The 114,482-nt window shown below is 60.6% G+C and carries 103 protein-coding genes and 1 tRNA gene (2 of these 104 only partly in view); 71 read left to right on the top strand and 33 right to left on the bottom strand.

The window, feature by feature from the left end; genetic code table 11:
* From ACIROY_RS01025 to map, 3 genes are all read right to left on the bottom strand, one after another.
* Window positions 1–39: the 5' end (the start) of a pseudouridine synthase gene (locus ACIROY_RS01025; protein ID WP_402272007.1), read on the bottom strand. Its footprint begins 708 nt before the window's first position; only the first 39 of its 747 coding nucleotides appear in the window; the start codon lies at window positions 37–39; its stop codon lies off the left edge, out of view.
* A 62-nt stretch (window positions 40–101) separates the two neighbouring features.
* A complete protein-coding gene (locus ACIROY_RS01030; protein WP_402272004.1) occupies window positions 102–2,654 on the bottom strand; it encodes a [protein-PII] uridylyltransferase in 2,553 nt (850 codons plus the stop codon).
* Between the two features lie 27 nt (window positions 2,655–2,681).
* Window positions 2,682–3,506, bottom strand: a complete 825-nt coding sequence (map, locus tag ACIROY_RS01035; RefSeq protein ID WP_402272001.1) for a type I methionyl aminopeptidase — start codon at window positions 3,504–3,506, stop codon at window positions 2,682–2,684.
* A 365-nt stretch (window positions 3,507–3,871) separates the two neighbouring features.
* On the opposite strand from map, the gene rpsB reads away from it, so the two are divergent.
* The 17 genes from rpsB to ACIROY_RS01120 all read left to right on the top strand — a co-directional run bounded on the left by rpsB (window position 3,872) and on the right by ACIROY_RS01120 (window position 20,040).
* Window positions 3,872–4,621: a 30S ribosomal protein S2 gene (gene rpsB, locus ACIROY_RS01040; protein ID WP_016832597.1), complete on the top strand. Its 750-nt coding sequence runs from the start codon at window positions 3,872–3,874 to the stop codon at window positions 4,619–4,621.
* Window positions 4,622–4,776: 155 nt separating this feature from the next.
* Window positions 4,777–5,661, top strand: a complete 885-nt coding sequence (tsf, locus tag ACIROY_RS01045) for a translation elongation factor Ts (protein ID WP_402271996.1) — start codon at window positions 4,777–4,779, stop codon at window positions 5,659–5,661.
* Between the two features lie 255 nt (window positions 5,662–5,916).
* Window positions 5,917–6,633: a UMP kinase gene (pyrH, locus tag ACIROY_RS01050; RefSeq protein WP_402271993.1), complete on the top strand. Its 717-nt coding sequence runs from the start codon at window positions 5,917–5,919 to the stop codon at window positions 6,631–6,633.
* Window positions 6,634–6,683: 50 nt separating this feature from the next.
* Window positions 6,684–7,244 (top strand): ribosome recycling factor, encoded by a 561-nt coding sequence (gene frr / locus ACIROY_RS01055; RefSeq protein ID WP_402271991.1) that lies wholly within the window; start codon window positions 6,684–6,686, stop codon window positions 7,242–7,244.
* A 94-nt stretch (window positions 7,245–7,338) separates the two neighbouring features.
* The gene (gene uppS, locus ACIROY_RS01060; protein ID WP_402271989.1) at window positions 7,339–8,097 is read left to right on the top strand and encodes a polyprenyl diphosphate synthase; all 759 of its coding nucleotides are present in this window, start codon (window positions 7,339–7,341) and stop codon (window positions 8,095–8,097) included.
* Complete coding sequence (locus tag ACIROY_RS01065; protein ID WP_402338996.1) at window positions 8,097–8,912, top strand: phosphatidate cytidylyltransferase; 816 nt, start codon at window positions 8,097–8,099, stop codon at window positions 8,910–8,912. Before uppS ends, ACIROY_RS01065 begins: the two co-directional genes overlap by 1 nt.
* A 7-nt stretch (window positions 8,913–8,919) precedes the next feature.
* Entirely contained in the window at window positions 8,920–10,092 is a 1,173-nt protein-coding gene (gene ispC, locus ACIROY_RS01070) for a 1-deoxy-D-xylulose-5-phosphate reductoisomerase (RefSeq protein ID WP_402338998.1), read from the top strand.
* Window positions 10,093–10,102: 10 nt separating this feature from the next.
* Window positions 10,103–11,461 carry an RIP metalloprotease RseP gene (gene rseP / locus ACIROY_RS01075; protein WP_402339000.1) on the top strand — a complete coding sequence of 453 codons (1,359 nt, stop codon included), beginning with the start codon at window positions 10,103–10,105 and terminating at the stop codon, window positions 11,459–11,461.
* A 111-nt stretch (window positions 11,462–11,572) separates the two neighbouring features.
* Window positions 11,573–13,948 carry an outer membrane protein assembly factor BamA gene (gene bamA, locus ACIROY_RS01080; protein WP_402339002.1) on the top strand — a complete coding sequence of 792 codons (2,376 nt, stop codon included), beginning with the start codon at window positions 11,573–11,575 and terminating at the stop codon, window positions 13,946–13,948.
* Between the two features lie 81 nt (window positions 13,949–14,029).
* Window positions 14,030–14,515 (top strand): OmpH family outer membrane protein, encoded by a 486-nt coding sequence (locus ACIROY_RS01085; RefSeq protein WP_402272479.1) that lies wholly within the window; start codon window positions 14,030–14,032, stop codon window positions 14,513–14,515.
* Window positions 14,516–14,641: 126 nt separating this feature from the next.
* Entirely contained in the window at window positions 14,642–15,718 is a 1,077-nt protein-coding gene (lpxD, locus tag ACIROY_RS01090; RefSeq protein WP_402339004.1) for a UDP-3-O-(3-hydroxymyristoyl)glucosamine N-acyltransferase, read from the top strand.
* On the top strand, window positions 15,711–16,175 hold the full coding sequence (fabZ, locus tag ACIROY_RS01095) for a 3-hydroxyacyl-ACP dehydratase FabZ (RefSeq protein ID WP_402271973.1): 465 nt from the start codon (window positions 15,711–15,713) through the stop codon (window positions 16,173–16,175). The genes lpxD and fabZ overlap by 8 nt, the downstream gene beginning before the upstream one ends.
* 3 nt (window positions 16,176–16,178) lie before the next feature.
* Entirely contained in the window at window positions 16,179–16,967 is a 789-nt protein-coding gene (gene lpxA / locus ACIROY_RS01100) for an acyl-ACP--UDP-N-acetylglucosamine O-acyltransferase (protein WP_402339006.1), read from the top strand.
* Window position 16,968: 1 nt separating this feature from the next.
* On the top strand, window positions 16,969–18,132 hold the full coding sequence (gene lpxB / locus ACIROY_RS01105; protein ID WP_402339008.1) for a lipid-A-disaccharide synthase: 1,164 nt from the start codon (window positions 16,969–16,971) through the stop codon (window positions 18,130–18,132).
* 4 nt (window positions 18,133–18,136) lie between these two features.
* Complete coding sequence (gene rnhB / locus ACIROY_RS01110) at window positions 18,137–18,760, top strand: ribonuclease HII (protein ID WP_402339009.1); 624 nt, start codon at window positions 18,137–18,139, stop codon at window positions 18,758–18,760.
* Between the two features lie 11 nt (window positions 18,761–18,771).
* Window positions 18,772–19,566, top strand: a complete 795-nt coding sequence (locus ACIROY_RS01115) for a TrmH family RNA methyltransferase (RefSeq protein ID WP_402339011.1) — start codon at window positions 18,772–18,774, stop codon at window positions 19,564–19,566.
* 6 nt (window positions 19,567–19,572) lie between these two features.
* On the top strand, window positions 19,573–20,040 hold the full coding sequence (locus tag ACIROY_RS01120) for a DUF6314 family protein (RefSeq protein WP_402271960.1): 468 nt from the start codon (window positions 19,573–19,575) through the stop codon (window positions 20,038–20,040).
* Window positions 20,041–20,059: 19 nt separating this feature from the next.
* Here the strand turns inward: ACIROY_RS01120 and ACIROY_RS01125 are convergent, their stop codons facing one another.
* On the bottom strand, window positions 20,060–20,914 hold the full coding sequence (locus ACIROY_RS01125) for a pyruvate, water dikinase regulatory protein (RefSeq protein WP_116432523.1): 855 nt from the start codon (window positions 20,912–20,914) through the stop codon (window positions 20,060–20,062).
* A gap of 419 nt (window positions 20,915–21,333) precedes the next feature.
* Here ACIROY_RS01125 and ppsA point away from each other — a divergent pair, with 419 nt between their 5' ends.
* The 3 genes from ppsA (at window position 21,334) to ACIROY_RS01140 (ending at window position 25,224) form a co-directional block, all read left to right on the top strand.
* The gene (ppsA, locus tag ACIROY_RS01130) at window positions 21,334–23,700 is read left to right on the top strand and encodes a phosphoenolpyruvate synthase (RefSeq protein ID WP_402339013.1); all 2,367 of its coding nucleotides are present in this window, start codon (window positions 21,334–21,336) and stop codon (window positions 23,698–23,700) included.
* Window positions 23,701–23,852: 152 nt separating this feature from the next.
* Window positions 23,853–24,299, top strand: coding sequence for an NfeD family protein (locus tag ACIROY_RS01135; RefSeq protein WP_402339015.1), 447 nt, complete (start codon window positions 23,853–23,855; stop codon window positions 24,297–24,299).
* A 10-nt stretch (window positions 24,300–24,309) separates the two neighbouring features.
* Window positions 24,310–25,224 (top strand): SPFH domain-containing protein, encoded by a 915-nt coding sequence (locus tag ACIROY_RS01140; RefSeq protein ID WP_265213344.1) that lies wholly within the window; start codon window positions 24,310–24,312, stop codon window positions 25,222–25,224.
* A 93-nt stretch (window positions 25,225–25,317) separates the two neighbouring features.
* Here the strand turns inward: ACIROY_RS01140 and ACIROY_RS01145 are convergent, their stop codons facing one another.
* Window positions 25,318–26,607: an O-acetylhomoserine aminocarboxypropyltransferase/cysteine synthase family protein gene (locus ACIROY_RS01145; protein ID WP_402339017.1), complete on the bottom strand. Its 1,290-nt coding sequence runs from the start codon at window positions 26,605–26,607 to the stop codon at window positions 25,318–25,320.
* Between the two features lie 234 nt (window positions 26,608–26,841).
* On the opposite strand from ACIROY_RS01145, the gene ACIROY_RS01150 reads away from it, so the two are divergent.
* A complete protein-coding gene (locus ACIROY_RS01150; RefSeq protein ID WP_402339019.1) occupies window positions 26,842–28,173 on the top strand; it encodes an LLM class flavin-dependent oxidoreductase in 1,332 nt (443 codons plus the stop codon).
* 1 nt (window position 28,174) lies between these two features.
* Here the strand turns inward: ACIROY_RS01150 and ACIROY_RS01155 are convergent, their stop codons facing one another.
* The gene (locus ACIROY_RS01155) at window positions 28,175–29,674 is read right to left on the bottom strand and encodes a M81 family metallopeptidase (RefSeq protein WP_402339021.1); all 1,500 of its coding nucleotides are present in this window, start codon (window positions 29,672–29,674) and stop codon (window positions 28,175–28,177) included.
* Window positions 29,675–29,936: 262 nt separating this feature from the next.
* Here ACIROY_RS01155 and ACIROY_RS01160 point away from each other — a divergent pair, with 262 nt between their 5' ends.
* The 6 genes from ACIROY_RS01160 to ACIROY_RS01185 are packed head-to-tail and all read left to right on the top strand — an operon-like array spanning window position 29,937 to window position 37,987.
* Entirely contained in the window at window positions 29,937–32,036 is a 2,100-nt protein-coding gene (locus ACIROY_RS01160) for a hydantoinase/oxoprolinase family protein (protein ID WP_402339023.1), read from the top strand.
* Complete coding sequence (locus ACIROY_RS01165; RefSeq protein ID WP_402339025.1) at window positions 32,033–34,021, top strand: hydantoinase B/oxoprolinase family protein; 1,989 nt, start codon at window positions 32,033–32,035, stop codon at window positions 34,019–34,021. Before ACIROY_RS01160 ends, ACIROY_RS01165 begins: the two co-directional genes overlap by 4 nt.
* A 34-nt stretch (window positions 34,022–34,055) precedes the next feature.
* Entirely contained in the window at window positions 34,056–35,183 is a 1,128-nt protein-coding gene (locus ACIROY_RS01170) for an ABC transporter substrate-binding protein (protein WP_402339027.1), read from the top strand.
* The gene (locus ACIROY_RS01175) at window positions 35,180–36,280 is read left to right on the top strand and encodes an ABC transporter ATP-binding protein (RefSeq protein ID WP_402339029.1); all 1,101 of its coding nucleotides are present in this window, start codon (window positions 35,180–35,182) and stop codon (window positions 36,278–36,280) included. The genes ACIROY_RS01170 and ACIROY_RS01175 overlap by 4 nt, the downstream gene beginning before the upstream one ends.
* 2 nt (window positions 36,281–36,282) lie before the next feature.
* Window positions 36,283–37,179 carry an ABC transporter permease gene (locus ACIROY_RS01180; protein WP_402339031.1) on the top strand — a complete coding sequence of 299 codons (897 nt, stop codon included), beginning with the start codon at window positions 36,283–36,285 and terminating at the stop codon, window positions 37,177–37,179.
* Window positions 37,169–37,987, top strand: coding sequence for an ABC transporter permease (locus ACIROY_RS01185; RefSeq protein ID WP_402339033.1), 819 nt, complete (start codon window positions 37,169–37,171; stop codon window positions 37,985–37,987). Before ACIROY_RS01180 ends, ACIROY_RS01185 begins: the two co-directional genes overlap by 11 nt.
* A gap of 58 nt (window positions 37,988–38,045) precedes the next feature.
* Here ACIROY_RS01185 and ACIROY_RS01190 read toward each other — a convergent pair whose 3' ends face one another.
* Both ACIROY_RS01190 and ACIROY_RS01195 read right to left on the bottom strand, forming a co-directional pair.
* A complete protein-coding gene (locus ACIROY_RS01190; protein ID WP_402339035.1) occupies window positions 38,046–39,479 on the bottom strand; it encodes an ATP-binding protein in 1,434 nt (477 codons plus the stop codon).
* A 2-nt stretch (window positions 39,480–39,481) separates the two neighbouring features.
* Window positions 39,482–40,171: a response regulator transcription factor gene (locus tag ACIROY_RS01195; protein ID WP_402339038.1), complete on the bottom strand. Its 690-nt coding sequence runs from the start codon at window positions 40,169–40,171 to the stop codon at window positions 39,482–39,484.
* Window positions 40,172–40,571: 400 nt separating this feature from the next.
* Between ACIROY_RS01195 and ACIROY_RS01200 the strand changes: the two genes are divergently transcribed.
* The gene (locus ACIROY_RS01200; protein WP_402271930.1) at window positions 40,572–42,158 is read left to right on the top strand and encodes a tetratricopeptide repeat protein; all 1,587 of its coding nucleotides are present in this window, start codon (window positions 40,572–40,574) and stop codon (window positions 42,156–42,158) included.
* A 42-nt stretch (window positions 42,159–42,200) separates the two neighbouring features.
* On the opposite strand, the gene smpB is transcribed toward ACIROY_RS01200, so the two are convergent.
* Complete coding sequence (gene smpB / locus ACIROY_RS01205) at window positions 42,201–42,650, bottom strand: SsrA-binding protein SmpB (protein WP_016835449.1); 450 nt, start codon at window positions 42,648–42,650, stop codon at window positions 42,201–42,203.
* A gap of 68 nt (window positions 42,651–42,718) precedes the next feature.
* Here smpB and ACIROY_RS01210 point away from each other — a divergent pair, with 68 nt between their 5' ends.
* From ACIROY_RS01210 to guaA, 4 genes are all read left to right on the top strand, one after another.
* The gene (locus tag ACIROY_RS01210) at window positions 42,719–43,150 is read left to right on the top strand and encodes a type II toxin-antitoxin system RatA family toxin (RefSeq protein WP_116432539.1); all 432 of its coding nucleotides are present in this window, start codon (window positions 42,719–42,721) and stop codon (window positions 43,148–43,150) included.
* Window positions 43,143–43,433, top strand: a complete 291-nt coding sequence (locus ACIROY_RS01215) for an RnfH family protein (protein ID WP_402271927.1) — start codon at window positions 43,143–43,145, stop codon at window positions 43,431–43,433. Before ACIROY_RS01210 ends, ACIROY_RS01215 begins: the two co-directional genes overlap by 8 nt.
* Window positions 43,434–43,552: 119 nt before the next feature.
* A complete protein-coding gene (gene guaB, locus ACIROY_RS01220) occupies window positions 43,553–45,013 on the top strand; it encodes an IMP dehydrogenase (RefSeq protein ID WP_016835451.1) in 1,461 nt (486 codons plus the stop codon).
* Window positions 45,014–45,119: 106 nt separating this feature from the next.
* Window positions 45,120–46,700, top strand: coding sequence for a glutamine-hydrolyzing GMP synthase (gene guaA / locus ACIROY_RS01225; protein ID WP_402271925.1), 1,581 nt, complete (start codon window positions 45,120–45,122; stop codon window positions 46,698–46,700).
* Window positions 46,701–46,853: 153 nt separating this feature from the next.
* Here guaA and ACIROY_RS01230 read toward each other — a convergent pair whose 3' ends face one another.
* The gene (locus tag ACIROY_RS01230; protein ID WP_402340117.1) at window positions 46,854–47,855 is read right to left on the bottom strand and encodes a GlxA family transcriptional regulator; all 1,002 of its coding nucleotides are present in this window, start codon (window positions 47,853–47,855) and stop codon (window positions 46,854–46,856) included.
* 304 nt (window positions 47,856–48,159) lie between these two features.
* Here ACIROY_RS01230 and ACIROY_RS01235 point away from each other — a divergent pair, with 304 nt between their 5' ends.
* From ACIROY_RS01235 to ACIROY_RS01250, 4 genes are all read left to right on the top strand, one after another.
* Window positions 48,160–48,801 (top strand): HD domain-containing protein, encoded by a 642-nt coding sequence (locus ACIROY_RS01235; RefSeq protein ID WP_402339040.1) that lies wholly within the window; start codon window positions 48,160–48,162, stop codon window positions 48,799–48,801.
* Between the two features lie 51 nt (window positions 48,802–48,852).
* Complete coding sequence (locus tag ACIROY_RS01240; protein WP_402271921.1) at window positions 48,853–49,851, top strand: MBL fold metallo-hydrolase; 999 nt, start codon at window positions 48,853–48,855, stop codon at window positions 49,849–49,851.
* Window positions 49,852–50,133: 282 nt separating this feature from the next.
* The gene (locus ACIROY_RS01245) at window positions 50,134–52,338 is read left to right on the top strand and encodes an OsmC domain/YcaO domain-containing protein (RefSeq protein ID WP_402339042.1); all 2,205 of its coding nucleotides are present in this window, start codon (window positions 50,134–50,136) and stop codon (window positions 52,336–52,338) included.
* A gap of 11 nt (window positions 52,339–52,349) precedes the next feature.
* Window positions 52,350–52,958, top strand: coding sequence for a 2'-5' RNA ligase family protein (locus ACIROY_RS01250; RefSeq protein ID WP_402339044.1), 609 nt, complete (start codon window positions 52,350–52,352; stop codon window positions 52,956–52,958).
* Here the strand turns inward: ACIROY_RS01250 and ACIROY_RS01255 are convergent.
* Entirely contained in the window at window positions 52,948–54,165 is a 1,218-nt protein-coding gene (locus ACIROY_RS01255; protein WP_402339046.1) for an MFS transporter, read from the bottom strand. The genes ACIROY_RS01250 and ACIROY_RS01255 overlap by 11 nt on opposite strands.
* Before the next feature lie 138 nt (window positions 54,166–54,303).
* Between ACIROY_RS01255 and ACIROY_RS01260 the strand changes: the two genes are divergently transcribed.
* Window positions 54,304–55,212, top strand: coding sequence for a LysR family transcriptional regulator (locus ACIROY_RS01260; RefSeq protein ID WP_402339048.1), 909 nt, complete (start codon window positions 54,304–54,306; stop codon window positions 55,210–55,212).
* Here the strand turns inward: ACIROY_RS01260 and ACIROY_RS01265 are convergent, their stop codons facing one another.
* On the bottom strand, window positions 55,213–56,448 hold the full coding sequence (locus ACIROY_RS01265; protein ID WP_402271910.1) for a YbfB/YjiJ family MFS transporter: 1,236 nt from the start codon (window positions 56,446–56,448) through the stop codon (window positions 55,213–55,215).
* A gap of 145 nt (window positions 56,449–56,593) precedes the next feature.
* On the opposite strand from ACIROY_RS01265, the gene ACIROY_RS01270 reads away from it, so the two are divergent.
* The 5 genes from ACIROY_RS01270 (at window position 56,594) to ldcA (ending at window position 59,989) form a co-directional block, all read left to right on the top strand.
* Window positions 56,594–57,187, top strand: coding sequence for a TetR/AcrR family transcriptional regulator (locus tag ACIROY_RS01270; RefSeq protein WP_402271908.1), 594 nt, complete (start codon window positions 56,594–56,596; stop codon window positions 57,185–57,187).
* A 108-nt stretch (window positions 57,188–57,295) separates the two neighbouring features.
* The gene (gene queE / locus ACIROY_RS01275) at window positions 57,296–57,931 is read left to right on the top strand and encodes a 7-carboxy-7-deazaguanine synthase (RefSeq protein WP_402271906.1); all 636 of its coding nucleotides are present in this window, start codon (window positions 57,296–57,298) and stop codon (window positions 57,929–57,931) included.
* A gap of 115 nt (window positions 57,932–58,046) precedes the next feature.
* Complete coding sequence (gene queD / locus ACIROY_RS01280) at window positions 58,047–58,493, top strand: 6-carboxytetrahydropterin synthase QueD (protein ID WP_402271904.1); 447 nt, start codon at window positions 58,047–58,049, stop codon at window positions 58,491–58,493.
* A 13-nt stretch (window positions 58,494–58,506) separates the two neighbouring features.
* The gene (gene tadA / locus ACIROY_RS01285; protein WP_402339050.1) at window positions 58,507–59,055 is read left to right on the top strand and encodes a tRNA adenosine(34) deaminase TadA; all 549 of its coding nucleotides are present in this window, start codon (window positions 58,507–58,509) and stop codon (window positions 59,053–59,055) included.
* Entirely contained in the window at window positions 59,048–59,989 is a 942-nt protein-coding gene (gene ldcA / locus ACIROY_RS01290) for a muramoyltetrapeptide carboxypeptidase (RefSeq protein WP_402339052.1), read from the top strand. Before tadA ends, ldcA begins: the two co-directional genes overlap by 8 nt.
* 8 nt (window positions 59,990–59,997) lie before the next feature.
* Here ldcA and ACIROY_RS01295 read toward each other — a convergent pair whose 3' ends face one another.
* Window positions 59,998–60,594: a DUF1439 domain-containing protein gene (locus ACIROY_RS01295; RefSeq protein ID WP_402339054.1), complete on the bottom strand. Its 597-nt coding sequence runs from the start codon at window positions 60,592–60,594 to the stop codon at window positions 59,998–60,000.
* A 232-nt stretch (window positions 60,595–60,826) separates the two neighbouring features.
* Here ACIROY_RS01295 and ACIROY_RS01300 point away from each other — a divergent pair, with 232 nt between their 5' ends.
* From ACIROY_RS01300 to ACIROY_RS01320, 5 genes are all read left to right on the top strand, one after another.
* Window positions 60,827–62,425 carry an ABC-F family ATPase gene (locus ACIROY_RS01300; protein ID WP_402271894.1) on the top strand — a complete coding sequence of 533 codons (1,599 nt, stop codon included), beginning with the start codon at window positions 60,827–60,829 and terminating at the stop codon, window positions 62,423–62,425.
* A gap of 48 nt (window positions 62,426–62,473) precedes the next feature.
* A complete protein-coding gene (gene nadA / locus ACIROY_RS01305; RefSeq protein ID WP_402271892.1) occupies window positions 62,474–63,613 on the top strand; it encodes a quinolinate synthase NadA in 1,140 nt (379 codons plus the stop codon).
* The gene (nadC, locus tag ACIROY_RS01310) at window positions 63,610–64,497 is read left to right on the top strand and encodes a carboxylating nicotinate-nucleotide diphosphorylase (protein ID WP_402271889.1); all 888 of its coding nucleotides are present in this window, start codon (window positions 63,610–63,612) and stop codon (window positions 64,495–64,497) included. Before nadA ends, nadC begins: the two co-directional genes overlap by 4 nt.
* A gap of 222 nt (window positions 64,498–64,719) precedes the next feature.
* Window positions 64,720–66,015, top strand: a complete 1,296-nt coding sequence (locus ACIROY_RS01315; RefSeq protein WP_402271888.1) for an MASE1 domain-containing protein — start codon at window positions 64,720–64,722, stop codon at window positions 66,013–66,015.
* On the top strand, window positions 66,012–66,821 hold the full coding sequence (locus ACIROY_RS01320; RefSeq protein ID WP_402271887.1) for an alpha/beta hydrolase: 810 nt from the start codon (window positions 66,012–66,014) through the stop codon (window positions 66,819–66,821). The genes ACIROY_RS01315 and ACIROY_RS01320 overlap by 4 nt, the downstream gene beginning before the upstream one ends.
* Window positions 66,822–66,827: 6 nt before the next feature.
* On the opposite strand, the gene ACIROY_RS01325 is transcribed toward ACIROY_RS01320, so the two are convergent.
* The 4 genes from ACIROY_RS01325 to purT form a co-directional block, all read right to left on the bottom strand.
* Entirely contained in the window at window positions 66,828–69,071 is a 2,244-nt protein-coding gene (locus tag ACIROY_RS01325) for a patatin-like phospholipase family protein (protein ID WP_402272473.1), read from the bottom strand.
* 175 nt (window positions 69,072–69,246) lie between these two features.
* On the bottom strand, window positions 69,247–69,525 hold the full coding sequence (locus ACIROY_RS01330) for a putative quinol monooxygenase (RefSeq protein ID WP_402339055.1): 279 nt from the start codon (window positions 69,523–69,525) through the stop codon (window positions 69,247–69,249).
* Window positions 69,526–69,655: 130 nt separating this feature from the next.
* On the bottom strand, window positions 69,656–71,257 hold the full coding sequence (nadB, locus tag ACIROY_RS01335) for an L-aspartate oxidase (RefSeq protein ID WP_402339057.1): 1,602 nt from the start codon (window positions 71,255–71,257) through the stop codon (window positions 69,656–69,658).
* A gap of 162 nt (window positions 71,258–71,419) precedes the next feature.
* Window positions 71,420–72,631, bottom strand: a complete 1,212-nt coding sequence (gene purT, locus ACIROY_RS01340) for a formate-dependent phosphoribosylglycinamide formyltransferase (RefSeq protein WP_402271881.1) — start codon at window positions 72,629–72,631, stop codon at window positions 71,420–71,422.
* 582 nt (window positions 72,632–73,213) lie between these two features.
* On the opposite strand from purT, the gene ACIROY_RS01345 reads away from it, so the two are divergent.
* The 4 genes from ACIROY_RS01345 (at window position 73,214) to ACIROY_RS01360 (ending at window position 75,951) form a co-directional block, all read left to right on the top strand.
* Window positions 73,214–73,471, top strand: coding sequence for a hypothetical protein (locus ACIROY_RS01345; protein ID WP_402339059.1), 258 nt, complete (start codon window positions 73,214–73,216; stop codon window positions 73,469–73,471).
* 1 nt (window position 73,472) lies between these two features.
* Window positions 73,473–73,730 carry a hypothetical protein gene (locus ACIROY_RS01350; RefSeq protein ID WP_402339061.1) on the top strand — a complete coding sequence of 86 codons (258 nt, stop codon included), beginning with the start codon at window positions 73,473–73,475 and terminating at the stop codon, window positions 73,728–73,730.
* A 62-nt stretch (window positions 73,731–73,792) separates the two neighbouring features.
* Window positions 73,793–75,310 carry a S41 family peptidase gene (locus tag ACIROY_RS01355; RefSeq protein ID WP_402339063.1) on the top strand — a complete coding sequence of 506 codons (1,518 nt, stop codon included), beginning with the start codon at window positions 73,793–73,795 and terminating at the stop codon, window positions 75,308–75,310.
* Window positions 75,311–75,366: 56 nt separating this feature from the next.
* Window positions 75,367–75,951, top strand: a complete 585-nt coding sequence (locus ACIROY_RS01360; RefSeq protein WP_402339064.1) for a DUF6176 family protein — start codon at window positions 75,367–75,369, stop codon at window positions 75,949–75,951.
* Window positions 75,952–75,973: 22 nt separating this feature from the next.
* On the opposite strand, the gene ACIROY_RS01365 is transcribed toward ACIROY_RS01360, so the two are convergent.
* The 3 genes from ACIROY_RS01365 to ACIROY_RS01375 are packed head-to-tail and all read right to left on the bottom strand — an operon-like array spanning window position 75,974 to window position 78,938.
* A complete protein-coding gene (locus tag ACIROY_RS01365) occupies window positions 75,974–76,285 on the bottom strand; it encodes a hypothetical protein (protein ID WP_402339066.1) in 312 nt (103 codons plus the stop codon).
* Window position 76,286: 1 nt separating this feature from the next.
* Entirely contained in the window at window positions 76,287–77,627 is a 1,341-nt protein-coding gene (locus ACIROY_RS01370; protein WP_402339068.1) for an acyclic terpene utilization AtuA family protein, read from the bottom strand.
* A 9-nt stretch (window positions 77,628–77,636) separates the two neighbouring features.
* Window positions 77,637–78,938 (bottom strand): CitMHS family transporter, encoded by a 1,302-nt coding sequence (locus ACIROY_RS01375; RefSeq protein WP_402271873.1) that lies wholly within the window; start codon window positions 78,936–78,938, stop codon window positions 77,637–77,639.
* 142 nt (window positions 78,939–79,080) lie between these two features.
* Between ACIROY_RS01375 and ACIROY_RS01380 the strand changes: the two genes are divergently transcribed.
* Window positions 79,081–79,986 carry a LysR substrate-binding domain-containing protein gene (locus ACIROY_RS01380; RefSeq protein WP_402271871.1) on the top strand — a complete coding sequence of 302 codons (906 nt, stop codon included), beginning with the start codon at window positions 79,081–79,083 and terminating at the stop codon, window positions 79,984–79,986.
* 80 nt (window positions 79,987–80,066) lie between these two features.
* On the opposite strand, the gene ACIROY_RS01385 is transcribed toward ACIROY_RS01380, so the two are convergent.
* Together ACIROY_RS01385 and ACIROY_RS01390 are read right to left on the bottom strand one after the other, a co-directional pair.
* The gene (locus tag ACIROY_RS01385; RefSeq protein WP_402271869.1) at window positions 80,067–81,728 is read right to left on the bottom strand and encodes an MFS transporter; all 1,662 of its coding nucleotides are present in this window, start codon (window positions 81,726–81,728) and stop codon (window positions 80,067–80,069) included.
* 183 nt (window positions 81,729–81,911) lie between these two features.
* Window positions 81,912–82,529: a PolC-type DNA polymerase III gene (locus ACIROY_RS01390; protein WP_402339070.1), complete on the bottom strand. Its 618-nt coding sequence runs from the start codon at window positions 82,527–82,529 to the stop codon at window positions 81,912–81,914.
* A 134-nt stretch (window positions 82,530–82,663) separates the two neighbouring features.
* Here ACIROY_RS01390 and ACIROY_RS01395 point away from each other — a divergent pair, with 134 nt between their 5' ends.
* The 4 genes from ACIROY_RS01395 (at window position 82,664) to ACIROY_RS01410 (ending at window position 85,500) form a co-directional block, all read left to right on the top strand.
* Window positions 82,664–82,966 (top strand): Dabb family protein, encoded by a 303-nt coding sequence (locus ACIROY_RS01395; RefSeq protein WP_402339072.1) that lies wholly within the window; start codon window positions 82,664–82,666, stop codon window positions 82,964–82,966.
* Between the two features lie 35 nt (window positions 82,967–83,001).
* Window positions 83,002–83,439 carry a PaaI family thioesterase gene (locus tag ACIROY_RS01400; protein ID WP_402339074.1) on the top strand — a complete coding sequence of 146 codons (438 nt, stop codon included), beginning with the start codon at window positions 83,002–83,004 and terminating at the stop codon, window positions 83,437–83,439.
* Window positions 83,440–83,478: 39 nt separating this feature from the next.
* Window positions 83,479–83,904, top strand: a complete 426-nt coding sequence (locus tag ACIROY_RS01405) for a GNAT family N-acetyltransferase (RefSeq protein WP_402339076.1) — start codon at window positions 83,479–83,481, stop codon at window positions 83,902–83,904.
* A 273-nt stretch (window positions 83,905–84,177) separates the two neighbouring features.
* A complete protein-coding gene (locus ACIROY_RS01410; RefSeq protein ID WP_402339078.1) occupies window positions 84,178–85,500 on the top strand; it encodes a dicarboxylate/amino acid:cation symporter in 1,323 nt (440 codons plus the stop codon).
* Window positions 85,501–85,961: 461 nt separating this feature from the next.
* Here ACIROY_RS01410 and ACIROY_RS01415 read toward each other — a convergent pair whose 3' ends face one another.
* From ACIROY_RS01415 to ACIROY_RS01425, 3 genes are read right to left on the bottom strand one after another with little or no spacing between them, the layout of a single operon-like run.
* Window positions 85,962–86,792, bottom strand: coding sequence for an NRDE family protein (locus ACIROY_RS01415; protein WP_402339080.1), 831 nt, complete (start codon window positions 86,790–86,792; stop codon window positions 85,962–85,964).
* Window positions 86,783–87,070 (bottom strand): DUF4936 family protein, encoded by a 288-nt coding sequence (locus ACIROY_RS01420; protein WP_402339082.1) that lies wholly within the window; start codon window positions 87,068–87,070, stop codon window positions 86,783–86,785. The genes ACIROY_RS01415 and ACIROY_RS01420 overlap by 10 nt, the downstream gene beginning before the upstream one ends.
* A gap of 36 nt (window positions 87,071–87,106) precedes the next feature.
* A complete protein-coding gene (locus tag ACIROY_RS01425) occupies window positions 87,107–88,141 on the bottom strand; it encodes a YgfZ/GcvT domain-containing protein (RefSeq protein WP_402339083.1) in 1,035 nt (344 codons plus the stop codon).
* A gap of 96 nt (window positions 88,142–88,237) precedes the next feature.
* On the opposite strand from ACIROY_RS01425, the gene mltG reads away from it, so the two are divergent.
* From mltG to ACIROY_RS01445, 4 genes are all read left to right on the top strand, one after another.
* Window positions 88,238–89,218 carry an endolytic transglycosylase MltG gene (mltG, locus tag ACIROY_RS01430; RefSeq protein WP_402339085.1) on the top strand — a complete coding sequence of 327 codons (981 nt, stop codon included), beginning with the start codon at window positions 88,238–88,240 and terminating at the stop codon, window positions 89,216–89,218.
* A 36-nt stretch (window positions 89,219–89,254) separates the two neighbouring features.
* Window positions 89,255–89,863, top strand: coding sequence for a dTMP kinase (gene tmk / locus ACIROY_RS01435; RefSeq protein WP_402339086.1), 609 nt, complete (start codon window positions 89,255–89,257; stop codon window positions 89,861–89,863).
* A gap of 25 nt (window positions 89,864–89,888) precedes the next feature.
* Window positions 89,889–90,917, top strand: a complete 1,029-nt coding sequence (locus tag ACIROY_RS01440) for a DNA polymerase III subunit delta' (RefSeq protein WP_402339088.1) — start codon at window positions 89,889–89,891, stop codon at window positions 90,915–90,917.
* A 73-nt stretch (window positions 90,918–90,990) separates the two neighbouring features.
* The gene (locus ACIROY_RS01445) at window positions 90,991–91,494 is read left to right on the top strand and encodes a GNAT family N-acetyltransferase (protein ID WP_116432579.1); all 504 of its coding nucleotides are present in this window, start codon (window positions 90,991–90,993) and stop codon (window positions 91,492–91,494) included.
* Window positions 91,495–91,588: 94 nt separating this feature from the next.
* On the opposite strand, the gene ACIROY_RS01450 is transcribed toward ACIROY_RS01445, so the two are convergent.
* Complete coding sequence (locus ACIROY_RS01450) at window positions 91,589–93,808, bottom strand: TonB-dependent receptor (protein WP_402339090.1); 2,220 nt, start codon at window positions 93,806–93,808, stop codon at window positions 91,589–91,591.
* 327 nt (window positions 93,809–94,135) lie between these two features.
* Here ACIROY_RS01450 and ACIROY_RS01455 point away from each other — a divergent pair, with 327 nt between their 5' ends.
* The 6 genes from ACIROY_RS01455 (at window position 94,136) to ACIROY_RS01480 (ending at window position 101,350) form a co-directional block, all read left to right on the top strand.
* Entirely contained in the window at window positions 94,136–95,482 is a 1,347-nt protein-coding gene (locus ACIROY_RS01455; protein WP_402271849.1) for an ATP-binding protein, read from the top strand.
* Entirely contained in the window at window positions 95,479–96,021 is a 543-nt protein-coding gene (locus tag ACIROY_RS01460; RefSeq protein WP_402271846.1) for a response regulator transcription factor, read from the top strand. The genes ACIROY_RS01455 and ACIROY_RS01460 overlap by 4 nt, the downstream gene beginning before the upstream one ends.
* 120 nt (window positions 96,022–96,141) lie before the next feature.
* The gene (locus ACIROY_RS01465) at window positions 96,142–98,340 is read left to right on the top strand and encodes a TonB-dependent receptor (RefSeq protein ID WP_402339092.1); all 2,199 of its coding nucleotides are present in this window, start codon (window positions 96,142–96,144) and stop codon (window positions 98,338–98,340) included.
* A 2-nt stretch (window positions 98,341–98,342) separates the two neighbouring features.
* Window positions 98,343–99,815: a PepSY domain-containing protein gene (locus ACIROY_RS01470; RefSeq protein WP_402339094.1), complete on the top strand. Its 1,473-nt coding sequence runs from the start codon at window positions 98,343–98,345 to the stop codon at window positions 99,813–99,815.
* Window positions 99,816–99,878: 63 nt separating this feature from the next.
* Entirely contained in the window at window positions 99,879–100,658 is a 780-nt protein-coding gene (locus ACIROY_RS01475) for a TatD family hydrolase (protein ID WP_402339096.1), read from the top strand.
* Between the two features lie 11 nt (window positions 100,659–100,669).
* Window positions 100,670–101,350: an ankyrin repeat domain-containing protein gene (locus tag ACIROY_RS01480; RefSeq protein WP_402271838.1), complete on the top strand. Its 681-nt coding sequence runs from the start codon at window positions 100,670–100,672 to the stop codon at window positions 101,348–101,350.
* Between the two features lie 90 nt (window positions 101,351–101,440).
* Here ACIROY_RS01480 and ACIROY_RS01485 read toward each other — a convergent pair whose 3' ends face one another.
* The 4 genes from ACIROY_RS01485 to hpnD form a co-directional block, all read right to left on the bottom strand.
* Entirely contained in the window at window positions 101,441–102,580 is a 1,140-nt protein-coding gene (locus tag ACIROY_RS01485) for an L-lactate dehydrogenase (protein WP_402339097.1), read from the bottom strand.
* 134 nt (window positions 102,581–102,714) lie between these two features.
* On the bottom strand, window positions 102,715–104,058 hold the full coding sequence (hpnE, locus tag ACIROY_RS01490; RefSeq protein ID WP_402271836.1) for a hydroxysqualene dehydroxylase HpnE: 1,344 nt from the start codon (window positions 104,056–104,058) through the stop codon (window positions 102,715–102,717).
* The gene (locus tag ACIROY_RS01495; RefSeq protein ID WP_402339099.1) at window positions 104,042–104,401 is read right to left on the bottom strand and encodes a YxeA family protein; all 360 of its coding nucleotides are present in this window, start codon (window positions 104,399–104,401) and stop codon (window positions 104,042–104,044) included. Before ACIROY_RS01495 ends, hpnE begins: the two co-directional genes overlap by 17 nt.
* Window positions 104,402–104,454: 53 nt before the next feature.
* Entirely contained in the window at window positions 104,455–105,288 is an 834-nt protein-coding gene (gene hpnD, locus ACIROY_RS01500; RefSeq protein WP_016832581.1) for a presqualene diphosphate synthase HpnD, read from the bottom strand.
* A gap of 315 nt (window positions 105,289–105,603) precedes the next feature.
* On the opposite strand from hpnD, the gene ACIROY_RS01505 reads away from it, so the two are divergent.
* The gene (locus tag ACIROY_RS01505) at window positions 105,604–106,440 is read left to right on the top strand and encodes an HDOD domain-containing protein (protein ID WP_402271833.1); all 837 of its coding nucleotides are present in this window, start codon (window positions 105,604–105,606) and stop codon (window positions 106,438–106,440) included.
* 92 nt (window positions 106,441–106,532) lie between these two features.
* On the opposite strand, the gene dbpA is transcribed toward ACIROY_RS01505, so the two are convergent.
* Both dbpA and ACIROY_RS01515 read right to left on the bottom strand, forming a co-directional pair.
* On the bottom strand, window positions 106,533–107,921 hold the full coding sequence (dbpA, locus tag ACIROY_RS01510) for an ATP-dependent RNA helicase DbpA (protein WP_402339101.1): 1,389 nt from the start codon (window positions 107,919–107,921) through the stop codon (window positions 106,533–106,535).
* A gap of 155 nt (window positions 107,922–108,076) precedes the next feature.
* Window positions 108,077–108,153 (bottom strand) — tRNA-Met (locus ACIROY_RS01515).
* Between the two features lie 153 nt (window positions 108,154–108,306).
* On the opposite strand from ACIROY_RS01515, the gene ACIROY_RS01520 reads away from it, so the two are divergent.
* Entirely contained in the window at window positions 108,307–108,522 is a 216-nt protein-coding gene (locus ACIROY_RS01520; protein WP_402339103.1) for a hypothetical protein, read from the top strand.
* Window positions 108,523–108,719: 197 nt separating this feature from the next.
* Entirely contained in the window at window positions 108,720–109,055 is a 336-nt protein-coding gene (locus tag ACIROY_RS01525; RefSeq protein WP_402271829.1) for a hypothetical protein, read from the top strand.
* A 119-nt stretch (window positions 109,056–109,174) separates the two neighbouring features.
* Here the strand turns inward: ACIROY_RS01525 and hpnC are convergent, their stop codons facing one another.
* Window positions 109,175–109,984, bottom strand: a complete 810-nt coding sequence (gene hpnC / locus ACIROY_RS01530) for a squalene synthase HpnC (protein ID WP_402339104.1) — start codon at window positions 109,982–109,984, stop codon at window positions 109,175–109,177.
* A 264-nt stretch (window positions 109,985–110,248) separates the two neighbouring features.
* On the opposite strand from hpnC, the gene ACIROY_RS01535 reads away from it, so the two are divergent.
* Together ACIROY_RS01535 and ACIROY_RS01540 are read left to right on the top strand one after the other, a co-directional pair.
* Window positions 110,249–111,394: an efflux RND transporter periplasmic adaptor subunit gene (locus ACIROY_RS01535; RefSeq protein WP_402340120.1), complete on the top strand. Its 1,146-nt coding sequence runs from the start codon at window positions 110,249–110,251 to the stop codon at window positions 111,392–111,394.
* Window positions 111,391–114,482, top strand: the 5' portion of a protein-coding gene (locus ACIROY_RS01540) for an efflux RND transporter permease subunit (RefSeq protein WP_402271824.1). 49 nt of this gene lie beyond the right edge of the window; 3,092 of the gene's 3,141 nt are visible here — the first part of the coding sequence; it begins with the start codon at window positions 111,391–111,393; the stop codon falls past the right edge of the window. The genes ACIROY_RS01535 and ACIROY_RS01540 overlap by 4 nt, the downstream gene beginning before the upstream one ends.

Below are 114,482 nucleotides of genomic sequence, written 5' to 3' on the forward strand. Positions count from 1 at the left end.
TTCGGACATGCGTTTGGACAGGCGTACTGGTTCAGTCATGATGAATAAGCTAGGTGAAAATCGGGTTAAATAAAAGCGGAGGAAGCGGCGGTCGATGCGCGCTAAATGCGCAGCGCCTTGAGCAAATCGGTTTCCAGCATGATCTGGTTGCGCGGATGATTGAGCGCCGCACCATCGACCAGGAATACGTCTTCGACCCGTTCGCCGAGCGTCATCACCTTTGCCGTGTGCAGGTTGATCTTGTACTTGGCGAGGATGTTGGAGATCGTGTAGAGCAGGCCGTTGCGATCATTGGCCGACACCGATAGCAGGTAGTACTGGCCACGCTCATCCGGACGCAGATCAACCGACGGATTGATCGGGAAAGTGCGCGACAGGCGCGACAAGCGTCCCTTCGCAGGCGTCGGCAGCGGGCCGTCGGATTGCAGCAGGTGCGCCAGTTCATGCTCGATCAGATTGATGATGTCGCGGTAATTCTTGGCGAACACCGGCGCGCTGATCAGGAAGGCATCGAGCGCGTAATTGGTCTTGGTGGTGTGGATCTTGGCGTCGAGAATGCTGAAATTCTTTTCGTCGAAATAGCTGCAGATGCGCGCGAACAGATCGGGCTGGTCGGGCGTATACACCGCGACTTGCACGCCTTCGCCGATCGGCGCCAGACGGCATTTGACCAGCGGTACCTTGCTGTCCATCTTGTCGTAGAACGAGCGCGTCTGCCAGGCGATATCGGAGGCATCGAGGCGCAGGAAATAGGCGACGTCGAGCTGGCGCCAGAAATTTTCATGGGCGTCGGCAGGCAGGCCGTACAGGCGCAGCGTCTTGATCGCTTCCTGCTGGGTGTTCTTGAGCTCGCGGTCGGCCGACGGCGCTTCACCGCCGAGCACGCGCAAGGTCATGCGGTACAGGTCTTCCAGCAACTTGCCTTTCCAGGCATTCCAGACCTTCGGGCTGGTGCCGCGGATATCAGCGACGGTGAGCAGGTACAGCGCCGTCAGGTGGCGCTCGTCCTTGACCGAATCGGCGAATTGCTGGATCACGTCGGGGTCTGACAAGTCCTGCTTTTGCGCCACTTGCGACATGGTCAGATGGTGTTCGACCAGGAACACCACGAGTTCGGTGTTCGCTTCCGAGATGCCGTGCTGCACGCAGAACTGGCGCGCATCGGCCATGCCCAGCTTGGAATGATCACCGCCGCGGCCCTTGGCGATATCGTGGAACAGCGCCGCCACATACAGGATCCATGGCTGCGCGAAGTTGGCCATGAGCTGGCTGCAGAACGGATATTCGTGCGCGTGTTCGCTCATCGTGAAGCGGCGCACGTTGCGCACCACCATCAGGATGTGCTGGTCGACGGTGTAGACGTGGAACAGGTCGTGCTGCATCTGGCCGACGATGCGGCGGAAGTTGGGCAGGTAGCGACCCAGCACGCTGGTCTGGTTCATCCGGCGCAGCGCATGCATGATGCCGCGCTTGCCTTGCAGGATCTGCATGAACAGCGCATGGTTGCCCGGATCGGCGCGGAAGGCGTTGTCGATCTTGAAGCGCGCATGCCACAGCGCGCGCATGGTGCGCGCTGACATGTCCTTGAGTTCCTGATGCTGGGCCAGCACCAGGAAGACTTCCAGCATGGCCGACGGCGTGTCTTCGAAGACGTTGTCGTGGGCGATGTCGAGGAAGCCGTTGAGTTCGTTGAAGCGCTCGTTGATCTTTTGCGGGATGACATCCTGCGGGAACAGCTGCGCTTCGATATTCTGCAGCAGGATGGTGTTGAGCTGGGTGACCGCCTTGGCCGCCCAGTAATAGCGCTGCATCAGGTACTCGCTGGCGCGGCGCGTGTCGGTGCTCTTGAAGCCGAAACTCTCGGCAATCGGCGTCTGGATGTCGAACACCAGCCGGTCTTCGCGGCGGTTGGTGTAAATGTGCAGGCGGATGCGGATGTCCTTGAAGGCGCGTTCCTTTTGCGTCAGCTGGCGCGCTTCGGTCGCAGTCAACAAGCCGCGCTGGGCCAGCTTGCTCCAGGAGTCACCCAGTCCGGCCGCCTTGGCCACCCACAGGATCACCTGCAGATCGCGCAGGCCGCCCGGGCTTTCCTTGCAGTTCGGTTCCAGGCTGTAGGGCGTGTCTTCATATTTGACATGGCGCTGGCGCAGTTCCAGGGTCTTGGCGAGGAAGAAAGCGCGCGGATCCATGGCCGCCTGGCACTTCACCTGCAGCAACTGGAACAGCGTCTTGTTGCCGGTCACCAGGCGCGCTTCCAGCAGGCTGGTCTGTACCGTGATGTCGGCGGCCGATTCACTCATGCATTCGTCGATGGTGCGGATGCTGTGGCCGATTTCGAGGCCGATGTCCCAGAACAGCTGCACCAGAGATTCCAGCTTTTCCTGCATGGCCTTGCCGGGCGATTCGTCGAGCAGGATCAGCACATCGACGTCGGAATGCGGAAACAGCTCGCCGCGACCGTAGCCACCGACCGCGACCAGCGCGATGTCGCGCGGGAGGTCGCATTTGTTCCAGGCTTCGGTGAGCGCAGCATCGACGTTACGGCGCAGTTGCGTCAGCAGATGGTCGGTCTTGCCGTCAGCCTGGAAAGCCTCAATGGCCTCCTGGCGCGATGCTTTGAGTTGTTTTTTGAGGGTGACGGCAAGGGAGGGCATAGAAATCCGGTCGATGGATCAGGCAGTTCAGGCGAGAGCCGGGGCCGCTTGCTGGATGAAGGCCGGCGGCGCGGGCATGCCGGGCGACACCGTCAGCACTTCGAATCCGGTTTCGGTCACCAGCACGGTGTGTTCCCACTGCGCCGACAGGCTGCGATCCTTGGTCTTGATGGTCCAGCCGTCGCCCATTTCACGGATTTCGCGGCGTCCGGCGTTGATCATCGGCTCAACCGTGAAGATCATGCCGGCTTCGAGTTTTTCCAATGTGCCGGGACGGCCGTAGTGCAGCACTTGCGGCTCTTCGTGGAAAACGGTGCCGATGCCGTGGCCGCAGAACTCGCGCACCACGCTGTAGCCGGCTTTTTCCGCGTGCTGCTGGATCACATGGCCGATGTCGCCCAGATGCGCACCCGGCTTGATTTTGGAAATGCCGAGCCACATGCATTCATAAGTGATTTCGGTCAGGCGGCGCGCCAGGATGGACGGCTCGCCGATGAAGAACATGCGGCTGGTGTCGCCGTGGTAGCCGTTCTTGATCACGGTGATGTCGATGTTCAGAACGTCGCCGTTCTTCATGACCTTGTCGCCCGGGATACCGTGGCAGATGATGTCGTTGAGCGAGGTGCAAATCGCCTTCGGATAAGGGGTGTAGCCCGGTGGACAGTAATTCAGCGGGGCCGGGATGGTGCCTTGCACATTGGTCATGTACTCGTGGCACAGGCGGTCCAGTTCGCCGGTGGTAGTGCCGGCCTTGACGAAGGGGGCAATGTAATCGAGCACTTCGGCGGCCAGTTTGCCGGCCACGCGCATACCTTCGATATCTTCGGCGGTTTTGATGGAGATGGAGCCCATAAAGTTTGTCGCAATTCGCTAAAAATCGTTAAGTAGAGATTATAGACGAGGGCAGGCGGTTCTGTCGGCGCGGATTGGCGTTACGGAGTGGGCAAAAGCTAATGAAAACAATGCTTTCGGCGCTTGAATGGATTCTCCGGATGAGGTAGAATGCTCGGCTAACTTGAGTCACTCAGGTTGGAAGGCGAGTTTTGCCGCTGCAGATTGCCAGTTTGGGGTCGGTGGATGCAAATATTGCTTTAATGAAAGAAGTGAGTTGTTGTTAATTTTGAATCGCGAATCCGTTCGCAAAGGGTGTCCGGGCAGCAGTTGATCTGCCTTTCCGGATGGCCGAATGGATTCCAGACCTAACCCTGGAGAAATTTATGTCCGTAACTATGCGCGAAATGCTGGAAGCCGGTGTCCACTTTGGTCACCAAACACGCTTCTGGAACCCAAAGATGGCCCCGTTTATCTTCGGTCATCGCAACAAGATTCATATCGTCAACCTGGAAAAGACCCTGGGCATGTATCAGGAAGCGCTGAAGTACGTGCGCCAACTGTCGTCCAACCGCGGCACCATCCTGTTTGTCGGCACCAAGCGTCAGGCACGCGACACCATCGCCGCTGAAGCGCAACGTGCAGGCGTTCCTTACGTCGACCAACGTTGGTTGGGCGGCATGCTGACCAACTTCAAGACCATCAAGACATCGATCAAGCGTCTGAAGGACATGGAAGCATCCATCGCTGACGGTTCCAACGAAAAGCTGAGCAAGAAAGAAGCACTGCTGTTCAGCCGCGAACAAGAAAAGCTGCAAAAGGCAATCGGCGGTATCAAGGATATGGGCGGCATTCCTGACGCCATCTTCGTGATCGACGTCGGCTACCACAAGGGCGCCATCACTGAAGCCGCCAAGCTGGGTATCCCGGTCATCGGCGTGGTTGACACCAACCACTCGCCAGAAGGCGTGACTTACATCATTCCGGGTAACGACGATTCCGCCAAGGCAATCGCTCTGTACGCTCGTGGTGTTGCTGACGCGATTCTGGAAGGCCGTGAAAATGCGGTGAACGAAGTTGTCGAAGCCGTCAAGAACGGTGGCGACGAGTTCGTCGAAGTGAACGAACAGGCTTAATTTGCCTGCAGCGCCCGTGGAGTCTTATCCACGGGCGACAAGAAAAGGGGTAACAGCGAGAGTTAGCGCAGTTCGCCCCTTTTTTTTGAGTAAATTGATCGAATTCCCGATGTGGCGCCCCAATGGCGGCATGTCAACTTAGTTAGGAGAAACATATGGCGGCAATTACCGCAGCACTGGTAGGCGAACTGCGCGCGAAGACCGACGCGCCGATGATGGAATGCAAGAAGGCACTGACCGAAGCCGAAGGCGACATGGTCCGTGCTGAAGAAATCCTGCGCGTGAAACTGGGCAGCAAGGCATCCAAGGCTTCGTCCCGCATCACTTCGGAAGGCGTTGTCGCAACGTACATCGCCGGCGGCATCGGCTCCCTGGTGGAAATTAACTGTGAAACAGACTTCGTCACCAAGAACGATGAATTCATCGCTCTGGCAAACGCTGTCGCCAAAGTGATCGCAGAAAAGAATCCTGCTGATCTGGCCGCATTGGCTGCACTGCCGCTGGGCGACAAGACAGTGGAAGAAACACGTACCGAACTGATCGGTCGCATCGGCGAAAACATGTCGATCCGTCGCTTCCAACGCTTCGAAACAACCGGCAAGCTGGTGTCCTACCTGCACGGCACGCGCATCGGCGTGGTCGTCGAGTTCGACGGGGCTGACGAACAAGTCGGCAAGGACGTCGCCATGCACATCGCTGCGATGAAGCCGGTGGCGCTGTCGTCGGATCAAGTGCCTGCCGATCTGATCGAAAAAGAGCGTTCGGTCGCTTCGCTGAAGGCTGCCGAATCCGGCAAGCCGGCTGATATCGTCGCCAAGATGGTTGACGGTTCGGTGCAGAAGTACCTGAAGGAAGTGTCGCTGTTCAATCAGTCGTTCGTGAAGAACGACAAGCAAACCGTTGAACAAATGCTCAAGGCGGCGAATACCTCCGTCAAGTCGTTCAGCATGTTTGTGGTTGGTGAAGGCATCGAGAAGAAACAGGATGACTTCGCAGCCGAGGTGGCAGCCCAGGTCGCTGCCGCCAAGCAAGCGCAGTAAGCAACAAGGAAGCGGGCCGAGAGGCCCGTTTTTTTAAGCCTGTCGGAACTTTCGACCGGTTTCAGGGACTTTGGATAAGATCCGCCAGGCTCCGGCCAGGCATGTCAACATGTAACCAAATCCCGGCAGCAGAGTTCGGCAGCATACAATGGCGTCCTTGCCGCAACGCCGCCCCAGGCTACGCCTCAGGCGGCGCGATGCAATGCAGGACGCACGGAATTACAAGTCAATCGGATAGCAAACGGAGCCCAGCACATGACGACACCAGCTTACAAGCGCGTACTCCTCAAACTTTCCGGCGAAGCCCTCATGGGCGACGATGCCTACGGCATCAATCGCGCCACCATCGAGCGCATGGTCGCCGACGTGGCGGAAGTAACCCAACTGGGTGTCGAACTGGCGATCGTGATCGGCGGCGGCAACATCTTCCGCGGCGTCGCACCGGGAGCGCAGGGCATGGACCGCGCCACGGCCGACTACATGGGCATGCTGGCAACGGTCATGAACTCGCTTGCACTGGCCGACGCCATGCGCCAGGCCGGCCTTACCGCACGCGTCATGTCGGCCATCGCCATCGAACAGGTGGTCGAGCCCTACGTTCGCCCCAAGGCGCTGCAATACCTCGAAGAAGGCAAGATCGTGGTATTCGCCGCCGGCACCGGCAACCCTTTCTTCACCACCGATACCGCAGCGGCATTGCGTGGGTCGGAAATCGGCGCCCAGATCGTCCTGAAGGCCACCAAGGTCGACGGCGTCTATACCGCCGATCCGAAGAAGGATCCCGCTGCCACACGCTACAGCACCATCACCTTCGACGAAGCCATTTCCAAGCACCTGCAAGTCATGGACGCCACCGCATTCGCGCTGTGCCGCGACCAGAAACTGCCGATCAAGGTGTTTTCCATCGTCAAGCCGGGCGCCCTCAAGCGCGTGGTCATGGGCGAGGATGAAGGCACATTGGTGCACGTATAAATTTCACGTTTTCGAACACCGTTTTATTTGGTTTTAGATAGGAGAGCAGCATGACCATCGCTGACGTCAAGAAAAGTACCGAGCAAAAAATGAGCAAGTCGATCGAATCGCTGCGCGCCGATCTGGCCAAGGTGCGCACCGGTCGTGCCCACACTGGCATCCTGGACCATGTCCAGGTGGACTATTACGGTTCGCCGACACAGCTGTCGCAAGTCGCCAACCTGACGCTGATCGACGCCCGCACCATCGGCGTCCAGCCGTTTGAAAAGAAGATGCTGGCCGTCATCGAGAAGGCCATCCGTGAAGCCGACCTCGGCCTCAATCCTGCGACCCAGGGCGAACTGATCCGCGTGCCCACGCCGGCGCTGACCGAAGAACGCCGCAAGGAAATGGTCAAGTTGGTCAAGGGTGAAGCTGAAGACACCAAGATCTCGATCCGCAACATCCGTCGCGATGCGAATGAAGGCTTGAAGAAGCTGGTCAAGGACAAGGTTTGCTCCGAAGATGACGAGCGCCGCGGCCAGGAAGACATCCAGAAGCTGACCGACAAGTTCGTCGCCGAAGTCGACAAGCTAGTTGTCGAAAAAGAAAAAGAAGTGTTGACGGTGTAAGCGCGTTATCGCTGTTGTTTATGCGATGATGGAGGGATCGGCTGCGGTTTCGGGCCGATATCGACATCGTCGCGCATCTGGATTTTTACACTGTATGACTCATAAAAGCTCAACCCAGGCGGTGCCCCAGGTTTCATCGGTGCCGCGTCACGTCGCCATCATCATGGATGGCAATGGACGTTGGGCGACCAAACGCTTCCTGCCGCGCGTGGCAGGGCATGTCAAAGGCGTGGACGCCGTGCGCGATATCGTCGAGGCGTGTTCGCAGCGCGGCATCGAATACCTGACGCTGTTCGCCTTCAGTTCCGAAAATTGGCGTCGTCCGGCCGATGAAGTCTCTCTGCTGATGCGCCTGTTCATGACGGCGCTGGAGCGCGAAGTCAGCAAGATGCACGCCAACGACATCCGCCTGCGTGTGGTCGGCGACCTCAGTCGCTTCGACGCCAAGCTGCAGGACATGGTGACCAAGGCCGAAGCGCAAACCGCCGGCAACAAGCGCCTGACGCTGACCATTTGCGCCAATTACGGTGGTCGCTGGGACATCATGCAGGCCGTCGGCAAGATGATCAAAGAACAACCCGGCGCGACCGATTTTTCCGAAGAGCAGTTGACTCCCCATCTGGCGATGGCTTACGCCCCCGAGCCGGACCTGTTTGTCCGCACCGGCGGCGAAGAGCGCATTTCCAATTTTCTACTTTGGCAACTGGCCTATAGCGAGCTGTATTTCACCGAAACCTATTGGCCCGATTTCGATGGGGCCGAGCTGGACAAGGCGATCGAATCGTATCGCCAGCGCGAGCGGCGCTTCGGTCGGACCAGCGAGCAATTGGTCGAGCAAAAAAAGGCTTCCTGATGCTGAAAACGCGTGTCATCACGGCGTTGGTTCTCCTGGCAATATTATTGCCCGTACTTTTCTTGAATAACTTTTTTGCTTTTGCGGCGGTCACCGTGGCGTTCTTCGCTGCCGGCGCCTGGGAAAGCTTGCGACTGTTCCGCTACTCGCGCGCCGAACTGTGGGCCGGGTTCTGGACGGTCGGTTACACCGTCGTCGTCTTCGTCAGCGGGCTGCCGAGCGTGCGCAGTCTGTTCGCCATATGCGTGCTGCTGTGGGTAATCCGCTTCGTTCCTGCGTTGAAGCTGGGCTTGCCGCCTCTGAAAACGCCTGCCAATCGCCTGCTCAGCATTACCTATACGCTGGCGCTGCTGGGTTGCTTCATTGCGATCGTTTCCCTGTTTCAACATTCGCCGCTGTACTTGCTGTCGGTCATGGCGATCGTGTGGATTGCCGACATCGGCGCGTACTTTGCCGGCAAAGGCTTTGGCCGTCACAAGCTGGCGCCCTCTATTTCTCCGGGCAAATCCTGGGAAGGCGCAATCGGTGGCTGGCTGGCGGTGCTGGTTGCCGCTGCTGCGACGGTCATGTACCTCGATGGCGATACTTTTTCCGGACGCCTGTATGAGCGTTTCGGCTGGCCCGGCTTCATCGTCGTGATGAGCTTGCTGGTGGCCGCCAGCGTTGTCGGCGACCTGTTTGAGTCGCAACTCAAGCGTCGCGCCGGCTTCAAGGACAGCAGCAACCTGCTGCCTGGGCATGGCGGCGTGCTGGACCGGATTGATGCACTGATTCCGGTCCTGCCGCTGGCGGCCTTGATCGATCTCTGGTTGTAGGAGTTTCATGCAGGCAATTTCCGTTCTAGGCTCCACCGGTTCCATCGGCGTTTCGACGCTGGATGTGGTGGGGCGCCATCCGGAGCGTTACCGGGTGTATGCATTGACTGCGTATTCACGCGTTGACGAACTCGTGGCGCAATGCGCGCGTTTTCATCCTGAGGTCGCCGTGGTCGGGACTGCCGAAGCAGCGGGCGAACTGCAGCAAAAACTGCGTGCGCAGGGGTTGCGTACCACAGTCGCTTACGGCTCGCAGGCGCTCTGCGACGTTGCCAGTGCAACTGAGTGCGATATGGTCATGGCGGCAATCGTCGGCGCCGCCGGCCTGGCGTCGACGCTGGCGGCCGCACGCGCCGGCAAAAAAATTCTTCTCGCCAACAAGGAAGCGCTGGTCATGTCCGGCCAGTTGCTGATCGACGCCGTGGCTGAACACAAGGCCACGCTGCTGCCGATCGATAGTGAGCACAATGCGATTTTCCAATGCCTGCCGCACGATTTCCGTCGCTCGCTGGACGACGGCGGCATTGCCAAGATCCTGTTGACGGCATCCGGCGGACCTTTCCTCAAGCGTGCCGTCGAAACGCTCGACAGCGTCACGCCGGACGAGGCGGTGGCGCATCCGAAGTGGGTCATGGGCCGCAAGATTTCGGTCGACTCCGCGACCATGATGAACAAGGGCCTGGAAGTCATCGAAGCGCACTGGCTGTTCGGCGCGCCGGCGGACCGGATCGAAGTCATGATTCATCCCCAGAGCGTGATCCATTCGATGGTGTCCTACATCGACGGCTCGGTGCTGGCGCAACTGGGCAATCCCGACATGCGCACACCCATCGCCAACGCCATGGCCTACCCCGAACGCATCGCCTCCGGCGTGGCTCAGCTGGATCTGGCGCAGATCGGTCAATTATTTTTCGAGCGTCCCGACCTGGCGCGTTTTCCATGTCTCAAACTGGCGTATGATGCACTGCACGCCGGTGGCAGCTCGGCGGCGATCCTCAATGCCGCCAACGAAGTTGCCGTGGAGGCATTCCTGAATCAAGAAATCGGATTCCGCATGATCGATCAAGTGATCGCTCGCGTCATGGACAAGCTGCCCCACGGTCCGGTCACCGATATCGATGCGCTGATCGAGCAGGACAAGATAGCGCGTTCCGTGGCGCAATCCTGCCTGACCCTATGATTTCTCCTTCATGAACCTGTTGCACACATTGCTGGCTTTCGTCGTTGCGCTCGGCACACTGGTGGTGGTCCATGAGCTTGGGCATTACTGGGTGGCGCGGCTGTGCGGCGTCAAGGTCTTGCGTTTTTCGGTCGGTATGGGACGTATCTTGTGGTCAAGACGTTTTGGTCCGGACCAGACCGAGTGGGCCCTGTCCATCCTGCCGCTGGGCGGCTACGTCAAGATGCTTGACGCGCGTGAGCAGGACGTCAGCGAGATGGCGCCGGAAGATCTTCAGCGCGAATTCACACGGCAATCCGTCTGGCGCCGCATCGCCATTGTTGCGGCCGGTCCGGTGGCCAATTTCATCCTCGCCATCCTGTTGTTCGCCGGGCTGTTCATGCACGGCATTCCGGAACCCATTCCCAAATTACGCGCCATGGCGGAGCAGAGTGCTGCTTACCAGGCGGGCTTGCGCGGCGGCGAAACCATTACCGCCATCAACGGCGACCCGGTGCATGCGTGGACAGAGGTCCGCTGGCAACTGATGCAGCATGTGCTCGAAAAAAAGCCGGCGCGTCTGGATGTCGAAAGCGCCGCTCCCAACGGCGGCAAGCTCATCAATACCGTCAAATTGTCGCTCGACGGTGTTTTCACCGCGGATCTGGAGGGTGACTTCCTGGCCAAGCTGGGCTTGTCGCTGGCGCGTCCCCAGGCAATCCTGGGCAAGATCATGGACGGTCCGGCCATGCAGGCCGGCCTGCAAAAGGGCGACCTGATCCTGGCCGTGAACGGTGCGCCGATCAAAGATGGCCTGGCCTTGGTCGAACTGGTGCGCGCCTCCCCGGGCAAGCCGCTGACGCTGCATGGCCTGCGTGGCCAGAGCGAGTTCCACATTGCGGTGACGCCGGATACCCTGACCGACAACGGCCAGACCATTGGCCGCATCAAGGTCGAAGTGCCGCTGGCTCCCGAAATGATCGTGGTCAGCGATCCCCCCTGGACGGCCATTGCCAAGGGTGCGGAAAAGACCTGGGACACCAGCGCCATGACGCTCAAGATGATCGGAAAAATGATCGTCGGGCAAGTTTCATGGAAAAATATCACCGGCCCGATTACCATAGCGGATTATGCCGGCCAGACCGCCAAAGTCGGCCTGGTCAGTTACCTGAGCTTCCTCGCGTTCATCAGCATCAGTCTGGGAGTGATGAACCTGCTGCCCATCCCGGTTTTAGATGGCGGGCATTTGCTGTATTATTCGCTGGAGATTTTGACCGGCCGTCCTGTTTCTGAGCGCTTTGGGGAAATTGCTCAACGCGCCGGTATGGGTATTCTGATGATGCTGATGCTCGTGGCCGCATTCAACGACATTGTGCGTCTGATGTTTTAAGGATTCGTCCCACGCCGTCCGGTCGCCGGATGGCTTGGGACTTTACATATGTTCGGTCATTTCAGCGCTTCATGAAGCGACCGGCAAAAAACATAGTTCATAAGATAGCTAATGAAATTACATTCCGCGCATTTCCCTGCACCGATCTTTTCCCGCAGCCTGATCGCCGCCGCAGCGTTGACCCTTTGTACAGGCCAGGCATTCGCTGTCGAGCCGTTCGTGGTCAAAGACATTCGTGTCGAAGGCATTCAGCGTACCGAAGCCGGCACTGTCTTCAGCTACTTGCCGGTGCGCGTGGGCGATACGTTCACGGATGAAAAGGGTACCGCCGCGATCAAGGCGCTGTATGCCACCGGATTCTTCAAGGATGTCCGCGTTGAAGCCGAAGGCGACGTGCTGGTGGTGCAGGTTGAAGAACGTCCGGCCATCGCCAGCGTCGACTTTACCGGCATCAAGGAATTCGACAAGGAACAATTGACCAAGGCGCTCAAGGAAATCGGCGTCGCTGAATCGCGTATTTTCGACAAGTCGCAAGTCGACCGCGCCGAACAGGAGCTGAAGCGTCAATATTTGTCGCGCGGTCTGTACGGAGCCAAGGTCACGACCACCATCACGCCGGTCGAGCGCAATCGCGTCGCCGTCACGTTTGGTGTGGACGAGGGTGACGTTTCCCGCATCAAGCAGATCAACGTCGTCGGCAACAAGGCGTTCTCGGACGGCACGCTGCGCGATCAGCTCAAGCTGACCACGCCGGGCTGGTTTACCTGGTACACCAAGGCCGATCAGTATTCCAAGCAGAAGCTCGCCGGCGATATCGAATCGCTGCGTTCCTATTACCTGGACCGCGGCTATCTTGAAATGCAGATCGAATCGACCCAGGTCTCGATCACGCCCGACAAGAAAGACATCTACATCACCATCAACATCAACGAAGGCGACAAGTACACCGTCTCCGACATCAAGCTTGATGGCGAGATGTTCGGTATGGAGAGCGATCTCGCCGCGCTGGTGCAATTGAAGAAGGGTGAAATCTACTCCGGCTCCAAGCTGACCGACAGCACCAAGAAGATCAGCGAACGCCTCGGCAACTTCGGTTATGCGTTCGCCAACGTCAACGCGAATCCGAACGTCGATCGCGAAAAGAAGGAAGTCGCCTTCACGATCATGGTCGACCCCGGCAAGCGCGTCTACGTGCGTCATATCAACATCGCCGGCAACACCAAGACCCGTGACGAAGTCATCCGCCGCGAATTCCGCCAGTTTGAAGACTCGTGGTACGACGGTGAAAAGATCAAGCTGTCGCGCGACCGCGTCGACCGTCTCGGCTACTTCAAGGAAGTCAACATCGAGACGCCTGAAGTACCGAACAGCAACGACCAGATCGACGTCAACATGAAGGTCGAAGAAAAACCGACCGGCAACATCATGATCGGCGCCGGTTTCTCGCAGACCGACAAGCTCAGCCTGACAGGTTCGATTTCCCAGGAAAACGCCTTCGGTAGCGGCAACACCGTCGGTATTGAAGTCAACACCAGCTCGCGCTATCGCACGATCGCCGTGTCGCAGACCAATCCTTACTTCACCGACGATGGCGTGAGCCGCACGTACGAAGTGTTCCTGCGCACGATTCGTCCGTCCGCTTACACGACCGGTGACTATCGCGTGAAGACCATCGGCGGTAGCGTCAAGTTCGGTGTGCCGTTCTCCGAGTTGGATCGTATTTTCTTCGGTATCGGTATTGAAAATACCAAAGTCGATACCGATACCACCAGCCCGAGCTTGTACCGCCAATACGTGCGCGACTTCGGCGCCGGTAGCGGCGCACCGGGTTGTGATGTCGTCAACGACCCTGCTTGCGGCGTCGGAACCGCGTCGACCACCAGCTTCCCGCTGACAGCAGCCTGGCAGCGCGACAGCCGCGACAGTGCATTGGTGCCGACCAAAGGTCGTTTCCAGCGGGCCAATCTGGAGTTGTCCGCCGTCGGGACCCTGAAGTATTATCGTGCGACATATCAGCATCAGTACTTCCAACCATTCTGGGCGAATGCCGCGACGATCGCATTCAATGGTGAAATCGACTACGGCAAGGGCATCGGTGGCAAGCCGTATCCTATCTTCAAGAATTACTATGCGGGCGGTATCGGCACCGTTCGAGGTTACGAGGCATCGTCGCTAGGTAGCCTGAAAGATCAGTACGGTGATTCGATGGGTGGTGCGTCGCGACTCATCGGTAGCGTAGAATTGCAATTCCCGTTCCCGGGTTCGGGACAGGATCGCAGTTTGCGCTGGTTCACTTTCCTTGATGGCGGTAACGTTTTTGCCGACCGCGAGCGCATCAAGATCAATGACTTGCGCTATTCAACTGGTCTCGGCATCAGCTGGATTTCGCCAATCGGCCCATTGAAGTTGAGCTACGGCAAACCTTTGAACTTGAAGCAAGGCGATAAGTCGCAGAACTTCCAGTTCCAGCTCGGCACTGGTTTCTGATCGCAAGATCAGCCAATGGCATAATTGAAATCTGTATTACGGAGAATGACCTTGAAGTTTATTACTAAATCATTATTGTCAATGCAGGCTGCAACGCTGGCAGTCGGCATCCTGTCGTTTGCCAACGTGCAAGCTCAGGAATCAAGAATCGCGTTTGTCAGCACCGAGCGTATTTTCCGCGAAGCGGTGCCGGCCAAGGCTGCACAAACCAAGCTGGAAGCCGAATTTGCCAAGCGCGAAAAAGATATCGCCGACATGGCGGCACGCCTGAAGGCGCAATCCGACAAGCTCGACAAGGATGCCGCCGTGCTGTCCGATTCGGACCGTGCAAAACGTCAGCGCGATCTGGGCGACCTCGACAAGGAATTCCAGCGCAAGCAACGTGAATTCCGCGAAGATCTGAACCAGCGCCGCAACGAAGAGCTGTCGGTGGTTCTGGAGCGCACGAACAAGGTGATCCGTCAGATCGCTGAAGCAGAAAAATATGACATCGTGTTCCAGGAAGCTGTCTATGCCAGCAAGCGCATCGACATCACCGACAAGGTTCTGAAAGAACTGTCGAAGTAATCCTGTGGCAAGAAACGCAATAATGCAATTCATCACATGTTCACCCCAGGCGCGCAGATTGTTCCGAGAAGAAATGTTCAATCTGTGTTGCCTGAGCAGGTAACGGAATAATCTACGAAGGCCAGCATGAGTATTCGGCTAGAACAGTTGGTCGAACGCTTGGGTGGCCAGCTTAAAGGCAATGCGCAGATAGAGGTCGACGGCATTGCCCCCCTGGACGCCGCGACATCGTCGCACATGACGTTCCTCTCCAATCCCAAGTTTCGTTCGCAGGCAGAGCAGACGCAAGCAGCGGTCCTGATCTTGTCGGAAGCGGATGATGAAGCCGTGGTCGCTTACCAAGGCGCGCGCATCATCACCAAAAATCCTTACGCCTATTTTGCCAAGGCTGCGCAGCTGTTCGCGGCACAGGCTGCTATTCCGGTTGTGCCGGGCATCCACGCCAGTGCCTGCGTTGACGCAAGCGCCTTGGTGGCGGCAAGTGCAACCATCGGTCCGCAGGTCGTGATTGAGGCCGGCGCGGTCATCGGCGAACGCGCCGTCATCGATGCAGGCAGCTATGTTGGGCGCAATGCTCGGATCGGTGCGGACACGCATTTCTATGCGCGGGTGACGTTTCACGCGGGTTGCGAGATCGGTGAGCGCGGCATCGTCCATTCCGGCGTAGTCATTGGCGCGGATGGTTTCGGCTTTGCCAACGAGAGCGGCGTCTGGATCAAGATTCCGCAGGTCGGCAGGGTAGTGATCGGCAGCGACGTCGAAATCGGCGCCAACACCACCATCGACCGCGGCGCCTTGTCCGACACGGTGCTGGAAGACGGCGTCAAGCTGGACAACCAGATCCAGATCGCACACAACTGCCATATCGGCGCGCACACCGCGATTGCCGCCTGTGCGGGGATCGCCGGCAGCGCCAAAATCGGCAAATATTGCTCGATCGGAGGCGCCGCCATGATCCACGGCCATATCACCATCGCCGACAGGGTACATGTGTCGGCGGGTACGCTGGCGTTGCGTTCCATTCTGGAGCCGGGCCAATATACCGGCTTCTATCCCATCGCCAAGCACGGAGAATGGGAAAAATCAGCAGCATTGGTGCGCAATCTGGGCACAATGCGTGAGAAAATCCGTGCGTTGGAAAAAACGATCAAATCGCTTACAGAGCAGCTTACTGCGCAAAATACTGAGCAAAAAAATGACTAGTCTCGACATCAATCAAATCAAAGAATACCTCCCGCACCGTTATCCGATGTTGCTGGTGGACCGCGTCCTCGAATGGGAAAGCGGCAAGGACATCACCGCCATCAAGAACGTGACCGTGAACGAAGAGTTCTTCAACGGCCATTTTCCGCACAAGCCGGTGATGCCGGGCGTACTGATGATCGAAGCGCTGGCGCAGACCGCCGCGCTGCTGTCGTTCCTGACTGAAGGCCGCAAGCCGGACGCCAGCACCGTGGTGTATTTCGTCGGTATCGACAATGCGCGCTTCAAGCGTCCGGTAGAGCCGGGCGACCAGCTCAAGATGCATGTGGAAATCACCCGTCGCGCCCGCGGCATCTGGAAATACAAGGCGGTTGCGACTGTCGACGGCCAGGTAGCGGTTGAAGGCGACCTGATGTGCACGATGCGCAGCGCCAGCGACGCCAGCCAGGCAGGCTGATCCATGTCGCGCATTCATCCTACCGCTGTGATCGAGGCGGGCGCGCAGCTCGACGCGTCGGTTGAGGTTGGTGCCTATTCAGTCATCGGCCCCAACGTGCGCATCGGCGCTGGCACCAAAATTGGCCCGCATGTTGTGATCGAAGGCCATACGACGATCGGTCGCGACAACCAGATCTTCCAGTTTGGCTCCCTCGGCGCCGCGCCGCAAGACAAGAAGTACGCCGGCGAACCGACCCGCCTGGAAATCGGCGACCGCAACACCATCCGTGAATTCGTCACCTTCAACCTGGGCACCACCCAGGATGCGGGAGTCACGCGCCTCGGCGACGACAACTGGATCATGGCATACGTGCACATTGCGCACGATTGCCAACTGGGCAACAACATCATCCTGGCCAACAATGCCACGCTGGCAGGGCACGTCCATTTGGGTGACTGGGTGTTCTTGGGCGGCTTCACGTCGGTGCACCAATTCTGCAAGATCGGCGCGCATGCCATGACGGCGTTTACTGCGGCCGTGAGCCAGGATATTCCACCGTTCGTGACGGCGGCGGGCAACCGCGCAGTGCCGGCAGGCATCAACAGCGAAGGCCTGAAGCGCCGTGGTTTCACGCCCGAGCAAATCGCCGCGATCAAGCGCGCCTATAAAGCGATCTATCGTTCCAGCCTGCCGCTCGAAGAGGCCAAGCAAGCGTTGCAGCAGCAAGAAGACAATTCCCCCGAGTCCGCCGCTCATATCCGCCTGATGCGCGAATTCATTGCCTCGTCCTCTCGTGGCATCATCCGATAACATGTCCATCGCCATGGTCGCCGGCGAAAGCTCGGGCGATCTGCTGGCGAGCCGTTTGCTGTCCGGCTTGCGTCCGCGCCTGCCGGATGCGCGCATGCATGGCATCGGCGGACCGCACATGGCGGAACATGGCTTCGTGAGCGACTGGCCGATGGACAAGCTGACGGTGCGCGGGCTGTTCGAAGTGATACCGCGCTACCGCGAACTCAAAGGCATACAGAACACGCTGCGTGACCAGTTGCTGGCCGAGCGGCCGTCGGTATTCATCGGCATCGACTATCCCGGTTTCAATCTCGGCCTCGAGCAGCAACTGCGCGATGCAGGTATTCCGACCATGCATTTCATCGGCCCGCAAATCTGGGCGTGGCGCGGCGGTCGCATCAAGAAAATCGCCCGTGCGGTGTCGCACATGCTGGTGATTTTTCCGTTCGAGGAAGAGATCTACCGCAAGGCCGGCGTTCCGGTCACCTATGTTGGTCATCCGCTGGCGGAAATCATCCCGATGGAGCCCGATCAGACCGGCGCACGCACTGCGCTCGGCTTGCAGCATGACCATCGTGTGGTGGCGATCCTGCCGGGCAGCCGCATGTCCGAACTCAAGTACAACACCGCCAGCTTCCTTGGCGCTGCCAGACTGTTGCGCCAGCGCGAGCCGCAATTGCAGTTCGTGGCGCCAATGGCCGGCGACAAGCAGCGCGCGTATTTCGAGCAATTGATTGTGGAGACTGGCAGCGCCGATCTTGGCATCCACGTCATCAGCGGCCAGTCGCATGTGGCAATGGAAGCGGCTGATGCCGTTCTGGTGGCTTCCGGCACGGCGTCGCTGGAAGTGGCCTTGTACAAGAAGCCGATGGTCATCGCCTACAAGATGATGCGCGCGTCCTACGCCGTCATGCGCCACATGAACTACCAGCCCTGGGTCGGGCTGCCGAATATCCTGGCGCGCGAGTTTCTCGTGCCGGAGTTTCTGCAGGACGCCGCCACGCCGCAAGCACTGGCCGATGCGTTGTGGAAGCAACTGGATGATCAGGAACATTGCAGGAACCTGCGCCAGCGGTTTACCGATATGCACCACAGCTTGTTGCGCGATACCGCCAGCGCCAGCGCGCAGGCGGTCTGCGCCTTGCTGGACCGACAGCGTGCGCGATTTGCACCAGGAAACTGACACCATGGCGAAGAAACAAGATCTGAATCTGTCCTTGTTTGCGTTCGACAACTACGCCGGGGAGACCATTTGCGGTGTTGATGAAGCAGGACGCGGGCCTTTGGCGGGACCGGTATTTGCTGCCGCCGTGATTCTCGATCCGGTGCGTCCGATCGTCGGCTTGCGGGATTCGAAAAAACTCTCGGAATCCAGCCGCGATGCGCTTGCGCTTGAAATCAAGGACCGCGCCATCGCCTGGGCGATTGCGGAGTGTTCGGAAGATGAAATCGACCAGCTCAATATTCTCCACGCCAGCATGCTGGCCATGCGCCGCGCTGTCGAAACGCTCAAGACCATCCCCACGCTGGCGCTGATCGACGGCAATCGCTGTCCGGTCATGACGATACGCTCGGAAGCCATTGTCAAGGGCGACGACAAGGTGCCGGCGATCTCGGCCGCCTCCATCCTCGCCAAAACCGCACGCGACGCCGCCTTGCTGGTGCTGCACGCGCAATATCCGAACTATGCCTTCGATCAGCACAAGGGCTACCCGACCGCACTGCATCTGGAACGTCTGCGCCTGCATGGCGTCTCGCCCGTGCATCGCAAGTCGTACGCGCCGGTGCGTGCTTTGTTGAACGTGGGTTGAAAGGAGTGACCGTGAAAACGATCTCCTCGCGCGACAACACGCTGTACAAGGAGCTCAAGCAGCTGGCCACCAGCGCGCAGGCGCGACGCAAGGCCGGTCGCAGCCTGCTCGATGGCGTGCATCTGGCGCAAGCCTATCTGCAAGCCAGCGGAGAGCCTGAGTTTTGCATCGTCGCCGAAAGTGCTCTGCATCATGCGGAAGTGGCGCCGCTGTTGGCGCAATGCGAAGCGGAAGGAGTTCAATGCATTTGCTTGCCCGACGTGCTGTATCAGGCAGCAAGCCAGGTCGAAAACGGTGTTGGTCTGTTGCTGGTGATTGCGACGCCGCAGCCGTCCGTGCCGTCGGTGTTGACGACGTCTGCCGTGTTGCTCGACGGCTTGCAGGATCCCGGCAACCTGGGCTCCATCCTGCGCAGCGCTGCAGCGGCAGGTATCGGCCAGGTGTTTTGTTCTGCAGGCACCGCTGCCGCGTGGTCGCCCAAGGTCTTGCGCGCCGGCATGGGGGCGCATTTTCAACTGGAGATATTCGAGAACGCCGATTTGCTGAGCCTGTGCAAGGGCGGCAGTATCCCGGTGCTGGCGACCAGTTCCTACGCACAAAAAACCATCTATCAAACTGATCTGGTGCAACCCGTCGCTTGGCTGTTCGGACACGAAGGGCAGGGCGTCGCCGACGATCTGCTCGATGCCGCCAGCGACAAGGTCGTGATTCCGCATCTCGGCGAGATGGAGTCGCTCAATGTCGCTGCCGCCGCAGCGGTTTGCTTCTTCGAGCAGGTCCGGCAAAAGCAGGGCAGCGCCTCCTGAGTGGCGATGAACTTCCTGTCGCCGGATCTCCATGCCTATTTCAGCGGACGCTGGAATTTTTCCCGCACCATGCTGGGCGCCGAGGATGTATTGATCGGTGAAGCTGATGGTACGGCCGAATTCCTGCGGGTCTCCGACACGCCTCTATTGCATTACAAGGAATCGGGGCAGCTGCGGCTGACGGCCGACCGGCGTGTGGTCGCTTTTTCGCGCCGCTTTGACTACGAGATTGCGGGCGACCTTGTGCACGTGGCGTTTGCCGACGGCATGCAGGCCGGGCAGGCCTACCAGAGCTATCGCTATGACGCGGTGAAACAGGCTTTGCTGCCGGTCGAGGCGCATCTCTGCATACTCGACCGTTACGACGGCAGCTATCAGTTGATTGACACTGACCAGTTCGAATTGCGCACGCGCATTGACGGTCCGCAAAAGGACTATCTGGTGCACACGCATTTCACCAGAGCGCCTGGCTAGTTGGCGTGCGCAGCGGATATCAACGGGTTTCCGGCTTGATTTCCTGCAGGATGGTGGCGGCGATTTCTTCGATCGACTTGGCTGTCGACGACATCCAGCGGATGCCTTCGCGGCGCATCATCTTTTCCGCCTCATTGATTTCATAGCGGCAGTTTTCGATGGCGGCGTATTTGCTGCCGGGGCGGCGTTCATTGCGCACTTCCGACAGGCGTTCGGCTGCGATCGTCAGGCCGAAAATCTTCTTCTTGAAATTCACCAATCCGCTCGGCAGCTTGTCGCGTTCAAAGTCTTCCGGAATAAGCGGGTAATTGGCCGCCTTGATGCCGTATTGCATCGCCAGGTACAGGCTGGTTGGGGTCTTGCCCGAGCGTGACACGCCGACCAGAATGACGTCGGCGCTGGCCAGGTTCTTGTTTGACTGGCCGTCATCATGCGCCAGCGAAAAATTGATCGCCTCGATGCGGTTTTTGTACTCTTCCGAATCGGCGGTGTTGTGGCTGCGGCCAATGGTATGGGTCGACTTGACGCCGAGCTCCTGCTCCAGCGGTTCGACGAAGGTCTGGAACAAGTCCATGTGCATTGCCCGCGACTGGCGGATGACCGCCGACAGGTCGGCTTTCACCAGTGTCGAAAACACGATCGGCGCCTTGCCGTCGACTTCGGCCACTTCATTGATGCGGCGCGTGGCGTCATAGGCCTTGTCCAGCGTATCGACAAACGGCAGCCGCACTTGCTTGAAACGCAGCTCGAATTGGCTGAGCACGGAATGGCCGAGCGTTTCCGCCGTAATACCGGTACCGTCTGAAACGAAGAACACCGTGCGGTTGGCGGGCGGCAACGGGACCGGATGTGAAGGCGGGGCGAGATCGAGCATAGTGTTGTTAAAAAGAAAACAATAAAAATAAGAGGGGGAGTGAAAAAAAGTCGGCTACCCATGTAAAATGCCATGCAACAGATTGAGAAGCTAGCTCAAAATGACCCTGAACGTGCTGCGCAAGTTGACCGAAACCATCTGGATGTTTGCCGTCGCAAACACCTTCGGAACTGCCGCGCGCCGTTTGCATCAAGTCACGCACCTCCTGAGCCGTGCCGCGCTACCTGCAGTTGATCTGGCAGTTGCATCCGCATTTGCACCAATTATGTCGCCTTCGTCCCAAAATAACAAAGAACAAATGACGATCGCCGGCGCCGCGAAGATTTCCCATCATCAAACTAGAGGTTGTTATGTCCAACGCAGTAAACATGGGTTCTGCCCAGGGGGCCGCATACGTAGTCTCCTTTGAAAATCTTCGCATGACGGATGTCGAGTCCGTCGGCGGCAAGAACGCGTCGCTGGGTGAAATGATCAGCCAGCTGGCCGGTGCCGGAGTCCGGGTGCCAGGTGGCTTTGCCACGACCGCACAGGCTTTCCGCGACTTTCTGGAACACAGTGCAAATGGTGGCGCAACGCTGGCCCAACGCATTGCAGATCGTCTCGTCACGCTGGACATCGAAGATGTGCGTGCATTGGCGCAAGCCGGTGCGGAGATTCGTCAATGGATTATCGACACGCCTTTCCAGCCCGCGCTGGAACAGCAGATCAAATCCTTCTACGACAAACTGGTTGCCGACTCCACCGCGGAGATGTCTTTCGCAGTGCGTTCGTCCGCGACCGCAGAAGACTTGCCTGACGCGTCCTTCGCCGGTCAGCAGGAAACCTTCCTCAACGTGGTGGGCATCGACAACGTGCTCGAAGCGATGAAGCACGTGTTCGCGTCGCTGTACAACGACCGTGCGATCTCGTATCGCGTCCACAAGGGCTTCACTCACGCTGAAGTCGCACTGTCGGCAGGCGTACAACGCATGGTGCGCTCCGACGTCGGCGCCGCCGGCGTGATGTTCACCATCGACACCGAATCGGGCTTCAAGGATGTGGTCTTCATCACTTCCAGCTACGGCCTGGGCGAAACGGTGGTGCAGGGCGCGGTCAATCCGGACGAGTTCTACGTCCACAAGCCGATGCTCGAACAAGGCAAGCTGCCGATCATCCGCCGCAACATCGGCTCCAAGCTGATCAAGATGGAATTCACCGGCGAAGCCAAGGCCGGCCGCTCGGTCAAGACCGTCGACGTGCCGGTCGAAATGCGCAACCGCTATTCGCTCAACGACGCCGAAATCGTCGAGCTGGCCAAATACGCCACCATCATCGAGAAGCACTACGAGCGTCCGATGGACATCGAATGGGGCAAGGATGGCCGCGACGGCAAGCTGTACATCCTGCAGGCGCGTCCGGAAACCGTGAAGTCGCAACAAAAGGCGACCGATGCGCAGCAACGTTTCAAACTCAAGGGTTCCAGCGCGGTACTGGCAACCGGTCGCGCGATCGGCCAGAAGATCGGCGCCGGTCCGGTGCGCGTGATTCGCGATGCCGCCGAGATGGAACGCGTCCAGCCGGGCGACGTGCTGGTTGCCGACATGACCGACCCAAACTGGGAACCGGTCATGAAGCGCGCCGCGGCGATTGTCACCAACCGCGGCGGCCGCACCTGTCACGCAGCGATCATCGCGCGTGAACTGGGCGTGCCGGCAGTGGTCGGTTGCGGCGACGCCACTGACGTGCTCAAGGACGGCACGCTGGTCACCGTTTCCTGCGCCGAAGGCGACGAAGGCAAGATCTACGACGGTCTGCTGGAAACCGAAATCACCGAAGTCGCACGCGGCGAACTGCCGTCGATTCCGTTGAAGATCATGATGAACGTCGGCAACCCGCAACTGGCCTTCGACTTCCAGTCGATCCCGAACGGCGGCGTCGGTCTGGCGCGTCTCGAGTTCATCATCAACAACAATATCGGCGTACATCCACGCGCAATCCTGGAATACCCGAACATCGACGCCGACCTCAAGAAGGCAGTCGAGTCGGTCGCCCGCGGCCACGCTTCGCCGAAGGCCTTCTACGTCGACAAGCTGGCCGAAGGCATCGCCACCATCGCGGCGGCATTCTGGCCCAAGCCGGTCATTGTGCGCCTGTCCGACTTCAAGTCGAACGAGTACAAGAAACTGATCGGCGGTTCGCGTTACGAGCCGGACGAAGAAAATCCAATGCTGGGCTTCCGTGGCGCGGCGCGTTACCTGGCTGCCGATTTCGCCGAAGCGTTCGAAATGGAATGCCTGGCGATGAAGCGCGTGCGCAACGACATGGGTCTGACCAACGTCGAGATCATGGTGCCGTTCGTCCGTACGCTGGGCCAGGCGGAAAAGGTCATCGGCCTGCTCGGCAAGAACGGCCTCAAGCGCGGCGAAAACGGTCTGCGCGTCATCATGATGTGCGAAGTGCCTTCCAACGCGATTCTGGCGGAGGAATTCCTCGAACACTTCGATGGCTTCTCGATCGGTTCCAACGATCTGACGCAGCTGACATTGGGCCTGGACCGCGACTCCGGCATGGAATTGCTGGCAGCCGATTTCGATGAACGCGATCCGGCCTTGCAAGCCTTGCTGACCAAGGTCATCTCGACTTGCCTCGCCAAGGGCAAGTATGTCGGCATCTGCGGCCAGGGTCCTTCGGACCATCCGGACTTTGCGGAATGGCTGATGAAGCAGGGTATCGAATCGATTTCGCTCAATCCTGATTCGGTGGTCGACACCTGGCAAAAACTGGCGGCCAGCCACGCAGGAAAGTAAGGAAGCAGGCTTCGTTATTTCAGCTTATTTGCTTCAATAAAAACGCGGGCTTAGTGCCCGCGTTTTTGCTTTTTGCGAATAGGCTGGTACAGTCTTGCCGGTAAGCAGGTCTGCAGCAGTTTTTCGCACCATCTCTGAAAAGGAACAAGGACATGATGGACTGGGCGATATGGTTCGTATTGGCCGGCGTGGCCGTCGGCGTGGAACTCTTCACCGGCACGTTCTATCTGCTGATGATTGCGATCGGTCTCGGGGCCGGCGGCGTCGCCGCGCTGCTGGGCGGCAAACTGGAGTGGCAGTTGCTGCTGGCGGCGGCGATCGGCTTTGCCGCCATCGGCGCATTGCGGCGCAGCCGCTTTGGCCGCAGGCATAAAAATGACGCCGGGCGGGACCCCAACGTGAACCTCGACATCGGCCAAAGCGTGAGCGTCGATCACTGGAACGATCTCGATGGCACCCACACCGCGCGTATCCGCTATCGCGGCGCCGAGTGGGACGTCGAACTCGCCGCAGGCAGCCCTGTGCAGGCAGGACAATTCATTATCCGGGAAGTACGGGGCAGCCGCCTGATCGTCTCCCATCAAGCCTCACACCACTAGGAGAATATTCATGTTCGGAAGCGTGACGCTGGTCATTTTTTTCATCGCCATCATCTTCGTCATCAAGACGGTAAAAGTCGTGCCTCAACAGCACGCCTGGGTGGTCGAGCGCCTCGGCAAATACCACGCAACGCTGGGGCCGGGCCTGAACATCGTGGTGCCTTTCATCGATCGTGTCGCCTACAAGCACGTGCTCAAGGAAATCCCGCTCGACGTGCCGCCGCAGGTCTGCATTACGCGCGACAACACGCAATTGCAAGTCGACGGCATCCTGTACTTCCAGATCACCGATCCGATGCGCGCATCCTATGGTTCGTCAAACTACATTGCGGCGATCACCCAGCTGGCGCAAACCACCTTGCGCTCCGTGATCGGCAAGATGGAACTCGACAAGACCTTTGAAGAACGCGACCACATCAACACCGCCATCGTCAGCGCCATCGACGAGTCGGCCGCGAACTGGGGCGTGAAGGTGTTGCGTTACGAAATCAAGGACCTCACACCACCGAAGGAAATCCTTCACGCCATGCAGGCGCAGATCACCGCCGAGCGTGAAAAACGCGCGCTGATCGCTGCTTCCGAAGGCCGCAAGCAGGAGCAGATCAACATCGCCACCGGCGAACGCGAAGCCTCCATCGCCAAGTCGGAAGGTGAAAAGCAGGCGTCGATCAACCGTGCCGAAGGTCAGGCCGCCGCCATCATCGCCATCGCCAACGCCAGCGCCGAAGCGCTGCGCAAGACGGCGGCGGCGATCCAGTCGCCGGGCGGTGAAGAAGCGGTCAACCTGAAAGTCGCGGAACAGTATGTCGCAGCATTTTCGCAACTGGCCAAGACGAATAATTCGATCATCGTGCCGGCCAACCTGAGCGACATGAGCACGCTCATTGCCAGCGCGCTGCAAGTCGTGAAGGCGCAGGGGAAATAAGCCAGGACAGCGTCGACGTCGAATCAGAAAAAGCCTGAAGAGAAATCTTCAGGCTTTTTTTACGAGCGTTGCAAGCGAATCAGCGCAAGGCAATCAGACCGTAGCAAGCGCCTGATCCAGATCCGCAAGCAGATCGTCGATATGCTCGATGCCGATCGACAGGCGTACGGTGTCTTCGGTGACGCCGGCTTTCACCAGTTCGGCTGGCGAGAGCTGGCGATGCGTGGTCGAGGCCGGATGCGTGGCCAGCGACTTGGCGTCGCCGATATTGACCAAGCGCGTGAACAGTTGCAGCGCATCCTGGAATTTCGCACCGCCGACGAGGCCGCCCTTGACGCCGAAAGTCAGAATGCCCGACGGCTTGCCCTTGAAGTATTTTTGCGCCAGGGCGTGATCGGGATGATCTTCCAGCCCGGCGTAGTTGACCCAGTTCACCTTCGGGTGTTTCTTCAGATGCTGCGCCACCGTCAGTGCGTTGGCGGTGATGCGGTCGAGCCGCAAGGCCAGCGTTTCGATGCCTTGCAGGATCTGGAAACTGTTGAACGGCGACAGCGCCGCACCGGTATTGCGCAATGGCACCACGCGCGCGCGACCGATGTAGGCGGCTTCGCCCAGCGCTTCGGTATAGACCACGCCGTGGTAGCTGACGTCGGGCTCGTTGAGGCGCTTGAAGCGTTCCTTGTGCTTGGCCCACGGGAACTTGCCAGAGTCGACAATCGCGCCGCCCAGGCTGGTGCCGTGGCCGCCCAGATACTTCGTCAGCGAGTGCACGACGATGTCGGCGCCATGTTCGATCGGCCTGAGCAGATAGGGCGTGGCGACGGTGTTGTCGACGATCAGCGGCACGCCGTGGCGATGGGCGATCTCGGCGATGGCGGCAATGTCGGTGATGTTGCCGAGCGGATTGCCGATGGACTCGATGAACACCGCCTTGGTGCGCGCATCGATATGTTGCTCGAACGAGGCGGGGATGCGCGGATCGGCGAAGCGCGTCTCGATGCCGAACTGCGGCAGCGTATGCGCGAACAGGTTGTAGGTGCCGCCGTACAGCGTGGAGGCCGAGACGATATTGTCGCCGGCTTCGGCGATGGTCTGGATGGCATAAGTGACTGCGGCCTGGCCTGACGCCACCGCCAGCGCCGCGATGCCGCCTTCCAGCGCGGCGACGCGTTTTTCCAGTACGTCCTGGGTCGGATTCATGATGCGCGAGTAGATATTGCCTTGCACCTTCAGGTCGAACAGATCCGCGCCATGCTGCGTGTCGTCGAAAGCAAACGCCACCGTCTGGTAGATCGGCACCGCGACCGCCTTGGTGGTCGGGTCAGGCGTATAACCGGCATGCACGGAGAGCGTTTCGAATTTCCATTGGGGTGCTTGTGTCATAGGATCTTCCTGCAGGTCAAGAATAAGGTGAGAGGGAAAAATGACTCTAACCAGCCGCCGATGTGCAGCGAACGAATCATTTTGCATATCCATATGCGGTGCGAAATTGAAATGGAAATTGAAGTGCCATCGCTGCGGTTATATCCATATTGGGTAAACATCGTTAGCCGCGAAGAGGGAGGTCTATATAATTTTTGCAGCAAGTCCTTTCGCATTTTTTCAGGCACGGCAGCCATGACCACTCGACGTCAACTCAAGCTCGGCGCTTTCATGCGGCCGGTCAGCATCCACACCGGTGCATGGCGCTATCCGGGCGCGCTGCCCGACGCCAATTTCAACCTCGATCATCTGAAGCGCTTCATCCGCAAACTCGAGGCGGCGCGTTTCGACGCCTTCTTCATGGCGGATCATCTGGCGGTGCTCAACATGCCGCTGGAAGCGCTCAAGCGCAGTCATACGGTGACCTCGTTCGAACCGTTCACGCTGCTCTCGGCGCTGAGTCAGGTCACCGAACATATCGGCCTGGTCGCGACGGCGTCGACCAGCTTCGACGAGCCGTACCACGTGGCGCGGCGCTTTGCCTCGCTCGATCACCTGAGCGCCGGACGCGCCGGCTGGAACATCGTGACCACCTCGAATCCGGAAGCGGCGCGCAACTTCGGTCTCGACGAACACCTGCGGCACGAGGTGCGTTACGAACGGGCGCGCGAGTTCTACGATGTCGTGACCGGCCTGTGGGACAGCTGGAGCGACGACGCCTTCGTGCGCGATGTCGAGGCCGGCGTGTATTTCGATCCTGAACGCCTGCATGTGTTGAATCATCGCGGCCCGCATTTGTCGGTCAAGGGACCGCTGAACATCGCGCGTCCGGTGCAGGGATGGCCGGTGGTGGTGCAGGCGGGCGCATCTGATGCCGGTCGCCAGCTCGCGGCGGAAACCGCAGAGGTCGTCTTCACGGCGCAATCGACGCTGGAAGATGGCCGTCGTTTTTACGCCGACGTCAAAGGCCGCATGGATGCACTGGGCAGGAACCGCGATCATCTCAAGATCTTGCCGGGCGCGCTGGTGGTGGTCGGCGACACGCTGGAAGAGGCCCGGGCGATCCGCGCCCGTCTCGACGGCCTGGTGCACTACGAAAGCGCGATTGCTTCGCTGTCGATTGCATTGGGCCACGATGCGTCGCAATTCGATCCCGACGCCGCCTTGCCCGACATCCCCGATTCCAACGCCAGCAAGAGCGCGCGCGAACGCGTGATCGCACTGGCACGCAGAGAAAACCCGACGGTGCGCCAACTGGCGCACCGCCTCGGTGGATATTCCGGACTGGCGCTGGTCGGCACGCCGGCATCGATTGCCGACGAGATGGAAGAGTGGCTCGACAGCGGCGGCTCGGACGGTTTCAACGTCATGTTTCCATGGCTGCCGGGCGGGCTTGATGAGTTCGTCGACAAGGTGGTGCCGGAGCTGCAGAGGCGCGGAATTTTCCGTCGCGAATACGAGGGCAAGACCCTGCGTGAAAATCTCGGTTTGCCGCGGCCGGCGAACAGGTTCTTCCCCGGAACTTGATTTACCGCGCTGCCGGCATTTTGCGCATCCAGCCCGGCAGCCTGCTCCATGCAAGCTGACGGGGATCGAGCGGGAAGGCGCCCGGCGCAGCGCAGATCAGAATGTTGCTCGCGATGGGCGCAAAGTCGGCGCGGAAATGCACCGTGCTCTTGACTGCGATGATCGTTTGCTCCAATGGCTCGACACCGATGAAACGCAGCAGCGCCAGGTCGAGCAGTTGAATCGGTTTCGATACGACAATCACACGCACGCCGCCGACCGCCAGCAGGGCGCTGGGACCGAGCGTCAGCCGGTAGCCGCTGAAGACGCTGCCGGTGGCGGTGACGTCGCCGCCGTGCAAGCGCTCCACCAGGAATTCCGCCTCCAGCGGCGAGTCTCCTGCGATCCCTGATTTTCCTCCCAGCGACAAACTCAGGCGCGCGCCTGCGCCGGCTGCATGTGCAAGTTGCGCCGCTTGCGGATCGACCAGTAAACCGAGCACGGCGTTGTCCGCGCGCGCGGCGATCAGGGCCTTGAGCAGCGCGGTGGTGTCGGCGCTGCCGCCGGCGCCGGGATTGTCCTGCGCGTCGGCGATGACCACCGGGCCGCTGTTGTCGCGCCCAATCGCCACGGCATGGGCGACGACATCCTGGGCGGAGAATATCTCACCGTTGAATTGGCCTTCTGCTGCATTAACGGCGTCGAGCAAGCCTTGCGCTGCATCCTGCGCCGATTGTGCCGACGTGCCGTAAGCCCAGACCGCGGGGCCGCATTTTTCGACATCGGCGGCAGGAAAGCCCATCGTGAACGAAGCGCTGTCATCTCCTGCGGCATCGACGTGGTCGAGCAAGGCGTACAAGTCGCGTGCCGGTGCATCGTCGGTGCATTGCCAGCACATCGGGATCAGATAGGGCGCCCGCAACCAGGCCGCATGCGGTCGCGGCGCACCGGCCAGCCTGCGCGCGATCCAGTTGAAGGCGCGCGCGCCGGTGGCCGCCATGTCCACGTGGGGGTAAGTGCGATAGGCGACCAGCACGTCGGCGTGGTCGATCATTTTTTGCGAGACGTTGGCATGCAGGTCGAGGCTGGCGACGATCGGTACGTCTGCACCGACCAGCGTGCGCACGCGCTGCAGGATCTCGCCATCGGCGTCGTCGATGTGTTCAGCCGCCATGGCGCCGTGCAGGTCCAGGTAGACCGCCTCCGCTCGATCTTTGGCGATGCCGTCGGTCAGCATGCCGACGATCCGTTCGAAGGCGTCGCGCGTCACGCGACCCGATGGGCCGGCCGCGCACCAGACGGTCGGAATCAGCGTGTGCGACGTTTGCCCGGCGGCAGCGACGAATCCTGCCATCGGGATATTGGACGGCGCTGAACCCGGTACAGAGAGCATCCCGGCCAGCAGTGCCTCACCCTCCAGCAGACCGGGCCAGGTGTCGGCAGCGGCAAAGTCGCTCCAGGTCGTAGGCGTGCGGGAGAAGGTATTGGTTTCGTGCTGGAAACCGCCGATGGCGATGCGCATTCGATGCTTTCCTGATAATAAAAACGAGGGGAACGAAGATTAAAACGATGACTACGCCATTGACGCTATCAGACCAAGGAACAAAACTACAAAGTCGTATGTCGCATAAGCTAACTCGGAAAAATTATTTTCGCTGAGCAGTACGACATCCTACAATCGAAGTCTTTGCCTGCAAATCTTGCGGTTGGCCATCGGTGAGCGCATCGGTTCATTCTCTTGTCACCATGCAAACGCAGCAGGCAGTTTTCCTGGAGCATCCGTAGTGAATTCCGTCTCTTCGGCCGGCGCACGCATAGGTATCGACGTCGGAGGCACCTTCACCGACTTCGTCCTATACGACACCCAACGCCGGCAACTCGCCTACCACAAAGAACCCAGCACTCCCGCCGATCCGGCCCTCGCGGTCCAAAACGGCCTGGCTGCGCTGATCGCACAAAACGGTTTGGCGCCGTCCGATATCGGCGTGCTGCTGCACGGCACCACCATCGGTCTCAACGCCATCATCCAGCGTCGCGGCGCGCGTGTCGGCCTGGTCGTCACGGAGGGTTTTCGCGACGTGCTGGAGATCGGCCGCGCACGCATGCCGTCCTCATTCGATTTCCACGCAACCCGCGAGGAGCCGTTCCTGCCGCGCGAACGCGTGCTGGAGATCGGCGCGCGTTTCAATCGCGACGGCGAGGTGACACGCTGGCCCGATGCCGAACAGATTGCATCGACGGCACAGCAAATGGCAGCGCTCGACGTTGACGCCGTGGTGGTCATGCTGATCAACGGCTACCTGCAACCGGAACGCGAAGCCGAACTGGCCGCCGCCCTTCAGCAGGCGCTGCCAACGACGACGCAAATAGCTGTCTTGTCCGCTGCACAGAGCTGGCCAGAAATCCGCGAATATGAACGCACCGTCGTCGCCTCGCTGAACGCCTACATACAACCGCTGATGCGCCGTTACTTCGAGCGCCTCGCGCAGCTGGCGGCCGAACTGGGCGTCACTGCACCGATCCTGGTCACGGCGTCCAATGGCGGCTCGCTGTCGCTCAACGCTGCGCTCGGGCGTCCCATCGACACCGTCCTGTCCGGTCCCGCGTCAGGCGTGGTCGCGGCTGCACGGCTGGCGGTCGAGTCGGACACGCCGCGCATCGTCACCTTCGACATGGGCGGCACCAGCAGCGACATCGCGGTCTCGCAGCACGGTCAGGCAGAGATGGTCACGCGCACTGAAATCGGCGGCCTGCCGCTGGTGTTGCCGGTGGTCGGCGTGTCCGCCATCGGTGCCGGCGGTGGCTCCAAGATCCGCGTCGATGAACACGGCGTGCTGAAAGTCGGCCCGGAAAGCGCCGGCGCCGATCCCGGTCCTGCGGCCTATGGACGCGGCGGCAGCAGCGCCACCGTCACCGATTGCTATCTCGCCACCGGCGTGCTTGATGCAGACGCCTTCGTCGGCGGCGCCATGAAGCTCTACCCTGAGCGCGCACAAGCCGCATTGAACCTGGTCGCCGCCGCGCTGGGCGACACTGCGCCCGACGCAGCGGTACGCGCCGCTTCCGGCGCACTCGCCATCGCCACCGCGCAGATGGCTTCCGAATTGCGCAAGAGCCTGGCGCAACGCGGCCTCGATCCGGCAGAGTTTGCGTTGGTGCCGTTCGGCGGCGCCGGTCCGACACACGCCAACTGGCTGGCCGAAGAAGCGGGCCTTGCGCATGTCGTGATTCCGCTCAAGCCCGGTACATTCTGTGCACTGGGTGCGGCAACCGCCGACCTGCGCCGCGATTTTGTACGCAGCCTGCGTGTGACCCTCGACGATCGTGCGGCCGGCGATGTCGCCGCTATCTGGAATGAACTAGAAACCAGCGCGCACGCATGGTTGCAGCAGCAGGGCGTGGGCGGCACCGACCAGCCGTCGCTGCGTCCCGCACTGGACATGCGTTACGCCGGGCAGGCGTATGAACTCAACGTCGCCTTGCCGCATCCCTTGCCGTCGCCGCTGCAGGCGGATTATCTGATCGAAGCCTTCCATCGCGAGCATGAGCGCTTGTACGGTTTCCGCGACGAGCACGCGCCGGTCGACATCTCCACCATTCGCCTGGCCATCGTCGGCCATCTGGTAACGGCCGCCGGCGCCCCGCGCTTTGCCGGGACCGGCACGGCAGTTGCGTACAGCCGGCGCAAGGTATTCCTGCGCGGCGGCTGGCATGAGGCGCAGATCTACAAGCGCGACGCGCTGGGTGCTGGCGATGTGCTCGACGGGCCCGCGGTGATTGAACAGCAAGACACCACCGTCCTGATATTGCCCGGATGGCGAGGACGCACCGATGCGCTCGGCAACCTGCATCTCAATGCCGTAGACCAAGGAGGCCAATCATGAAACTCGATCCGATCAGCCTTGAAATCCTCGGCAACAAACTGACCTCGATCGCCGAAGAAATGTGCCTCACGCTGCAGCGCACCGGCCGCACCTTGTACGTCAAGGAAACCGCCGATTTCTGCTGCGCGCTGGCGGATCTGGACGGGAAGTTCTTCGCCTATCCGCGCGCGCTCGGCGTCTCCGGTTTTGTCGGTCTCGACTGTTCGGTCGCCATCGCCGCCGTCGGCGAGCTGGCGCCGGGCGACGTGATTCTGACCAACGATCCGTATCGGTCGGGTGGCCTGGCGACGCACTTGCCGGACTTGCAGGTGATCGAACCCTATTTCCACGACGGCAAGATTGTCGCCTACGGCTGGGGCTTCTTGCATGCGTCCGACGTCGGCGGCAAAGTGCCGAGCAGCATCTCGCCGACTAATCATGAAATCTTTCAGGAAGGCTTGCAGATTCCCCCGGTGAAGATCATGCGGGCAGGGCAGTTGAACGAAGACGTGGCCTTGCTGTTCCGCGCCAACAGCCGTACGCCTGACGCCAACATGGGCGACCTCAAGGCCATGCTGGGCGCGCTCGCCACCGGCCGCGAACGCATGGCGCAGACCTTGCTGCAGCACGGCGCGCAAGCCTTGCTGGATGCCCAGCTGGATCTGGTCGAATACGCGGCATTGCGTGCGCGTGCGGTGCTGAGGAAGGTGCCGGCCGGCACTTATCGTTTCACCGATTATCTTGACGACGAAGCCGGCTCCGGTTTGCCGGTACGCATCGCGCTGGCGGTCACGGTCGGCGATGGCGCCATCCTGCTCGATTTCACCGGCAGCGATCCGCAGGTGGCTGCGGCCATCAACATTCCCAGCCACGGCTTGCCGCATGCCTGGCTGACGCTGCGCATCCTGGCGCTGGTGGCAACGCTCGACAAGGGCGTGCCGATCAATGCCGGCCTGCTGGCGCCGGTGTCGGTCATCGCGCCCAAGGGCAGCGTGGTCAATCCGCTGCCGGGTGCTGCGGTGGGTGTACGCCATGCCGCCGCCGTGCGCGTCAACGACGCGCTCAACGGCGTGCTCGGCCAGGCCTTGCCCGACACCATGCCGGCTGCCAGCGGCGGCACCATCATTCCGGTGGTGGTGGCAGAGCCGGCGCGCCACGGTTTCGGCCAGAACGTGCAGGTGGTCGAGCCGATGGTGGGCGGCACCGGCGGCCGGCGCGGCTACGACGGCGCGGATGGTCGCGACAGCAGCATTTCCAATCTCTCCAACAATCCGGTCGAGACGGTGGAAGCCGAGACCGGCGTGGAGATCGTCCACTACGGCCTGCGCCGCGATTCCGCCGGCGCCGGTCAATGGCGCGGCGGCAATGGCCAGGAAATCCGTTTCCGCATTTTGCAGGACGACAGCTTCGTGCTTGCGCGCGGGATGGAACGCTTGCGCTTTCGTCCCTGGGGCGCACACGGCGGCGGTCCGGGCGCGCCTGCCAGACTGATCTTGCAGCGCGCCGGCGAAGCGCCGCATGAGCTCGGCAAGATCGATCTGCTGCCGGTGGCCGCGGGCGATGAAATCTCGATCCAGACACCGGGTGGCGGCGGTTGGGGCGACCCGTTCCAACGCGATCCTGCCGCAGTGCTGACCGACGTGTTGCGCGGCCTGCTGTCGACCGATGCAGCGCATGACGATTACGGCGTGGCGCTGACATCGGCGAACGGGACGCTGAGTGTCGATGCGGTCGCGACTTCAGCTTTGCGTGCCGGCAGTCAGGTCGTCAGCCGCTTCGGTCCCGAGCGTGAAGCCTGGGATCGCGTCTTCCCCGAAGCCTTGCTGGATCGCCTGAGCACCGCCTTGTTCGCCATGCCCGCCGCTGCGCGCTCCCGACATCGCCGGCAGGCCTTCGCGGCGGCGCTCGCTGATCTGCCCGAAGGATTTCCGCAGACGGCGGCGAGCGACCAGGCGATTGCCGCGGCCGCCGCCCGATTTGCCAATGTCATACCTGCAGCAACCTGATCGCATTCCGATGAAAAGCATACTGGAGAAAAAAATGAAATCGATACGTAGCATCCGCGCCATCCGCATCCTCCCGACCCTTGCCGTGACGCTGGCCGCAGCAGCCATCCTGGCCGCCTGCGGCGACAAGAAGCCTGAGGCGCCTGCAGCTGCAGCCGCACCTGCCGCCACCGACAAAGTCGTCATCGGCGTCTACGGCGGCGACTGGGAAAAGAACATCCGCGCCGCCGGCCTTGAGCAATACGCCAAGGACAACAAGCTGAACGTCGAAATCGTGCCCGGCGCCGATGCCGAGTGGCTGGCCAAACTGCGCGCCGCCAACGGCAACAATCCGGCCTACGACATCGTCGTGTTCCAGCCGGACTCGGTGCAGCGCGCCGCCGCGGCAGGATTGCTGGAACCGCTGGACGCGAAGAACATCCCGAACCTGGCCAAGCTGTATCCGACCGTGCAGGAAAAATTCACCAAGGACGGCAAGACCTATGCCGCTGCCTTCAGCCTCGGCCAACTCGGCTTGGCCTATCGCACCGACCTCGTGAAGACGCCGCCCAAGAGCTGGCTCGATTTGTGGAACCCTGAGTACAAGGGCCATGTCGCCATCTCGTCGCCGAGCTATGCGGCCGGGCTGCAGTTCTTCGCCGGCCTGACGCATGCGCTGGGCGGCGAGCTCAAGAACGACGCCGACGTCGAACGCACTTTCGCCAAGCTGGCTGAACTCAAGGGCAATGCGGTGGCGTTCCCGGACAGCCCGGGCGCCATTCAGACCTTGCTTGAGCGCGGTGACGCGTGGGTGGTGCCGTACTGGGACGGCCGCGTGTTCGCCTTGCAGAAGAGCGGCCTGAAGGTCGGCTTCGCGTATCCGACCGACGGTCCGGTCGTGGGCGCCGCCAACTGGGTGATCGCCAAGGGTGCGCCGAATATGGCCAATGCCTACAAGCTGCTGGATTTCCTCTCCAGCGACAAGGTTCAGAAAGCGTTTTCCGATGGCTCGCTGTACGGCATGACGAATCAGGACGTGCAGTACAACGACGAACTCAAGACCAAGGTGCAGGTCGGCGAAGAAGCGTACAAGAAACTGATCTGGATCGACTACGAAACCGCCACGCCGAAAGTCACGGACTGGACCAACCGCTGGTCGCAAGCGCTGGGCAACGGTAAATGAGTGCGATCGACATCCACGGCGTAGCACATCGCTTCGGTGATCTGCAGGCGCTCGCTGGCGTCGATCTGTCCATCGCGCAGGGAGAATTCTTTTCCCTGCTGGGGCCGAGCGGCTGCGGCAAGACGACCCTGCTCAACATCATCGCCGGTTTCCTGGCGCCGAGCGCGGGCACGGTGGTGGTGGGCGGGCGTGACGTCACCAGCCTGCCGCCGCATCGGCGCGACATCGGCATGGTGTTCCAGAGCTACGCCTTGTTCCCGCACCTGAACGTGTTCGACAATGTTGCCTACGGCCTGCACGTGCGCAAGGCCAAGGGCGAAGACGTCCGCGCCCGTGTCGCCGAGATGCTGGAGCTGGTGCGTTTGTCTGAGTTGGCGCAGCGCATGCCGCACCAGTTGTCGGGCGGTCAGCAACAACGCGTGGCGATTGCGCGCGCGCTGGCGATCCGGCCGCAGGTGTTGTTGCTGGACGAGCCGCTGTCGAATCTGGACGCCAAGCTGCGCAAGGAAATGCAGACCGAATTGCGCCGCCTGCTCGGCAACGTCGGTGTGACCACGGTCATGGTGACGCACGATCAGGAAGAGGCGCTGGGTTTGTCGGACCGCATCGGCATCCTCGGTGCGGGGCGCCTGCAACAGGTCGGTACGCCGCTGGAGTTGTACCGGCGTCCGGTCAATCGCTTCGTCGGTGAATTTGTCGGGCATGCGAATCTGATTCAGGCGCGCGCCAATGGCGTTGGCACGTTTGAGGCGACCGTACATTTCTCGCGCCCGGGTGTGCCGCTGCAACTGGCGAGTTCGCATGCCGGCGGCGGCGGTGCCTTGTTCCTGCTGCGTCCGGAGCGGATTCGTTTGTCGGCATCGTCGAACGATGCGCAACAAGCCGATGCAGCCAACAGCGTTGCGGGCGTGGTGCGTGACGCCAGCTATACCGGCGCCGCACTTCACGTGACCGTTACGCTGCCGGGCGGCGGCGAGCTGGTGGTGGAAGCGCCCGAAGCCGACTTCGCGGCAGTCCCGCAAGCCGGCGCGCCCGTACAACTTGCCTGGAATGCCGACGATCTGGCGGTGCTGCCCGCTGAGAGCAAGGGCGCCTGAACATGAATATCAGCCTACCCATGCGCCGCGTTTCCACTTCTGGCAATTCTCTATTCTCGTGGCTTCTGCTGGCGCCGGGCATGTTGTTTCTCGCCGCCTTCCTCGTCGTGCCGGGCATCTTGCTGATAGTACTCAGCCTGCACGATGTCGACGGCATGCTCATGGTGCTGCCGACCTACAGTTTTTCTCACTACATCGAGGCCTTCACTTCGGCCGGATATATCCGTGCCCTCGGCACCACGCTTTGGGTGGCGGCGCTGACGGCGGTGCTGTGCGTGCTGCTGGCGTATCCTGCGGCATGGCTACTGGTGAGCACCCGCAGCCGCGCCTGGCGCACCGTGCTGTACGTGATCCTGATCTCACCGTTGCTGACCAGCGTGGTCATCCGCACGTTTGCGTGGATCGTGCTGTTGGCGCAAAACGGTCTGATCAACGATGTGCTGCGTCGTCTCGGTCTGATCGACGCACCGCTGGCGTTGCTGTGGAACATGAAGGCGGTCATCGTTGCCTACGTGCAGGTGATGCTGCCGTTCGCGGTGTTGCCGCTGGCGACGTCGCTGGGCGAGATTCCCGCCGCCTTGCCGCGCGCATCGCAAAGCCTGGGCGCGGGCGCGCGTCACACCTTCCTGCACGTGGTGTTGCCGCTGACGATTCCCGGCATGATGAGCGGCGCCATCATCGTGTTCGCGCTGGCGGCCGGCAGCTACGTGACGCCCTTGCTGATCGGCGGACGTTTGCAGCCGCTGCTGCCGATCGGGATTTACCAGCAAGCCTTGCAGATCGCCAACCTGCCGCTGGCGGCGGCGTTGTCGCTCACGCTGTTGGTGGTGACGGCGGCGATTGCAGGGCTGATGAGCTACGTTCAAAAACGTTGGGAGCGGCGCGTCTATGGCCACTGATCGCGATTTCACGGCGCCGGCTTCTTCCATCGGATGGCGTTGGCTCGGCAGGGCGGCGGGCGGGCTGGTGTACCTGTTCCTGATCCTGCCGGTGCTGGTGATTTTCCTGTCGGCTTTCAGTCCCGGTGCGTATCCGCAGTTTCCACCGGACTCGGTGTCGCTGCGCTGGTTCCAGGCCTTCTTCGACAATCGCGCCTGGCTCAAGGCCTTGCAGGTGAGCGCCTGGCTGTTGCTGGTGGTGACGCCGCTGACGACCTTGCTCGGCACCACGGCGGCTTATGCGCTGGCGCGGCTGCAGTTCCGCGGACGCGACGTGCTGCAGGCGTTCGTGCTGTCGCCGCTGATCATTCCGCAGGTGGTGCTGGGCATCGCCTTGCTGTACGTGCTGACCGGGATGGGCTTGTCGGGTTCGCTGACGGGACTGGCGATCGGCCACATCCTGGTGGCGCTGCCGTACGCCGTGCGCACAGTGAGCGTGAGCCTGGCCAGCATGGACCGCCGGCTGGAGACGGCGTCAATGAGTCTTGGTGCGACGCCGGCCTACACCTTCCGACATGTGACCTTGCCGCTGATCAAGCCGGGCATCGTGGCCGGCGCGGTGTTTGCGGCAGTGACTTCGTTCGGCGAAGTGTCGGTCAGCCTGTTCCTGACGGCACCGGGCACCGTCACGATGCCGGTGCGCATCTTCACCTACATCGACCAGACTTTTGATCCGGTGGTCAATGCGGTATCGGCGATCTTCATCGTGCTGGCGGTGCTGGCGCTGGTGCTGATCGAACGGACCATCGGGCTGACCAAGGCGATGTGACAAGCAGGTAAGATGCCGTCAAAAAAAAGCGCCTGAGGAAATCCTTCAGGCGCTTTTTTCATGCCGATCCGCCACAGCCCGGTTGCAGTTGTGTGGCGTCTCCGCTCTCGATGGCGTCATAGGGAAGGATGATATCCACGCACAGTCCGCCGTCGACGCGGTTGAAGGCGCAGATGCGGCCGCCGTGCGCCTCGATGATGCGGCGCGCGATGGTCAGGCCGAGGCCGTAGCCGTTGCTGTTTTTCTGCGTGCGGCTGCTGCGGAAGAAGGGCTCGAAGATCAGCTGCAATTCTTCTTCCGGCACACCGGGGCCATGGTCGATGACCGACACCAGCAGTGACTGCCTGTCCTTGTCGACCTGGGTATTGATGGCGACCGTGGTGTCGACGGCGGTTTGCTTGATGGCGTTGCGAACGACGTTTTCGATCGCGCGGTAGAGCAGCTCGGCGCCGCCCTTGATCACGACGTCGCAGCGGACTACGCCTTCGATGTGGCGGTCGACCGCTTCCGCCTCGAAGCGGGCGTCGTCAATGATTTCCGTCAACAGGTCTTCCATGCGGATGTGGTCTTCCATGGCGCCGGTGACGCCTGCTTCCAGTCGCGACAAGGTCAGCAGTTCACCCACCAGCTTGTCCATGCGCACGCCTTCACGCTCGATGCGTTCCAGCGTGGCGGCGGTTTTTTCCGGCTGCAGGCGCGCCAGTCCGATGGAAGCCTGCAAGCGCGCAATCGGCGAACGCAGTTCGTGCGAAACGTCATGCAGCAAGCGGCGCTGGCTGTCCATCAAGGCGCGCAGCTTGTCGGTCATGCCGTCAAAGTCGCGGCCGAGGTCGGACAGTTCGTCGTTGCGCTTGCCCATCTGCGGCGCCAGGCGGTCGTTCAGGTTGCCGGACGAGGCGCGCGCGAAGGCTGATTTGAGCAGACGGATCGGTTGCGAAAAATACCAGGCCAGCAGCATCGCGAAAAACAGGCTGGCAACGGTCGCCACCAGCATCGGCATCATCGGGAAAAAGAACGGCGGCGGCGGTTGCATGCGGCGCGGTCCGCGTTCTTCGTGCGGCAGCGGTCCGCCGAATTCCGGATTGACGGGCGAGGGCAGGAACAGCAGGTAGGTGTGGCCGTCAGCGGCTTTGACTTCCTCGACCACGCGGCGACGCGTTTCGTGATTTTCGGTGCCGAGCAGGGTGCGCGCTTCTTCGATCAGGCGCGGATGAACTTCGCGGCCGAGCAGTTCGCGTTGTTGTTCATCGACGGCGTAGACGTGATGGCGTTCGGCGTTGAGCACCAGTTTGCGCAATGCTTCGGTGCCGCCGTATTGCAGCGTGGCGGCGGCGGAACGGATCATGAAGGCCGCCGGAGGGCTCTGGTCGAGGTCGCTGGTGCGTCGGTCGCGCTCGCGGTTCTCCAGAGAAAACATGATGCCGACGCCGATCGTCGCCGTCAGCTGCGCCACCATGATGAAGAAGAAGAACTTCCAGAACAGCCGTCCCACCGCTATTCCTTGATGAACTGATATCCCAGGCGGTAAACAGTCTGGATGCAGGATTTGTCGCTACCGAGCGTGGCAATTTTCTGGCGGATGCTGCTCAGGTGGACGTCGATGTTGCGATCGAAGCGCGCCAGCGGACGGCCCAGGCCTTGTTCCGAAAGATGCTGCTTGCTGACCGGTTTGCCGGCATTGCGGGCCAGCACTTCAAGCAGGTTGAATTCGCTGCTGGTCAGTTCCAGGGGACGGCCGGACCAGGTGGCGCGGCGTTGCTCGGGCCACATCGACAGCGCGCCCACGGCCAGCGGCGAGTAGGGGCTGTGATCGGGGTTGTCGATCACGGTGCGGCGCAAAATGGCGCGCACGCGCGCCGTCAGTTCGCGCGGCGTGCACGGCTTGGGAACGTAATCGTCGGCGCCCAGTTCGAGGCCGATGATGCGGTCGGTGTCGTCACCCTTGGCGGTCAGCATGAGCACCGGCAGATTGCTTTTGGCGCGGATGCGGCGCAGAGTTTCCAGGCCGTTCAGGCGTGGCATCATGACGTCGAGGACGACAATGGCGTACTGGCCGGAGAGGGCTTCGAGGACGCCGCTTTCGCCGTCGTAGGCGACGCGTACTTCGAATTTTTCCTGCTCGAGGTATTCCTTGAGCATGTCAACGAGTTCAATGTCGTCGTCTATCAGCAATACTTTGGACATCGTCGCTTGTTTCACTTTCTTTGATTTGCGGTGCTTCGGATTGCGCAATCATATGCGCAAAAGACCGCCGCACGGTACTGCGGTAACGATTGGTGTCGGCATCTTTACAATCTTTTACCCTGCATTTGCCGGACGTAAATACTGGATGAGCGGGAGAAATTGCCCTTTTGAAAATGCATGGCCGGTCGGCGCCTTGCAGGAACACGGTGGAGCTGAAATTTACCCGGTTTTACACGGGGACGTAGGCCTTTGCGTGGGGCTATGGCCGATACTGCGGCCTTGTTGATACATGCCGCCAACACCTTCACGCTTTTTGTTGCCGGGTGCAAATGACGGTAAAGAACAGGCCGCGTCGCCTGGAGAGATAATGTGCGCGACATCGATGAGACGGACTTGAACCATGTTGCATGAAAAGCTTTTGCAAGACCCGGGCCACCTGCAGGAACTGATGACCTTGTTGACGCAGAGCATCACCGCCGACCTCGAGGGGCGGCCGGATGATGCGCTCAACCTGATCGGACAGGCCATCACGCTCGATCCTGCTTTCGTGCCGGCGCTGATGCGCCGCGCCGATCTGTTGATGGCGCAGGAGCGTTATGGCGAAGCGATTGCAGCCTATGATGATTGCCTGCAGCGCTTTCCGACTCTGGAGGAGGCGTCGCAATCGCGCCATCGCGCCATGATCCTGGCGCTGGATCTCTGCCAGATCATGCTGGAGGAGCGGCCGCAGGAGGCCGCTCTGCTGTGCGAGCAGGCGGCCCTATTGGAGCGGCTTGGACGGTTCGATGAAGCGCTGGCCAGCCTGGACCGGGCATTGGAGTACGCGCCCACGCACCAGCAGGCGCTGAATCAGTGCGGCAATGTGCTGTTGCATCTGAACCGCCACGAAGAAGCTGTGCTGTGTTACGACCGCATCCTGGCGCAATCGGCGGTCGACGCCGCGGCGATTTTCAATCGCGGCAACGTGCTGCAAAAAATGAATTGCATCAACCAGGCGCTGTGGTGCTACGAGCAGGCGCTCACCTTGCAGCCGAATTTCCCCGAAGCGGAGATGGCGCAGAGTCATTGCCTGCTGTTGCAGGGCGACTTCGCCGGCGGCTGGCAGCATCACGAAGCGCGCTGGCGGACGTCGCAGCTGCGCGACCAGGGCCTGTTCCCGCATGAGCCGGCCTGGCTGGGTGAGCAATCGCTGGCGGGGCGCAGCATCCTGTTGTGGGCCGAGCAGGGACTGGGCGACACGATCCAGTTCGCGCGCTACATCCCCTTGGTCGCGGACATGGCGGCGCAGGTGACGGTGTGCGTGCCGGAGACCTTGCGCCGGCTGCTGGCCTCACTGACCTCCTTGCCCAATGTCACGCTGGTCAGCAACGACAAGGCGCTGACGCCGCACGATTTCCATTGCCCGTTGATGAGCTTGCCGCTGGCGCTGAGCTGGACGCTGGCGACGATTCCGGCAGCGGTGCCATATCTGCATGCCGACGTCGAACTCAAACAGCAGTGGTCGGCCGTGCTCGGGTCGGCATCGCCGCGGCTGCGCGTCGGCCTGGCCTGGGCCGGACGGCAGCACGGCGAACTCAATTACACGCGCGATATCCCCTTGAGTCATCTGCGCCCGTTGACGGAGATCGACGTGGAACTGGTGAGTTTGCAGCAGCAGATTCCCGCCGGCGATCTCGCTGAGCTGGCGCAGTGGGGGCGCATGCACCGGCTGGAGGCGGCCATGACGGACATGGCCGAGACGGCGGCGCTGATCGATAATCTGGATCTGGTGATCAGCGCGGATACGGCGGTGATCCATCTGGCGGGTGCGCTGGGCAAGCCGTCCTGGCTGCTGCTGCGTTATGAAAGCGAATGGCGCTGGGGCTGGCAGACCGGCAGCTCGCGCTGGTATCCGACGGTGAAAGTATTCCGCCAGCAACATCGCGGCGACTGGTCGGGCGTGGTGGAAGAGGTGACGGAGTGTCTGCGGCTGGCGGCGGACAGGTAAGGAATCGCCGCGCAGGGATCCTTGCGCGGCTGCAGGGTTTTTTTAACGGCGGTGGGTTTTCATGGCAGCCTGGATTTCACGCTGGCTGTCGCGTTGCTTCTCGGTCTCGCGCTTGTCGTGCTGCTTCTTGCCCTTGGCCAGGCCGATTTCGCATTTGATGCGGCCTTTACTGAAATGCAGGTTCAGGGGCATCAACGTATAACCGGAGCGTTCCACCTTGCCGATCAGCTTGTCAATTTCGGATGCATTGAGCAGCAGCTTGCGGGTGCGGGTGGTTTCAGGATGGACGTGCGTGGAGGTGCTGGTCAGGGCGCTGATGTGCGCGCCGAACAAAAAGATCTCGCCGTTGCGGATCGTCACGTAGGCTTCCTTGATCTGCGCCTTGCCGGCGCGGATAGCCTTGACTTCCCAGCCTTCCAGGACGATTCCGGCTTCGAAGCGCTCCTCGACGAAGTAATCGAAAAATGCTTTTTTATTATCAACAATACTCATCTGGTCGGAAAATCCGTGGTCTCGGTTAAAATTTCAACTTTGCGATTTTATCAAACGGACCACCTTTCATGGCAGTCGTACATAAAACAGTCCTGATCAATTACAGCGCCGAGCAGATGTTCAAGCTGGTCGACCGTGTCGAAGACTATCCTGAATTCCTGCCGTGGTGCGGCGGCGTTGACGTTGAAGAACGCCAGGGCGACAAGCTCAAGGCCAAGCTCAAGATCAACTATCACGGCCTCAAGCAATCCTTCACCACTGAAAACACCAACACGCCGCCGAGCAGCATGACCATGCATCTGGTGGAAGGTCCGTTCAAGCATTTCGAAGCGCGCTGGAACTTCAAGGCGCTGCGCGAGGATGCCTGCAAGATCGAATTCGACATGCAGTACGAATTCTCGAGCCGCATCCTGGAATCGGTGATCGGGCCGGTGTTCAGCATGATCGCCAACAGTTTCGTCGATTCTTTCTGCAAGCGTGCAGAACAGATATATGGCTGAAACGGCGCAATTGCAAGTCGAGATCTGCTATGCCGCGCCGGACTTGCAGGTCCGCAAGCCGGTGCGTGTCGACGCCGGCGCCACCGTGCAGCAGGCCATCATGCAAAGCGGGGTAATGCGCGAGTGTACAGCAATCGACCTGACGGTTTGCCGCGTGGGCATCTACGGCAAGCTCAAAACGCTTGAGACGGTGCTGCGCGACCAGGACCGGATTGAGATCTACCGTCCGCTGATCGCCGACCCCATGGATTCACGCCGCCGCCGGGTGGCGAAGAAGGGCTGAGACATCGTTGCGGCAAGGCATGCAGCAAATAAGCTGCACATTTCACGGAAAAATCAAGGTCGGCGAGACGCGTGCAAAAGTTTTCTGTATAATTCGCTTTTGCGCCTATAGGAAATGCTATGCGTCTTCTCCAAAAAGCACTCACATTCGATGACGTGCTCCTCGTCCCGGCTTATTCGGACATCCTCCCCAAAGATACTTCCCTTGCCACGCGTCTGACACGCAACATTCGCCTGAACATTCCGCTTATCTCCGCGGCAATGGACACCGTGACTGAAGCGCGCCTGGCGATCGCCATCGCGCAAGAGGGCGGCATCGGTATTGTCCACAAGAACCTCACGCCAAAGGAGCAGGCGCGCGAAGTTTCCAAGGTCAAGCGTTTTGAATCCGGCGTGGTGCGCGATCCGATCACGATCCCGCCCACCATGAAGATCCGCGAAGTCATCGCGCTGTCGGAATTGCACGGCATCAGCGGTTTCCCGGTTGTCGAGGGCAGCGCCCTGGTCGGTGTGATCACCAACCGCGACCTGCGTTTTGAAGAAGACCTCGACGCCGAAGTGCGCGCCAAGATGACGCCGCGCGACAAGCTGGTCTACGTCAAGGACGGCGCCGGCCTGGAAGAAGCCAAGCGCCTGATGAACAAGCACCGCCTCGAGCGCGTGATGGTGATCAACGACAACTTCGAGCTGCGCGGCCTGATTACCGTCAAAGACATTCAGAAATCCACAGCTCACCCGTTCGCCAGCAAGGACGACCAAGGCAAGCTGCGCGTCGGTGCAGCCGTCGGCGTCGGTCCTGACAATGACGAACGCATTGAATTGCTGGTTGCCGCAGGCGTTGACGTGCTGGTGGTCGATACCGCCCACGGCCACTCCGCGGGCGTGCTGAACCGTGTCAAATGGGTCAAGACCCGTTACCCGCACGTTGATGTGATCGGCGGCAACATCGCTACCGGCGCAGCAGCCAAGGCGCTGGTCGAACACGGCGCGGATGCGGTCAAGGTCGGCATCGGCCCAGGCTCGATCTGCACCACCCGTATCGTTGCGGGCGTCGGCGTGCCGCAAATCTCGGCCATCGCCAACGTCGCGAAGGCACTCGAAGGCACAGGCGTGCCGGTCATCGCCGACGGCGGCATCCGCTTCTCGGGTGATGTTTCCAAGGCATTGGCGGCAGGCGCCTCCACGGTCATGATGGGCAGCATGTTCGCCGGCACGGAAGAAGCGCCGGGCGAAGTGATCCTGTTCCAGGGCCGCAGCTACAAGTCGTATCGCGGCATGGGCAGCGTCGGCGCCATGACCGACGGTTCGGCTGACCGCTATTTCCAGGACGGCGAAAACAACGCGGAAAAACTGGTGCCGGAAGGTATCGAAGGCCGCGTCGCCTACAAGGGCAGCGTGCTGGCGATTCTGTATCAACTGGTCGGCGGCGTGCGTTCCTCGATGGGTTATTGCGGTTGCGCCACCATCGATGAATTCCGCGAAAAAGCCGAGTTCGTCGAGATCACCTCGGCGGGTATGCGCGAGTCGCATGTCCACGATGTGCAGATCACCAAGGAAGCTCCTAACTACCGCGCCGACTAAGCAAGGTGACGATAGTGACAAAAGGCCGCGCCACTTAGTTTTGGCCGCGGCCTTTTGACTTATTTTTGCCGCTGAAATAATTTCAAACTTGCCTACCATCACAGCCATGCACTCAAAAATTCTGATCATCGATTTCGGTTCCCAGGTCACTCAGCTGATCGCTCGCCGCGTGCGCGAAGCCGGCGTGTTTTCCGAAGTTTTTCCCCACGACGTGAGCGACGAATTCGTCCGGAACTACGGCGCCTCCGGCGTGATCCTGTCGGGCGGCCCGAACAGCGTGACCGAAGGCGATACGCCGCGCGCGCCGTTCGCGGTGTTTGAGTTGGGTGTGCCGGTGCTTGGCATCTGCTACGGCATGCAAACCATGGCCGAGCAGCTCGGCGGCAAGGTGGAAAACGGCACGCTGCGCGAATTCGGTTACGCCGAAGTGCGCGCGCATGGCCACACCGCGCTGTTGAAAGACATCGCCGACTTCACCACGGCCGACGGCCACGGCATGCTGAAGGTCTGGATGAGCCACGGCGACAAGGTCAACGAAATGCCGCACGGCTTCAAGCTGATGGCCTCGACCGGCAACTGTCCGGTGGCCGGCATGGCCGACGAAGACCGCCGCTTCTATGCCGTGCAATTCCATCCGGAAGTCACGCACACGCTGCAAGGCAAGGCTTTGCTGGGCCGTTTCGTGCATGACATCTGCGGCTGCAAATCGGACTGGAACATGCCCGACTACATCGCTGAAGCGGTCGCATCGATCCGCCAGCAAGTCGGTACCGACGAAGTCATCCTGGGCCTGTCCGGCGGCGTCGACAGCAGCGTTGCCGCTGCGCTGATCCACCGCGCCATCGGCGACCAGCTGACCTGTGTGTTCGTCGACCACGGCCTGCTGCGCCTCGACGAAGGCAAGATGGTCATGGAGATGTTCGGCAAGAACCTGGGCGTCAAAGTCATCCACGTCGACGCGACGGATCAGTTCATGGGCCACCTGGCCGGCGTGACCGATCCGGAAGCCAAGCGCAAGATCATCGGCCGCGAATTCGTCGAAGTGTTCCAGGCCGAATCCGGCAAGCTGAAGAACGCCAAATGGCTGGCGCAAGGTACGATCTATCCGGACGTCATTGAAAGCGCCGGCAAGGGCAAGAAGGGCGCGCACACCATCAAGAGCCACCACAACGTCGGCGGCCTGCCGGAGACGCTGAACCTGAAGCTGCTGGAGCCGCTGCGCGAACTGTTCAAGGACGAAGTCCGTGAACTGGGCGTGGCCCTCGGCCTGCCGCACGAGATGGTATATCGTCATCCATTCCCAGGACCGGGCCTGGGCGTGCGCATCCTCGGCGAAGTGAAGAAGGAATTCGCCGACCTGCTGCGCCGCGCCGATGCGATCTTCATCGAAGAACTGCGCAACACCAAGGATGCCGACGGCCAGAGCTGGTACGAAAAGACCAGCCAGGCCTTCGCCGTGTTCCTGCCGGTGAAATCGGTGGGCGTGATGGGCGACGGCCGCACCTACGAATACGTGGTGGCGCTGCGCGCCGTGCAGACTCAGGACTTCATGACTGCACACTGGGCGCATCTGCCGCACGAGTTGCTGGGCCATGTGTCCAATCGCATCATCAACGAAGTGCGCGGCATCAACCGCGTGGTCTACGACATCTCGGGCAAGCCGCCTGCGACGATTGAGTGGGAGTGATCGGCTTCCTGACGCGTTGATTCTACTGTGCTAAATGAATGCCATTGATGGTCGTGACCACATCATCAATGGCATTTTTCATGGCATGTTGCCTTCGTCGAGGTGACTCGAAGATCACCGGGCTACACCGTGAGCATGCAGAACATTTGATGACTAGTCCGGCGCGACACGCGGCTTGGAATTCGAGCGGAATTGCTTGCGGTAGGCCGAGGGTGAAAGGCGAAAGGATGACTGGAAGTGCTGCCGCATGGACAGCCCGGTCCCAAACCCAGCCTGCTGGGCAACGACTTCAATCGATGCCGCGCTGCTTTCAAGCAGATGCTGGGCATGTACCAACCGCTGGCTCAATATCCATTGCTTAAACGACGTGCCGGTCGCATCGCGAAAATGGCGTGTGAAGTTGCGCCGGCTCATCGCTGCGCGCTTCGCGAGCGATTCAATGGTGTGGACTTGCTCCATATGTGCCGTCACCCATTCGAGAACCTGGGAAAGGCGGCCGTCGCTGCTCGTCACCGGCAAGGGACGTTCGATAAACTGCGCTTGCCCTCCCTGCCGATGCGGAGCGACCAGTAGTCTTTTGGCGCGACGATTTGCGGCATCTGGACCAGAAATCTGGCGTAACAGATGCAAGCAGCAATCGATGCCTGCGGCGACGCCTGCCGAGGTAAGGACATCGCCTTCGTCGACATACAGCACATCCGGATCCACTTTTACCTTGGGATATCGTTTGGCCATTGTGTCGACACACTCCCAGTGGGTCGTGGCGGTTTTGCCGTCCAGAAGACCAGCCTGGGCCAGCGGAAACGCCCCAACGCACAAACCCACGACTCTGGCGCCTCGGCGATGCGCCCGCTGAAGCGCTTCCAGCAAAGCAGGCGGCGCCTCGCGACAGTCGTCATGCCAGGAAGGCATGATCACCAGGTCGGCCGAGTCCAGAGCGGCAAGGTCGAACGGCGCGTCGATCATAAAGCCGGCCGTGGTGCGTAGCGGCGTCTTGTCAGTTGTACAAACCACCACTTCAAACGCCGACACCACAGGGTCGCGCGCATTGCCGCCAAAAACCAGGCATGGCACCGATAAGTGAAATGGAATGATGCCGTCGAAAGCAATGATGGCAATTTTCAAGCGATCGGATAAAAAAGCTTTTTTTCGCATGGCCCAATTATATCGAACATTGGCTTTCAGGCCGCTAGTCCTGACCGCGGGATGGATCGACAATGGCTGTGGTGGGGAAGCAAACTCAGCCAGCATCCCGGCCTGCACGCCGATCAATACAAAAAAGGATACCTATGCACACCTCAAGCCGCTTGCACATCTTGCCGGCCGTCGCCTGCACTGTGCTGCTGGCCGCTAACGCAAACGCCGTCGTCACTTTCAACGAAAAAAACCTGAATCTCCAACGCGTGTTGGTGCCGGAGGACGGTGAGATCTGCAGCTTTTGGCTGGCTAAGGGGACAGGATGAACAATGCCGAGATTTCCGGCGTGAAGATACCGGACAGTCGAATCGCCCGGGAAATAACCCAACACGTTCGCGACACCGAAACCGATCTGCTGTTCCAGCATTCCAGGCGCGTTTATTTTTGGGGCGCCTTGCTGGGGCAGCGCAAGGATTTGAAATTCGATCCGGAACTACTTTACGCCGCCGCCATGTTCCACGACATCGGCATCACGCCCCATTACCACGGGAGCCAGCTCCGTTTCGAGGTCGATGGCGCGAACGCGGCGCGCGAATTTCTGCAAGGCCATGGAATTGCCGAAAGCGACATCGAGAAAGTCTGGCTTGCGATCGCGCTGCATACGACGCCTGGCATTCCCGAACATATGCACCCCGAAATCTGCCTGGTGCAGGCTGGCGCCGGAATGGATATGACGGGCCGTCACCAGGCAGACTTCTCGGATGAAGAGCGCGGTGCAGTGATTACCGCCTGCCCCCGCGGTCACGATTTCGGGCATCAAGTCATCGAAACTTTTTATCAAGGTCTGAAGCATCGGCCCGGTAGCACCTTCGGCACGTTCAATGACGATTTTCTCGCATTCAATGATCCTGAGTTTCAGCGGGCGGACCTGTGCAGCATCATCCTCGCCAGTTGGCGGGGTTAGAACGGCGTGCACATTGCCACGGTTCTTCTTCTCTCATTAAAGGAAAGCAAAATGAATACATTCATCAAATTTGGCAAAGGCGCCAAAAAATCTCACTTACGGTCAATTTCGATTGCATCGGCAATGCTGCTGGCCTCCACGATGGTCTTTGCTGCTCCCGAGAGCGAGCTCGCTCAAACGACGCCGGATGACTATTTTCACACCGGCGCAGGCGCCAGATATCTGAAGCGCGCCGATTCGGATCTGGTCGTGGAATCCTTGCGAGGAAACATCAGCGTAATACAGGGTTCCGGCGGCAATATCACCGTCCTCTCGGGAAAAGACGGCAAGTTCCTGGTTGACGCGGGTATTAGCAAATCGCAGGAAAAACTACAGGCTGCCCTCAATAACCTCAGTCCCGCGCCAGTAAAGTTTGTGGTCAACACGCACTGGCATTGGGACCATACGGATGGCAATGCATGGATGCATGCGGCTGGCGCCACCATAATTGCTCACAAAAATACCTCGAAGCATTTGACCGAAACCACACACGTGAATGCCTGGAACTGGACCTTCGATCCGGTGCCGACATCGGCGCGTCCAACACTGCTGGTCGACAAGAAGAAAACATTTACCTTCGCTGGAAGCCAAGTTGAAGTTGAAAATTTCGGCGACGGCCACACCGATGGCGATCTGTGGGTCTATTTCAAGAACGCAGATGTACTAGCGTTGGGAGACACTTTCTGGAACGGCAACTATCCCTATATCGACAATGAAGACGGCGGCAGCATCGATGGAGCGATCAAGTGGGCCAACCAGGCCGTCGCACGCACGACGGACCACACCATCGTTATTCCTGGCCACGGCGCAGTAGGCACTCGCAAACAGCTGATCGAGTTCAGCGACATGCTGGTCACGGTACGCAACAACGTAGCGGCGTTGAAACAACAAGGAAAATCGCTCGATGAAATAATTGCCGCCAAGCCGACCGCTGCCTTCGACGCGAAATGGGGAAATTTCGTATTCAACGGCGATCAATTTACCAGGATGGTCTACGCCGGCCTGCGATGAAAAATTGAAGACGAGCCGGGAGAGCGCCGTAACAATGCCTGCTGACTTGAAACGGTAAAGATGGCGCCCTTGTTTCATTTGGTCAGCTGAAAAGAGCGTACAGAATAAGGTACCTGATACTGCAGCTGTCTTATGCTGCGAAGCTTGGGCTCGATAGCCGGCCTGAGCCGGGGAAGCCCCCGCGGACTTATTTCCCTCGCAGATGCGTCCTCGGCACCGGGGTGGTCAAGGATGACGGATAATAGCGGCCACATCTTTTCAGCACCATTTTGGAATTCCCCCATGGAAATTAAAGTCAACTTCCTCGACAAGCTGCGTCTCGAAGCCAAGTTTGATGACTTCACGGTCATCGCCGACCAGCCCATCCGCTACAAGGGCGACGGCTCGGCGCCCGGACCCTTCGATTACTTCCTGGCGTCGTCAGCTTTGTGCGCCGCTTACTTCGTGAAGTTGTACTGCAACACGCGCAACATCTCCACCGAGAATATCCGCCTGTCGCAAAACAATATTGTCGATCCGGAAAACCGGTACAAGCAGATCTTCAAGATCCAGGTGGAGTTGCCGGCGGATATCGAGGAAACCGATCGCCGCGGCATCCTGCGTTCCATCGAGCGCTGTACGGTGAAGAAGGTGGTGCAGGAAGGCCCCGACTTCATCATCGAAGAGGTGGAAAGCCTGGACGCCGACGCGCAATCCTTGCTGACCCTGAAGCCGGCTGCCGATGCCAGTACCTTTATCCTGGGCAAGGATCTGCCGCTGGAGCAGACCATCGCCAACATGTCCGGCATCCTGGCGGACCTGGGCATCAAGATTGAAATCGCTTCGTGGCGCAATATCATCCCAAACGTCTGGTCGCTGCACATTCGCGATGCGCATTCGCCGATGTGTTTCACCAACGGCAAGGGCGCGACCAAGGAAAGCGCGCTGGCGTCGGCCCTGGGTGAATACATCGAGCGGCTCAACAACAACCATTTTTACGCAGGTTCATTCTGGGGTGAAGACATCGCCGAGGCGGAATTTGTCCACTATCCGAACGAGCGCTGGTTCAAGCCCGGCCGCAAGGATGCGCTGCCGAAAGAAATCCTGGATGCGTACTCTCTGGAAATCTACAACCCCGATGGCGAGCTGCGTGGTTCGCATCTGATCGACACCAACTCCGGCAACGTAAAGCGCGGCATCTGTTCGCTGCCCTATGTGCGGCAGTCGGACGGCGAGACGGTGTATTTCCCGTCCAACCTGATCGAAAACCTGTTCGTCAGCAACGGCATGAGCGCCGGCAATACGCTGGCCGAAGCACAGGTGCAATGTCTGTCCGAAATTTTCGAACGCGCTGTCAAGCGCGAGATCCTGGAAGGCGAAATCACGTTGCCTGACGTGCCTCAGGAAGTGCTGGCGAAATATCCCGGCATCCTGGCGGGCATCAAGGGTCTGGAAGAGCAGGGCTTTCCGGTGCTGGTGAAGGATGCGTCGCTGGGCGGGACCTATCCGGTGATGTGCGTCACGCTGATGAATCCGCGCACGGGCGGCGTCTTCGCCTCCTTCGGTGCGCATCCGAGCTTTGAAGTCGCGTTGGAACGCAGCCTGACGGAGTTGCTGCAAGGTCGCAGCTTTGAAGGCCTGAACGATTTGCCGCCGCCGACCTTCGAGAGCAACGCGGTGACCGAGCCGAACAACTTTGTCGAACACTTCATCGATTCCAGCGGCATCGTGTCGTGGCGCTTTTTCAGTGCCAAAGCGAATTATGAATTTGTCGAATGGGACTTTACCGGCAAGGGTGAAAATTCCAACGCCGAGGAAGCCGCGACCTTGTTCGGCATTCTCAAAGACATGGGCAAAGAGTCTTACGTAGCGGTGTACGACCAACTGGGCGCCATCGCCTGCCGGATTCTGGTGCCGGGCTATTCGGAGGTCTATCCGGTAGAGGACCTGATCTGGGACAACACCAACAAGGCGTTGTTGTTCCGCGCCGACGTGCTGAACCTGCATCGCCTCGACGATCCCGCCCTGGAAGCGCTGCTTGATCGTCTGGAAAACAGCGAGCTCGATGAATACTCCGATATCGCCACCTTGATCGGCATCGAATTCGACGAGAACACGGTCTGGGGGCAACTGACGGTGCTCGAACTGAAGCTGCTGATCCAACTCGCCTTGCAGCAATTCGAGGACGCGCAGGATCTGGTCGGCGCTTTCTTGCAGTACAACGACAACACGGTCGAGCGGGGCTTGTTTTATCAGGCGCTGAAGGTGGTGCTGGAGGTCATGCTGGATGACGATCTGGAACTGGACGACTACGTGGTCAACTTCAGGCGCATGTTTGGCGACGCTCGCATGGATGCCGTCCTGGGCTCGGTGGACGGCAGTGTGCGCTTCTTCGGCTTGACGCCGACCAGCATGAAACTCGAAGGCCTCGACCGGCATCATCGCCTGATCGACAGCTACAAGAAACTGCATAAGGCGCGCGCCAACGCGGCGGCTGCAAATAGCTAGGAGTGCGAGCCATGGCTGAACAGGATCTGTTTGGAGAGGTACCGGCACCTGTCGCGCGTCCGCGTCAATCCCGTCCGCGCCCGTCAGCCTCGGCGCCCCAGCACACCTGGTTCTTCGCTTTGCGTCCGGCCCTCACGGATGCAGCCCGTCTTGATGCGTTTGCTGAAAAATTAATGACGTCTCATGGCGTCACCGGCAAACGTGTCGGGGCGGAGCGGCTGCACATCACGCTCGAACTGGTCGGGCACGACAGCGACGAGCGCGTGGTGGAGGCGGCGTGCCGCGCAGCCGATGCAGTTCGTTTTCCTGCCATTGATGCGCGTTTCGACGCCGCCGTGACTTTCTCTGCACCCAGCGGGCCGTTCGTGCTGCTCGGAAGCGACGGGCTCGACGCCGTGCGCGAGCTGCGCACGGCGCTTGGTTGTGCGATGGCCGAGCATGGCTTTACGCCGCAACGCTCCTATGAACCGCACATGACCCTCGGCTATGATCCGCGCAACCGTGTGGAACGTGCTGCCATCGATCCCATCGGATTCCGGATTGCCGAGTTCGCACTCGTCAAAAGCCATATCGGAATGTCGCGGCACGAAGTGTTGCGCGTGTGGCCGCTCAACGGCTGAGCTCCTCCGCCCGGCGCGATCCGCCGCTCCAGTGCACCAGCCCTGCGATCAATCCCAGCACGATACCGAAGACCACGATGCCGCTCCAGCCGTAGCGCGCCATCAGCCAGCCGCTGATCATCACGCCGAGGGCGCCGCCTGAGAAGGTGGCGGTCATGTACAGGCTATTGATGCGACCTTGCGCTTTCGGATCGACGGCGAAGGCGCGGGTCTGGTTGGACACCAGGCCCGACTGCACGCCAATATCGAGCACGATGACCCCGATCACCAGCAACACCAGCGAGGTCTCAGCGCCGGCCAGCAGCAGGAAGGCCGCCGTCACGATGCCGATGCTGGCGGCAACCACGCTGCGCGGTCCAAGCCTGTCGGTGGCGCGTCCGCCGAGCGAGGCGGCCAGCGCGCCGGCTGCGCCGATGATGCCGAAGCCGCCGGCCCAGGCGCTGCCCATGTGCCACGGACCGTTCGCCAGTAGCGCCGCCAGATTGACCCAGAAAGCATTGAAGCAAGCCCACAGCAAGGCCTGCACCATCATCGATTCGCGAATCGGACGATGGTCGCGCGCCAGCGGCCACAGCGATGCCAGCAGGCGTCCATAAGACAGATTGGTGCTCGGCACGCCGCGCGGCAACAGCATCGCAGCGGCGACCCACACGGGAATCATGAACGCGGCTTCCACGCCATACACCGCACGCCAGCCATAGGCTGATCCGACCACGCCGCTGATGGTGCGGCCCAGCAGGATGCCGACCATGATGCCGCTGACTACTGTCCCGACTGCGCGTCCGCGATCCTTCGGCAGTGACATGACGGCGGCGAAAGGCACCAGTTGCTGGGGTACGCAACTGACGATGCCCAGTCCGAACGAGGCTGCGATCAGCGCCCAGATGCCGGGCGCCAATGCCGCTGCACTGGCGAAAATGAACGCGCCGATGATCTGGCCCAGTACCAACTTGCGGCGGTCGAAGCGGTCACCCAGCGGCAGCAGCAAAGCCAGTCCGACGGCGAAACCGAGCAGCGTCGAGCCGGCCACGAGATCGACTGTTGCCACGTCGACGTGCATGTCGGAGGCAATCAAGGGCAGGATGGGCTGGGTGCAATAGATGTTGGTGATCACCGCGCCAGCGATGATCGCCATCATGAGGATCTTGCCGCGCGATGCAGTGGTGGGCAATGGGGGATTGATGGATGTGGTTGGCTGATCGTTCACGGCGTTCTCCTTCGACAGGCCTGTGGAGGGCGGCGGAATGCCACGTTCCGCAGGCTGATGCCGTAGCTTACTTGTTTGCATTTATAAAGATAATTACCTAAGATTGGGAATCATCCTTCCAGAATTTGGTAATTGCACATGAACCGTCTCGATTCCATGGCCATCCTGATCGCCGTCGTTGATGCGGGCAGCTTGTCGGCTGCCGCGCGTGTCCTCGACATGCCGCTGGCCACGGTCAGCCGCAAGCTGGCGGAACTGGAGACGCATCTGAAGACGCGCTTGCTCCATCGCTCGACGCGGCAGCTCTCGCTGACGGAGGCTGGCATCTCCTATGTGGCCGCCTGCCGACGCATCCTGGAAGAAATCGGCGAGGCCGAGCGCGCCGCGACGGGCGAGTACGCTTCGCCCAAAGGCGAGCTGCTGGTCACGGCGCCGGTGGCGTTCGGACGCTTGCATGTGGTCCCGGTAGTGGCGGAATTTCTGGCGCAGTATCCGGAGATCAGCGTCAACCTGATGCTCACCGATCGTGTCGTGCATTTGATGGATGAACATGCCGACGCGGCGATACGGATCGGCGAGCTGCCCGACAGCATGCTCATGGCCACGCGTGTCGGGACCGTGCGACGCGTGATCTGCGCCAGCCCGGCTTATCTGGCGGCACATGGCGTGCCGGCCCGGCCGCAGGATCTTGCCGGGCATGCCTGTGTCACATTTGAAGTCCTTGCGTCCATGCGCGCCTGGGTATTCGGAAGCGGCAAATCCGAGTTGTCGGTACCGGTGCAATCGCGGTTCACGGTGAACACGGCAGAGGCGGCCATCGCGGCTGCAACGGTGGGCGTCGGGCTGATCCGCGTGTTGTCCTATCAGGTCGCGGACGCGGTGCGTGAGCAGGCGCTGCGCGTGGTGCTGGAGGCGTTCGAATCGGCGCCGTTGCCTGTCAGCCTGGTGCATACGGGACAGGCGCCGCTGCCGTTGAAGCTGCGGGCCTTTCTGGATTTCGTGACGCCGCGTTTGCGCGTGCGCACTGAACGACTCCTTGCTGAATAATCAGGTGCGCCGGCGTTGCAGCAACGGCAGGCCGAGATCGGCCGCGAGTGCAATGGCGATCGCAATGCCGCCGATCATGAAAAGCAGGCGATGGCTACCGCCGCTGGCATTGAAGATGGCCGAATAGCTGTAGCCGGCAACCGCCTGGAACGCCGCAAAGATCGTTGTGGCGCGTCCCCAGACGACGTTTTGCCGCTCTGCGTGGGCATGGCCGGTGACGACTTCCCGTACGCGCGCCAGCATCAGCGGCACGATGCCGGGCGGGAAGGCGCCTATCAGCAAGGTCAGCAGGGCGAGATAGAGATGGTTGTCGGTGCTGCACAGGCCCGCGACCGCCAGCAACTGGACCAGCAATACGTAGCGCATGGTCAGCCGCGCACCGATGCGGTCGGCCAGCAAGCCATAGACCGGCGGACCAAAGATCGCTCCCACGCCGTACAGAATCCAGAACAGCGATCCCTGATGCGCGCCGGCGCCGAGGCCGCGCGCAATGAAGTCGACGAAGAACACCATGGCCGGCACCAGGCCGACGGCCATCAGCGCATATTGTGCATACAACAGGCCAACGCCGGATGACGATGGCGGCGCGGCTGATGCCGCCGTCTCCGCATGTGCGGTGACGGCGGCCGCGATCGGTGCGTTTGCCGGCGGCCAGGCAAACCAGCTGGCCGCTGTCAGCACAGCCGAGACGACGCCAAGTCCGAACCAGGTTTGCCAGAGTCCGAGATTGAGCAGCAGCGGCACCAGTGTTCCTGAACCGGCGATACCCAATCCCAGCCCCAGAAAGATCGCGCCGCTGGCCGACCCGCGGCGCTCCGGCGGCACGTGCGGCAGGATGGTCGCGGCCACCAGCACCATGATGGCGCCGCCGGCAATGCCCGATACCAGCCGCCAGCCGAAAAACCATGCCACCGACAGCGGCACGGCGCAGGCCAGAAACGACAGCGTCACCAGCACCATCATCAGCCGCAGCGTGGCGACGTTCGACAGCTTGCGCGCGATCGGCCGACCCAGCAGCGCACCGAGCAGGTAGCCCGCCAGGTTGGCGGCGCCGAGATAGACGATGTCCGCAGCGGAAAACCAGTGCGCCTGGATCAGCGGTGGAATCAGCGGCGTGTAAGAAAAGCGCGCCAGCCCGATGCTGACGAGACTGGCGCACAGGCCGGCAAGAATGTGACGCCATACGGCTGAACGGCTGGCGACTGCGGTGGCTGGGGCGGTGACGTCGGTGGACATGCGCGATGTTCCTTCAAGGCAAGCAGAATATTGTGCGAAATTATGTTTGACACGTATGTCAATAATGCGCATCGTAATCATCATTGACAGTTGTGTCAATGATGATCTACTCTCGTGCATCATCTACCGATTAATGGAGAAGAGCATGGCCGGAGTCCGGCAGTTCGATGAAGAAGCAGTACTGGACAAGGCCCTGGGCCTGTTCTGGCAAAGGGGCTACGCCGAAACCACCATGCAGGAGCTGGCCGCGGTAACCGGCGTGCAGCGCGGCTCGTTGTACAACGCCTATCAGGGCAAAGACGCCTTGTTCCTGAAAGTGTTCGACCTGTACATGGACAGGTTCATCGAGGGCGTTGTCCAGACCCTGGATCGGCAGGACATGGCCGAGGCCCTGAGTGGATTTTTTGCCTTTGTCATCGATTCCATGACGGCCGGAGCGCCGACGCGCGGCTGCCTGAGCAGCAAGACGGCATTGAGCGGCGAAGTGATCGAGGAGCCGATACGGCTGGTGCTGAAAAAACTGGTCGACAAATTGGAGGAGGTGTTGCTGGAACGCTTCCGGCGTCCGGGCGATGCAGCCAGGCTGATGACCACGCCGGAGGAGGCCGCGCGCCTGATCGCCACCTTTACGCGCGGACTGGTGGTCATGGAGCGGGTGTATCGCGACAAGGCGCGTTTGCTGGAGACGGCGGAAATGCTGGTGAGCTTGTTGCTGGGCTCCGCCGCCCGCGACAGGTAGCAACGCCAGACAAGCTATAATGCCGACTTACGGACAACGCGAGGCGCAAGCCTGCACGCACGGCTCCGAAACCCGCGGCGCACACGCCGCCGCCAGCTTCCTATCATCGTGACTTACAGCATCAAAGAAATTTTCTATACCTTGCAAGGCGAGGGCACGCACGCCGGTCGTCCGGCGGTGTTTTGCCGTTTCAGCGGCTGCAACCTGTGGACCGGCCGCGAAGAAGACCGCAGCAAGGCGATTTGCCAGTTTTGCGATACCGATTTTGTCGGCACCGACGGCGAGGGCGGCGGCAAGTTCAAGACCAGCGATGCGCTGGCGCAGACCATCAACGATCTCTGGCCGGAGACTTACGCTGCCAGCAAGTACGTCGTGTTCACCGGTGGCGAACCGCTGCTGCAACTCGACGAAGCGCTGATCGCCAGCATGCATGCGGTCGGCTTCGAGATCGCCATCGAAACCAACGGCACGATTCCGGTGCCGCCGGGCGTCGACTGGATTTGCGTCAGCCCCAAGATGGGCTCCGAGCTGAAGGTATTCAAAGGCAGTGAGCTGAAGGTCGTGATTCCGCAGCAGGCGCAGGTTCTGGCCGACTATGAGAAGCTGGATTTCGCGCATTTCCTGCTGCAGCCGATGGACGGACCCGACGCCGCGCGCAATACCAAAATGGCGATCGAGCTGGTCAAGAATAATCCAAAGTGGAAGCTGAGCATTCAGACGCATAAGCTGCTGCAGATACCGTAAGCAACTGCGATATATCGGTTATCGGCTTGCGCCCCTATTGCCGGGCGCGCGTTTGTTTACAATCCATTTCTATTTTCAATCCGTATTTAATCCGTATCCAATCCGTAAGGCGTTCATGCTGACCATTACCCGTAAACTCGAATTCGATGCAGGTCATCGCATCCCCGACCACAAGAGCCAGTGCCGCAACCTGCACGGCCATCGCTATACGCTGGAGATCACCTTGGTCGGCAAAGTCATCGAAGTCGAGGGCAGCTCCGACAACGGCATGATCATGGACTTCTCCGACATCAAGACGCTGGCCAAGCAGCATCTGGTCGACGTCTGGGACCACGCCTTCCTGGTCTATGAAAAAGACATGCCGGTGCGCGACTTCCTGGCCAGCCTGCCGGACCACAAGACGGTCGTGATCGACCGCATCCCGACCGTGGAAAACCTGGCGCGCACCGCCTTCGACATCCTCAACGCGGCCTACAAGGACGCCTACGGCACCGGCCTGCATCTGCAGAAACTGGTGCTGCACGAAACGCCCAATTGCTGGGCCGAAATCACCGCCGACTGAGGCGCAAGCGATCATGACCGACACGTTCACGGCCTCACCTGAGCACATGCAGCTTGCGCTCGTGCAGGCGCAGCACGCCTGGGACCTCGGCGAAGTGCCGGTCGGCGCGGTGGTGGTCAAGGACGGCGAAGTCATCGCCACCGGCTATAACCAGCCCATCGGCAAGCATGACCCGACTGCGCATGCCGAGATCATGGCCTTGCGCGCGGCGGCCGAGATTCTCGGCAATTACCGTTTGCCCGGATGCGAACTGTATGTCACGCTGGAACCTTGCGTGATGTGCGCCGGCGCCATGATGCATGCACGCCTGGCGCGCGTGGTCTACGGTGCAACCGATCCCAAGACCGGCGCCTGCGGTTCGGTGGTCAACCTGTTTGCGCAGGAGCAACTGAACCACCATACTGAACTGGTCGGCGGCGTGATGGCGGAGGCCTGCGGACAGATGCTGAAGAGTTTTTTTTCGGAACGACGCGAACAGCTGAAACAGGAAAGACTGCAGCGCCAGGCAATCGCCCACGCGCATGCCAATGCCCAATCAATCGACGAAGAAGCCAATGACTGAGACCTTGCTCGCTCCCGAGATCCACGTGCCGGCCGGCACCTGCGTCGCCATCGTCGCCCCCGGCGGCTATGCGCCCGACGAGGCTGCGGTCGGACGCGGCATCGCCTTGCTGGAAGCGCAAGGCTGCAAGGTCAAGAGCTACTACGATCACGCGGCGCGGCACCAGCGTTTCGGCGCCACCGATGCCGGCCGTGCGGCCCACATCCAGCAGGCGGCGGCCGATCCCGAGGTGCAGGTGGTCATTGCATTGCGCGGCTCCTACGGCATGTCGCGCATCCTGCCGGTGCTGAACTATGAAGCGCTGGCCGCCAGCGGCAAGTTGTTCGTCGGCTACAGCGACATCACCGCCTTGCATCTGGCCTTGCTGGCGCAGACCGGCGCCGGCGGCATTGCCGGGCCGATGCTGTGCAGCGATTTCGGCGCCGAGACTCCGAGCACGATGACGATGAACAGTTTCTGGCGCACCCTCACGCAGCCGACACAGACCATCGCGGTGGAAGAGGCGGGCAATCCTGCGCTGAAGGTAGCGGGCAAGCTATGGGGCGGCAATCTGGCGATGGTCGTACATTTGCTCGGCACGCCGTATTTTCCGCAGATCGACGGCGGCATCCTGTTCGTGGAAGACGTCAACGAACATCCGTATCGCGTCGAGCGCATGCTGCTGCAGCTGGAGCACGCCGGTGTACTGGCGCGCCAGAAGGCGGTGCTGCTGGGGGATTTCTCAAATTACCGCTTGTCCGACTACGACAATGGCTACAATTTCGAGCAGATGCTGGGCTATGCGCGCCAGCACCTGTCGGCGCCGCTGCTGACCGGATTGCCATTTGGCCATATCGCCGACCGCGTGAGCTTGCCGGTCGGCGCCCATGCCGAGTTGGAGTCCGACGCGCGCGGCTTCTCGCTGCGTCTCAGCGGCTATCCGATCCTGTCCTGAGGCAGAGCCTACAAAGGCTTGATCTCGACCTTGACGCCATCGCTGAGCACCGTGATGGCACCCGGTTCGAAACGCTTGCCGTTCATTTCCAGTTGTTCCGGCTTGAAGGTGTAGAGCGGGTAATCCTTGAGCACCTGTTCCGCCGCGGCGTTGCCGATGGCGTTGAGCTGCGGTGCGTATTGCGCCGGCACGCCGGCGATGTCGACTTTTTCCACCGTAGGCGAATCCAGCCGGACCGTACGCGAAGCAGCGTCGTACTTGAGCGCGCTGCTCATCGCCAGCGTGCCGTTGACGGGTTTGTTCATCAGCAGTTTGTTGTCGATCTGGGCGTCGACCACGGTGGTGAGTCGATTGCTGTCGGGATTGAGCGCCAGGCGCGGATTGCTGAGGTTGACGTCGAACATGTCCATGTAGCGCAGCTTGCGCGGGAACTGCGTGGCGATGGCCGATTGCAGGTCTTTCTTCGGCACGGTGTATTCGTTGGTCCAGATGTTGTACGCCGCCTGGCTGGCGCCGGCCGCCGCCAATGCGCCGCAGGCCAGCAGCGCCGCGCCTGCCAGAGTGCGCCAGCGCTTGTTGAATACGGATGTTGTCGTTTTGATCATCTGTCTTTCCTGTCATCGGGCAAAGCGGTTGGAACCGTTGCCGGGCAAATAATTCAAAGCGATTGGCCTCCGAATTTCCCCCGCCTCGGGGAGCAGTCACGCCGGACTTGGCCTGCAATGGTAAAATCACGTGTTTACACCTGACCTCATTCGACTTCCCGGGTTAGTTTGTTTTCCGGCAACTTGTCGGGCAACTCCTCAGCATTATCTAAATACGTAAGGGCTTTTTTCAGTGTTATCCACGGCAAACATCACGATGCAGTTCGGCCCCAAGCCGCTGTTTGAAAACATTTCGGTCAAATTCGGCGACGGCAACCGCTACGGTCTGATCGGCGCCAACGGCTGCGGCAAGTCGACGTTCATGAAAATCCTCGGTGGCGATCTCGAGCCGTCGGCCGGCAACGTCAGCCTGGACACCAACGAACGCCTCGGTAAATTGCGCCAGGATCAGTTCGCCTACGAAGAAATGCGCGTGCTGGACGTGGTCATGATGGGCCACACCGAAATGTGGGCGGCGATGGCCGAGCGCGACGCGATTTACGCCAATCCGGACGCCACCGACGACGACTACATGAAGGCCGCCGACCTGGAAGCCAAGTTCGCCGAGTACGACGGCTACACTGCCGAAGCGCGCGCCGGTGAGCTGCTGTTGGGCGTGGGCGTGGCGATCGAACAGCACCAGGGTCCGATGAGCAACGTCGCGCCGGGCTGGAAGCTGCGTGTCTTGCTGGCGCAGGCGCTGTTCTCGAATCCGGACATCCTGCTGCTCGACGAACCGACCAATAACCTCGACATCAACACCATCCGCTGGCTGGAAGACATGCTCAACGAGCGCAATTCCACCATGATCATCATTTCCCATGATCGCCACTTCCTGAACCAGGTCTGTACGCACATGGCCGACATGGACTACGGCACGCTGAAGGTCTATCCGGGCAACTACGACGAATACATGCTGGCGTCCTCGCAAGCGCGTGCGCAGCAACTGTCGGTCAATGCCAAGGCCAAGGAAAAGGTCGCGGAATTGCAAGACTTCGTGCGCCGTTTCTCGGCCAACAAATCCAAGGCGCGCCAGGCGACGTCGCGCGCCAAGCAGATCGACAAAATCAAGGTCGAAGACATCAAGCCGTCCAGTCGCGCCAATCCTTTCGTGCGTTTCGACGGCGAGAAGAAGCTGCATCGCCTGGCGGTGGAAACGCAAAGCATCAGCAAGACCTACGATCGTCCGATTTTCAAGAACTTCAACATCATGGTTGAAGCCGGCGAAAAGATCGCCATCATCGGCGCCAACGGCGTCGGCAAGACCACGCTGTTGCGCTGTATCGGCGGCGATGTCGCCGGCCTGCAACCCGACAGCGGCTTGGTCAAGTGGGCGGAAAACGCCAACGTCGGCTACATGCCGCAGGATCCGACCGAAGAATTCGCCAAGGGTGAAATCCTGACCGACTGGATGGGTCAATGGACCCAGGAAGGCGACGACGACCAGGCAGTGCGCTCGATCCTCGGCCGCCTGCTGTTCTCCGGCGACGACGTCAAGAAGTCGGTGCAGGTGCTGTCCGGCGGCGAGAAGGGCCGCATGATGTACGGCAAGCTGATGCTCGGTCGCCACAACGTCCTGCTGATGGATGAACCGACCAATCACATGGATATGGAGTCGATCGAATCGCTCAATATCGCACTTGAAAAGTATGCCGGCACGCTGATCTTCGTGTCGCACGACCGTGAATTTGTTTCGTCGCTGGCCACGCGCATTCTGGAAGTGAAGGAGAACGAAATCGTCGACTTCCGTGGCAGCTACGAAGACTATCTGTCCAGCCAGGGCATCGAATAACTTTTTTCAGGCGATCGATTTTTCGATCGCCTTTTTATCGTCCAAGCCATGCAAGCAACCGCAATGAAGGTCGTCGAGTTTGAACGACCACAGATGGAGACAGGCAGCAGCTGCACAGCCAACGCGTGGGCCAAGGTCCCGGCCACGCCGACGGCCGATGAACGCCAGGTATTGAAGGCGCGCATCAAACAGCTGCTGAAGGAAAAACAGGCCGTGCTCGTCGCGCACTATTACGTCGACGGCGACCTCCAAGACCTCGCCGAGGAAACCGGCGGCTGCGTCTCCGACTCACTCGAGATGGCGCGCTTCGGCCGTGACCATGCCGCACAGACGCTGGTCGTCGCCGGCGTGCGCTTCATGGGCGAAACCGCCAAGATCCTGAGCCCGGAGAAGCGCATCCTGATGCCCGATCTGGACGCCACCTGTTCGCTCGACCTCGGCTGTCCGAGCGACGAATTCAACGCCTTCTGCGACGCCCATCCGGACCGCACCGTAGTCGTGTACGCCAATACCAGCGCCGCCGTCAAGGCGCGCGCCGACTGGATGGTGACCTCGTCGATCGGCCTCGACATCGTCAAGCACCTGCATGCGCAAGGCAAAAAAATCCTGTGGGCGCCCGACAAGCATCTGGGCGGCTATATTCAAAAGCAGACCGGCGCCGACATGCTGCTGTGGCAGGGTTCCTGCCTGGTGCACGACGAGTTCAAGGGCGTCGAACTGGAACTGTTGCGCAAGGAACATCCCGAGGCCCTGATCCTGGTGCATCCGGAGTCGCCCGAAGGCGTGGTCGCGCAGGCCGATGTGATCGGCTCGACCTCGCAACTGATCGCCGCAGTGCAATCGTCGGACGCCAAGGAATTCATCGTCGCCACCGACAACGGCATCCTGCACAAGATGCGCGCCGCCGCGCCCGGCAAGATCTTCATCGACGCGCCGACCGCCGGCAACAGCGCCACCTGCAAGAGCTGCGCACATTGCCCGTGGATGGCCATGAACGGTTTGCAGAATCTGCTGCACGTGCTGGAAACCGGCAGCAACGAAATCCACGTCGATCCTGCCATCGGCAGGAAGGCCGTGGTCTGCATCGACCGCATGCTGGATTTCGCGGCGCAGAAAAAAGCCAATGTGCGCCCGACCGGCGCATTGGAAAACGAACAAACACTGTTTGCAGGAATCGGCCCAGCATGAGTCTCACCGTCAGCAGCACCAGCAATCTGCGCAACCCGTTTGCACCTTTCGATCCGGCCTTGTCGGCCGCCTTCGACGCCAATGTCAACCTGGCGATTGCCGAAGACGTCGGCAACGGCGACCACACCGGCAAACTGGTGCCGGAGAACGAACACGTCAAGGCGCGCGTCATTGTGCGCGAACAAGCCGTGCTGTGCGGTGCGCCGTGGTTTGAAGCCGTCATGGCGCGGCTCGATCCGCGCCTGCGCGTGGACTGGAAGTTCGGCGAAGGCGACCTGATGCAGACCGATGCCGAAGTCTGCCGCATCGAAGGTCCGGCGCGGGCCTTGCTGACGGCGGAACGCGGTGCCTTGAATTTCCTGCAATTGCTGTCCGGCGTGGCGACCGCCACCCATCGCTACGTTGACCTGATCCGTGATACCCGCGCGCGCATTCTCGACACCCGCAAGACCTTGCCGGGCCTGCGTCTGGCGCAGAAGTACGCGGTCCGCGTCGGCGGCGGCATGAACCAGCGCCTGGCGCTGTATGACGGCATCCTCATCAAGGAAAACCATATCGCCGCAGCCGGCGGCATCACTGCTGCCGTGACGGCGGCGATCAAGCTCAATGCCGGCGTCAGCATTCAGGTCGAAGTCGAAAGCATTGATGAGCTCGGGGAAGCATTGGCCGCAGGCGCCACCTCGATCCTGCTTGACAACTTCACGCTGGACATGATGCGCGAAGGCGTCATGATCAATGCGCGTCGCGCTGTACTGGAAGCATCCGGCGGCATCAACATGGATACGGTCCGCGCCATTGCCGAGACCGGCGTGGACCGCATTTCGGTGGGCAGCCTCACCAAGGATCTGCAGGCGATCGACTATTCGCTGCGGATCATCGGCTGAGGTTGGCTGAGGTTGGCTGAGGTTGGCTGAGGTCGGCTGAACCGGCTTTCTTCTTTCTTTCGACACAACCCGCATGACTTTCATGGCATGCGGGTTGTGTCGTTTTGCGGCTGCGCTTGCTGCGGGCGCTGATAAAATGCGCCATTGCACCGGGCGTGAGAAAAGGCAATTGAACCGCCGCACATCTGCCCGCACCGGCAGGCCATCTTCAGGGGATCCAACGTGAAATCAAACAATCTCGTCGCACCGTTGCTATGGGCCGCACTGTATTTCGTGTTCGGCTTCGTCTCGCACGCGTTGAACGGCTCCTTCGTCGCCACCGGCTACATCTGGCTACCGGCCGGGATCACCGTCAGTGCCTTGTTGTTGACACCGACCGCGCGCTGGTTTCCATTGCTGGTGTTGTTGTTCGCCGCGCAGATTCTTCTGGGTTGGCTGGAGCATCGCGAACTCTGGCGCATGGCTTTGTTCTGCCTGGATGAAATCGGCGTCGCAGCGGTGGCGGTGTGGTTGGTCAGGCGCGCGCCTTTCCCGATGGAAGGACTCTTTTTCGTTCGCGGCCTGCTGATGGTCGGGGTCGGTGCCAGCGTCGTCAGCGGCCTGTTTGGGGCGGCCTGGTTCGCTGCGACGCAGGGTACGCCATTCTGGCCAACGTTGCGCGTGTGGGCGCTGTCCGACCTGGTCGGCATCCTGATCATGACGCCGGTGCTGGCGAGCTGGTCGCAGTTCCGGGCCACGCGTTCGGGCGGGATTGCGCGCACCGAATTCCTGCTGGGCCTGGCGTCCTTCATCGCCGTCATTGCGACCGCTTATCTTGCGTTCGACAGCGAGCTTGACCGCATCGTTTTCGACATCGATTTTTCAACGACGTATCTGCCGCTGTTTTTCATCGCGCTGGTCGCCCTGTTGTGGGGCGGTCGCGGCGGCGCCTTGTCGGTCGCGGTCTTGTCCCTGATGGCGTTCGTCTACAATTCGCTGGGACGCGGACCGTTCGTCGAACTGGTCCGGCTGAACTCCAGCAATGCTCTGCTTGAGTTGCAGATCTATCTGGCGGTGGCGTCGCTGCTGTCGTTGCTGATCAGCGCATTGAAGACCACGCGCGAGCAACTGCATGACGACGTCGCGCGCTGGAAGAGCAATGTCGAGCTGGCGCTGACCGTGAGTCGGCAACTCGTGTACAGCATCGATCCCGACAAGAAGACCCTCGCCTGGAGCGGCGACGTACAAAGTTTGCTTGGTCTTTCGCCGAACAAACTTGCAACCCTGGATCAGGTATTGAAGCTGGTGCACCCCCTGGATCAGCATCGCTTGCGTCAGCGTTGGCTGGAAGAAGAGGGCGGCGACAGCGAAGAAGTGCGCGAGGACATGCCGTTCCGCTTGCTGCTGGCTGACGGAAAAATCATCGGCGCGATCGACATGAGCCGCAGTTTGCGCGATCCCGACGGTAGCCTCGTGATGGTCGCCGGCACCTGGCATTTCAACGGTGCAGATCTCGCCCAGGGCCGGGGCGAAAAATGACAGCCCGCGTTGGCGTCATCATGATTCACGGCTTGGGCGGCACGCAATACGATTTGGGCTCGATGCACAAAATCCTGCAAAAAGCCGGCGCCGATACTCATGCCGTTACCTTGCCCGGACATGGGACCAGGCCGGAGGATCTGATTCCGATCCGGGCCGAGCAATGGATAGACCTGCTCGTCGCGCAGTATCGCGAATTGCAGCCGCAGTACGAGCAATTGCATGTCATGGGCATGTGCATGGGGTCATTGCTGGCGCTGATTCTGTGCGAGCGGGTCGGGCATACGGCGAAACAGGGCAAGCTCGTCACGCTGGCGCCGCCGATCTACATCGATGGCTGGTCGACGCCCTGGTATGCCAATTTGCGCAGACTGTTCTATCTGATCCCGGGCGTCGCCTCGCGCATGAAGGTGGAAGAGGGCGAGCCTTACGGTATCAAAAACACGCTGGTGCGTGCCGTCGTCAAGGCCAAATTCGAGCGCGGCGACAATTTCCACTATCGCTGGGTGCCGATGGCGTGCATCCGCCAGGTCGATCGCCTGCGCAGCTGGGCCACTGCCGGCGCGAAGAACATCAAGGCGCCGACGCTGATCGTCCATGCGCGGGAGGATGAGCTCACCAGTTTGCGTTCGGCGGAATACCTGCAGGCCGCGATTCCAGATGCGCGCACCGTGGTGCTGGAGAACAGCTACCACATGATCTGCGTCGACAACGACCGCGACCAGGTGGCCAACAGCGTACTGGAATTCTTCGGCTTCCCGCCGCTGCCGGAGCGCGTACGCCGGCAGCGTGGCACGGCCGCCTGAGACATATCAGAACACGCGTCCGAGCTGCAGGTAGACGTTCCACACGCCCTGGTCGCCCAGCGCGGCGCCGAAGTACAGCGGCCCGACCGGACTGCTGCCGCCGAGGAACAGGCTGATGCTCTTTTTGTACGGACCGTCGCCCATGGCGCTGCGCGACTGCCAGACGTTGCCGGCTTCCAGGCTGGTGCCGAGCACCGGATTGCGCAAGCCCGGTACGGCGAATTCATTGAGATCGCGCAAGTAGGTCAGCCTGCTGTAGAGCAGATAATTCCCATAGAACTGGTCGGCTGCATACGCCGACAAGCGCTGGAATCCACCCAGGAAAAAGCCCGGTCCCGCGCTGTTGGACGACAGGTTGCTGGCCGCTTCCAGCGCCACGTTGACGGTGTTGCGATCGTGGCTGAAGGCCCACAGGCTCTTGACCTGGGCGTCGCTGTAGCGATCGTCGTCCTTGCCGAAGCCGCGATGTGCTTCGGCGAACAGGTAGTAGCCCTTGCGCGGGAACAGCGGATCGTCGAGCTGATCGATGGTCAATCGTGCGCGCGCCACCGGCTGGTTGCTTTGCGCGGTGCCGTATAACGAACCGAAAGCCGGATCTGACAGGTTGTAGGACGGCGTGTATTTGTTGTGCTGATAGTTGACGCCCAGCCGCACTTCGCCCAGCCGCGCCAGCGGCATGCCAAGGTCGACGCCGGCGGTGTAGGTATCGATGCGGTATTGCGTCAACGGCGAAGCCTTGCCGTCGCTGCCGTCGGGGTAGATGTCCACGTAGCGGCGGTTCAAGTCGACATACGGCGACAGGTACATGCCAGTGGTGCCGAACACCGGCTGGCGCAGTTCGCTGTGCAGGCTGGCGCGGTTGTTGCCGAGCACCAGGTCGTTGCGCCATTCGAGGCCGCTCTGGTTGATCCAGGGATAGCGATGGCCGATCTGCAGGTTGACGCCGCCGCGACCGTTGAAGTTGTTTGACAGGCCAAGTCCGAACAGCAGGTATTGCGGTCCCCAGGATTTTTCCTCGGCGTCGATCAGCAGCACATTGCGACCGTCTTTCTCGACGATCTCCTGCGTCAGCGCGTTGAAGTCGCCGTTGGTCGCCAGTTGCGACAATTGCTGGTTGATCTTGTCGGCGTCGTAGACATCGCCTTCCTTCACGCTGAGCCGGCTGCGCACGTACGCGGCAGGAATTCGTCCCGTGGTCTTGATTTCGATTGCATCGACGCGGGTGTCCCGCGCCAGCGCCGGACCGCTTTGGCGCGCAGCCAGATAAGCCTGCCACGCGGCCGGCGGCAGCGACAGTTCGGTGAGGCGGGCGCTCTGCGTCTGCGCCGCATTCCAGCCCGCGTTGACCCCGTCCTTGCCGCGCGCAAAGTCGGTGAAGGACATGCCGGTCAGTTCCGGTTCGATCAGCACGTCGCTCTTGCCGAGCAAGGCCTTCTGCGCCTTGACGTTTTGCTGGATCAGGATGCCCACCATCTGCTGCGCGACGGCGGTGGGTGATTGCAGATTGGCGGGGTCCTGCAAGGGGGTGGCGATGTTGACCGCGATGATGACGTCGGCGCCCATGTCGCGCGCTTCCTGCACCGGCAGGTTGCTGACCAGGCCGCCGTCGACCAGCGTGCGGCCGTCGATCGCATAGGGCGCGAACAGACCCGGCACGGCCATGCTGGCGCGCATGGCGCGCGGCAACGAGCCATGCTCAAGGATGACTTCGGTGCCCTTGCCAAGATCGGTGGCGACGGCGCGAAACGGAATCGGCAGATGGTCAAAGGAAATGTTGGCCGGCAACTGCGCCGTCCAGTTCTGCAACAAGGTCAGCAGATTGTTTCCCTGCACCAGGCCGGGCGCCAGCTTGAGCTTGCCGTCGTCGTAACCGGCGGCAATCGAGATCGGATACTGGAAGTCGTCTTCACGCTGCGATTGCGGCAGCTTGGCGCGTTCATTGCGGTCAAAGGCGATGTCGCTGAGGTTGGTCTGCGACAGCCGGTTTTCCAGGTCTTCGGCCGAAATCCCGGTGGCGTACAGGCCGCCGACCAGCGCGCCCATGCTGGTCGCGGCGATGTAGTCGACCGGCACGTGCAGCTTCTCCAGATATTGCAGTACGCCCAGATGCGCATAACCGCGCGCGCCGCCGCCGGACAGGACCAGGCCGATGCGCGGGCGCGGCTTGGCGGCGATTCCAGGATCGGTATCTGCCGCCGACGCAGATGCGGTAGTGGTGAGGAAGGCAACTCCCGCCAGCAGGCAGAGCACGCGAAGGGGGAGAAGGTCGGCGGGGCGTGTCACGATGTAGGGGCGAAGATTGGCGAAGGCTCTAGTGTAAATCGGGCCGTACCGGACAAGCAACGCAACGCAGCGCAGCGCAGCGCCTTCAGACAGCCTTCATTCTCGAAGGATGCACCGGTGAAGCAACACCACCAGCGAGTTTTTACTGGTAATAGCCACCGACCGGTGGTGAGGCCAGCATGGTTTTCACTTCATCAATGCTTTCGCGTGGCACATGCTGAAGCGACTGATGATGGGCGTCGATGCTGTCCCAGACTTCGATGATCACCATGCGTGCCGGGATGGTCTGGTCCTGCAGCAACTGGCAGGACTGGCAACCGGACGAGGCGCGGATGGTCGGCAACAGGGCGGTCAGGAATTTCTTCAGCGCGTCGACCTTGTCGGCGAGCGCGCGGAATGTGTTGATACGTGTAATGCTCATCGTTTCCTCCCAGGGCAGGTTGCATTCAATGACGCAGCGATCTTGTTGTTGCTTGTTGTTGCTTGTTGTTGCTTGTCTTTGCTTGTCATGGCGGTTCCTGCGGCCATTATGAACCGAATCGCTCAACTTCTCATTTTTGCGGCGACAGCACCGTCGGCAAGGCTTTCGCCAGGGTGTCCGGATAGTCGAGGCTGTAATGCAGGCCGCGGCTTTCCTTGCGCGCCAATGCGCTATTGACGATCAGCGAGGCGACTTCGACCAGGTTGCGCAGCTCCAGCAGGTCGCGCGTGATGCGGAAGTTGGCATAGTACTCGTCGATCTCTTCACGCAGCAAACGGATACGGTGCTGCGCGCGCTCGAGACGCTTGTTGGTGCGCACGATGCTGACGTAATTCCACATGAAGCGGCGCAGCTCGTCCCAGTTGTGCGAGATCACGACTTCTTCATCGGCGTTGGTAACGCGGCTCTCGTCCCAGGCCGGCAAGGCGATCTCGGGCGCTGTGGCCTGCTGTTCAATGAATTGTGCGGCGGCGCGGCCGAGCACCAGGCATTCCAGCAACGAGTTGCTGGCCAGGCGGTTGGCGCCGTGCAGGCCGGTGTAGGCGGTTTCGCCGACGGCATACAGCCCAGGCAGGTCGGTACGGCCGGCCATGTCCGTGACCACGCCGCCGCAAGTGTAATGCGCCGCCGGCACGACCGGAATCGGTTGTTTGGTGATGTCGATGCCGAACTCCAGGCAGCGCGCCTGGATGGTCGGGAAATGTTCCTTGATGAACTCCGGCGGCTGGTGGCTGATGTCGAGGTCGACATGGTCTAGGCCGCGCTTCTTCATTTCAAAGTCGATGCTGCGCGCCACGATGTCGCGCGGCGCCAGTTCGGCGCGCGCGTCGTGTTCCGGCATGAAGCGCGTGCCGGCAGCGACGCCTGCCGAGGCAGGCAGCTTGAGCAGAGCGCCTTCCCCGCGCAGGGCCTCGCTGATCAGGAAAGACTTGGCGTACGGGTGGTACAGGCAAGTCGGATGGAACTGGATGAACTCCATGTTGGCCACGCGGCAGCCGGCGCGTGACGCCATCGCGATGCCGTCGCCGGTGGCGGAGTCCGGGTTCGATGTGTACAGGTAGACCTTGCCGGCGCCGCCGGTGGCCAGCACGGTATGGTCGGCGGCGATGGTGACGACCTTGCCTTGCTTGATGTCCTGCACGTAGACGCCGACGCAGCGTGGCGTGCCTTTGGCGGAGGGATCGAGCTTCTTCGTGGTGATGACGTCAATGGCGCAGTGATGTTCCAGCAAAGTGATGTTTGGATGTGAGCGCACACGTTGTTCCAGCGTTACCTGCACGGCATGGCCGGTGGCGTCGGCGGCGTGGATGATGCGGCGCTGGCTGTGGCCGCCTTCGCGGGTCAGGTGATAGCCCAGTTCGGCGCTGGCGTCGCGCGTGAAGGGCACGCCCTGTTCGATCAGCCATTCGATCGCTTCGCGGCCGTGCTCGACGATGAAGCGCGTGGACGCTTCGTCGCACAGGCCGGCGCCGGCGATCAGCGTGTCGTCGATATGCTGGTCATGGCTGTCGCCCGAGTCGAGCACCGCAGCGATGCCGCCCTGCGCCCAGTTGCTGGCGCCGTCGAGCAGTTCGCCCTTGGAAACTACGACCACGTTTTTCTTTTCGGCAAGGTGCAGGGCGACGGACAAACCGGCAAGTCCGCTGCCGATGATGGCGACATCGAATTTCATGAGGGCTGACGAAGATGTTGAAGGGAATGCACGATTATATCCGGCAATCGTGTGAGGCCAGGTCAGCGGGGAATACGAGGGGGAGAGGGTAAAACGAGTGTAACGAGGGAAGGCATGCATCGCTGCGCGGATAAGGCAGCGATGCGGTGCAGCTGAAACAGATCAGGAGGTCTTGACCGGCTTGACCTTGGCGGCGGCTTGCTTGGCGCGGATGCGGGCGTCGCTGACGTTGTCGGCGGCGGCCAGGGCCACGCCCATGCGGCGGCGTTCAAACGATTCCGGCTTGCCGAACAGGCGGATGTCGGCGCCCGGGATGCGCAGTGCGTCGGCCACGCCTTCGAAGGCGATCGCCTTGGCGTCATGCTGGCCGTAGATCACGGCGGACGCGCCCGGCGTGCGCAGCGCGACGTTGACCGGCAGGCCGAGGATGGCCTTGGCGTGCAATTCGAATTCGCTCTGGACTTGGGTGACCATGGTGACCATGCCGGTGTCATGCGGTCGCGGGCTGACTTCCGAGAACCAGACCATCTCGCCCTTGACGAACAGTTCGACGCCGAACAAGCCCAGGCCGCCGAGGTTTTCAGTGACCTTGCGGGCGATGTCGCGCGCCTTGTCGAGTGCGGCCGGATGCATGGGATGCGGTTGCCAGGATTCGACGTAATCACCCTTGACCTGCACGTGGCCGATCGGATCGCAGAAGCTGGTGACGGTGTCGCCGTTTTCGTTGAGCGAGCGCACGGTCAGCAGGGTGATTTCGTAGTCGAAATCGATGAAGCCTTCCACGATCACGCGACCGGAGTCGACGCGGCCGCCGGCAGCAGCGTAGTTCCAGGCTGCTTCCACTTCAGCGGCGCTGTCGATCTTCGACTGACCCTTGCCCGAAGACGACATGACCGGCTTGATCACGCACGGGAAACCGATTTGTTCGGTGGCGGCCTTCAGCTCTTCCAGGCTGTCGGCGAAACGGTAAGGCGAAGTCGCCAGGCCCAGCGTTTCACCGGCCAGGCGGCGGATGCCTTCGCGGTTCATGGTCAGCCAGGCGGCGCGGGCGGTCGGGATGACGCGCGCCTTGCCGGCTTTTTCCAGCTCGACCAGGGTCTCGGTGGCGATGGCTTCGATTTCAGGCACGACCAGGTCGGGTTGTTCCTGAGCGATCAGCGCGGCCAGCGCGGCGCCGTCGGTCATGTTGATGACATGTGAGCGGTGCGCGACCTGATGGCCTGGCGCATCGGCGTAACGGTCCACGGCAATCACTTCCACGCCCAGGCGCTGCAGGGCGATGATCACTTCTTTGCCGAGTTCGCCGGAACCGAGCAGCATGACTTTGGTGGCGGAAGGAGAAAGCGGGGTGCCGAGGCGAACGGGAGTCTTCATTGGATAAATGCAGAAAAGAAAGGATGGGAAAGTCGGGGAATCGCGCGACGATACCAAATCTTGGGGTTTTTGGACAGCCAAAGTTGGCGATTGAGAGGGCGATGTCGAATAGTCTGATATTGCATGTGTTTCCAATTTGTCAATTTTTTACGTTGATGCTTGATTGAGGTCGCTGCAGAAGAAATCTGAAAAATGACAGGTATCGCTTGCGGTCACGGCTAATGGGCGTTTGTTTCTGGTTCAATCGATGGCCTTGTCAGATGGATAAACGTTCTCCCTCAACAATGCATCTGATACGACGCGCATCGGCCAGCCAATCGTCACGCCTGATTTTTCAATTCCAGCTCTGAAAAACTTTACTAAATGGAAGGAATAAATACGGTGACTGAACTACAGCTGTATCTCGTTCTGGTCGGAATAATTTCGATTGCTTTTTCTATCGTTATTTCGAGAACAAAGTACATCCGATCCCAACCTCCGCACACAGCTGGACAAGAACTATTTCCCTGTGCATAGCCATAGGTTTGGGATGTTCTACGGCTTTACTGCGCTGGCTAAAAATCATTTGAGAGACAACCTGATATGAATCTCCGCGATAAAAATCAATGGTACGTAGCTGGTCTGACTATTCTGCCGATGTTGCTGGTCAATCCGCTGTTTGAATGGGGAGGGCTTCCCGGTCCGTTCTTCGGTCCGGCCGAGGGAAGTGGCTTCGGCAGAATTTTCATATTTATTACCTCAAGTTGGGGAATCCGAGATGCTCTGAACGGCATGCTTGAAATCAGCGTTGGAAAGCTGTTTCCCGCTTTGATTTATAAATCGCCACCCGTTGAGATGTGACATGAGTATGAACACCCTGCCAAAGAAAAAAGAACTTCTGGAAAGCCAGCGTTGGTTCCAGCTCATCGTTGCGCTGGCCGGCTATAGCGTGGCTGCCGCAATGGGTTATCTGGTGTCCCGGCATCTTGATTCATCTACAGAACCAATCGGGGTCATGCTCGTGCTGCTGTCGACATGGGCTGGTTTGGGATTGTGTCGCTTGTTGACGATGTTCGTTCCGTTGTTGCTGGTGAAGCTGTGGCCTTGGCTGGATGAATGACGGATCGTAAGCGATATTGATAAATTCTTGGGAGTTGAAAGTATGAATACAGGACTTGTAGCATGACAGGGCGTGAAGCCGGCGCAGTGGGTTGCAGTGTGAAACGTTTATCTAAAATATTTTTTATGGGAATCGTCTTGAGCATCCAAGGAATGGTAGGTGCAGCAGCGGAGGACGAGTGGCGAGTGACAAGCCAGGCAGATCTGCAGTTCATGCATGAAACCATAGCGATTGCGCACCCCGGTGTCTTAGACAAGCAGGACGTTACTTTTCAGAACTGGTTTCGCGATGGATATGAAGAGGCGCGACTTCTGCTTTCCCAAGCCAGGACGAAGAGGCAAGCGGAAGCGGCATTGCAGTATTACGCAGCGGGTTACGAGGATGGCCATCCGGGTGTATGGCGGTCTCATAAAGAAAAAACGAAGAAAAGCGACTGGGCCGGCTGGATCATGCAAAAGAGAGGCGCGGACTTTGTTGTGACAGAGCGATCGGAAAACTGGCCAGCTGCTGTGCCTTTTGTTGGCACGAAAGTCATTAGTTGCGACGGTGTACCCGTCGAGGACTACATCAGGAAGACCATCGCTCCTTTTACTGATCGTCGTGATCTCGATGCGTCGTGGCAGCGTAATGCGATCAAGGTAACGTTGGATTCATCGGCCGAATCTCCCGTTTGGAGCGAGACGAGAGCGCGTGAATGCTTGATTGAACTCGACAATGGCCGTCGTCGCTCTTTTCCTCTTTATTGGCAACCATATGATGAAAGCAAGATCCAGACTGAGCGACGATATACGCGCAGATATTATTCTCAAGAAATGCATTCACTAGGTGACGACATCTATTGGATTCAGGCATCTGATTTTCAATTGAACGAAGCGAGCAACCGCCTGCTGGAAGAGATGTTGTCACATATTCGTCAGCTCCATCATGCGAAGCTGGTTGTGTTGGATACACGTGGTAACAATGGCGGCAGCAGTTTTGTGGGTTATCGCATACTTAAAGCGTTGTTGAAGCACGGCATGCCGGAGGACAACAATAACGCTCACGCGGATTTTCGGGTTTCCGATTTGGCGATTGATTATTTCGGTAAGGTGTTGGCCGAAATTCCCAAGAGTCACGGTGAATCGCGTGCCGAATATATTTTTGTAAAAGAGCAGCGTGACGGCCTAGTATCGGCAAGAAAAATGGGGAAGGAATGGTTTCGCCAAACAGAATTCAATGAGGCGGAAATTTCTGAGGAAGGGCCAGCATTCGGAGGCAGATTGGTGCTTTTGACAGATAACGGGTGCGGTAGCGCATGCCTGGACTTTGCCGATATGGTGTTTCAGGTTCCCGGAGTAATGCATATGGGGCTACCTACGAGCGGCGATACGAATTATATGGAAGTCATGCCGTTGCGAACACCGAGCGGGCTGAACATGTGGTTGCCTCTCAAAGTTTGGCGCAATCGCCCTCGCGGTAGCAATCAGTTTTATGCACCTCAATATCTCTTTGACGGCGATATTCACGATACGCCTGCCGTTCAGGAGTGGGTTCTGAAAACTATAGGGGGGGATGAATCGAGGTCGACAAATGGAAAATGAAAAGATCAAGCAAGGTGGCGGGAAGCTCGGCGAAAGAATGAAATGGAAAAATTGACATGTCAGATAACGGCCTGCCTCGCGCATATATTGCTAGCCTCGGGAGAAGAGAAAACCCGCAATTTTCAACATTGGAAAAGCGTACCGGAAAAAACAACCCCGTTCGGCCGGATCAATTCGTCCGCATCTTTGAAGCCTGTGTTGACGGCGCTGTTTATTCTCTGACATACGTACCGCCGGGTTCTGACTATTCTTCTTCTCAGGAAAACGAATGCCAGTTACAAGTGAACGTACGATCTGATGCGTTTCCGGGTAATGGCTCAGAAGTGATGAGTGGCGATCCGGTTGCTGCAGTAATCAAACTCAAGGATGGATGTCTACCGCAATTGGAACATTGGGCTGAGCAGCTTGCCCTGATGACTCTGGAAGCCAAAGAATCGATTCGGCGTGAGCGCGTGATATGTGAGACTTGGTTTTCTTTTACGCTTGGAACATCAATCTATCTGTTTGCGTATATGCAGCCTTGTCATTTTCTTCCCGAGCCGGAAAACGGATCGCTCCCGCTTGAGATCGACGCGATCCACGGAAAATTTAAACAGACCTGGGACAAGACCATCAAGATCCCGGTGCGTCTGCTAGCGTAAGCCCGTCTATCTTGCATTCCGCTCAAGACCAGTTCGAAATTTCCATCCTCAACATCCCCCCACTCAAACTCTTCCCATGCGCATCCAGCGCCAGCGAGCGTGTCACGCCGCCGCCCAGTGCGTGCTGCATGACGAAGTTGAGTGCGCCCAGGTGCGGCAGCGTGTAACGGACCACCTCGCCTTGCACGACGCCGGCGAAATGTGCCTTGACGCGTTCCGGGGTCAGGTGTTTTTCCAGCAGCGCGTAGTCCTTGAGGTCGTAGGCGATGACGGAGATGTTGGATATGTCGCCCTTGTCGCCGGCGCGCGAATGCGCGATGTCTCGCAGCAGCATCTCAGTTCTCCTCGAAATGGATAGCCGGCGCGACCAGTTCGCGCGGCAGCAGCATCGACAACACGGCGATGACTTCGCGCGCCGATTTGGTGGCGCCGCCCCCGCCGGCCGGGCCGCAGGTATAGAGCGTTTCGACTTCATTGCCGATGCGTACGGCTTCGCGCAGGCTGGCGGTTCTGCCGGTGACGCGGGCGCGCACTTCGTAGGGTTCGTTGGCGGCGGAAGAGAGTTGCGCGCCGTGGATGGCGTTGACGCCTATGAGGTCGTAGCGCACTTCATCGATTTGCACGCCGGTGATGGCGAATCGCTCTCGGACAATGTCCAGCGCCAGCTGGCCGCGTGCTTGGGCGCCGGGGCCGGCGTAGGAGATCTGGCCTTCGCCGACGTAGCTGTCGAGGTAGCCGAGCGTGGTCTTTAGCGTGGCGGGACGTGCGCGGCCGTTGCCGCCGCTGATGGCGACGCGGTCGGGGCCGGTTTCGGTGATGATGACTTGCGAGAAATCGGCGATCACGTCGGGCGTGAAGTAGCTGCGCGGATCGTGGATTTCGTACAGCAGTTGTTCCTTGCAGGTGGCGGCGGTGACCTGTCCGCCGGAGCCTGCGACCTTGGTGATGACGGCGCTGCCGTCGGCGGCAACTTCGGCGATGGGGAAACCGAGACGTGCGAGATCCTTGACGTCCTTCTTGCCGGGATCGGCGAAGTAACCGCCGGTAACCTGGCCCGCGCATTCTAGCAGATGGCCGACCAGCGTGCCCTGGCCGAGTGTTTTCCAGTCGTCGGCAGCCCAGCCGAATTCATGGATCAGCGGGCCCAGCACCAAGGCCGGATCGGCGATACGCCCGGTGATGACGACATCGGCGCCGGCCTTGAGTGCGTCGACAATCGGCTGCGCGCCGAGGTAGGCGTTGGCGGAGATCAGCTTGTCGCCCAGGGATTTGACGGGCAGGCCGTTGTCTTCGATGCGGTAGTCGCCGTCGAGCAACACATCCAGCACGTCGTCGCCGGTGATGGCGGCGATCTTCAGGTGGGGCAGGCCGAGTGCGAGGGCGATTTCGCGCGTCTTCTTCGCTGCCGCGAGCGGATTGGCGGCGCCCATGTTGGTGACGATCTTGACGCCTTTGTCGGCGCACAGTTTCAGCACGGCCTGCATGCGCTCGGCCAGCAGCGGGTCGTAGCCTTTTTGCGGATCGGCACGGCGCGCTTGTTGGCCGATGGCGATGGTGCGTTCGGCCAGGCATTCGAAGATCAGATAATCGAGTTCGCCTTTTTCGGCGAGTTCGACGGCAGGTTCGATGCGGTCGCCGGAATAGCCGGCGCCTGCGCCTATGCGGATAGTTTTCATATCAGGCCTTTACAGCAGCGGGAACAATCCGAGCAGCACGCAAGCGATCGTCATGACCACCGAGGCGCCGAACAGGAAAGGAATCGTGTACTTCTGATGATCAGCCAGCTCGATGCCGGCCAGGCCGCACACCAGGAAGGTCGCCGGCGTCAGCGGACTGACCGGGAAGCCGGTGGTCATCTGACCCAGCAGCGCGGCCTGCGCCACCTGGATCGACGGCACGCCCAGCAGATGGCTGACTTCAGCGATTACCGGCAGCACGCCGAAGTAGAACGAGTCGGGATCGAACAGCAGGCTCAGCGGCATCGACAGCAGGCCGAGCACGACCGGGATGTGCGACGCCATGGATGGCGGCACGAAGCCGACCGCCATCTTGGCCATGGCCGTGAGCATGCCGGACTTGGTCATGATGCCGGTGAACACGCCGGCGGCGAACAGGATACTGGCCATCAGCAGCGCCGCCTTGGCGTGGGCATCGATGCGGGCGCGTTGCATGGCGACGTCGGGATAGTTGACCATCAGCGCCAGCACCACGCCGATCATGAACATCACGACCGGATCGACTTTGCCGCTGATCATCACGCCCAGCACGAAGACGGTCAGCACGATGTTGATCCAGAAATTGCGCGGGCGGCGGATCTTCTTTTCTTCTTCGGTCAGCACGTGCTGCTGCACCACGCCGGCGGCGGCGCCGCTGCTCAGGCCGAGTCGTTTTTCTTCTTTCAGGCCGAGCAGGTAGGAGGCGATGAAGACGAACGCCAGCCCGACCAGCTGTACCGGGATCAGCGGGGTGAAGATATCGCTCACGGGAATGTGCAGTGCAGCGGAGGCGCGGATCATCGGGCCGGTCCACGGCAGGAAGTTGACGCCGGCCGCCATCGAGGCCACGCAGGCCAGGATGCGTTTGTCGATGCCCAGGCGCGTGTACAGCGGCAGCATGGCCGGGATGGTGATCAGGAAGGTCACCGCACCCGAGCCGTCCAGATGGATCAGCAGCGCCAGCAGGGCGGTGCCGGGCACGATGCGGCTGGGGCGGCTGCCGACGGTGCGCAGGATGCGGGTGATGATGGGGTCGAGCATGCCGGCGTCGGTGACGATGCCGAAGAACAGGATGGCGAACACGAACATGCCGGCCACCGGCGCAATCGAGGTGACTCCGGAGACGATGAACTTCGACGTCTGCATGCCGAAGCCGCCGATCAGTGCGGCGGCGATCGGGATGGCGATCAGCGCCACCAGCGGCGACATCTTCTTGGTGAGGATGGCCGTGAAGAGCAAAACGATCGTGATAAAGCCGAGCAGGGCAAGCATGCGTGTCTCCGGTGTTTTTGTTGGAGGAATACCGTCGCCGGTTTCCATTGATTCTTGTTGGTGGGGCGAGTGTAGGCGGCGGGCAATTTTGTTGTAAAGTTCATTTTTCCGATTGATTAATCGGTTTCATGAATGAATCGATATGCAAACGAATATCTCCACCAGGCTGCTGCAGGGCTTCCTTGCGCTCAACGACTGCCGGCACTTCGGCCACGCGGCAGAGCGCTGCCACGTGTCGCAGTCGGCGTTCAGCGTGATGATCCAGAAACTCGAAGCCGCTGCCGGCGCGAAGTTGTTCGAACGCGATACGCGCAACGTCACGCTGACGCCGGAGGGCGAATTGTTCGTCGAAGTGGCGCGCCAGCTGATGGCCGATATCGATGCAGCGTTCTCCAACATGAGCGACTACGTTGCGCGCCGCAAGGGCAAGGTCTCCATCGCCGCCTTGCCGTCGCTGGCGGCGGGCTGGCTGCCGCCGGTGATCGCGGCGTACCGCATCCAATATCCGGGGGTGACGGTGGAGCTGTTCGACGCGCTTTCAGATCATTGCCTGAATTACCTGCGCCAGGGCAAGGCTGATATTGCGCTGACCGCCCCGGGACCGAACCTGATGGAGTTCGATACCCAACCGCTGTGCGAGGATCCGTTTTACCTGGTGTGCCGGCGTGACCACAAGCTGGCGAAAAAGCGCGTGATCCGGATTCCGCAACTGGCAGGCTGTGAATTGATCCATCTGGCGCGCTCGACCAGCGTGCGCCAGCACCTCGATGCGCTGCTGCAGCCGGTCGGCGTGGTCAATACGGGACTGGAGGTGGAGCATCTGGCGACGGTCGCCGGACTGATCGAAAGCGGGCTGGGCGTGAGCCTGGTGCCGGAGCTGACGCTGTTCCAGTTCCGTCATCCGAACCTGGTGGCGATTCCCTTGAATGCGCCCGATCTGGTGCGGCCGCTGCTGATCGTCAAGGCCAAGGAACGCAGCCTGTCGATTGCCGCGCAAGGCTTGCTGGAACTGATACAAGAAAAAAGCCGGTCAGGATTTGCACCCTGACCGGCTCGACGTACTCTCTCACTTGTATTTCCAGACTTCTGCAAGCGAGGGAGCCGTCCGGCTTCCCCCTCTTGATGCTTTTAGTACTCTTCGGCGTTGATGTTGTTGTCTTTCGACTCTTTGACGAAGAGCAGACCGATGACGAAAGTCGCCAGCGCGATCACGATCGGATACCACAGACCGTAGTAGATGTCGCCCTTGTACGCCACCAGCGCGAAGGCCGTGGTAGGCAGCAGGCCGCCGAACCAGCCGTTACCGATGTGGTAAGGCATGGACATCGAGGTGTAGCGGATGCGGGTCGGGAACATTTCCACCAGTGCGGCAGCGACCGGACCGTAGACCATGGTCACGTAGAGCACCAGGATGAACAGCAGCAGCAGAACCATCGGCTTGTTCATCTGATCAGGATCGGCCTTGGTCGGGTAACCGGCTGCCTTGATGTCGTCAGCCAGTTCCTTGGAGAATGCCTTGTCCTTCGCTGCAGCATCTTCCTTGGACAGACCTGAGGCGTCATACGAAGTGAGGACCTTGTCGCCGATCTTGATGGTAGCGACGGAGCCCGGGGCGCCAACCACGTTTTCGTAGTTCACCGAAGCGGCGGACAGCTTGGCCTTGGCGATGTCGCAAGACGAAGTGAACTTCTTGGTGCCGGTCGGGTTGAACTGGAATTGGCAGGTTGCAGGATCGGCTGTGACGATCACAGGCGCTTTTTTCAGGGCTGCTTCCAGCGCTGGATTGGCGTAGTGGGTCAGGCCTTGGAAGATCGGGAAGTAGGTCAGTGCAGCGATCAGGCAGCCGCCGAGGATGATGGGTTTGCGGCCGATCTTGTCGGACAGCGAACCGAACACCAGGAAGAACGGTGTTGCCAGCAGCAGCGCCAGCGCGATCAGGATGTTGGCCAGGGGACCGTCGACCTTCAGCGTTTGCGTCAGGAAGAACAGCGAGTAGAACTGACCTGCGTACCAGACCACGGCTTGGCCGGCTGTCATACCGATCAGCGCCAGGATGACCAGCTTCAGGTTCTTCCACTTGCCGAATGCTTCGGTCAGCGGGGCCTTCGACAGCTTGCCTTCGGATTTCATCTTCAGGAAGGCCGGCGACTCATTCATCGACAGGCGGATCCAGACGGAAATGCCCAGCAGGATGATCGAGACCAGGAACGGAATGCGCCATCCCCAATCGGCAAATGCAGCTTCGCCGACGGCGGTGCGCACGCCCAGGATCACCAGCAGCGACAGGAACAGACCCAGCGTCGCTGTGGTTTGAATCCATGCAGTGAACGAACCGCGTTTGCCTTCCGGCGCGTGCTCGGCGACATAAGTCGCTGCGCCGCCGTACTCGCCACCCAATGCCAGACCTTGCAGAATGCGCAGGATGATCAGGATGATCGGCGCAGCAATGCCGATGGAGTTGTAATTCGGCAGGATGCCGACGATGAAGGTGGATGCACCCATGATCAGGATGGTCACCAAGAAGGTGTATTTGCGTCCGACCAGGTCGCCCAGGCGGCCGAACACCAGCGCGCCGAACGGACGCACGATGAAGCCCGCCGCAAATGCCAGCAGCGCGAAAATGAAAGCGGTGTTTGGATCCGTACCGGCGAAGAATTGCTTGGCGATGATCGCCGCCAGCGAGCCGTACAGATAGAAGTCGTACCATTCGAACACGGTGCCCAGCGAAGAGGCAAAAATAACTTTGCGCTCTTCGGGCGTAATGGTATGCGCAGTGGAAGCTGTCGCCATGCTTGTCTCCTAGATTTATTGATGTAATTGGATGTACAAACGGGCGACCGGGACGACGCAAACTGCGCAGGCGCCATTTGTGCACGGATGGAGTGTGCGACGCGAACCTTACGCAGGACTTGCTTGAAACTTACATAAGCTTACAGAGAATTTTCCGCATTGCAGCGTAGACGGCAATGACGATCAGGCTGCCTGCTGTTGCAGGAAAACCGGTACTTTGGCGGCAGGCAGGCGGTTGATCGCCGCCAGCAGGGTGGGGTCGACGCGTACGCATTTGTGGTGGCCGCGCAGGCGCTCGCTCAGGTGCAGCAGCAATTCGGCGGAGACCTCGGCGTCGGCTTCCGCTCTGTGGGCGTTGCCGCTGAAGCGGATGCCGAGGCTGTCGGCCAGGCTCGACAGGCGGTAGCTGGACAAGCCAGGCAGCAGCCGGCGCGACAGCAGCAGCGAGCAGACCAGCTCGGAATAACCGGCCTGCAAATCAAGGCGTTCTGCCTCGGCCGTGAGGAATTTGGCGTCGAAACTGGCGTTGTGCGCTGCAAGAGCGTCGCTGCCGATGAAACGCAACAATTCCGGCAATACGCGTTCCACCGACGGCGCGGAGTCGACCATGTCTTGCGTGATGCCGGTCAGTACGGTGATTTCGTAAGGCACCTCGGCGCCGCAATTGATGAGCGACACGAAACGCTCGACCACGCGGCCGTCGACGATACGCAGCGCGGCGACTTCAGTGATGCGGGCGCCTTGCGCAGGGCTCAGGCCGGTGGTTTCGAAGTCCAGCATCACGACAGGTTGATTGATCACGGCAACGGCAATTCAAAAAGGAACGAAGGACGAATTTTAATACGGCACGGGATTTACCTCTGAAATCACCGGCAGCATCACGGGCGACCTTCGCTTATCATTACGGCTTTGCTTATTTTGCCGGGAGACTCGCCATGCTGAAACACATCGTCATGTGGAAACTGAAAGACCAGGCCGAAGGCGGCGACAAGGCGACCAACGCGCGCAAGATGAAAGAGCTGCTGGACGGCTGCAAGGATCTGGTGCCGGGCATGCTGAAGTTCGAGGCGGCGCTGGCGCAACCGGGGCTGGAAGCGACTTATGACGTGGTGCTGTATTCCGAATTCGAATCGAAAGCGGTACTGGACGCCTACCAGGATCATCCCGATCACATCGCCATCAAGCCTTTCCTCGGCGCGATTCGCGAAAGCCGCCAGTGCATGGATTACGAAGTCTGAGCGCGCACAAGACCGTTACCAATTCCGATACCGACATGAGTCATTCATTATCCGAAGTATTCACCAACGGCAATCCTTACCTGGAAAGCCTGGGCGTCGAAGTGCTGCAGTACGGCGACGGCAAGGCCAGCATGGCGTTGCTGCTGCGCCCTGAATTCATGAACAGCTGGCTGGTCGCGCAAGGCGGTATCTCGATGACGCTGATGGACGTCGCGATGGGGCTGGCGGCGCGTACAGCGATTCCGGACGCCAAGTCGTCCGCCACGGTCGACATGAGCACCAGCTTCCTGCTGCCGGCGGGAAAGGCAGGCGAAACCATCGTCGCCAAGGGCGTCGCCTACCATCGCTCGACCACCATGTGCTTTTGCGAAGCCGAGCTGTGGAACGGCGACAAGCTGGTCGCCAAGGCCATGGGCACCTTCAAGGCGATCAAGCGTCTCGACATCGCCAAGAAGCTGACGGACGAGTCGTGACCCGATATTGACATCACACCAAAAACAGAGATTCCGAACATGAGCTACAACATCAAGATCGCCGCATGGGACGTGCTGCGCGAAGACGCCGCAGTGATTCGCAATGAAGTCTTCGTCGTTGAACAAAACGTGCCGGCCGAGCTGGAAATGGACGAGATGGACGCCGTGTGCGTGCACGCCGTCGCCTATGATGCCGCCGGCGTGCCGGTGGCGACCGGCCGCCTGCTGCCGGACGGCCACATCGGCCGCATGGCGGTGCGCAAGAGCGGCCGCGGCAAAGGCATTGGCGGCAGCGTGCTGCAGGCGCTGATGGCGGCGGCGCGTGCGCGCGGCGACCGCGAGGTGGTGCTGAATGCGCAAACCCATGCAGCTTCCTTCTACGGCAGCCACGGTTTCGCCCAGGAGGGCGCCGAATTCATGGAAGCCGGTATCCCCCACATCCACATGCGCGCTGCATTGAGCTGATTCCGCCGTCGGGCAGAGCAGGGTGGGGGCGGTTCTCGTCCTCACCGTATTCCTTTCACTCCGTTTGCTTTTGTATCCGACAGGGCTGTTGCGCCGGACAATGGTGCAACGTTGTCAAAAAGGAATAAATTGTATTTTGTTGTGGTTTCCCACAATATCTAGAGGTATGCCGGTCGGGCATACTTGCGCCCGCAGCGACTCATGCCGTGTTACGCACCTTGCAATGTCGACTGCAGACAGTTTCCTAGATTTCATAATAAACGGAGAACCGCAATGGCCGCCAAAACGCCGCTTTACAGATCCCTCTACTTCCAGGTGTTGGTGGCAATCGCCATCGGCGTGCTGCTGGGCCACTTCTATCCTCAGTCGGGCGAGGCGATGAAGCCGTTCGGTGACGGTTTCATCAAGCTGATCAAGATGATCATCGCGCCGGTGATTTTCTGTACCGTCGTGCTCGGCATCGCCGGGATGGAAGACATGAAGAAGGTCGGCAAGACCGGCGGCCTGGCGCTGCTGTACTTTGAAGTGGTCAGCACTCTGGCGCTGATCGTCGGTCTGATCCTGGTCAACGTGCTGCAACCCGGCGCGGGCATGAACATCGATGCGAGCACGATCGACACCAAGAGCATCGCCGCCTACACTGCTCCGGGCAAGATGACCAGCACGACAGACTTCGTGATGAACATCATCCCGACCAGCATGTTCGATGCGTTCGCCAAGGGCGACGTGTTGCAGGTGCTGCTGATTTCGGTGCTGTTCGGTTTCGCGCTGCATAAGTTCGGCGGCCGCGGCACGCTGGTGTTCGATTTCATCGAAAAAATCTCGCACGTCCTGTTCTCGGTCGTCGGCACCATCATGAAGGCAGCTCCGATCGGCGCGTTCGGCGCAATGGCGTTCACCATCGGCAAGTACGGCGTCGGTTCGCTGCTGTCGCTGGGCAAGCTGATGGGCACGTTCTACCTGACCTGCCTGTTCTTCATCTTCGTCATTCTCGGCATCATTACGCGACTGCACGGCTTCAGCGTGTGGAAGTTTGTCAAGTACATCAAGGAAGAACTGCTGATCGTGCTGGGCACCTCGTCGTCCGAATCGGTCTTGCCGCGCATGCTGGCCAAGATGGAAAACCTGGGCGCCAAGAAGACCGTGGTCGGCCTGGTGATTCCAACCGGTTATTCGTTCAACCTGGACGGCACTGCGATTTACCTGACCATGGCGGCCGTGTTCATCGCCCAGGCGACCAATACGCCGATGACGCTGACGCAGGAACTGACCTTGCTGGCGGTGCTGCTGCTGACTTCCAAGGGCGCGGCGGGTATTACTGGCAGCGGCTTCATCGTGCTGGCGGCGACGCTGTCGGCGGTCGGCCATGTGCCGGTCGCAGGCCTGGCGCTGATCCTCGGCATCGACCGCTTCATGTCGGAAGCACGTGCACTGACCAACACCATCGGTAACGGCGTGGCGACCATCGTCGTGGCGAAATGGAGCAACGAACTCGATGAGAAGCGCCTGCATGCGCAGCTCAACAACGAGACGTCGGAAGAGGCCAACGAGCCGGAAGCGGTCCTGGATCGCACCGAAGCCAAGATCCATCATTGATGTTGTTGTCGCCCGCTGATGCGGGCGGTGCAAAAAAAGGCGGCGAGACTGGATGGTCTCGCCGCCTTTTTTATTGCCACCGGCCGCACAAAAGAAAAGACCCATAACGAATGGGGGCACGTTACGGGTCCGGGTCTCCTCGCAGCCTCTTGAGGACTGGATTTATTTATACCTATTGTGTTCCGTTTGACGTGATTAGTCATTCTGCAGTGCAGCATGGTTTTTAGGGGAGGAAGCGATGGAATGCGGGTTTGCGCGCAGCTGGACTAAAACGGCAAACAGAAAAAGCGAAAAAAAAGCCCGCGACCTGACGGTGCGGGCTTAAATCCAATTCTTTAAGGAGGAAATTGGAGGAGACAGGTGTAACTTTAATGCTCCGCACAAAAACCATCTACTTTATTTCTCAAATATCAGATATGCGTTTTGGTGATAATGCCTGCTTATTTTAACCGGAGTCCGCCTCAGCTGGGACTTTCAGGACGCTCGATTTCCGGTTTCAGCCTGAGTTTGCACGGTGATTTTTTCTGTTGCGGCTCGGTTGCGGGCGGCGACTGGCAGGACGTGACCGGATCCGAGACGTGTTCACTCAGGACCGGTTCGCCGACGATGGGCACGCGCACGACCGTGGAGGCGCGGGTGCCGTAGTCGGGCGAGCAGATGAAGATGGACGAGAGAATGCGTTCCCATTCCTGGCTCACGCCGGTGTTCGGCAGCCGGCAGTCATTGGCGCGCGTGCTGTCGCTGAGCAGTTCGAAAAAGGTTTCTTCCGGCGCGCCCTGACACAGCAGGCTGGCGAATTGCGCCTTGGCACGCGTGAGCTTGGGCCAGGGCGTGTCGAGCATGGCGTTGGACAGGCCGTAGACGCCATAGCCGAGCGGTTTGCCGTTGCGCGGGTCTTCGTCGCCCTTGTTGGAGTACCACAGCAGGGTTTCGCGATCGCCGACGACCAGGTTGAAACCGTTGTATTGGCCGGCATCGGCGCGGATATGCTCGATGTATTGTTCCGGAGTGAGCGCACCCGACAGGTAATCGGACACCAGTTTGCCGCGCGAGGGCGCATCCGGACGTTTCTCAGTCGGCGCGCGTACGTTGGTCAGTGCGGCAAAGCGGCCATGGCGCGTCACGCCAAGCCAGGTGCCGCCGGCTTGCAGGTCGCGGCCGGCGTAGATGTCGGGATGGTCTTCCCACCAGCCGGCGGCGCTGGCCGGGCGATTGTAGAACTCGTCGCGGTTGGCAGCCGCAATCAGCGGCATGCCGGGGATGACTTTCCACGCAAAAATGATCAGGCACATGGTGAAAAATCCAGGAAATATTCGGTATGACGCGGCCCGTCGATCAGTGCCGGCAAGCCGGAGCTGTTGATCGCTTCCTCGACGATGGTTTCAAAGCCGTCCGGGGTATCGAGGTAGACCTCCATCCAGGTATGCAAACCGTCCTTGTCCTGCGGCCGGCGCTTCAGTTCGGTGGCGACGTGGTGCTGCTGAGACAGGCGCGCCTGCAGCGCCACCGCCTGTTGTTCAAGCTGGTCCGATTTGCCGACAGGCACGCGGTAATAAATATAAAGATCCATCGACGGGGCTCCGGTCGCTAGTGTCGCTGGGCGCGCTTACTGCGGGTCCGTCAACTCGTACGGCAGCGTCTGCAACTGCAACGCAGGACCGTCGACGCTGCCCAGATGGATGCTGCCCGATTCAGCGGCAGCCAGCTTGATTTCCACCAGGCATGCCGAATTGCCGTTGCCGGCCGGCTCGGCGTTGACCACCATGCCGCAAGGCTGGCCCGGATCTTCGCTGGAGAACACTTCGGCGCCGGCGGCGACTTGCCCGGCGGCGACCAGCGCGAGCACGCTGCGGCGTTTCAGTTTGCCGAGGTATTGGCTGCGCGCGACGATTTCCTGTCCGGGATAGCAGCCTTTCTTGAAATTGACGCCGCCGATCAGCTCAAAATTGATCATCTGCGGCACGAACTGCTCCTGCGTCGGTTGAGTAATCGTCGGGACGCCCGCGTAGATGTCGCTCAGGCGCCAGGCTTGGGCACCGGCCGCCGTGAGTTTTTGGGTCAGCACCGGCCAGGCGGCGAGTGCCTGTTCTTCAGACGTGATCCACTGAAAACGCGGCGCACCGCGGCTGTCGGCTACGCGCAGCAGGGTGCCGTGTTCGTTGTCGGTTTTACCATAAGCTTGCGCCGGCAATTGTGGAAACCATTGCAGCAGGGCGGTCGCGGCAGCATTCCCCGCCAGACCCAGCGCCACACGCTGTTCGCTGATGTCAGCCAGCTTGGCCTTGGCCCGAAGCACGAACATCTGCAGGCGCTTCTGGATCGCCGGCTGCAGCGTGCGCGGCAGTTGCAGCACGATCTGGTTTGCATCTTTCCACATCAGGAAGGTCGCCAGCAGGCGGCCCTTGGGCGTGCAGTAGCCGGCCAGGCGGACGCTGGCGAGGTCGAGCTTTTCGACGTCGTTGGTGATCTGGTTATGCAGGAAGGATGCGGCATCGTCGCCGGTCAGCGAGATCAGGCCGAGATCGGCGAGCGGGGCGACGAAATTGTCCGGCAGCGCGGTGTCGCCGTCCGCATGGAGATGCGAGCCTTGTTGTTCCAGGAAGGTAGTCCACGCGGAGCGTGCCGGAGTCGGATCGGTCATAAATTAGGTTACTGGGCTAACAGCGATTATCATTGATGCCTCGATTATAGTGGCGCTGGAAAAAGCGCGTCGGATTGCGCCGATTTTGCCTCGACAATGAAAAAAATATTCAATACCCTCGTCCTGCTGTGTGTCCTGGCTGCCTGCGGAGCCGCCTATTGGCTGAGCCAGCCGATCATCGAAGAAGGCCAGAAACCGGTCGAATTCACCATCACCCCGGGCGCCGGCATCAACGGCGCCGCCCAGCAGATCGCCGATGCCGGCGCACCGGTCAATCCGGTGCTGTTCGCCTTGCTGGCGCGCGGCAGCGGCAAAGGCAACCGCATCAAGGCCGGCAGTTACGAGCTGAAACCGGGCGCCACGCCACTGCGACTGCTTGAGCAACTGGTGCGCGGCGAGTTCGCGCAAGAGTCGCTGACCATCATCGAGGGCTGGAATTTCCGCCAGATGCGCCAGGCCATCGCCGACCACAAGGGACTTAAGCACGACACTGCGGCGCTGTCCAATGCCGAATTGCTGGCCAGGCTGACCACTGAATTCGCTGTGCCGGAAGGCTTGTTCTTCCCCGACACCTACCTGTTCGCCAAAGGCGCCAGCGACATGCAGATTTATCGCCAGGCGTTCACGCTGATGAGCAAGCGCCTCAACGAAGCCTGGAGCAAACGCGACCTTTCCTTGCCGTACAAGACGCCTTACGACGCCCTGATCATGGCCTCCATCGTCGAGAAGGAAACCGGCCAGAAGTCGGAGCGCGGCATGGTTGCCGGGGTTTTCGTCAACCGCCTCAAGACCGGCATGCTGCTGCAGACCGACCCGACCGTGATTTACGGCATGGGCGAGCGCTACCAGGGCGTGATCCGCAAAAGCGACCTGCTGACCGACACGCCGTACAATACCTATACCCGCAAAGGCATGCCGCCGACGCCGATTGCGCTGCCCGGCGCGGCATCGTTGGCGGCCGCCATGAATCCGGACAAGACCGAAGCCTTGTACTTCGTGGCGCGCGGCGACGGCACCAGTCATTTTTCCAGCAACCTGAGCGAACATAACCAGGCGGTCAACAAGTATCAGCGTTGACCGTCCATCACGATCATCACCACCATCACGACCTCCATGGCATCTGGCAAATTCATTACTTTCGAAGGCATCGACGGCGCCGGCAAGTCGACCCACATCGCCGTTGTCGCCGACTTGCTGCGCTCACGCGGCCTGACGGTGGTGACCACACGCGAACCGGGCGGCACCGAACTGGGCGAGAGCCTTCGCGCGATGGTGCTGCATCAGAAGATGCACCTGGAAACCGAGGCGCTGCTGATGTTCGCGGGTCGTCGTGAACATCTGGCACAGGTTATCGAACCGGCGCTGGCGCGCGGCGACTGGGTGATTTCCGATCGCTTCACCGACGCCACTTTCGCCTACCAGGGTGGCGGCCGCCACCTGTCGCTCGACAAGCTCAATGCGCTTGAGCAATGGGTGCATCCGCATCTGCAGCCGGACCTCACACTGTTGTTCGACGTGCCGCTGGAAGTGGCGCGCGCGCGCCTCGATGCCGAACGCACGCTGGACAAGTTCGAGCAGGAGAAGGCCGATTTCTTCGCCGCCACGCGCGCCGAATACCTGCGCCGCGCGGCGCAATTCCCACAGCGTTTCCGCGTCATCGATTCGACCCGCGCCATCGCCGATATCCAGCAGGAAATCGCGCAGCTGCTGGACGCGGTCTGATACTCCTACCCATGACTGAACACGCATGAGCAACACCGTTTTTCCCTGGCTTGAAGACAGCTGGCTGCAACTGCAGCAGCTGCGCGCGCGCCTGCCGCACGCGATCCTGTTCTACGGACCCGAAGGCATAGGCAAGACCGATTTCGTCGAATCGTTTGCCCAATCGCTGCTGTGCGAAGACGTGCAGCCCGATGGCCACGCCTGCGGCGCCTGCGCCTCGTGCGGCTGGTTCTCGCAATACAACCATCCCGACTACCGTCGTGTGCGTCCGGAAGTCCTCGACGGCGAAGATGGCGGCGATGAGGGCGACGGCGAAGAAAAGAAAACCGCCAAGGCCAGCAAGACGCCGTCAAAAGAAATCAAGATCGACCAGATCCGCGCGCTGGCCGACTTCATGAACGTCTCCACGCATCGCTCCGGCATGCGCGTGGTGGTGCTGTATCCGGCGGAAGCGCTGAACACGCCCGCCGCCAACTCGTTGCTGAAAACGCTGGAAGAGCCGCCGCCGAACACCATGTTCCTGCTGGTGTCGAACCGGCTCGATCGCTTGCTGCCGACCATCCTGTCGCGTTGCCGTAAATTCGCACTGGCCTTGCCGTCGCACGACGCCGGTCTGGCCTGGCTCAAGCAGCAGAATGTGAAAGACGCCGATGTCTGGCTGTCGGAGCAGGGTGGGGCCCCGCTGGCGGCATTGAACGCTTCACAGGGCGACGGTCGCGAGGTCATGGATGAATTCCTGCGCTCGTTGTGCCATCCCGGCATTGATGTCGCGCTGAAGACCGCCGAACGCCTGCAAAAAACGCCGGTGGCCGAGCTGGTCGGCTGGCAGCAGCGCTGGCTGTACGATCTGTTCGCGCTGAAGTCGGGCGGACCGATTCGCTACTATCCGCGCTACAGCAAGGAGCTCGGCGCATTGAGCGGGCGCATCGACGCCGTCACCATCGCCACCGCGCTCAAGGCCGCCAACGACCGCCGCGCGATTGCAGATCATCCTTTGTCGGCGCGGCTGTTTATCGAAGAAATGCTGATCGAGTATTCTTCGCTGTTTACCTGAACCGGGCGGAGGCGCTCCGCGCGGACGCCTCCGCCACCTCCACCATACCAGTTACCATCAGTTGAAATCTGTCATGAGCACTGCATACACCCACCGCCTGGCGCGTCCGCAAGACCTGGACGCCATCGTCGCCATCTACAACAGCACCGTTGCGTCGCGCCAGGTTACCGCCGACACCGAACCAGTTTCGGTCGCCTCGCGCCAGGCATGGTTCGACGAGCACACCGCCGACAAACGCCCGCTGTGGGTTGCCGAGCGCGACGGCGAGATCATCGGCTGGCTGTCGTATTCCAATTTCTACGGCCGTCCGGCCTATGCCGGCACCGCCGAACTGTCTGTCTACCTGCACGAAAAGGCGCGCGGCCAGGGGCTTGGCCGTTACTTCCTCGAGCAGGCGATTGCCTTTGCGCCGTCAATCAAGGTGCATACGCTGCTGGGTTTCGTGTTCGGCCATAACGAGCCGAGCCTGAAGCTGTTCGAGGCATTCGCCTTCGAGCGCTGGGCCAACATGCCGCGCGTGGCGACGCTCGATGGTGTGGAGCGGGATTTGGTGATTCTGGGGAAGCGGGTCGCTTGATTCATCTGCGTTGAGATCGCCGGAAGTTGTTTTGGTCCGGGAATGGAAAAGGGAAGCCGAGGCTTCCCTTTTTGTTTGACACCGATTGTTGCAATCAGAAATCGATCGAGGCCGAGGTGATGAAGGTGCGGGGTGCGTTTTGCACCAGATAGCCGAGAGCAGAAGATCCGCCCGCTGATTCCCAGTAGCTGCGGTTTGCCAGGTTCTGGATGCCGCCACGAAGGGTTACAGCCTTGCCGCCGATGTCGGTCACGTAGCGTGCACCCACATCCAGGCGGGTCCATGCAGGAATCCCTTGGGTGTTGGCTGAATCGACATATTGTTTGGACGTGTAGATCACGCGACCGCTGACCGCCAGACCTTGTACGCCCGGGATATCCCAGTCGGCACCGACGTTAGCCATAGTTTTTGCAGAGCCGATGGCATTCTTGCCGTCATAGGTGCCATTTTGGGTACGCTTTTGCTTGGCATCCAGCAGGGTCAGGCCGGCGAGCAAATGCAAACCGCGAACTGGTTCACCGAAGGCGCCGATTTCCACGCCTTGGTTTTCCTGTTTGCCGCTGGTGGTGTAGGTCGGGTTGGCGGTAGGACCAACCGTGATGACGTTTGGCTTCTCGATACTGAATAACGCCACAGTCAGACCGATCTTTCCTGCATCATATTTGACGCCAACTTCTTTTTGCTTCGATTTGTACGGTGCCAGCAGGGCGCCAAAGTTGGTGGCGGTTGTATCCGACACCTTCGTGCCCGGTTGCAGACCTTCAATGTAATTGCCGTACAACGACACTTCCTTGGTCAATTTGAAGACAATGCCGGCAACCGGTGTGACGGTACCGTTATTGTAATAATTGTTTTGCAGATGGGTGTTGTAGTCGTAACCGATCGTTTTGAGGCGCTGATAGCGTCCTCCCAGCGTCAGTTGCAGACGCTCGTCCAGGACCGACAGCGTATCAGCCAACGCGATGCTGGACAGTTGCGTCTTGGTCGTGGTTTCCGGGCTGGCGAGACTACCTCCGAAGAAGTTGAGTGCCGGTTGTGCCGAGCTGCTTGGCGAATACAGATTGCCGGTGGTCGCTACGTTCGTCGACATCGCATAGGCATTGCGCGAATCCTGCCAATAGCTGGAGGCGGATGCGCTTACCGAGTGTTTTACGCCGCCGGTGGCAAACTTGCCGCGGATACCGACTTCGCCGGTCCAGACATAGTCTTCACGCGAATTGTCGAAGCGGTTGGAGGTAAAGTTGCCATTGGTGGCGTTGACGTTCGGCGTGGCCAGACTGTTGTTCTCCGTGCCCTGGCGCATTCCCAGCGCGAACCACGACGTTACATCTTGCGCCAGATCCCATTCGCCGCGCACGGTGCCGAACAGATCTCGTTCGTTCGAGTAAAACCATTTCTGACCATAGTTCGAGGAAGCGCTTGGCACCGACGGCACATAACCGGCCGGGGCGGTCGCAATGCGCACGCTGGGACGGGTAGCGGTCAGGTTGTACTCCTGCAAACCGAGATCGGCCGACAGGCGGAAGCTGTTGTCCCGGTAATCGACGCCGATGGTCGCCATGTTCAGTTCGCGGTTTTCATTGTCGATGGCGGTGCCGCCGGCGCGGCGCACAGCATTGAGGCGCAGACCCAGACGGTCGTCCGGACCAAAGCGGCGACCAATGTCGGCGGCGACATAAGTCTGGCCACCCGATTCGACGCCTGCGGTAACTTGTGTGGTCGGCTCGGACGACGCCCGCTTGGGCAACAGGTTGATCGTGCCGCCAATGGCGTTGCCGCCAGGCGTGGCGCCATTGAGGAAGGCGCTGGCGCCACGGAACACTTCCACGCGCTCGAGCATTTCAGCCGCTACATATTGGCGCGGCAGCAGGCCGTACAAACCGTTATAAGCCAGATCGTCCGAGTTGGTGATGAACCCCCGGATCATGTACGACTCCTGATAGTTGCCGTAGCCGCGCGTGACGCGGATGGTCGGATCATTGAGTAGCACGTCGCCGACGCCTTTGGCTTGCTGGTCTTTGATCAGTTGTTCGGTATAGGCGATGCTGTTGAAAGGGGTTTCCAGAAAATCCTTGTTGCCCAAAAAACCCACGCGCCCGCCGCGCGCCACCTGGCCTCCGGCATAAGCTTCCGGCAGGCCGCTTGCCGATGCGTCGGCGGAGGCGTTGACCGTAATCGACGGCAGCGCCTGGTCCGGTTTGGCGGCATCGGTTTGCGCCGGTGCAGTTTGTGCGCCGGCCGGCAGCGAACAGGTCAGCGGAGCGATGAAGGCGAGCGCTAGTGCGGCGGCGACAGGGGTGCGGCGATATTGCATGGGTTCCTCTGGATGACGGTCACCTACCGGTCAAGCTACTGAGCGGTATTGACTTGGGCAAATAAATGGGTGGCGAGCAAGGGATTGTATAATTATAGATGTTAATCGTTATCGTTTGCATTCTCATTTTAATGTCATCGCATAATTGTTGTAATTTTTTATCTACTATCTCCGCATCCGCGGGTAAGTTCAGGCTTGCCGGACATGTATCTTGAAGACCTTCCATGATGGAAGATGCGTTTCCACCCCCAGCGAGCGCCTTGTCGTGGGCGTGAGTGCGCGTCGCGTCGCATGAACTGGAGGCGCGGAGCGGCATATAATCGCGCCATGCCGATACTTTCCCTTTCCCGCCCCTTGTCGCAGCATCAACTGCTGCTGCGCCTGTTCTGGATGCGCTGCGTGACGACGCTGGCGCAGGCTTTGCTCGTGGCCAGTGCGATCTACGGCATGGAGCTGAGCCTGCCGCTGACGCCGCTGTGTACCGTGCTCGGGCTGATGCTGGTGTTCAACGGCCTGACATGGTTGCGCATGCGCCTGCCGCAGCCGGTGCGCGAGCCGGAATTGTTCTTCCAGCTCTGCATCGACGTCAGCGCCTTGTCGGCCTTACTGTATTTCACGGGTGGCGCGACCAATCCCTTCGTGTCCTTTTACCTCCCGGCCCTGGCCGTGGCCGCGGCAGTCCTGCCGTCGCCATATGCGTTCGGCCTGGCGTTGTATTCCCTCGCGTGCTATTCGGCGCTGACGTATCTGTATCAGCCGCTGCACATCCATGATCACGACCAGGCCACGGCATATCACCTGGCCGGGATGTGGGTGAACTTCGTGATGTCGGCGGCCTTGATCACGTGGTTCGTAACCCGCATGTCGGCCACGGTGAGGTCGCGCGACGCCCAACTGGCGCAGGCGCGTGAGCAACAGTTGCAGGATGAACGCATCGTTGCGCTCGGCACGCAGGCCGCCAGCGCCGCGCATGAAATGAGCACGCCGCTGGCGACCGTCGCGGTGATCGCGGGCGAGCTGCGCATCGAGGCCGGACGGAACAATGCGCTGACCATATACCGCGACGATCTGGCCGTGGTGGAAGAGCAGATCGCAGTCTGCAAGACGGCGCTCGATCGTATGGGCATGGATGTGCAGGTGCGGCAAGCCGATACGGCTGCGCCGGTCAGCCTGAGCGACTGGCTGCGACATTTCGTCGATAGCTGGCGCCTGCGCCATCCGGCAGTGTCGATTCGCCTGACCTTGCCGCAAGGCGTGCCGGATCTGCTTGATACGGCGCCGGCGCAGGACCGGCAACTGATCGGACAGGTTGTGCAGACCCTGCTTGACAATGCCGCCCAGGCGGTCTCTGAAAACGGCAAAGTCGACGTAGTGCTGAGTCTGCAAAAAGACGCCGTTGCAAGTTCGACGATGAATTCAGCTATCATTCGCGTCGCCGACGATGGTCCCGGCATCGCGCCGGAATTGCTGAAACGTCTCGGTTACGAGCCTGTACGCAGCAGCACCGGCGGCAAGGGGATCGGCCTGATGCTGGCCTTTGCCACGGCGCGCCAAATGGGCGGGAAGCTGACGCTTGCCGCCGCGACCGGAACGGCAGGGCGGGGCGCCTGCGCGACGCTGGCCTTGCCGCTGATCTCTCCCAACCGTCTCCTCCTCAACCAGAAGAAAACATGAGCGCAGCCTTCCTGATCCTCGACGACAATGACGTGTTCGCCTCCACGCTGGCGCGTTCACTGTCGCGCCGGGGATTCTCTGCGACTGTCGCGCACAGCGGCGAAGATGCGCTGAAGGCCGCCGCTGAAACCGATTTCGCCTACGCTACCATTGACCTGCAATTGCAGCAGGATTCGGGTTTGCAGTGGATCGCGCCGCTGCGCGAAAAACTTCCGCACGCGCGGCTGCTGGTGTTGACCGGTTATGCCAGCATCGCCACCACGGTGCAGGCAATCAAGGCCGGCGCCGACAACTATCTGGCCAAGCCGGCCAACCTCGATTCCATCCTGTCTGCGCTGGAGCACAGCGCCAACGATGCTTCCACCGACCTCGACAACACCGACACCGCCGCACCGCTGTCGGTAGAACGCCTCGAGTGGGAGCACATCCAGCGCGTGCTGGTGGAAAATCAGGGCAATATTTCTTCCACGGCGCGCGCGCTGAACATGCATCGCCGCACCTTGCAGCGCAAGCTGGCGAAACGCCCCGTCGCCAAGTAAGTTCGGTGCGTGCGATAGCGCGCAAGCTGCCGCTATCGCACGCTGCGACAATCTGTCGCATTCCCAAGCCGCACCTGAGCCTCTAGCATGGCCCCCTTTATTCCATGGGGGGAAACCATAGTGAAGAAGTTTTTCCGGCAGGTGCTGTCATTGCCGCGGCGACGCGCGATCGCCGTTGCGGTGCTCGGTTTGTGCAGCGGCGCGAGCTTCGCGGCAAGCGACGTGCTCGAGACGATCGAAGTGCGCGACACGCGCGACGAACCCAACGAAAAACTTCAGCTCGACCAGCACGCTTCCACCGCCAGCCGTCTCGGCCTGAGCGTGCGCGATACCCCCGGCAGCATCAGCATCATCGACCGCGCCGCCATCGAGGCGCGCGGCGCGAGCGACACGCAGCAGATCCTGCGCGGCATTCCCGGCGTGACTGCTTCGGCGCCGCCGGGGCAGGCCGGGTTCGTCTCCTATCGCGGCTTTTCTGCATCGCAGATCACGCAACTGTTCAACGGCATCACCGTGCAATACGACTCGATCTCGGCGCGGCCGATCGACAGCTGGATCTACGATCGCGTCGAAGCGGTCGGAGGCGCCTCCGGCTTCGTGCATGGCGCGGGCGCGGTCGGCGGAGCGATCAACTACATTACCAAACAAGCCAATCGCGACGGCGACCTGGCCCAGCTGTACGGCAGCTACGGCTCGAACAATTCATCCGTCGTGGCGGCAGGGCTCAATCGCAAACTCAGCGCCGGAGACGGACAGGGCGTCACCAACTATTTGCGCATCGACCTGAGCCGCAGCGGCAGCGACGGCTATGTCGACGGCGAGAGGCGCCGCGCCTTGACCGGCGCCTTGTCGCTGCTGACCGACATTACGCCCCAGCTCTCGCACACGCTCGCCTACGAATACCAGCAAGAGCATGTCGATCGTCCCTACTGGGGCACGCCGCTGCTGAACCCGACCACCGGAACCGGTCGCATCGACCCGGCCACGCGCTTCAAGAACTACAACGCCAATGACGGCGTGTATGAGCAAACCGTGGAGTGGTTCCGCTCGATCGTGGATTACCGCCTGTCCGACAAGACGTCGTTCAAAAATACTTTTTATCACTATGACGCGCTGCGCGATTACCGCAACGTCGAGGTCTATCGCTACAACGCAAGCAACACGCAGGTGGTGCGCTCATCGGCCTTCCTGCAGCGTCACGATCAGGAACTGACTGGCAATCGATTTGAATGGCAGCATCGCGGCCAGCTCGGCTCGCTGGAATCGGAATGGGCCGGCGGCGTCGACTACAGCGTCAACCGCATGACGCGTTTCCCGCGCACGGTGGCCGGACCGATCAGCAGTGTCCATCCGCTCAATTTCAGCACGGAGACTTTCTTTTCGATTCCCGGCATGAGCTCCGACTTTGTGCCGGACCGCAGCAATCGTGTCACCACGATTGCCGCTTTCCTCGAAAACCGCACGCGGCTGTTGCCGTCGCTGGCGCTGGTGACCGGCTTGCGTCATGACCGCATTGAGCTCGAGGTGGAAAACCAGCGCACCGTCAGCGTCACCGATCCGGCCTATTTCAAGAACACCTATCGCCCTACCACCGCACGCGCCGGGCTGGTGTGGGATATCACGCCGACAGCCAATCTGTTCGTGCAATACAGCACGGCCGCCGATCCGCCGGCCGGCGTGCTGACCACCGCCAACTTCAGCCAGGTCAGGAATTTCGATTTGACTACGGGCGACCAGGTCGAGGCCGGCAGCAAGTTCGACTTCTGGGACGGCCGCGGCAACGCGACGATTTCCGCGTATGCCATCACGCGCAAGAACCTGGCCGTGACCGACTCGACCAATCCCAACCTTACGGTGCCGGTCGGTCAGCAGTCCTCACGCGGGGTGGAGCTGGCGTTCGGCGTACGTCCGGTGAAGCGTCTGCGCGTCCAGGGCAATCTGTCGCTGGTGCGCGCACAGTACGATAATTTCACTGAAAGCGTCGGCGGCGTCGCGGTCTCTCGCGCCGGCAATCGTCCGACCAATACACCGGCGCGGGTCGCCAATCTGTGGCTGGATTACGCCTTCCTGCCCGACTGGAACGCCGGCTTCGATGCACGCGCGGTGTCGTCGGTGTACGGCAATACCGCCAATACGGTGAGCGCGCCGGGGTATGCGATCTTTGGCGCCAGCCTCAGCCGCAAGCTGAACAAGGCGACCATCACCGCCCGTGTCAAGAACCTGACCGACAAGGTCTACGCCGACAACATCACCAGCACGCCGATGTTTTATCTTGGCGCGCCGCGTACGTTTGAAGTCGCCTTGCTGGCGAATTTCTGAGCATGCAGCGCGCCAAACGCTGGCTGTTCCTGATCCATCGCTGGCTCGGGATCGTCGCCTGCCTGTTCATGCTGCTGTGGTTCGTCAGCGGCGTGGTGATGATGTACGTCGGCTATCCCAAGCTGACCCAGTCGGAGCGGCTGGCGCGTCTGCCGGATCTCGATGGTGCTCGCTGTTGCATCTCGGTCGGCGAGGCGGCACGCGCATTGCCTGCCGACGCGCGGCCGTCGTCCATCGTGCTGACCAGTGCGGCGGGAGGACCGCAATATCAGTTCGGCGTCGGCAAAAAAGTCATCGCAGTTGACGCGCTCAGCGGCGCGGCCGTCACCGATATCGGCGCCAAGGATGCTGTGGCGGCGGCCCACGTTTTCATGCCCGACGCTACGCCGCGCTACGTGGATCGGGTGGATGAAGACACCTGGACGCACACCCGTGGACTCGACCTGCACCGGCCGCTGCATCGCGTACAGATGGGCGATCCCGAGCAGACCTTGCTCTACGTCTCCAGCACCACCGGCGAGGTCGTGCGCAAGGCGACGCACACCGAACGCGTGTGGAATTACGCCGGCGCCTGGCTGCATTGGCTATACGCGTTTCGCGGTGGTCCGCTCGACGGCGCATGGAGCCACATCGTCATCTACCTGTCGCTGGCGGGCGTGCTGGTCGCCGTCAGCGGCAGCGTGATCGGCATCTGGCGCTGGCGTTTTCGAGGGCGTTTCCGTTCCGGCGCGAAGACGCCGTACCGTGAACCGGTGATGCGCTGGCATCATCTGATCGGACTGGCGTTCGCCGGCATCACGCTGACATGGGTGTTCAGCGGCTTGATGTCGATGAATCCATGGGGACTGTTCAAAGGCGGCGGTGTGGAACTGAACCGGCGCGCTTATGCCGGCGCCGTGCTTGATCCGGCAAGCTGGCCGCTCGGCAGCAGCGATGCACTGAGGTTGTTGCCGCCGTCGTGGCAAGCGCGTGAATTGCGCTGGCACATGCTGGACGGCAAGCCTTACCTGATCGCGATCAACGGCGCTGGTCGCACGCGCATGATCGACGCGTCGGAACACCATGTCGACGATGCTGTTCCACAAGAACAAGTCATGCGCGCGGCGGCGAAGCTGATCGATGCGCCGCTGGCCGGCAGCGAACTGCTGCAACGCGAAGACGCGTATTACTACAGCCGCGAAGCGCACACCATGATGGGCGGCATGCGCCATCCCTTGCCGGTGTTGCGCCTGCGCTATGCCGATGCGGCGCAGACTTGGGTGCACATCGATCCTGCCACCGGCGTGGTGCTCGGCAAACTGGATGGCACGCAACGCGTCAAGCGCTGGCTGTTCGCCTTCCTGCACAGCTGGGATTTGCCGGTGTTGCTGTCGAGCCGGCCGTTGTGGGACATTGCGCTGATTCTCCTGAGCCTGGGCGGACTGGCGCTGAGCCTGACCGGCGTGGTGATCGGGGTGCGCCGCCTGCGGCATTGACGTTCGTGCGAGCGGTGCCTGGAAAGGCCGGCAGCGGGGCGATGGCGTAAAATAGCGCCCATCATGTATATCGACTCCCATTGCCATATCAATTTCCCCGAACTCGTCGCGCGCCTGCCGGATATCCTCGGCAAGATGGACGAGAACCGCGTCAGCCATGCCTTGTGCGTCTCGGTGAATCTTCCCGAGTTTCCGCAGGTGCTGGCGCTGGCGGAGCAATATCCGCATATCTACGCCTCGGTCGGCGTGCATCCCGACTATGAAGACACGCCGGAGCCGAGCGTCGAGCAACTGGTCGAACTGGCGGACAATCCGCGTATCGTCGCCATCGGCGAAACCGGGCTCGACTATTTCCGCCTGCAGGGTGATCTCGAATGGCAGCGCGAACGTTTCCGTACGCACATCCGCGCCTCGCGCATCACCGGCAAGCCGCTGATCATCCACACGCGTTCGGCCTCGGAAGACACCATCCGCATCATGCGCGAAGAGGGCGCCAATCCGGAAGCCGGCGGCGCCGCCGGCGTCATGCATTGCTTCACCGAGTCGCAGGAAGTGGCGGATGCGGCGATTGAACTTGGCTTCTATATTTCCTTCTCCGGCATCGTCACGTTCAAGAGCGCCAAGGCCTTGCAGGAAGTGGCGCGCACGATTCCGCTGGAACGCATGCTGATCGAAACCGATTCGCCTTACCTGGCGCCGGTGCCGCATCGCGGCAAAACCAACGAGCCGGGCCTGGTGCGGCACGTGGCGGAGTTCATCGCCGATTTGCGCGGCATCCCGGTGGAAGAGGTGGCGCGCCACACGACCGAGAATTTCTTCACGCTGTTCAAGATGGTCAAATGAGGGTAGCCCGCATGCCGAATCGCCGTTTCTTTTCCATTCATGCCGCAGTGTTGGCGCTGAGCGCGTTGTCCCTGCTTGCCCCAGCACATGCCGGTACCTACGAAGACTATTTCATCGCAGTCAAGATGGATGCGCCGCGGGAGCTGCAAGACCTGATCAAGCGCGGTCTCGGACCGAACATGGTCGAACCGCAGCGCGGCTATTCGGCGCTCATGCTGGCTATCCGCGAAGATTCGATGAAGGCCTTCAATGTCTTGTTCAATACGCCTGGCATCGATCTTGAAGCGAAGGCCAAGAACGGCGACACGGCATTGATGGTTGCTGCGTTCTACGGCAAGACCGATGTCGTCAAGCTGCTGCTGGACAAGGAAGTCGAAGTCAATCGTCCCGGCTGGACCGCACTGCATTATGCCGCCATCAACGGCCGGCCCGAGACCATCAAGCTGCTGCTGGATGCCTCGGCTTATATCGACGCCGAATCGCCCGACGACAAGATGACGCCGCTGATGCTGGCGGCCGTGCGCGGCCGTACGATGGCGGTGCGTTTGCTGAAGGAAGAGGGCGCCGACGTGACGCTGAAGAACGCCGACGGCATGACCGCGCTGGACCTGGCGCGTCGTTTCGACCAGAAGGAAACCGTTGAAGAACTGACCGGCAAGCACACGCCGTGGTCGCAGCAAAAGCCGGAGTAAATTCCCTTCACTTCAATCGTTCTGCAAAATAAAAAATCCCGGCGATGCTTGCGCAAGCCGGGATTTTTATTTGCTGCCTTGAATGAGATATCAGCGGCGGATCAGGATTTGCGGACCGACGTCCTTGATGTCCTTGGTGCCGGTCAGGGCCATGCTGACGTCGAGTTCCTTGTGCAGGATTTGCAGCATCTTCGTCACGCCTTCGCCACCCATGGCGCCCAGACTATACAGGAAGGCGCGGCCGATCATGGTGCCCTTGGCGCCCAGCGCGGTGGCCTTGAGGATGTCCTGACCGCTGCGGATGCCGCCGTCGAACCAGACTTCGATCTGGTCGCCGACTGCTTCGGCAATCGCCGGCAGCGCTTCGATGGACGACATCGCGCCATCCAGCTGGCGGCCGCCGTGGTTGCTGACGACCAGCGCATCGGCGCCGGTTTGCGCCGCCAGCTTGGCGTCTTCGACGTCGAGGATACCCTTGAGGATCAGCTTGCCGCCCCATTGTTCCTTGATCCAGGCGACGTCGTCCCAGTTCAGGGTCGGATCGAACTGGCTGGCGGTCCATTGGCTCAGGGTCTGGATGCCGCTACCGCCGCCGGTGATGTGTCCGGCCAGGTTGCCGAAGGTCTTGCGGCCGGTCAGCGCGCGCAGCGCCCAGCCCGGCTTGCTGGCCAGGTCCATCAGCGTGTCGAGCGTCAGTTTCGGCGGCACCGACATGCCGTTCTTTAGGTCCTTGTGGCGCTGGCCGAGGATCTGCAGGTCGAGCGTGAGCACCAGTGCCGAGCACTTGGCCGCCTTGGCGCGATCGATCATCGACTTGACGAAGCCGCGGTCGCGCATCACGTACAGCTGGAACCAGAATGGTTTGGTCGTCACGCTGGCGACGTCTTCGATCGAACAGATGCTCATGGTGGACAGCGTGAAGGGGATGCCGAATTTTTCCGCCGCAATCGCGCCCAGCATTTCGCCGTTGGCCCATTGCATGCCGGTCAGGCCGGTCGGGGCGATCGCCACCGGCATGGCGACGTCGTGGCCGATCATGGTGGTGCGGGTGGAGCGCTGGTCAACGTTGATCGCCACGCGCTGGCGCAGCTTCAATGCAGCCAGGTCGCCGGTGTTGGCGCGATAGGTGCTCTCAGTGTACGAGCCGCTGTCCGCGTAGTCGTAAAAAGCCTTGGGAACCCGTTTCTTTGCGAGCACGCGCAAGTCTTCAACACAGGTGATCACGGGCATGTTTCTTCTCCAAAATAGGTTAAATCTATGAAATTTGACCGTATCGTAGATCAAACCGGCGCGTCATGGGGTGAATCCCTTTGACAGAAAGATGAAAAGTTTCGCTGAATAAAATTCGTGCAGGCGCAGACCGCTTACGAGAACAGCGCTGCTGCAGCAACCCCGCTGCGCACGGCGGCTTCCAGCGTTGCCGGATAGTCGCCGGCAACGTAGTCGCCGGCCAGCGCCAGGCCGGCGGGCATGCCGGTATTGTCCGGCCGCAGCAGTCCGGGTGTGCAGGAAAAGGTCGCGCGTTTTTCCGAGATGACTTTGCTCCACAGTGGCGTCTGCAGCAGAGGATTGCCCAGCTGGCGCGCCAGTTGTGTGGCAATGCCGTCGGTCATGGCAGCGTGACCCTCTGCAATGGCGTCGCCGGCGGCGCTGACCACGACCGCCAGCAAGCCGGCATCGGCGGCAACGCCGTTGAGCTGGCCGCGATCAAACACGAATTGCCCCCAGGCGGCAAGCCCGGCATCGTCGGTCAATGCGAAGAAGGGTTGTTCCAGTCTGACCACCGCCGGGTATTGCAGATAGCAGGTGGTGATCGGTTCGTAGGCGAACGCGCGCAGCGTGGTCGTGTCGCACAGGCCGTCGAGCAGATTGGCGGCGGCTTCCGGCGCGGTGGCAATGACCACGCCGTCGAATGATTGCGCGTCGGCATCTTGTTTGAAAGCGACGTTCCATCGTCCCGGCGTCGATGCCGAGATGGAGGCAACGGCCTGGCCGCAGGTCACGCTGCCGCCGCGGCTTTCCACAAAAGCGGCCGCCTGCTGTGGAAACAACGCGGTCAAATCGGTGCGCGGAATCAGCATGTCGGAGGCGGCGCGGCGTGCGCCCAGGCTGTCGCGCAGCACGTTCAGGAATATCTGCGCCGAAGCGCGCTGCGGCGGCGTGTTGAGCGCGGCGATGCACAGCGGCGTCCACATCAGGCGATTGAGCCGGTCGGTCTGGTCGAAACGGTCCAGCAATTCAGCGACGGAACAATCCTCGTGCAACTGCCAGCCCATCCAGCGCGCCGTGGTCGAGAAGCGCGCCAGCGCCAGCTTGTCCTCGCGCGCCAGTCCGGTGGCGCGGAACAAGGCGAGCAGCATGTGCCACGGCGCCGGCAGCCGCGGCGCGACGAAATCCATGCCGTCGGTGCCGGCCGGATAGCGCATCTGCAAAGGCAGGCGCAGCATCGCGCGTTCGGCGTCGATGCCGACGGTTTTCATGAGAGAGAGGGTGGAGCGGTAGGCGCCGAGCAGGATGTGCTGGCCGTTGTCGAGCGTGCGGCCGTCGACGTCTACGCGGCGTGCGCGGCCGCCGAGGGTGCGACCGGCTTCGAACAGGCTGACGCGTTTGCCTGCTTTGGCGAGGATGACGGCAGCGGCGCATCCGGCCCAGCCGCCGCCGATGACGGCGATGTGATCACTGCTTTTGTTCTCAGGGAATGTTCCCATTCTTGATCCGGTCCGGTAATTCCCGCTGCTGCACTTCTTCCCATGCCGTTACCTGGCCGGCGGAAGACACGTACAGCCGCAGGTAAGTGTCGAGCGACAATTGCTTGGTCGCCGTGAAGGTCAGCGTCTTCTGTGCGCCGCTTTCGCCGACGGCCGGCAACCTGTATTCATAGTATTGCCTGACGTAGGCGCCCGGCAGGATCTTCTTGCCCGGGTCGACCACGTAGACATAGAACTCGTCCTTGCCGACGCGCTTGAGCAACTCGTTGAAGCCCGGGCTCATCAATACGCAGGCGGCGAAGGCGACACCGGCGAGCAGCGATAGTACGTAAATGCGTTTCATGCTTCGGTCCGTCAATTTCGGAAAGTGAATTGACGTCCCGACCGCGCTAAAGTTCAGCCGCGAATATAGGTTTTCCAGGCCAGCCAGAGCTTGCGTATCGGCGTGAGCGAAATGCGCTGATTCAGCACGTGAAAGCCGTCGCGCTCGATTTCAGTGAGCAGCGTGCGGTAAATTGCCGACATCATCAGACCGGGACGTTGTGCACGACGGTCTTCTTTTGGCAGTAATGCGAACGCCTCATCGTAAACACGTTGAGCACGCTCCACCTGGAATCGCATCAGCTTCTCGAAATTTTCGCTGTGACGTGCATTCAGGATGTCGGCGGCAGTGACGTTGAATTGCTGCAATTCGTTGACCGGCAAATAAATGCGACCCTTGCGTCCGTCTTCGCCGACGTCGCGGATGATGTTGGTGAGCTGGAACGCCAGGCCGAGCTTTTCGGCGAACAGTAGCGTGCCGCCCTGGGTCACGCCGAAGATGCTGGCCGACAGGATGCCGACCACGCCGGCGACATGCCAGCAGTAACGCTGCAAGCCGGGGTAGTCGAGGTAGCGGGTCTGGTCCAGGTCCATTTCCATGCCGTCAATGATGGCCTGCAGATGCTCGCCCTTGAGGCCGTAGGTCGCCACGTGCGGCTGCAGCGCCAGCGTCACCGGATGGCTGGGGTTGCCGTTGAGCATGGAGGCGATTTCCTTGCGCCACCACATCAGCTTGGTGCGCGCCACGCCGGCATCCTCGATTTCATCCACGGTGTCGTCGACTTCGCGGCAGAACGCGTACAGCGCGGTAATGGCACGGCGGCGTTCCGGCGGCAGGAACAAAAAGCTGTAGTAGAAGCTGGAGCCGCTTTGGGCGGCTTTTTGCTGGCAATATTCGTCAGGAGACATGGGGTGGGATGAGGTAAAAAAGCGGGCGCCGCGAGGTCGCCGTCATGCAAGAAGCCGCTATGCTAGCCGACTAGGGGGCCGAGGGCAATCTGCTTCGCGTTCCGACATGGGTGCGCACCTTCGTAATTGCAGTGAAAGCTGGTTGCAGCAGCAGACGTTGTACATTAAGCTGAGGGCAACGAGGCATGACTGAGGACCGGCGGCAAGTTCGACGGGAACTGCAGAAAATCATGCCGATGCTGTTGATAAAAACACAAAACGACAGACGCATTGCGCGACTGGGGTGAGCAATCAAGGCGAGGAGACCATTTCTTCATGAACAGACTGGAAGCTTTCAGAAGCATTGCAGTGCAGGCCGGACGGGGCGAGTTGGTGTTCCCGACCAACGTCAATGCATCGATCAAACTGCAGCAGGCCCTCAACGATCCGAATTGCCACCTCGAGGCGGCGTCGAAACTGGTGATGGCCGAGCCCTTGCTGTCGGCGCGTACCGTGGCGATTGCCAATTCGGCTGCCTACAACCGTTCCGGCGGTGAAATCAACAACGTACGAACGGCCGTCATGCGGCTGGGGTTCAAGACCCTCAACGCCATCACGACGGCAGTCATCGTGCGCCAGCTCGGCCGCAATATTTCGGACCCCGAGATGCGCGTCAAGGCGGCGCAGCTGTGGGAGCACACCGCCAACGTTGCGGCTTTGGCGCAAGTCATTGCACTGAAGATGACGCGTCTCGATCCGGAGACCGCCATGTTCGCCGGCATCGTGCATGAAGTCGGCGGCTTCTATCTGCTCTCGCGCACCGATGAATTCCCCGGCCTGCTCGATGGCAACGCCGAAGACTGGGCGGAATACGGCGAAAAGATGATCGGTCGCGCCGTTCTCAAGAAGCTGGGCATCCCCGAAGCCGTGGTGGCAGCGGTCGAATCGCTGTGGCATGGCATCCGCGTGCTGCCGCCGGAAACGCTGGGCGATGTGCTGCTGCTGGCCAAGGAGTTGTCGCCGGTGCCGTCGCCGTTCCAGAAGAGCGTGCTTGAGGCTGGTCGCCAATCCGACACCATCGTTGATGAATACATGGGCGATGATTCGCTGCGCGACGTGCTGGAAGATTCCGCTGATGAAATCCGTTCGCTGACTTCGGCGCTGCTGATCTGACGTGACCTTTCGGAAACAAAAAAGGCAGCCCTGAAACGGCTGCCTTTTTTATTGCGCGAAATGAATCGCAAATGCGTCACAAATGAGTCGCATCAGGCGCTGCGCAGCAGACGCATCTTGAAGTTGCGGCCCTTGATGTTGCCTGCCTCAAGCTTCGCGCAGGCCTTCTCGGCGATGCGATGGTCGAGCGCGACATAGGTCGAGAATTCAAACACGTTGATCTTGCCGACCTGTTCCTTGCTCAGGCCGACGTCGCCGGTGAGCGCGCCCAGCAGGTCGCCCGGACGCAGCTTGTCCTTCTTGCCGCCCTGGATGCAGAGCGTGCGCATCGGCGCGCGCAAGACCTTGTCTTCGTTGGTGTCGAGCGCGTCGAGATCGAACCACTGCACCGATGCGTGCTGATATTCCTCGATCAGCTTGACCCAGCGTTTTTCGTTCGGGGTGCACAGGTTCAGCGCCAGCCCGCGCTCCTGACCGCGGCCGGTGCGGCCGATGCGGTGGATATGCACTTCGGTGTCGCGCGTGACGTCGACGTTGACGACCGCGCTCAGATTGGCGATGTCGAGGCCGCGTGCCGCCACGTCGGTCGCCACCAGCACCGAGCAGCTCTGGTTGGCGAACTGCACCAGGATTTCATCGCGTTCGCGCTGTTCCAGATCGCCGTACAGGGCGAGTGCGCTGAAGCCTTGAGCGCGCAATTCATCGGCCAGTTCGCGGCAATGGATCTTGGTGTTGCAGAAGGCCAGCGTCGACACCGGCTGATAATGCTGCAGCAGGCGCGCTACGGCGAAGTTGCGCTGTTCCGCCGAGACTTCAAAGAAGCGCTGCTCGATCTTGTCGCCGTCATGGCGGGCCTCGACCTTGATCTCTTCCGGGTCGCGCAGGAAGCGTGCGCTGGCCTTGCGGATGTCATCGGGATACGTGGCCGAGAACAGCAGCGTCTGGCGTCGCGCCGGGCAGGCGCTGACGATGCCCTCGATGTCTTCGTAAAAGCCCATGTCGACCATGCGATCGGCTTCGTCCAGCACCAGCGTCTGCACGGTCGACAGATTGATGGTGCCGCGGCCAATGTGATCGCGGATGCGGCCGGGGGTGCCGACCACGATATGGGTGCCGTGTTCAAGTGAAGCGATTTGCGGGCGCATTGCAGTGCCGCCGCACAGTGTCAGGATCTTGATGTTTTCCGTGAAGCGCGCCAGGCGGCGCAACTCGTTCGAGACTTGGTCGGCCAGTTCGCGCGTGGGACAAACCACCAGGCCCTGGATCGCGAAATAGCTGGGATTGAGCTTGTGCAAAATGCCGATGCCGAACGCCGCCGTCTTGCCGCTGCCGGTCTTGGCCTGCGCAATCAGGTCGCGTCCCTCGAGCGCCGCCGGCAGGCTGGCGGCCTGGATCGTGGTCATCTCGTGATAGCCGAGCTGCTCGAGATTGGCGAGCATCGCCGGCGTCAACGGCAGGCTGGAAAAGGAAGATGAGGTCATGATCGGAGCAATCGAATGGGAGAGGTTCAGTCTAACAGGGCGTGGTCGGCGACTGTGCGACAACGCGGGTGTAAAAGCGAGCGCGCAAAACAAAAAGCCTTTGACGTCTAAACGCCAAGGGCTTTGATATGCCTGCTGATTCATTTTTTGGAAACTGGTTGCGGGGGCAGGATTTGAACCTACGACCTTCGGGTTATGAGCCCGACGAGCTGCCAGACTGCTCCACCCCGCGTCTGAGGGACCGAATTCTACAGAGCATCGTTTTGAATAGCAAGAAATCATTTCCGCAGAGGGATAAATAAGCGCTGAACGTGGACGCAGGCGCGCGCCGCGCATACACTGCGCGCTTGATGAACGATCAGATGGACGAAGGCGAGGGCGAGCAATGAGCAAGATGACTTATGAGGAATACCTGGACGAAGTGACGACGCTGATCACTGAGCTGTATGACGTCGCCGATCCTGATGCGATCAAACTGGTGGTGCAGGCGCAGGCCGCCGAGTTCTTCGTCGCGCACGACGATAACGAAAATTTGTGCACCGAGGAGCGAGCGCTACAGGATGCGCGCACGATCTATAAACAGAGCCGGAAGAAGCGTTGAAGCAAGCGCTTTAACAATAAGTTTCAAATGCTTGAGAACCATCCTGAGTTTTTACCTTCTACTACAAGTGCCCCTCGCAAAGCCAGACTGGAAGCGGTGTCCGGCGGTGTCTGACAGACATCGTGAATATGTCGGAGATTCGCTGTCAGTCGTTGTGATGCGACGGATTCATTTAACCAAGTAAAGGAGATTCACTCATGAAAACACGTCAGTTCATCATTGCAGCGGCAATGCTTGCCGTCACAGGCGGCGCCATGGCGCAACAAGCCAGCACCACTGAAGCAACATCTCCCGGCGTGACCGTTCCTGCATCGGCAGCCAACGGTGTCTCCAATGATCCGTATGTGCAAAAGCGTCAATCCGACGCCGACGCCAAGGCGGAATACAAGACACAGAAGAAGTCCATCAAGCAGCAAGCCAAGGCTGACAAGAAGGCCGCCAAGGCTGACCTGAAGGCGGAGAAGAAGGAAGCCACCGCCGAGCGTAATGCCCAGCTGGCTCAACCGCAGCCGAAGACCGACAAGACTCCGTAATCGTGCTTTAGCGTTTTCTGCTGCTTGACGAATGCCGCGACGCATGACCTGCGTTGTCGGCAATAAAAAAGCCTCTTCGATGAAGAGGCTTTTTTTCGTCCACACGACAGCGCGCCGTATCACATCGTCAACGCGCGCCACAGCACCAGCAGCCAATCGCGTTTGCCCAGTTTCGGCCGGCGCGTGAAGATGTCGCCCTCGGCTTGCTCCAGGCGTTCGAGGATACGCAGGCCGCCTTGCACCACCATACGCAACTCCCAGCCGATCCGTCCCGGCAAGCGGCGCGCCAGCGGTGCGCCTGACAGCATCATGGCGCGCGCGCGGTTGATCTCGAACTGCAGCAACGCCTGCCAAAACGGGCCGGCATTGGCTGAAGCGATGTCTTGCTCACTCACGCCAAAACATCCCAGGTCTTCCAGCGGCAGGTAAATGCGCTGCTTTTGCCAGTCAATGGCGACGTCCTGCCAGAAATTGATCAGTTGCAGCGCCGAGCAGATGGCGTCGGAGTCGCGCAGGTTTTCCGGCGTGGCGGCGTCATACAGATGCAGCATCAGCGTGCCGACCGGATTTGCCGAGCGGCGGCAGTAATCCAGCAATGCATCGAAATTCTGATAACGCGTCGTCACCACGTCCTGTCTGAAGGCCGACAGCAGATCGCGAAACGGCGCCAGCGGTAAGCGGTACGCGCGGATGACCTCGGCCAGCGCCGCAAACATCGGATCGGTGATGGGGCGGCTCGCGTCTATATCGTCAAGCGTCTGGTCGTATGCGGCCAGCGCGGCCAGCCGTTGCGGCGGCGTGGCGTCGCCTTCGTCGGCGATGTCGTCGGCGCTGCGGGCGAAGGCGTAGATTGCCTTGACGGCAGGGCGCAGACGCGCGGGAAGCAGTACCGAAGCGACAGGGAAGTTTTCGTAGTGGTCAACGGCCATGCCAGTGAAATATCCAATAAAAACGATGAAAACCCGATATATATCCAAACGGCAGGCCCGCGATTATAATTACTAACCGCAAAGTCAGTAAGTTGCTCGCATCACCATCCGCTTGTCTCAAGTCCGTAAAAAGCCGTCTACTCCTGCCGCAGCGGCGTCGCTCTAGGCGTCGCGCCGTCCGGTGCGCGTCGGCCTGTGTAATTTCTGCCCGAATAGTAAAGGAAAAACGTGATTGCTCCGACTTCCGTGCCCACTCCTGTGCGAGTGTTGACCCGACCGGCATCGGGCCGTCGTCGATTGCAGCAAGCCGTCGCGCTCTGTCTGGCTGTCTCCGCGCTGGCCGCGTGTTCAAAAAAGGTGGAAAAGGTCGAGGAAATCCGCCCCGTCAGGGCCATCGTCATCGCCGCCGGTAATGCCGATGTCGTGGCCGAGTTCCCGGGCGAAGTACGGGCGCGGGTGGAGTCTCGGCTCGGATTCCGGGTGGGCGGCAAGATCGTGGCGCGCAAGGTCGATGTAGGCAGCATCGTGCGACGCGGCCAGGTGCTGATGCAGCTCGATCCGCAAGATCTGCAACTGGCGCAACGCCAGGCCGATGCGGCGATGAAGTCGGCGCTGAGCAATCGCGATCTGGCCTCCGCTGAACTCAAGCGTTATCAGGAACTGCGCGACAAGAACTTCGTGAGTCAGGCAACCCTCGATTCCAAGCAGACTGCCTATCAGTCGGCATTGTCGGGCTACGACCAGGCCGTGGCGTCGCTGCGCAATCAATCGAATCAGACCGGCTATGCCGTATTGACGGCGGACGTTGACGGCGTGGTCACGGCGGTCGATGCCGAGGCCGGCCAGGTGGTTGCCGCCGGCACGCCCGTGGTCAGCGTGGCGCAGGCCGGCGACAAGGACGTGGTCATCGGTGTACCGGAAGACAAGGTCGATGTCTTGCGTCGCAGCGCCGATGTGCGCGTGCGCCTGTGGGCCAATCCCAAGGACACGATCGTCGGCAAGATCCGCGAAGTCTCGCCGATCGCCGACGCCGCCACACGGACCTATACTTTCAAGGTGGCCTTGCCCGATTCCGCGAAAGAGGTGCGCTTGGGCATGACGGCTTACGTCGCGTTCGCCGGCAAGACGTCCGGCGACATGATCCGCCTGCCGTTGACGGCCTTGTATCCGGTCAACGGCAAGACTTCGGTATGGCTGGTGGAAAACGGCGCTGTGAAGGTGGTCCCGATACAACTCGGCGGGCAGAGCGGCAATGACGTGCTCATCGCCAGTGGCCTGGCGCCTGGACAGACTGTGGTGACGGCGGGCGTCAACCTGCTCAAGCCGGGGCAGAAGGTGAGGATCCTCGGCGCTGAGCCGCTTACCGGTGATACGCCTGATGCCAAGACACAGCAAGGAAGAAATCCATGAGCGACGCCGAAAAGGATGCGCCGCCTGCTGGCAAGGCTGGCATCGACGCGGCTGCCCAACCGCGCGGCTTCAACCTGTCGCGCTGGGCGCTGGAACATGTCCCGCTGATCCGCTATCTGATCGTGGTGCTGATCATCGGCGGCGTCATCGGTTACGGCAAGCTTGGGCAGGACGAAGATCCGCCGTTCACGTTCCGCGCCATGGTGGTCACCGCAAAGTGGCCCGGGGCGAGCGCCTTGCAGATGGCCAACCAGGTCACCGACAAGCTGGAAAAAAAGCTGCAGGAGACGCCCTACATCGACGTCATCCGCAGCTATTCCAAGCCGGGCGAAACGCTGATTCTGCTGCAATTGCGCGAATCGACGCCGCCCAAGGAGGTGCCGCCGACCTGGTACCAGGTGCGCAAGAAAATCAGCGACATCAAGCTGACCTTGCCGTCAACGGTGCAGGGGCCGTTCTTCAATGATGAATTCGGCGACACCTACGGCTCGATCTTCGCGCTTTCCGCCGACGGCTTCACCTATGCCGAGGTCAAGGACTACGCCGACTTCGTACGCCAGCAATTGCTGCGCGTGTCGTCGGTGGCGAAAGTGGAATTATTCGGTGTGCAGGACGAAAAAATTTACATCGAATTTTCGCAGAAGAAATTTTCGCAACTGGGCGTTCCTTTCGACACCATCGTCAACCAATTGGCTGCGCAGAATGCACTGGAGTCCACCGGCGTACTGGTGACGCCGGGCGACAATCTGCAGGTGCGCGTGAGCGGCGCCTTCCGCTCGCCCAAAGAGCTCGAGGAGATGCAACTGCGCGCCAACGGCACCACGTTCCGGCTCGGCGATTTCGCCGTGGTCAAGCGTGAATATGTCGATCCGCCGGTGACCAAGATGCGCTTCAACGGCAAAGAGGCGATCGGTCTCGGCGTGTCGATGGAGAAGGGAGGCGACATCATTGCGCTCGGCCGCAACCTCGACAAGATGTCCGCCGAATTGCGCACCAAGCTGCCGGTCGGCATCGAGCTGGAGCGCGTATCCGACCAGCCGAAGATCGTCGCCGATTCGGTTGGTGAATTCATCCATACGCTGGTCGAAGCGGTGCTGATCGTGCTTGCGGTGAGCTTCATTGCGCTCGGCCTGCACACCAAGCCGCTGCGCATCGACGTACGGCCGGGGCTGGTGGTGGCGCTGACGATTCCGCTGGTGCTGGCGGTGACCTTCCTGTTCATGCGCATCTTCGACATCGATCTGCACAAGATCTCGCTCGGCGCGCTGATCATCGCGCTCGGGCTGCTGGTGGACGACGCCATCATTGCGGTGGAAATGATGGTGCGCAAGATGGAAGAGGGCCTCTCGCGCTTCGATGCGGCCACCTTCGCCTACACTTCGACCGCGATCCCGATGCTGACCGGCACGCTGATCACGGCGGCGGGTTTCCTGCCGATCGGCCTGGCCAAATCGGCGGCGGGCGAGTACACGTTTTCGATGTTTTCCGTCAATGCGCTCGCCTTGCTGATTTCGTGGCTGGTGGCGGTGGTGTTCACGCCCTACATCGGTGTGCTGCTGCTCAAGGTCAAGCCGGCGGCCAATGCCGACGGCCATCATGAATTATTCGACACGCCGTTCTATTCGCGCTTCCGCAAGCTGGTGACCTGGTGCGTGGAATGGCGCAAGACCACCATCCTGCTGACCTTGGCGGCGTTCATGCTGGGCCTGCTCGGATTCCGCTTCATCGAACAGCAATTTTTCCCGGATTCCAGCCGGCCCGAACTGATGATCGAACTATGGCTGCCGGAAGGCTCCGCCTTCAAGGCAACCGAGGCGCAGGCGAAGAAGTTCGAAGCCTTCATCCGTAAGCAGGACGGTGTGGAAAGCGTGACCAGCTACGTCGGCACCGGCAGCCCGCGCTTCTATCTGCCGCTGGACCAGATTTTCCCGCAGACCAACGTGTCGCAGATCGTGGTGTTGCCGAAAGACCTGAAGACGCGCGAGTCCCTGCGCCTGAAAATCGTCGACGCCTTCAAGAACGATTTCCCCGGGGTGCGCGGCCGCGTCAAGCTGCTGCCGAGCGGACCTCCCGTGCCGTACGCTGTGCAGTTCCGCGTGACCGGCACTGAAGTAGACAAGGTGCGCACCATTGCCGACCAGGTCAAGGCGGTGATGAACCGCAATCCCAACGTGATCGGCCTCAACGACAACTGGAACGAATCGGTCAAGTCCTTGCGCATCGATCTCGATCAGGACAAATTGCGCGTGCTCGGCATAGGTTCGCAAACCGTCATGCGCACCGTCAACACCTTGCTGACCGGTACCGCCGTCGGCCAGTATCGCGAGAACGACAAGCTCATCGACATCCTGGTGCGCCAGCCGCTGGAAGAACGCGCCACCATCGACGCGCTCAATCAGGCCAACATCCCGACAGCGAGCGGCAAGAGCGTGCCGCTGGCGCAGGTCGCGCGCGTGAGTCTGGCATGGGAGCCGGGCGTGGTCTGGCGTGAAGACCGCGAATGGGCCATCACGGTGCAATCCGACGTCGCCGACGGCATCCAGGGGCCGACCGTGTCGAGCCAGATCAGTCCGCAACTCGACGCCATCCGCGCCCAGCTGCCGGCAGGTTACGCGATCGAACTGGCCGGCGCCGCAGCCGACAGCAGCAAGGCGCAGGATTCGATCGCCGCCAACGTGCCGCTGGTGATCTTCATCATCTTCACCTTGCTGATGCTGCAGCTGCATAGCTTCTCGCGCGCCATGCTGGTGTTCCTGACCGGCCCGCTGGGTGTGGCGGGCGCAGCGGTAGCCTTGCTGGTGCTGCATCGTCCGTTCGGCTTCGTGGCGCAACTCGGCGTGATCGCCTTGTTCGGCATGATCATCCGCAACTCGGTGATCCTGATCGACCAGATCGAGCACGACATCGCCGCCGGCGCCGCCCCATGGGACGCCATCGTCGAATCGGCGGTGCGGCGCTTTCGTCCCATCATCCTGACCGCAGCGGCGGCGGTGCTGGCGATGATCCCGCTGTCGCGCTCGGTCTTCTGGGGCCCGATGGCGGTGGCGATCATGGGCGGCCTGGTGGTGGCGACGGCATTGACGCTGCT

The organism is Herbaspirillum sp. NPDC101396 (assembly GCF_044767365.1).
Classification (GTDB): domain Bacteria; phylum Pseudomonadota; class Gammaproteobacteria; order Burkholderiales; family Burkholderiaceae_D; genus Herbaspirillum.

What these genes read in the sequence shown, in the direction of transcription:
- ACIROY_RS01030 (WP_402272004.1), bottom strand. Translation starts at nt 2,654, where the DNA reads ATGCCCTCCCTTGCCGTCACCCTCAAAAAACAACTCAAAGCATCGCGC.
- map (WP_402272001.1), bottom strand. Translation starts at nt 3,506, where the DNA reads ATGGGCTCCATCTCCATCAAAACCGCCGAAGATATCGAAGGTATGCGC.
- rpsB (WP_016832597.1), top strand. Translation starts at nt 3,872, where the DNA reads ATGTCCGTAACTATGCGCGAAATGCTGGAAGCCGGTGTCCACTTTGGT.
- tsf (WP_402271996.1), top strand. Translation starts at nt 4,777, where the DNA reads ATGGCGGCAATTACCGCAGCACTGGTAGGCGAACTGCGCGCGAAGACC.
- pyrH (WP_402271993.1), top strand. Translation starts at nt 5,917, where the DNA reads ATGACGACACCAGCTTACAAGCGCGTACTCCTCAAACTTTCCGGCGAA.
- frr (WP_402271991.1), top strand. Translation starts at nt 6,684, where the DNA reads ATGACCATCGCTGACGTCAAGAAAAGTACCGAGCAAAAAATGAGCAAG.
- uppS (WP_402271989.1), top strand. Translation starts at nt 7,339, where the DNA reads ATGACTCATAAAAGCTCAACCCAGGCGGTGCCCCAGGTTTCATCGGTG.
- ACIROY_RS01065 (WP_402338996.1), top strand. Translation starts at nt 8,097, where the DNA reads ATGCTGAAAACGCGTGTCATCACGGCGTTGGTTCTCCTGGCAATATTA.
- ispC (WP_402338998.1), top strand. Translation starts at nt 8,920, where the DNA reads ATGCAGGCAATTTCCGTTCTAGGCTCCACCGGTTCCATCGGCGTTTCG.
- rseP (WP_402339000.1), top strand. Translation starts at nt 10,103, where the DNA reads ATGAACCTGTTGCACACATTGCTGGCTTTCGTCGTTGCGCTCGGCACA.
- bamA (WP_402339002.1), top strand. Translation starts at nt 11,573, where the DNA reads ATGAAATTACATTCCGCGCATTTCCCTGCACCGATCTTTTCCCGCAGC.
- ACIROY_RS01085 (WP_402272479.1), top strand. Translation starts at nt 14,030, where the DNA reads ATGCAGGCTGCAACGCTGGCAGTCGGCATCCTGTCGTTTGCCAACGTG.
- lpxD (WP_402339004.1), top strand. Translation starts at nt 14,642, where the DNA reads ATGAGTATTCGGCTAGAACAGTTGGTCGAACGCTTGGGTGGCCAGCTT.
- fabZ (WP_402271973.1), top strand. Translation starts at nt 15,711, where the DNA reads ATGACTAGTCTCGACATCAATCAAATCAAAGAATACCTCCCGCACCGT.
- lpxA (WP_402339006.1), top strand. Translation starts at nt 16,179, where the DNA reads ATGTCGCGCATTCATCCTACCGCTGTGATCGAGGCGGGCGCGCAGCTC.
- lpxB (WP_402339008.1), top strand. Translation starts at nt 16,969, where the DNA reads ATGTCCATCGCCATGGTCGCCGGCGAAAGCTCGGGCGATCTGCTGGCG.
- rnhB (WP_402339009.1), top strand. Translation starts at nt 18,137, where the DNA reads ATGGCGAAGAAACAAGATCTGAATCTGTCCTTGTTTGCGTTCGACAAC.
- ACIROY_RS01120 (WP_402271960.1), top strand. Translation starts at nt 19,573, where the DNA reads ATGAACTTCCTGTCGCCGGATCTCCATGCCTATTTCAGCGGACGCTGG.
- ACIROY_RS01125 (WP_116432523.1), bottom strand. Translation starts at nt 20,914, where the DNA reads ATGCTCGATCTCGCCCCGCCTTCACATCCGGTCCCGTTGCCGCCCGCC.
- ppsA (WP_402339013.1), top strand. Translation starts at nt 21,334, where the DNA reads ATGACGGATGTCGAGTCCGTCGGCGGCAAGAACGCGTCGCTGGGTGAA.
- ACIROY_RS01135 (WP_402339015.1), top strand. Translation starts at nt 23,853, where the DNA reads ATGATGGACTGGGCGATATGGTTCGTATTGGCCGGCGTGGCCGTCGGC.
- ACIROY_RS01140 (WP_265213344.1), top strand. Translation starts at nt 24,310, where the DNA reads ATGTTCGGAAGCGTGACGCTGGTCATTTTTTTCATCGCCATCATCTTC.
- ACIROY_RS01145 (WP_402339017.1), bottom strand. Translation starts at nt 26,607, where the DNA reads ATGACACAAGCACCCCAATGGAAATTCGAAACGCTCTCCGTGCATGCC.
- ACIROY_RS01150 (WP_402339019.1), top strand. Translation starts at nt 26,842, where the DNA reads ATGACCACTCGACGTCAACTCAAGCTCGGCGCTTTCATGCGGCCGGTC.
- ACIROY_RS01155 (WP_402339021.1), bottom strand. Translation starts at nt 29,674, where the DNA reads ATGCGCATCGCCATCGGCGGTTTCCAGCACGAAACCAATACCTTCTCC.
- ACIROY_RS01165 (WP_402339025.1), top strand. Translation starts at nt 32,033, where the DNA reads ATGAAACTCGATCCGATCAGCCTTGAAATCCTCGGCAACAAACTGACC.
- ACIROY_RS01170 (WP_402339027.1), top strand. Translation starts at nt 34,056, where the DNA reads ATGAAATCGATACGTAGCATCCGCGCCATCCGCATCCTCCCGACCCTT.
- ACIROY_RS01175 (WP_402339029.1), top strand. Translation starts at nt 35,180, where the DNA reads ATGAGTGCGATCGACATCCACGGCGTAGCACATCGCTTCGGTGATCTG.
- ACIROY_RS01180 (WP_402339031.1), top strand. Translation starts at nt 36,283, where the DNA reads ATGAATATCAGCCTACCCATGCGCCGCGTTTCCACTTCTGGCAATTCT.
- ACIROY_RS01185 (WP_402339033.1), top strand. Translation starts at nt 37,169, where the DNA reads ATGGCCACTGATCGCGATTTCACGGCGCCGGCTTCTTCCATCGGATGG.
- ACIROY_RS01195 (WP_402339038.1), bottom strand. Translation starts at nt 40,171, where the DNA reads ATGTCCAAAGTATTGCTGATAGACGACGACATTGAACTCGTTGACATG.
- ACIROY_RS01200 (WP_402271930.1), top strand. Translation starts at nt 40,572, where the DNA reads ATGTTGCATGAAAAGCTTTTGCAAGACCCGGGCCACCTGCAGGAACTG.
- smpB (WP_016835449.1), bottom strand. Translation starts at nt 42,650, where the DNA reads ATGAGTATTGTTGATAATAAAAAAGCATTTTTCGATTACTTCGTCGAG.
- ACIROY_RS01210 (WP_116432539.1), top strand. Translation starts at nt 42,719, where the DNA reads ATGGCAGTCGTACATAAAACAGTCCTGATCAATTACAGCGCCGAGCAG.
- ACIROY_RS01215 (WP_402271927.1), top strand. Translation starts at nt 43,143, where the DNA reads ATGGCTGAAACGGCGCAATTGCAAGTCGAGATCTGCTATGCCGCGCCG.
- guaB (WP_016835451.1), top strand. Translation starts at nt 43,553, where the DNA reads ATGCGTCTTCTCCAAAAAGCACTCACATTCGATGACGTGCTCCTCGTC.
- guaA (WP_402271925.1), top strand. Translation starts at nt 45,120, where the DNA reads ATGCACTCAAAAATTCTGATCATCGATTTCGGTTCCCAGGTCACTCAG.
- ACIROY_RS01230 (WP_402340117.1), bottom strand. Translation starts at nt 47,855, where the DNA reads ATGCGAAAAAAAGCTTTTTTATCCGATCGCTTGAAAATTGCCATCATT.
- ACIROY_RS01235 (WP_402339040.1), top strand. Translation starts at nt 48,160, where the DNA reads ATGAACAATGCCGAGATTTCCGGCGTGAAGATACCGGACAGTCGAATC.
- ACIROY_RS01240 (WP_402271921.1), top strand. Translation starts at nt 48,853, where the DNA reads ATGAATACATTCATCAAATTTGGCAAAGGCGCCAAAAAATCTCACTTA.
- ACIROY_RS01245 (WP_402339042.1), top strand. Translation starts at nt 50,134, where the DNA reads ATGGAAATTAAAGTCAACTTCCTCGACAAGCTGCGTCTCGAAGCCAAG.
- ACIROY_RS01250 (WP_402339044.1), top strand. Translation starts at nt 52,350, where the DNA reads ATGGCTGAACAGGATCTGTTTGGAGAGGTACCGGCACCTGTCGCGCGT.
- ACIROY_RS01260 (WP_402339048.1), top strand. Translation starts at nt 54,304, where the DNA reads ATGAACCGTCTCGATTCCATGGCCATCCTGATCGCCGTCGTTGATGCG.
- ACIROY_RS01265 (WP_402271910.1), bottom strand. Translation starts at nt 56,448, where the DNA reads ATGTCCACCGACGTCACCGCCCCAGCCACCGCAGTCGCCAGCCGTTCA.
- ACIROY_RS01270 (WP_402271908.1), top strand. Translation starts at nt 56,594, where the DNA reads ATGGCCGGAGTCCGGCAGTTCGATGAAGAAGCAGTACTGGACAAGGCC.
- queD (WP_402271904.1), top strand. Translation starts at nt 58,047, where the DNA reads ATGCTGACCATTACCCGTAAACTCGAATTCGATGCAGGTCATCGCATC.
- tadA (WP_402339050.1), top strand. Translation starts at nt 58,507, where the DNA reads ATGACCGACACGTTCACGGCCTCACCTGAGCACATGCAGCTTGCGCTC.
- ldcA (WP_402339052.1), top strand. Translation starts at nt 59,048, where the DNA reads ATGACTGAGACCTTGCTCGCTCCCGAGATCCACGTGCCGGCCGGCACC.
- ACIROY_RS01295 (WP_402339054.1), bottom strand. Translation starts at nt 60,594, where the DNA reads ATGATCAAAACGACAACATCCGTATTCAACAAGCGCTGGCGCACTCTG.
- nadA (WP_402271892.1), top strand. Translation starts at nt 62,474, where the DNA reads ATGCAAGCAACCGCAATGAAGGTCGTCGAGTTTGAACGACCACAGATG.
- nadC (WP_402271889.1), top strand. Translation starts at nt 63,610, where the DNA reads ATGAGTCTCACCGTCAGCAGCACCAGCAATCTGCGCAACCCGTTTGCA.
- ACIROY_RS01320 (WP_402271887.1), top strand. Translation starts at nt 66,012, where the DNA reads ATGACAGCCCGCGTTGGCGTCATCATGATTCACGGCTTGGGCGGCACG.
- ACIROY_RS01330 (WP_402339055.1), bottom strand. Translation starts at nt 69,525, where the DNA reads ATGAGCATTACACGTATCAACACATTCCGCGCGCTCGCCGACAAGGTC.
- nadB (WP_402339057.1), bottom strand. Translation starts at nt 71,257, where the DNA reads ATGAAATTCGATGTCGCCATCATCGGCAGCGGACTTGCCGGTTTGTCC.
- purT (WP_402271881.1), bottom strand. Translation starts at nt 72,631, where the DNA reads ATGAAGACTCCCGTTCGCCTCGGCACCCCGCTTTCTCCTTCCGCCACC.
- ACIROY_RS01345 (WP_402339059.1), top strand. Translation starts at nt 73,214, where the DNA reads ATGAATCTCCGCGATAAAAATCAATGGTACGTAGCTGGTCTGACTATT.
- ACIROY_RS01350 (WP_402339061.1), top strand. Translation starts at nt 73,473, where the DNA reads ATGAGTATGAACACCCTGCCAAAGAAAAAAGAACTTCTGGAAAGCCAG.
- ACIROY_RS01355 (WP_402339063.1), top strand. Translation starts at nt 73,793, where the DNA reads ATGACAGGGCGTGAAGCCGGCGCAGTGGGTTGCAGTGTGAAACGTTTA.
- ACIROY_RS01360 (WP_402339064.1), top strand. Translation starts at nt 75,367, where the DNA reads ATGTCAGATAACGGCCTGCCTCGCGCATATATTGCTAGCCTCGGGAGA.
- ACIROY_RS01365 (WP_402339066.1), bottom strand. Translation starts at nt 76,285, where the DNA reads ATGCTGCTGCGAGACATCGCGCATTCGCGCGCCGGCGACAAGGGCGAC.
- ACIROY_RS01370 (WP_402339068.1), bottom strand. Translation starts at nt 77,627, where the DNA reads ATGAAAACTATCCGCATAGGCGCAGGCGCCGGCTATTCCGGCGACCGC.
- ACIROY_RS01375 (WP_402271873.1), bottom strand. Translation starts at nt 78,938, where the DNA reads ATGCTTGCCCTGCTCGGCTTTATCACGATCGTTTTGCTCTTCACGGCC.
- ACIROY_RS01380 (WP_402271871.1), top strand. Translation starts at nt 79,081, where the DNA reads ATGCAAACGAATATCTCCACCAGGCTGCTGCAGGGCTTCCTTGCGCTC.
- ACIROY_RS01385 (WP_402271869.1), bottom strand. Translation starts at nt 81,728, where the DNA reads ATGGCGACAGCTTCCACTGCGCATACCATTACGCCCGAAGAGCGCAAA.
- ACIROY_RS01395 (WP_402339072.1), top strand. Translation starts at nt 82,664, where the DNA reads ATGCTGAAACACATCGTCATGTGGAAACTGAAAGACCAGGCCGAAGGC.
- ACIROY_RS01400 (WP_402339074.1), top strand. Translation starts at nt 83,002, where the DNA reads ATGAGTCATTCATTATCCGAAGTATTCACCAACGGCAATCCTTACCTG.
- ACIROY_RS01405 (WP_402339076.1), top strand. Translation starts at nt 83,479, where the DNA reads ATGAGCTACAACATCAAGATCGCCGCATGGGACGTGCTGCGCGAAGAC.
- ACIROY_RS01410 (WP_402339078.1), top strand. Translation starts at nt 84,178, where the DNA reads ATGGCCGCCAAAACGCCGCTTTACAGATCCCTCTACTTCCAGGTGTTG.
- ACIROY_RS01415 (WP_402339080.1), bottom strand. Translation starts at nt 86,792, where the DNA reads ATGTGCCTGATCATTTTTGCGTGGAAAGTCATCCCCGGCATGCCGCTG.
- ACIROY_RS01420 (WP_402339082.1), bottom strand. Translation starts at nt 87,070, where the DNA reads ATGGATCTTTATATTTATTACCGCGTGCCTGTCGGCAAATCGGACCAG.
- ACIROY_RS01425 (WP_402339083.1), bottom strand. Translation starts at nt 88,141, where the DNA reads ATGACCGATCCGACTCCGGCACGCTCCGCGTGGACTACCTTCCTGGAA.
- mltG (WP_402339085.1), top strand. Translation starts at nt 88,238, where the DNA reads ATGAAAAAAATATTCAATACCCTCGTCCTGCTGTGTGTCCTGGCTGCC.
- tmk (WP_402339086.1), top strand. Translation starts at nt 89,255, where the DNA reads ATGGCATCTGGCAAATTCATTACTTTCGAAGGCATCGACGGCGCCGGC.
- ACIROY_RS01440 (WP_402339088.1), top strand. Translation starts at nt 89,889, where the DNA reads ATGAGCAACACCGTTTTTCCCTGGCTTGAAGACAGCTGGCTGCAACTG.
- ACIROY_RS01445 (WP_116432579.1), top strand. Translation starts at nt 90,991, where the DNA reads ATGAGCACTGCATACACCCACCGCCTGGCGCGTCCGCAAGACCTGGAC.
- ACIROY_RS01450 (WP_402339090.1), bottom strand. Translation starts at nt 93,808, where the DNA reads ATGCAATATCGCCGCACCCCTGTCGCCGCCGCACTAGCGCTCGCCTTC.
- ACIROY_RS01455 (WP_402271849.1), top strand. Translation starts at nt 94,136, where the DNA reads ATGCCGATACTTTCCCTTTCCCGCCCCTTGTCGCAGCATCAACTGCTG.
- ACIROY_RS01460 (WP_402271846.1), top strand. Translation starts at nt 95,479, where the DNA reads ATGAGCGCAGCCTTCCTGATCCTCGACGACAATGACGTGTTCGCCTCC.
- ACIROY_RS01470 (WP_402339094.1), top strand. Translation starts at nt 98,343, where the DNA reads ATGCAGCGCGCCAAACGCTGGCTGTTCCTGATCCATCGCTGGCTCGGG.
- ACIROY_RS01475 (WP_402339096.1), top strand. Translation starts at nt 99,879, where the DNA reads ATGTATATCGACTCCCATTGCCATATCAATTTCCCCGAACTCGTCGCG.
- ACIROY_RS01480 (WP_402271838.1), top strand. Translation starts at nt 100,670, where the DNA reads ATGCCGAATCGCCGTTTCTTTTCCATTCATGCCGCAGTGTTGGCGCTG.
- ACIROY_RS01485 (WP_402339097.1), bottom strand. Translation starts at nt 102,580, where the DNA reads ATGCCCGTGATCACCTGTGTTGAAGACTTGCGCGTGCTCGCAAAGAAA.
- hpnE (WP_402271836.1), bottom strand. Translation starts at nt 104,058, where the DNA reads ATGGGAACATTCCCTGAGAACAAAAGCAGTGATCACATCGCCGTCATC.
- ACIROY_RS01495 (WP_402339099.1), bottom strand. Translation starts at nt 104,401, where the DNA reads ATGAAACGCATTTACGTACTATCGCTGCTCGCCGGTGTCGCCTTCGCC.
- hpnD (WP_016832581.1), bottom strand. Translation starts at nt 105,288, where the DNA reads ATGTCTCCTGACGAATATTGCCAGCAAAAAGCCGCCCAAAGCGGCTCC.
- ACIROY_RS01505 (WP_402271833.1), top strand. Translation starts at nt 105,604, where the DNA reads ATGAACAGACTGGAAGCTTTCAGAAGCATTGCAGTGCAGGCCGGACGG.
- dbpA (WP_402339101.1), bottom strand. Translation starts at nt 107,921, where the DNA reads ATGACCTCATCTTCCTTTTCCAGCCTGCCGTTGACGCCGGCGATGCTC.
- ACIROY_RS01520 (WP_402339103.1), top strand. Translation starts at nt 108,307, where the DNA reads ATGAGCAAGATGACTTATGAGGAATACCTGGACGAAGTGACGACGCTG.
- ACIROY_RS01525 (WP_402271829.1), top strand. Translation starts at nt 108,720, where the DNA reads ATGAAAACACGTCAGTTCATCATTGCAGCGGCAATGCTTGCCGTCACA.
- hpnC (WP_402339104.1), bottom strand. Translation starts at nt 109,984, where the DNA reads ATGGCCGTTGACCACTACGAAAACTTCCCTGTCGCTTCGGTACTGCTT.